The sequence below is a fragment of the Citrobacter sp. wls706 genome (assembly GCF_005281305.1).
Lineage (GTDB): Bacteria > Pseudomonadota > Gammaproteobacteria > Enterobacterales > Enterobacteriaceae > Citrobacter > Citrobacter werkmanii.
The window spans coordinates 74,358-189,700 of record NZ_SZXG01000029.1 but is presented as its reverse complement, the minus strand read 5'-3'; the positions used below and the strand labels follow the sequence as shown (position 1 = coordinate 189,700).

Sequence of the window (115,343 nt, the reverse complement as noted above, 5' to 3'; positions counted from 1 at the left end):
ATCCGGGGAATGTGAGCTGGATCAACCAATCATCGCGGATTCGTTGATCCTCGCCCAGATGCCTGTATGGTAGTCGTCATTAAGTGAGTTTAATTTGGTATAACAACTTGTGAGGTGAAACAATGGAACAAACCTGGCGTTGGTACGGACCTAACGATCCAGTATCGCTTGATGATGTGCGTCAGGCTGGCGCAACGGGTGTTGTGACCGCCTTGCACCACATTGCCAACGGTGAAGTCTGGCCGGTAGAAGAGATTAAAAAGCGGCAGGCTATTCTTGCTGAAAAAGGGCTGACCTGGTCAGTGGTGGAAAGTATCCCCGTCCACGAAGATATCAAAACGCACTCTGGTCAGTATCAAACGTGGATTGCTAACTATCAGCAGAGTATCCGTAATCTGGCGACCTGCGGCATCGATACCGTGTGCTATAACTTCATGCCGATCCTCGACTGGACGCGTACTGACCTCGAATATCAGTTGCCGGACGGCTCCAAAGCGCTGCGTTTTGACCAGATCGCTTTTGCTGCCTTTGAGCTGCATATCCTCAAACGTTCTGGGGCCGAAGCAGATTACACCCCGGAAGAACAACGCCAGGCGCTGGACTATTTCAATGCCATGAGCGAAGCCGATATTGAAAAACTGACGCGCAATATTATTGCAGGTCTACCCGGTGCCGAAGAGGGATATACCCTGGATCAGTTCCGTGCGCGCCTTGCTGAATATGACGGCATCAGCAAAGACGACTTGCGCAATAACATGGCGGTATTCCTGCGGGCGATAGTGCCAGTGGCAGAAGAAGTCGGCGTCCGTCTTGCCGTACACCCGGACGATCCGCCGCGTCCGATCCTTGGCCTGCCGCGCATCGTTTCAACCATCGAAGATATGCAGTGGCTGAAAGACACCGTCGACAGCATCAATAACGGTTTCACCATGTGCACCGGCTCCTACGGCGTACGCGCCGATAACGATCTGGTGAAAATGATTGAAACTTTTGGCGATCGTATTCACTTCACGCATCTGCGTTCAACTTGCCGTGAAGATAACCCGAAAACCTTCCACGAAGGTGCGCATTTGCAGGGTGATGTGGATATGGTATCGGTGGTGGCGGCGATTCTGAGCGAAGAGCAGCGTCGTAAACAGGCGGGCGATCTACGTCCAATCCCGATGCGCCCCGATCACGGGCACCAGATGCTTGATGATTTGCATAAGAAAACCAACCCGGGCTACTCTGCGATTGGTCGTCTGAAAGGCCTGGCGGAAGTCCGTGGCGTTGAGCTGGCGCTGAAACAAACGCAGTTTCGCGATCTGCTGTAAGGCGAACAACAGGGATTGAGCGGCAGGCTCGATCCCTGTAATCCATCAAGGCTGCGATAGCGCCTGTTCCAGTACTGCCAGGACTCTTTTTATCTGCTGTATCTGCAATCCACCAAAACCAAAAAACATGACTGCATCGCTGTTCTCCTTACGCCATGTGGATTCTGATCCATTCTCTATATCTGGCAGGGTATCAAAACGAATCCCGGCCAGCAGGCAGCGTTGTTGCAGCCTGGCGATAGTTTCGGGGGACCAGGCAATGCGTAAAGAGAGGTGCAGACCTGCCGTTGCACCAGCGATTTTCCCTTCCGGAAACAACGCGGACAGGCCGTCGCGTAATAGCGTAAGACGTGCCGCATAATTGCAGGCCAGCTTGCTGATATGCGTATAAAACACCTGATTTTGCATTAATTCGGCCAAAAATTGCTGCAACAACCACTGGCTCCCGTTGTTGTTGAGCGCTTTCATATTCTGTACGGCCGGAAGCAGTTCGTCAGGGCAAATCAGATAGCCAAGACGTCCTCCTGGTCCCAGTGTTTTGGAAAATGTCCCCATATAGATAACCCGGTTGTGATAATCCATGGCTTTCAGCGCGGGAAGGGGATTTTCTCCATAGGTAAAAACGGCATCGTAATCGTCTTCAATAATGTAAGCGCCGACGCGCTGCGCCCATGTTAATAATGCCTGACGCCGCTCCAGTGACAGGACGCTACCCAGCGGATACTGATGCGCTGGAGTAACATAACAAAGCTGGGTGGCATATTCCGGTAAATTATCTGTTTGCAGTCCGTGGTTATCGACGGCAATTGGCGTAATGTCTGCGCCGTAATAATTAAACAGATGCCAGGCACCCGAATAACAAGGGGACTCGGTTACAATATGGCACTTTTTTTGCTGACTGAAAGTATGATGGTTAATAAAGAGTTGAGTGAGCAGTGATAGTCCTTCCTGAATCCCGTTAGTAATAATGATGTTCTCTGCTCGAGTATTAATACCGCGAGATAAATTAAGATATCTGACCAATTGTTCACGCAGTGAAAATAATCCATTTGGTGAATGATATCGGGTAAATAATTGTTCCTTGAGGATGCTGGGGGCGTTATTCCATTTGCGCCAGCTTGACCAGGGAAAAGCATTGGGATCGGGAACGCTCATTTGACAATAGCACTCTCGTCCAGGCTCTACATAAACATCGGTGGGGATCCCAGCCGCTTTAGGTTTCATCGGCGGGGAACCCTGCGCGACGGGCACGATTGCTGGCGTTGTGCGTACAGGTGTGGTGAAGATGACCTCGTAGCCGATACCTTGTCGACTCTTAATTAATCCCGCGGCCATGAGCTTATCATAGGCCATCACGACCGTTATTTTGGCAACGTTTAATACCTGCGCCTGCTCGCGAATAGAGGGAAGTTTATCTCCACAAAGCAAATCACCGCGCTGAATGGCCTGGAAATAAAATTGAAATATCTGCAATTGCAGCGGGGTACGGCTTTCTCGATCGAGAGTCAGTGTTAGCATGAGAAATTCCTTATGTATAATACGCACTATATTACGAGCTTCTCTTCTTTCCGCTTTGATGCACCTCATAGAGTAGATGCTGTTCCTATAAGCTGCTTTTGCTGTCTCTATTTTTGATTTTTATGATCGCTTAGCGTGTCGCTATTAAAAAAATGGAGGCAAGCATGTCGTGGATAAAAAAGAACGCACTGTGGTGCGCATTCGTCGGGGCAATAGCAATGGCCCTTGCAATTTGGGGGACGTGGCAAGGCGTTCATTACACCAGTACCACCGAATTTTGTTTATCGTGTCACTCGATGCGTACACCAGGAGAGGAATATAAAACCAGCGTGCATTTTCGCAATGCTTCTGGCGTGCGTGCTGAGTGTAAGGATTGTCATATTCCGCCAGGGATCGTCCCGACGCTGGTTCGTAAAACGGAAGCCTTAAACGACCTCTACCACACCTTTATCTCTCCTTCGATTGATACCCCGGAAAAATTTGCCGCAAAACGAGCGGAATTGGCCCAGCGAGAGTGGGCGCGAATGAGCGCTAACAATTCGGCGGCATGTAAATCTTGCCACAGCTATGAGGCGATGGATCACGGCAAACAATCTGCGAATGCGGCGGCGCAAATGACCGCGGCGGCGGCAAAAGACAGCAACTGTATTGATTGCCATAAAGGTATTGCCCATCACAAACCCGATATGAGCAGCGGTTTCCGCGATCGCTATAAGCAGTTGCAGCAGCAGGGAGCGTCTGTATCGAATGCGAGCACGCTGTTCTCGTTAAGCGAAAAAGCATTGACGGCAACGGCCGGAAGTCCCGCAGGTAAAGCGCTGTTATTTCCCGCCACCGAGGTCAAAGTGCTGCAAAAAGAGGGCAGCAACGTGCAGCTTGAACTGACGGGCTGGCGTGAAAGCAAAGGACGTGGGCGGGTGATAACCCAGTATATGGGTAAGCGCGTTTTTTCCGCCGTGCTGGATGACTCCCTGATGGCTAACGTCAAAGTGCTGCAAACTCAGGTCGATCCTGACTCACATCAGCAATGGCAGCAGGTGAGTGTGACCGCATGGACCTCTGCCCAGGGGCTTATCAGCGATATTGCACCGATCTGGGAATATTCGGAGCAAATGCTGCAATCCACCTGTAGTGCCTGTCATAGCACTCCTCCTACGACCCGATATACCGCCAACGGCTGGATCGCCGGATTGAAAGCGATGTCCACCTATTACCGACTTAATCCGGTGGAAGAACGTACGTTGTTGAAATACCTCCAGACCCATGCCAGCGATGTGTCTGAACCTAACAAAAATTAAGGAAAATGTATGGATATTCATGATTTTAACCCGTCTCGCCGCCGTTTTCTGAGCGGTATGTTGGCGGTGGGCGCAGCCAGTGCTCTGGCACCGAATCCGCTGATCTCAAAAGTATGGGCGGCGGGAGAAAACCCCGAAAAGTGGATTCAATCCGGTTCGCATTATGGCGCTTTTGAAGCCAAAGTGGTCAACGGCGAGTGGCTGGAAACCCGGCCTTTCAAACATGACAAATACCCTTGCGATATGCTGAACGCGGTGCGTGAAGTGGTCTATAACCCGTCGCGGGTGCGTTATCCAATGGTTCGTCTGGACTGGTTACGCAAGCGTGAGAAATCGGATCGCAGCCAGCGCGGAGATAATCGTTTTGTGCGGGTAAGCTGGGATCAGGCGCTGGATCTGTTTTACGAAGAGCTGGAACGGGTACAAAAAACCTACGGCTCATCGGGGGTATTTACCGGGCTGGCCGACTGGCAAATGGTGGGAAAATACCATAAAGCGGGCGGGGCGATGGACAGAGGACTTGGCCTGCATGGTAGCTATGTGACGACCGTCGGCGACTACTCTGCGGCCGCGGCGCAGGTTATCTTGCCGCATGTGATTGGTTCGCTGGAAGTTTATGAACAGCAAACGTCACTGCCCCTGGTTATCCAGAACAGCAATACCATCGTGCTGTGGGGTTGCGATCCGATCAAGAACCTGCAGATCGAGTTCCTGGTCCCCGATCACGATGCGTTTGGCTATTGGCAACAAATTAAAGAGGCGGTTGCGCAGGGTAAAATGCGTGTTATCAGCGTCGATCCAGTGCGTAGCAAATCGCAAAACTATCTTGGCTGCGAACAACTGGCGCTACGACCACAAACCGATGTCGCGCTAATGCTGGCACTCGCCCATACGCTGTATGAAGAAAAACTGTATGACGCGGCGTTTATTAACGATTACACCGTGGGTTTTGAGCAGTTTTTGCCCTATCTGCTTGGGGAGAGTGATAAGCAGCCGAAAAATGCCGAATGGGCAGCGGAAATCTGTGGCCTGACGGCGGAGCAGATCCGTGATTTCGCCCGCCTGCTGGTTAAAGGCCGGACCCAATTTATGGGCGGTTGGTGCGTACAACGCATGCATCATGGCGAACAGTATCCCTGGATGCTGGTGGTGCTGGCCAGTATGGTTGGGCAAATTGGCTTGCCGGGCGGGGGCGTAGGGTTTGGCTGGCATTACAACGGCGGTGGTACGGTGACATCCGCCGGACCTGTACTCTCCGGGCTGGGAGGGATCGCGAATCCTCCACCGGCGAAGTATAAAGCGGATTTTCGCGGCGCATCGGAGCATATCCCCACCTCACGCATCGTTGACTGTCTGCTTGAGCCGGGCAAAAAGGTTGCCTTTAACGGCGAAACGTTAACCTGGCCTGATATCAAAATGGCGATCTACAGCGCGGCGAATCCATTCCATGCGCAGCAGGATCGTAATCGCATGATCGAGGCGTGGAAGAAGCTGGAAACCGTGGTGGTATTGGATCATCAATGGACCGCGTCGTGTCGATTTGCCGATATCGTCCTGCCCGTGACCACCCGTTTTGAACGCAACGATATTGAACAGTTTGGTACGCATTCGAATAAAGGGCTGATGGCGCTGCATCAGATCGTTAAACCGCAATATGAAGCCCGGCATGATTTTGACGTTTTTGCCGGATTATGTAAGCGCTTTGACAAAGAAGCGGTGTACCGCGAGAACCGTGACGAAATGCAGTGGATACAAGCGCTCTATGACGAAGGCGTGAAGATGGGTGCGTCGCTCGGCGTCTCTTTACCAGACTTTGCGACATTCTGGCAGGGTGAAGGATATATTGAATATCCGGCCGGACTGCCGTGGGTGCGTCACGGTGAGTTTCGCGACCAGCCAGACCTCAATCCTCTGGGAACGCCTTCAGGTCTGATTGAAATCTACAGTAAAACCATTGCTGGCTTTGCCTACGAGGACTGTCCGGGTCATCCGGTATGGATGGAACCGTTTGAACGTAATCATTCCGCTAAAAAAAATAAATACCCGCTGCATCTGCAATCCTGCCATCCGGATAAACGTCTGCACTCTCAGCTGTGCTCAAGCGAGGCGTTTCGCAACACCTATGCGGTTGCCGGAAGAGAACCACTTTATATCAGCGCGCAGGATGCCGCCGCCCGTGGCCTGAAAGCAGGTGATATTGCACGCGTCTTCAACGACCGCGGTCAGGTGCTGGCTGGGGTGGTGATTAGCCCTGATTTCACTCCAGGCGTAATCCGCATTCATGAAGGGGCGTGGTATTCCCCGCAGGAAGGTGGAAAAGCCGGGACGTTATGCACCTATGGCGACCCGAATGTCCTGAGCGCCGATATTGGTACTTCACAGCTGGCACAAGGCCCTTCAGCGCATACCGTGCTGGTGGAGGTCGAACGTTATCAGCAGAAAGCCCCACAGGTAACGGCATTCGGTGGCCCGGAGACAGTAAAAGAGGAGGGGGGAAGTGCAGCATAACCAAATACATCAGCAGCGGGCGGACATGTACCAGTGGTTCTCGCAATTGCTATTCCGTGAGCTGGACGAAAAGCAACTTGCCAGCCTTGAAAACGGCGATAATCGGGCGTGGATTATTTCACTGGCGGTGATTCCTGGATTGTCTGGCAAGGTTAAGCATTTTGAGCGTAGTCTGACCCGGGTTTTGCGTCGTGATTCCCGACAGCTGGAACTCGCCGCGGATTTTGCCTCGCTGTTTCTGCTGGCACCGCCTGGCGGAGTTTCTCCCTATGCCGGGCACTATCCGCATACGACCGCGTCAGCAGAACGTCAGCAAATGAATGTGCTGCTGATCGAACACGGTCTGGCCGCGCGGGAAAATGAGCCATCCGATCATATCGCCATTCAACTGGCATTGATGGCGAAGATGGTTGCTAAAGAGGAGGCGGTATCTGCGCAGTATTACTTTTTGCATCACCATATGATGTGCTGGGCGCCATTGCTACGCGATGCCTGCCTGGCGCGAGATGAACAGGGGTTTTACCCGCAGGCGGTCAACCTGATAGTGAGTTTTATGCGCGAGGATGAACAGTATCTGGAATCGCTGTTAATGGATGATTTTTATCTCAGCAGCCAGCGTTGAAAATGAAAAGGGACAGCTGGTGCTGTAATGCCAGCCAGTCAGCGCCTCAGTTTCAGAAAGTATCAACCTGTACTGGCGGAGGTAAAGAACATGCTATCTCGGAGAAAGCGTTCCGTTCACCTCATGTTCATCGTTTCTCTGAAGCACCGATACCCGTGAACGTGTAAAGGGCGTTCTCCGCCACGCCCTTTACAATCCCGGCTCCCGGCGGGAAAATTGCCACTTCGTGGTTCCCTCCGCTTTTTCCTTCAGGCTTCCGGGCCGGGCGCGAGGTAGCGTCCTTGCAAAGCGCGCCCTGAGCCAGCATCCATGCTGGCTCTCTCGGCCTTACGGAAACACGTCGGCAATTTTCAGCCGGACCAGCCCACACCTGACCATTTGCGTTTTTTGTTTAAACAGCAAAACAGATTTAACTGGAAGTCAGAGCATTGAAGCGATGACTCCGGTCCGGCTGAAAATCGATGAGTCGTTGACGGCTGACCGGGTCTGCCCGCAGGGATGCGGGCAGAGGGGACGGCCTGCATGGACGCAGGCTCGGCCCCGACCCGACAGGTAGGCGGAATAAGACGAATAGCTCGCGTAGCGACGATTTTCCCGCCGGGAGCCTGGGTTGCAAGGGAGGCGGCGGTGAGCCTTCCTTGCACGTTCACGGGCATCAGCGCTTCAGAGAAATGACACCATTGAGGTGAACGGAACCCTGAGCAAGAATCACATGTTCACCATACATGCTTTACTGATCAGCCTTACAGCCTGCGCTGTCCCTTGTCGTTAATGGGGAGCAGAAAGTTAGTCTGCACGGCCCATATAGCGACGTTCTTCGATATGAATACGGATTTTTTCGCCCGCACTCAGATACTCAGGAACCAGGATCACCAGACCGGTAGTCAGGGTCGCAGGTTTGTTACGCGCACTTGCTGATGCCCCTTTAATGCCCGGCGCTGTTTCAACAATCTCCAGGTCTACCGTTTGCGGCAGTTCCAGCGCCAGCAGTTGGCCGTCCCAGGTCAGAACCTGCATGTCCGGCATTCCGCCTTCCGGCATGAACAACAGTTCTTCTTCAATCTGGTCTTTGGTGAAGGTATACGGGGTATAGTCTTCTTTATCCATAAAGACATATTCATTGCCATCGACGTAGGAAAAATCAACGCCACGACGGCTCAGGGTGACAGTATCAACGATATCATCGCCCTTGAAACGCTCTTCAACTTTCAGGCCGGTACGGACATCAGAAAAACGCATTTTGTACAGCGTGGCGGCGCCACGTGCGGTTGGCGATTGAATATCAATATCTTTTACAATCAGCAGCTTGCCGTTGTAGTTCAGTACCATACCTTTTTTAATTTCGTTCGCTCTTGGCATCGAAAAAATCCTGTAGTGAGGAGTGTCTAAAATATCGCGTAAAACTACTCGCGCCGGGGCATTCAGGCAAGTGGAATTGATGCTTTTGCTGGTGCAAAAAAGGTGGTACTGTGCGCTTCTCGCCCAATCCGATGGTTCACGATAAAGAGAATACTGTATGGAATGCCGTCCGGATTGTGGTGCATGCTGCACCGCGCCTTCAATCTCCAGTCCCATCCCCGGTATGCCTGATGGCAAGCCCGCTAATACACCATGCATTCAGTTGGATGAATCATTGCGCTGTAAAATTTTCGCTTCGCCGCTGCGGCCAAAAGTGTGCGCTGGTTTACAGCCCAGTGCGGAAATGTGCGGACAGACGACGCACCAGGCCATGCTGTATCTTATTGAGCTTGAATCGCTGACCGCGCCTTAAACATCTTTGATGCGCGCAAGGCACACGATGGTGGCGACGATCATCACCAGCGCAAACCAGAACACCGCGTGATAATTCCAGATTTCAGCGGCAATACCGGCCAACGATCCGGCAATAATCCAGCCTACGCGAATGGTATTCGTATAAAGGGTCGTGGCTGAACCTGCTTGTCCTGGCATCAAATCCTGGAAATAGAGCATGCCAATCCCGCCGAGGATGCCGATATAAATCGCGTTCAGTAGCTGTAAACCAAGCAATACCGCCGGAGAGTGGGCCAACAGCATACCAGCATAAAAGAAAAAGCCGGCGACGACGGCAATTCGCATCAACAGTCGCTTGCCCAGACGCTTCGCAAAGTATCCGGCAATCAACATGGTCGGGATTTCCAGCCCGGCAGCGGTTCCCATCATGATACCCGCCAGTTTTTCCGGCAAATGCAGTTCATTGATAATAAACAGCGGCATATTAATGATATAGAGGCTATTGGTCCCCCACATTAATGTGCAGATAACAAAAAGGAGCAGCGTGTCACGACGATTGCGCCGTGGCGCCTCCACCACGCCAGTGGCGAGAGGCACATTTTTACTCATCGACGGTAAGAACAGCCAAACCATTGCGCCGCAGACAATAAAAGCAACCGCCGCGCTGAGGTACATCACCGTGAAGCTAAATCCCATTGCCAGTGCGTAGGCCAGCGGCGGGCCAATTACCCAGGCCAGCGATACCTGCGCACGTAAAATTGAGCTGAACATGACCGCTTCCCGGCCTGTACGGTCGGCATGCTCGCGGGCGAGAGCAAACATTTGCGGGTTGGCGGTCGAACCAAAGCTGCTGAGGAAGACGCCGACAAACAGCAAAATAAAATAGTTGCGGTTCCAGGCAAACAGCACGCAGGCCAGCATGCCCAGCACACAACAGAAGACAATCAGGTTTTTGCGATCGCCTTTTTTATCCGATCGCCCGGCCAGAAACTGACTCACCAGGATACCGATTACGGCGCTGCCGGTAAAAAAGAACCCGACCATACCGGGACGGGCATGGACTTCATCGGTCAGAAAAAGACTCAGCGTTGGTGTCTGCAAAGCGCCGGCGATACCCGTCAGAAATGCGACAAGCAGGAACGCCGCAGACGTTAAATCGAACGCCTTAGGTGTGGCGGCTACGGGGGTGTTATGCATGTTTTGATATCAATGATGTGAAGAGACGCGGAGTTTACGCTGCTTGCCAGAAAATAAACAGGTAGCCAAATCAAAATCGGCATCAAAAATCAAAATAGCATTTCAGTCAAAGAATGCTGTTTGCTGATGTTGCTGAATCTGACACGCTGACGCCATTTTTGCTTCAGCAATTTTATCTCTCCCCAGGAGAAAATGTGCGTTATCTCTAAATTCAGCAAGTAATTTGTCAACTTTACTTGTGTGCTGAAGAAAAAAGATCAAGACTTCTTGAAACGTTTCAGCGTCATCTTGCCATAACTGATGGAGTCAGGTGACGCCTTTTTTCTCATGTTGGCTGAATCGTTTCAATTCAGCGGGAGAGGAGAACCATGTTCCAGTTATCTGTTCAGGATATTCACCCGGGCGAACAGGCCGGGAATAAAGAAGAGGCTATTCGCCAGGTTGCCGCGGCCTTAGTGCAGGCGGGTAACGTTGCGGAAGGCTACGTCGATGGCATGCTGGCGCGTGAACAACAAACGTCCACGTTTCTTGGCAACGGTATTGCTATTCCTCACGGGACGACGGACACGCGCGATCGGGTGCTGAAAACCGGTGTGCAGGTGTTTCAGTTCCCGCAGGGCGTGACCTGGGGCGAAGGGCAGGTCGCGTATGTGGCGATAGGTATTGCCGCCAGCTCTGATGAGCACCTCGGTTTACTGCGTCAGCTGACGCATGTGTTGAGTGATGACTCCGTTGCTGAACAGCTGAAATCAGCGACCACGGCGGAAGAGCTACGCGCGTTGCTGATGGGCGAAAAGCAGAGCGAACAATTAAAGCTTGATAACGAAACGCTGTCGCTGGACGTCGTTGCCAGCTCGCTGGTTACGCTGCAGGCGCTCAACGCCGCGCGGCTGAAAGAGGTCGGCGCGGTTGATGCCGCATTTGTCGCCAGAGCCATCAATGAGCAGCCGATGAATCTCGGTCAGGGGATCTGGCTGAATGACGGTGCTGAAGGCAACGTGCGCAGCGCCGTTGCGGTCAGCCGTGCAGCTACGGCGTTTGATGTACAAGGGGAAGCGGCAGCCCTGCTGGTGACCGTCGCGATGAATGACGATCAACCGGTTGCAGTGCTGAAGCGCCTTAGCGATCTGCTGCTGAACAATAAAGCTGACCGTTTGTTGAAAGCGGATGCGGCAACGGTACTGGCGCTGCTGACCAGCGATGACGCCTTAACTGATGATGTACTGAGCGCCGAATTTGTTGTGCGCAATGAGCATGGTTTGCACGCCCGTCCGGGCACCATGCTGGTGAATACGATTAAACAATTTAACAGTGAAATTACCGTGACAAATCTCGATGGGACCGGCAAACCGGCAAATGGACGCAGTCTGATGAAAGTTGTGGCATTAGGCGTGAAAAAAGGACATCACCTGCGCTTTACCGCCCAGGGCGAGGATGCTGAACAGGCGCTGAAAGCGATTGGCGAAGCCATCGCGGCAGGTCTTGGGGAGGGCGCGTAATGAGCAGACGTGTTGCTACTATCACCCTTAACCCGGCCTACGACCTGGTGGGTTTCTGCCCGGAAATTGAACGCGGCGAAGTGAATCTGGTGAAAACCACCGGTCTGCATGCGGCGGGGAAAGGGATTAATGTCGCTAAAGTCCTGAAAGATTTAGGTATCGATGTCACGGTGGGCGGTTTCCTGGGTAAAGATAACCAGGATGGTTTTCAGCAGTTGTTCAGCGAACTGGGCATTGCCAACCGTTTTCAGGTTGTACAGGGGCGTACCCGTATCAACGTCAAGCTGACCGAAAAAGACGGTGAAGTCACCGACTTCAATTTCTCTGGCTTTGAAGTTACCCCTGCTGACTGGGAACGCTTTGTGAACGATTCGCTGAGCTGGCTGGGCCAGTTCGACATGGTGTGCGTTAGCGGTAGTTTGCCGACCGGCGTGAGCCCGGAAGCTTTCACCGACTGGATGACGCGTCTGCGCAGTCAGTGTCCGTGCATTATCTTTGATAGTAGTCGTGAAGCGTTGGTGGCAGGTCTGAAGGCGGCGCCGTGGCTGGTGAAACCAAACCGTCGTGAACTGGAAATCTGGGCGGGTCGTAAACTGCCTGAAATGAAAGATGTGATTGATGCGGCGCATGCGCTGCGCGAGCAGGGTATTGCTCATGTGGTGATTTCACTCGGTGCGGAAGGCGCGCTGTGGGTTAACGCTTCGGGTGAGTGGATTGCTAAACCGCCGTCAGTTGAGGTGGTTAGCACCGTGGGTGCGGGTGATTCAATGGTTGGCGGTCTGATTTATGGTCTGCTGATGCGTGAGTCCAGCGAACACACCCTGCGTCTGGCGACGGCTGTTGCCGCCCTGGCGGTAAGCCAAAGTAACGTGGGCATTACCGATCGTCCTCAGTTGGCCGCAATGATGGCGCGTGTCGACTTAAAACCGTTTAACTGACAGCAGGAGAGGCATAATGAAAACGCTGCTGATTATTGACGCTAATCTCGGCCAGGCTCGCGCTTACATGGCGAAAACCCTGCTTGGAGCGGCGGCGCAAAAAGCGCATCTGGAAATTATTGATAATCCGAATGATGCAGAACTGGCGATTGTTCTGGGCGACACGCTTCCTGCCGACAGCTCGCTGAACGGCAAAAAAGTCTGGCTCGGCGATATCGGTCGTGCGGTTGCGCATCCTGAACTCTTCCTCAGCGAAGCGAAAGGCCATGCAAAACCTTACAGCGCCCCGGTTGCGACAGCGCCTGTGGCCAGCAGTGGTCCAAAACGTGTGGTGGCGGTGACGGCGTGTCCGACCGGCGTTGCCCATACGTTTATGGCTGCTGAAGCTATTGAAACAGAAGCGAAAAAACGTGGCTGGTGGGTGAAGGTTGAAACCCGTGGCTCGGTCGGGGCAGGCAATGCCATTACCCCGGAAGAAGTGTCTCAAGCGGATCTGGTGATTGTGGCGGCTGACATTGAAGTTGATCTGGCCAAGTTTGCCGGAAAACCAATGTACCGCACGTCTACTGGCCTGGCGCTGAAGAAAACGAAGCAGGAGCTGGACAAAGCGCTGGAAGAAGCTACGCCGTATCAGCCAACCGGCAAGGCTCAGTCTGCGGCAACCGAAGGTAAGAAAGAGAGCGCTGGCGCGTATCGTCACCTGCTGACGGGCGTGTCTTATATGCTGCCGATGGTGGTCGCTGGCGGTCTGTGTATTGCGCTCTCATTCGCCTTTGGTATTGAAGCGTTTAAAGAGCAGGGCACGTTGGCGGCGGCGCTGATGCAGATTGGCGGTGGTTCAGCCTTTGCGTTGATGGTGCCGGTTCTGGCTGGTTATATTGCATTTTCCATTGCTGACCGTCCGGGTCTGACGCCAGGTCTTATCGGCGGTATGCTGGCAGTGAGCACTGGTTCTGGCTTTATTGGCGGGATTATTGCCGGTTTCCTTGCCGGTTATGTGGCGAAGCTCATTAGTACCAGACTGAAACTCCCGCAGAGTATGGAAGCGCTGAAACCGATTCTGATCATTCCACTGCTTTCAAGCCTGGTGGTGGGCCTGGCCATGATCTACCTGATCGGTAAACCGGTAGCGGGCATTCTGGAAGGTCTGACCCACTGGCTGCAAACCATGGGTACGGCGAATGCGGTACTGCTCGGTGCGATTCTTGGCGGCATGATGTGTACCGATATGGGCGGCCCGGTTAACAAAGCGGCGTATGCTTTCGGTGTAGGTCTGCTGAGTACGCAAACTTATGCGCCGATGGCTGCCATTATGGCTGCGGGGATGGTACCTCCGCTGGCGCTGGGTCTGGCAACGCTGGTTGCACGTCGTAAGTTCGACAAAGCCCAGCAGGAGGGCGGTAAAGCTGCGCTGGTGCTGGGTCTGTGCTTTATCACCGAAGGCGCAATCCCATTTGCCGCGCGTGACCCAATGCGCGTTCTGCCTTGCTGTATCGTTGGCGGCGCGATTACCGGTGCTCTCTCCATGGCGGTAGGTGCGAAGCTGATGGCGCCGCATGGCGGTCTGTTTGTGCTGTTAATCCCTGGCGCAATTACGCCGGTGGTTGGCTATCTGCTGGCCATTATTGCCGGTACGCTGGTCGCCGGTCTCTCCTACGCGGTGCTGAAGCGCCCGGAAGCAGAGGTTGTGGCAAAGGCGGCCTGATTAAGCGCTGAAATCCAGGGCAGAGAAATCTCTGCCCTTTTTTTATGCATTAACCCTTACCGTTGCAGCATCGCCACAATAATCCATCCTGCCTTAAGCAAATTCGATAAAGTGCCTTTAAATCAAACTGGTCACGGAAATCGAATATGAAAAAAGCGCCCATTTTTGCTGTTCTGTCACTCGCTACGCTGCTGCTGACGGGGTGTTCAACTACCTGGGTGATGACAACAACGTCAGGTTCAACAATAGAGACGCAAGGCAAGCCTGAGCAAGACCCCGAGACAGGACTGACAAAATATGCTGACGCCTATGGCTATCACCGCGTGATTAAAAGCAGCGATGTGAAGCAAATAGATAAAGGTAAGACGGTATTGATGTGGTGAGTCGGGGCAGATGAGTAGAGAATCATTCAGGGGCGATATCTCTGTCGCGCCCCTGAATAAGACGGCTCAGGCAATCATTGGCGCGATGATGAAACCAAAAGCAACGCCAGCGACTATCCCACCCAGTCCCGGCAACATAAACGGGTGGTTTAAGACATACTTACCTACGCGCGTTGTCCCGGTGGTGTCGAACTCCATCGCCGCCAGTGAGGTCGGGTACGTTGGTAGAACAAATACGCCGGTCACAGCCACATAGGAAGCCAGAATAGCCCAGGTGGGAACGCCAAGTGCGACGGCAAGCGGGATAATCAACGGCGTGGTGGCCCCCTGCGAATAGAGCAGCGCGCAGGTGCCAAATAACACCAGAGCCAACAGCATCGGGTAGGCCTGCAGAATATTCCCCGCGATGTCCTTAATCTCCGCTAAGTGCGCGTCAATGAATGTGGTTCCCAGCGTAACAATACCGAGAATGACTGCCAGCGAACTCATCCCGGCGCGAAAAGTGGACGTCAGGACAATGGCATCTGTAGATGTTTTGCACAGCACCACCATCAGGCAAGCGGCAGCCAGCATGCAGATAATAATGATATCCCGCGTATTCATTGGGTTGCCCACGTCAAACCCCGGACGTAACTGAGGGAATGCGGCAAGAATAACGATGAGCACCGTGGCCAGCATAAACAGGGCGACGGAAAGCCTTGCACCCGGCGTGATACTGTTTTGCCCTTCGTATTTACGCACCAGCCCTTTCTGCAGGCGTTCCAGATAGACCTCATCGTCTTCAAGCTCACATCCCTGGCGCGAAGCGATGAATGCGCCAACCATCGCGGCAACAAACGAGGCTGGCAGACATACGGCCATAACCTGGATAAAGCTGATGCCGTTACCTTCCATGATGGTCAGCATTGCGGCCATTGCGGCGCTGATCGGCGAGCCTGATATCGCTACCTGGGATGCCACTACGGAACCAGCGAGCGTACGAGAAGGGCGGATACCCGACTCTTTCGCAACTTCTGCAATCACCGGCAGGGTTGAAAATACAATGAAACCTGTTCCCGCCATTATGGTCATCGACCAGGTGATAATCGGTGCAATGACATTGATATATTTAGGATTACGACGCATAAAATTGCCGGCAATGCGTACCAGATAATCCATGCCTCCGGCTGCCTGTAGCGCTGATGCCGCCACAACCACCGTCATAATAATAAGAATGACGTCCACAGGCGGTGAGCCAATTTTTAGATCAAATCCCAGGGTTAAAATAGCCAGCCCCAGCCCACCGCATAAACCGATACCAATTCCGCCGAGGCGGATACCGAAAAATATTGCGCCCAATACTACGATAATTTCCAACCAAAGCATAATGGCCTCCGCCAGATAATAATTTGCTATAAGAATGGCTTTTATTAAATGTGATGATTAAATGGTTGTTTTTTTATTGCGCCAGCAGGTGGCTTTTTCCAACGCGTTTTTCATACCACTTGATTCCGGCACGAACTAACGAACCGGTTGAATCAATATATTTGGCTGGTGATTTCTTGATAGCTTCAGCAAGGATTACGGGAACTTCAGTACATCCCAGAACGATGACTTCCGCGCCGCGTGAGAAAAGTGCTTCAGCCTGTTCATTCATTAATTTTTGTGCTTGCTTAACATCGCCAGCTTTCAGGCAATAAATGCTTTCCATTACTTTTTCCTGGCTGGAGGAATCAGGGCTGACGCAGGTTAACCCCAGAGATTCTATCCCTTTTTGGTAGAGACCCATGTACAACGTGGCGTTGGTGGCAAGCAGTCCGATGCGCGATTTTCCGCAGTTTCTAACCTCACTCAGGGTTGTCTCCACAATACTGAGCAACTCTGTATGACAGGATTCTTTTAACTCTTTAAACCAAAAGTGGGCGGTATTACACGGGATCACAATACACTCTGCGCCAGCATCTTCGAGTTTATGCATATAATCGCGCATGGCCGGAAGAGGGGAATTACCATGACGCATTAATGCGTCAGTTCGGTCTGGTATATCAGGAATAGATGAAATAATTAATGGGATATGTTCCTGATCGCGTTGCGCTGCGGTAAATGTGACGAATTTATTAAATAGATCGACGGTTGCAGCAGGTCCCATACCACCAAGAACGCCAATTAAACCTTTCACGATATATACCTCATTTCACCGTTAAATAATATTCAGGCTGTGTTTTGTCTTGCCCTAATGTTTAACAGCAGAGCGTTGCGAGGAGAAATGCAATAATGTTTGTCTTAATGCAAAAACTGCATGACTGTAGTTTTTTACGCCATCCTATGGGGTTAGGATAGCGTGGCAAGCCTGAAGTTCTGCAAGCAGAGTAGGGTTGTGGCTGAAGGGTGACGCTGACATGTTAATGTCAAAAACGAAGGTTTGATGCAAAAAACGAATCATCGTGGGCTGATCGTCAATATCATCTCTGGAATTCTTCAGGCATGATGTTTTTAGGCTCATCAACATATTTAAACATCCGTGTGACAGGTATGAAAAATATTGAGACAAAATGGTTATATGATTTTCTGACGCTGGAGGCATGCCGTCATTTTTCCCAGGCTGCGGAGGAGCGCAATATATCTCAGCCGGCATTTAGCCGGAGGATCAAAGCGCTCGAATCAGCCGTGGGGGTGCAGCTGTTTGATCGCACGACGACACCGCTACAACTCACGGAGGAGGGTAAGTTATTCCATTCGCAAACGCGTAGCCTGCTACAACAGCTGGAATGTAATCTGGACGAACTCAGTGGTCACAATCTGCTTGGGGTACCCAATATAAAAATCGCGGCAGCGCATTCTTTGTCGCTGACCATGTTGCCCCGGTTAGTGCACTCAATGGCGGCCTGGGGGGAAGAATTTGTTTATCACGTCGAGGCGATTGATGTGGTGCAAGCGGTGAATACCCTGCGCGAGGGGAAAAGTGATTTTATTATCTCGTTTCGTGATGAAGATTTAATGCAGTCACCTTTCTGTGGCTTGAAGGTTTTTGAGTCTGAGCTTTATCCCGTCTGTGCCACCGATGGTCAGGGGAACGCGTTGTTTGATATCTATCAGCCGCAGGCGCCGATTCTGAACTATACCAGCACATCCTACATGGGAAGATTGGTAAACCGTCAGTTGGCGGAAGTAGGCGGCATTTCAGCACGTACGTTGTTTATGTCTTCGATGAGTGAGTTGTTGAAAAACATGGCGCTGGATGGGCATGGCATCGCTTGGCTACCAGCGTGGTCGATTGTCAACGAGCTGCGCGATAAGCGTCTGGTGCGTCTGGAGACACCTGAGCTGATGGTGCCAATTCAGGCCTATATTTACCGGATGGACACGCGATTGAATAAAACGGCTGAACATTTCTGGCGTATTTTGTACAACCATATGCCAGAGGACCTGGTTTCGCTTACCTGAGACGCGCCAGCTTGCCAGGCGCATCTGAAAAATCTCCGGTTATGCCGGAGTTATACTTTTTAGTCTGCTTAATTTGTGTACTGCCTCTCATTTCCTCTCTCCCTTACAAACTGTATCTATAAAAAATTGTGATTCTGTTCATATCTATTGGTTTTAGATCTTGCAGATGGGTTTACTTTGTCAAAAACCTGCTTACTATAAACACATATTCGATATTGAACATGTGCTCTAATAATTTTGTGTGTGGCGGTGGTTATTCTTAACGAACTCATTAGTGGCAAGATAATTGCCAGGGGACGTGCTATGCGTGAAAAGGAATACATAGTAACTATTGGCTCTGCCAATATGGATGTTGCTGGGTATTCGCATGCTTCTCTAAATTATGCGGATTCGAATCCAGGAAAGATAAAATTCACCCCCGGCGGAGTTGGACGCAACATTGCACATAATCTCGCGCTGCTGGGTAAAAATTCGTGGTTACTGACTGCGGTTGGTAATGATTTTTATGGTCAATCGTTATTGGCGCAAACTAATCTATCCGGAGTACATGTTGATAAGTGTCTTATCGTTCCCGGAGAGAATACATCGAGTTATTTATCTCTGCTTGATAACACCGGTGAAATGCTGGTTGCCATTAATGATATGAGTATCACTGAACATATTTCACCGGGTTTTTTATCGCAGCAGCATGATTTTATTCGGCAGGCGAAAGTTATCGTCGCCGATTGCAATATCAGCGAAGATGCCCTGGCATGGGTACTGGAAAATGCCGGAGATGTTCCGGTGTTTGTCGACCCGGTATCGGCATGGAAGTGCGTCAAAATTCGTGAGCGGCTTGGACAAATTCACACCCTCAAACCTAACCGGCTTGAAGCCGAAACGCTGAGCGGTATTGCGCTTTCCGGGCGTGATGATGTTGGCAAAGTTGCCGCCTGGTTTCACGATCGCGGCTTAAATCGCCTGGTGCTCAGTATGGGCGGTGATGGAGTTTATTACAGTGATATTGCGGGGGATTGCGGTTGGTCGCTGCCGATTAAAACTCACGTCATTAATGTTACCGGGGCTGGCGATGCGATGATGGCGGGACTGGCTTCCTGCTGGGTAGACGGCATGCCCTTTATTGATTCGGTTCGATTTGCGCAGGGTTGTTCATCAATGGCGTTAGCCTGTGAATATACCAATAACCCTGATTTGTCTGTTGCGAATGTTATCTCAATCGTGGAGAACACAGAATGTCTGAATTAACTCTTTCCTCTGAATTATTACAAATATCTCCAGAAGTACAGGAAGCATTAAACGGTAAAAAACCGATTGTTGCCCTCGAATCAACCATTATTTCTCATGGTATGCCATTTCCGCAGAATGCCCAGACCGCTATTGAAGTAGAAGAAACTATTCGCAAACACGGGGCAGTTCCTGCGACTATTGCCATTATTGGCGGGGTAATGAAAGTTGGTTTAAGCAAAGATGAAATTGAGTTGCTTGGAAGAGAGGGACATAGCGTTACTAAAGTCAGTCGTCGTGATTTACCATTTGTGGTTGCTGCAGGAAAAAATGGTGCGACGACAGTTGCCTCAACCATGATTATTGCCTCCCTGGCTGGAATTAAAGTATTTGCAACGGGCGGGATTGGTGGTGTTCATCGTGGTGCTGAACATACCTTTGATATTTCCGCGGATCTGCAAGAACTGGCGCATACCAATGTCACGGTAATTTGTGCCGGCGCGAAATCTATTCTTGATCTCGGTTTAACGACCGAATATTTAGAAACCTTTGGCGTGCCGTTAATTGGATATCAGACCAACGCGTTGCCGGCATTTTTCTGCCGAACCAGTCCGTTTGAGGTCAGTATTCGTTTGGACAGCGCAAAAGAGATTGCCCGTGCCATGGCGGTGAAATGGCAGACAGGTCTCGATGGCGGTCTGGTTGTTGCAAACCCAATCCCAGAGCAGTTTGCGATGGCTGAAGAGAAAATTAATGCGGCAATCGATCGGGCGGTAAAAGAAGCGGAAGAGCAGGGTGTTGTGGGCAAAGAGAGTACGCCGTTCCTGCTGGCGCGCGTTGCGGAGCTGACCGGTGGTGACAGCCTGAAATCAAATATTCAGCTGGTGTTCAACAACGCGGTGCTGGCCTGCGAAATTGCGAAGGAGTATCAGCGCCTCGCCTGACCGAATTTTCCGGGCAGAATGCGGTCGCCCGCGAATATCAAACCTACCAAAACCTGGCGATAACGCCGGGTTTCCTGGCATGAAGGGAATTTCATTATGGATATAATGAGAAGTGTTGTGGGTATGGTGGTATTACTGGCCATCGCGTTTCTGCTGTCAGTAAATAAAAAACGTATTAGTCTGCGCACAGTCGGAGCTGCGCTGGGACTGCAAATTGCAATCGGCGGCATTATGCTCTATTTCCCGCCGGGGAAATGGCTGGTGGAACAGGCCGCGCTCGGTGTCCACAAGGTGATGTCGTATAGTGACGCGGGAAGCGCATTTATCTTTGGCTCCCTGGTCGGGCCAAAAATGGATGTGCTGTTCGATGGCGCCGGGTTTATCTTCGCCTTTCGGGTGCTCCCGGCCATCATTTTTGTGACTGCACTAATCAGCCTGCTCTATTACATTGGCGTGATGGGGCTGTTGATCCGCATCCTCGGCGGTATTTTCCAGAAAGCGCTGAACATCAGTAAGATCGAGTCATTTGTCGCAGTAACGACGATTTTCCTCGGGCAAAACGAGATCCCGGCGATCGTCAAACCGTTTATTGACCGGCTGAATCGCAATGAGCTGTTTACCGCTATTTGTAGCGGGATGGCCTCGATTGCTGGCTCAATGATGATTGGTTACGCTGGAATGGGCGTTCCGATTGACTATTTGCTGGCGGCATCGTTGATGGCAATCCCTGGCGGTATTTTGTTCGCGCGTATGCTGAGTCCGGCAACGGAAGAATCTCGCGTCACCTTTGAGAACCTTTCATTTACCGAAACGCCGCCGAAAAGCATCATCGAAGCAGCGGCGAGCGGGGCGATGACCGGGCTGAAAATTGCCGCAGGCGTGGCGACGGTAGTAATGGCATTTGTTGCCATTATCGCGCTGATTAACGGCATTATCGGCGGAATTGGTGGTTGGTTTGGTTTTGGTCACGCCACCCTGGAAGGAATCTTCGGCTGGCTACTTGCACCGCTGGCTTGGATTATGGGCGTGGACTGGAGCGATGCGACGCTGGCAGGTAGCCTGATTGGTCAGAAGCTGGCAATCAACGAGTTTGTCGCGTATCTCAACTTCTCGCCGTATCTGCAAACCGGCGGGACACTGGATGTGAAGACCATTGCGATTATTTCGTTTGCGCTGTGCGGGTTCGCTAACTTTGGTTCGATTGGTGTTGTTGTCGGCGCATTTTCGGCGATAGCGCCACAGCGAGCTCCGGAAATCGCGCAGCTTGGAATGCGCGCGCTGGCAGCAGCAACGTTGTCAAACCTGATGAGCGCCACCATAGCGGGTTTCTTTATCGGTATAGCATAGTGAGAGCAATGCCGGATAAGCGTGGCGCTATCCGGCATTACATTTAAGCTGTTTGCAGCAAATATAAGGCGTTATCTGCCGAGAGGGTTGGGTTGTTGATGCTGACGCTGGCTCGCGATAATGCCGCGCAGGCCATGGCAAAGTGAGCGCTTTCACGAAACTCGCTACCTTCCAGAAAGCTGTACAGCAATCCCGCCATAAAAGCGTCATCGGCGCCAAAACTGTCTACGATCGTATGATCGGGAGGTGTCAGTAAAAACTGTTCTCCGTCCTTTTCGCTGCAAAAAACGGAATCATCTTCCAGGCAGACAAAGATCCGTTTTACACCTTGCTGATGCAGACTATTGACGGCCAGTATGCGATCGGCATCTGAATGGATAGGTTGGCCCCACAAAATCGCCAGCTCTTTCTGCGTTGGTTTAAGCGTATGAATACGCTTAAACCATGTCTTCATTTTTGCCGCTTTGAACTCTGAAACGGTGTCAATGAATACGGGAATACCATCAGCAATCGTAAAGACCCACTCAATGGCTTCGGCGGTCAGATTGCAATCTGCCAGTACGACACCGGAATGGCGGATCAAATCTCGCGACCCGTTCAGCAACTGTGGCGTTAATTGCTGCAGGATATGGGTATCGTTAATTGCCAGTACGGTTTCTTCCTGCTGATTAGCGATCGACAGGTAGGTTGAGGTGTTATGCCCATGCAGGCGTATGCAACTTGCAACGTTTACACCGGCCTGACGCGTTTGTTCCAGCAATGTTTCCCCATAGAAATCACTGCCAACAGCGGAAATTAAGTGAACGTCACGGCCCAGCAGCGCCAGGTTGTGGGCGATGTTGCGTCCTACGCCGCCTGCCGAGCAGTGAATGCTGCCAGGATTAGAAGCAGCCTGAGGATAGTGGATGTCTGCAACACCACGAATATCCATGTTGATAGCCCCGACAACCACGCAATAATCCTGTTCGGTAAGGATATAACCTTTACCTTTGATCATGCCTTTACGCATCAAATCCATAATATGCGCAGCGACGCGTGAACGGCTTATCTGCAGAATATCGGCGATTTCATTCTGCTGAATCAACGGATTGCGACGCAGGATCTTAAGGATCTGCTTTTCCCTGTCGTTCATAATTACGCCACCGCTTGTTCTGTTTGCTGGGCTTTCAGCCAGGCAATCTCTTCTGCCCAGATATCCGGATTAATCGTTTCCAGCACCAGCGGAATGCCGTCAAAACGACTATCCTGCATGATCCAACGGAAAGCGTCGTGGCCAATATTCCCTTCACCTAAGCTATGGTGACGGTCAACGCGACTGCCAAACGTGCTCTTGGCGTCGTTCAGGTGCATTCCGCGTAGATAGTTGAAACCGACAATACGTTCAAATTCCGCAAACGTCTTTTCGCATTCCTCGACGGAACGCAAATCGTAACCGGCAGCGAAAGCATGGCAGGTATCAATACAGACGCCAACACGGGATTTATCTTCAACACCATCAATAATGGCGGCAAGGTGCTCAAACTTAAATCCGAGATTGCTGCCCTGTCCGGCGGTATTTTCGATAACTGCCGTAACCCCCTGGGTCTGAGCGAGGGCGATGTTGATAGATTCAGCAATACGCGCCAGACATTCATCTTCCGGGATCTGCATCAAATGGCTGCCCGGATGAAAGTTGAGCAGCGATAAACCGAGCAGCTCACAACGCTGCATTTCATCGATAAACGCATCGCGTGACTTTTCCAGTGCCTCGCTGACCGGGTGACCGAGGTTAATCAGATAGCTGTCGTGAGGCAGGATCTGGGCGGAAGTATAGTGATACTTCTCGCAAGCAGACTTGAAATCATCAATGATTTCAGTGGTCAGCGGCGCGGCGCGCCACTGACGCTGATTTTTGGTGAACAGGGCGAATGCGGTAGCTTCGATTTCTGCGGCCCGAATAGCGGCGTTAGCCAGACCGCCAGCGGCGCTTACGTGCGCTCCAATATATTTCATAAATTAAACCCGCCATACTCAAAAGGGGAGAGTATAGCGGGTTAAGGGAAGTGAGTCGTGATCGTTTATGCCATCAGCGCGTGGATAGCGACGTTAATCGCACCACCACCCACAATCAACCAGACAAACAGCAGTAGCGCCATTAGTAACGGTTTGGCACCGGCTTTTTTCAGGGCGCTCACGTGAGTGGTTAGCCCCAGTGCGGCCATCGCCATTGCCAGCAGCACGGTATCCAGCGTCACCAGCATACTCACTACCGACTGCGGCAGCAGGTGGAAAGAGTTAAAAATCGCCACCACAATGAACAGGATGGCAAACCATGGAATAGTGATTTTGCTCTTCTCACCACCTGTTGCCGGAGACAGTTGTTTTACTCGTGCGGCCAACAGGATGAGGAACGGCGCCAGCATCATGACGCGCAGCATTTTGGCAATCACCGCGGCGTTTTCAGCATCCGGGTTAATGGCGTGTCCGGCGGCAACAACCTGCGCAACCTCATGCATGGTGGAGCCAATGTAAATGCCGTAGGTTTCTGGACTAAACCAGTGCGCCAACAGCGGATACATCGCCGGATACAGGAAGATAGCGATAGTACCGAAGATGACCACGGTGGCGACGGCAACCGTCACTTTACTGGCTTCCGCTTTCACCACTGGTTCAGTTGCCAGCACGGCGGCGGCACCACAAATGCTGCTCCCCGCGCCAATCAGCCAACTGGTGTGTCGGTCCAGACCAAACACTTTCTGCCCCAGGAAGCAGGCAATCATAAAGGTGCTGCTGAGCGTTAACACATCAATTACGATACCGCTGACGCCGACGTCAGCAATTTGCGCGAAGGTAAGGCGGAAACCGTAGAGGATTATCCCCAGGCGTAATAAATGTTGTTTGGCAAACAGGACGCCGCCATCGCAGCTTTTCCAGATTTGTGGATATACGGTGTTGCCGATAACCATCCCAAACAAGATGGCTAAGGTGAGGGCGCTGAACCCGGCGCCAGCGACGGCGGGAATGGATCCCCCCCACAAGGCGACCCCAGTGATAACTGCACTCAGGGCAAGCCCCGGAATAAAATGCCACGCTGTACGACGATGAGTCTGTAAGGTGAGTTCTGTCATATCCTTCTCCTTTATCTGGGTAAAAGAGTACGGCGATGTGGTTTAAAAATAAAATTGATTATATATTTATAATTAATCTATATAAGTGGTATACCCGTCATACTTCAAGTTGCATGCGCGTTGGCTGCGCTCGTTCACCCCAGTCACGTACTTAAGTACGCTCCCGGGGATGCTCTCTCTTGCCGCCTTCCTGCAACTCGAATTATTTAGGGTATAAGTAACGGATATCCGGTGGAAAACGACTATGCATATCACCCTGCGACAACTTGAAGTGTTTGCTGAGGTACTGAAAAGCGGCTCGACAACCCAGGCATCTGTCATGCTGGCACTGTCGCAGTCGGCGGTGAGTGCGGCGCTTACCGATCTGGAAGGGCAGCTTGGCGTACAGCTGTTTGATCGCGTTGGCAAGCGGTTGGTGGTCAATGAGCACGGGCGCTTACTCTACCCGCGCGCGTTGGCGTTACTTGAGCAAACGATAGAAATCGAACAGCTTTTTCGTGAGGATAATGGCGCGATTCGCGTCTATGCCAGCAGCACCATTGGCAACTATATTTTGCCCGCCATGATCGCCCGTTATCGCTATGATTTCCCGGATTTACCCCTGGAGCTGAGCGTGGGTAACAGCCAGGATGTGATCAACGCTGTCCTGGATTTTCGCGTAGATATTGGGTTGATCGAAGGGCCGTGCCACAGCACAGAAATTATCTCTGAACCATGGCTGGAGGACGAACTGGTGGTGTTTGCCGCCCCGTCTTCGCCGCTAACAAAAGGCCCCGTGACGCTGGATCAACTGGCTGCTTCGCCGTGGATCTTACGTGAGCGAGGTTCCGGTACGCGTGAACTGGTAGATTACCTGTTGCTATCGCATCTGCCGAGATTCCAGATGGCGATGGAGTTGGGTAACTCCGAGGCCATTAAGCATGCGGTGCGCCATGGGCTCGGTATCAGCTGTTTGTCGCGTCGAGTCATTGCAGAACAGTTACAGGCGGGCACGCTGAGTGAAGTTCCCGTGCCGCTGCCGCGTTTAGTTCGCACGCTCTGGCGCGTTCATCATCGACAAAAACATCTCTCTAACGCCATTACGCGCTTTTTACATTACAGCGACCAGGTTGTGCAGGGCGAATAACGCCCTCACTGCCGTAATATCACCTCTATGCATAATGGCGGTTTCGTCTTCACCGCCATGCTCCGCCCATTTTCTGCTTTACTTATAATCCGCGGCCAGTCATGAAGGTCTCTTATAACAGCGCATTTGTGCCGGAAGAAAGCCGTTTCGTCTGCTACAATCGCGCCTCATTTTTTGGATGGATAGCATTTTCACATGGTTTCCGAAACTAAAACCACAGAAGCGCCCACGCTACGTCGTGAACTGAAGGCGCGTCACCTGACGATGATTGCCATCGGAGGCTCCATCGGTACAGGTCTTTTCGTTGCATCTGGTGCAACTATTTCTGCTGCGGGTCCTGGCGGCGCGTTGTTCTCGTATATTCTGATTGGTCTGATGGTGTATTTTCTGATGACCAGCCTCGGTGAACTGGCAGCCTATATGCCGGTTTCCGGTTCGTTCTCTACCTACGGTCAGAACTATGTAGAAGAAGGCTTCGGCTTCGCGCTGGGCTGGAACTACTGGTACAACTGGGCGGTGACAATTGCCGTTGACCTGGTGGCCGCGCAACTGGTAATGAGCTGGTGGTTCCCGGACACGCCAGGCTGGATCTGGAGTGCACTGTTTCTCGGCGTTATCTTCCTGCTGAACTACATTTCCGTGCGCGGGTTTGGCGAAGCGGAGTACTGGTTCTCACTGATCAAAGTGACCACCGTGATTATCTTCATCGTGGTTGGCGTGATGATGATTGTCGGTATCTTCAAAGGTGCTCAGCCGGTGGGCTGGAGCAACTGGACGACCGGTGATGCGCCTTTTGCCGGTGGTTTTGCCGCGATGATTGGCGTGGCGATGATTGTCGGCTTCTCTTTCCAGGGAACTGAGCTTATCGGTATCGCGGCAGGGGAATCGGAAGATCCTGAGAAGAATATTCCACGCGCGGTGCGTCAGGTGTTCTGGCGAATCCTGCTGTTCTATGTGTTCGCGATTTTGATTATCAGCCTGATCATTCCGTACACCGATCCAAGCCTGCTGCGTAACGATGTGAAAGACATTAGCGTTAGCCCGTTCACGCTGGTATTCCAGCACGCGGGTCTGCTGTCTGCGGCGGCGGTAATGAACGCGGTTATCCTGACGGCGGTACTGTCTGCGGGTAACTCCGGGATGTATGCTTCTACGCGTATGCTTTACACCCTGGCCTGTGACGGTAAAGCGCCGCGTATTTTCGCCAAACTGTCTCGAGGTGGTGTGCCGCGTAATGCACTGTATGCAACTACGGTGGTGGCGGGGCTGTGCTTCCTGACCTCAATGTTTGGTAACCAGACCGTATACCTGTGGCTGCTGAATACTTCCGGGATGACGGGCTTTATCGCCTGGTTAGGGATTGCTATCAGCCATTATCGTTTCCGTCGTGGTTATGTGCTGCAAGGGCACGATGTGAAGGATCTGCCGTATCGTTCTGGCTTCTTCCCGCTGGGGCCGATCTTTGCCTTCGTGCTGTGCCTGATAATCACTCTGGGTCAGAACTACGAAGCGTTCCTGAAGGACAGCATTGACTGGGGTGGTGTGATGGCAACCTATATCGGTATCCCGCTGTTCCTGATTATCTGGTTTGGCTATAAGCTGACGAAAGGTACTCATTTCGTTCGCTACAGCGAAATGAAATTCCCGGGTCGCGTGAAGAAATAATTCTTACCAGCTACGGCAGAAAAAACAAAACCCCGGCATGATGAGTGCCGGGGTTTTTTTATTGCGCCAGACTTAGAAGCTGTAAGTCATGCCAACCGTGTAACGACGACCATCGAGAACGGTGTCGTAGGTATCATAATCGATTTGCTTATCCAGCACGTTGTATACGCCAGCGGTCATCAACAGGTCCCTGGTAGCATAGTAACGTAAACCGACATCGACCTGCGTATAGGATGGCGTTCCCTGTGCCATAGAGGTACGGCTCAGGTACTCAGACGTTTTCCCGCGCAGATTCAGACGGCTCCAGAAACCAAGATCCTGCGTGGCCTGCCAGTCCAGGGTGGTGTTAAACATATGCTTTGGCATTTTGTTTAATGGCTGGCCGGAGAACTGTCCGCTCTTCTGTTCAGATTCCGTGTAGGTGTAATTCGCCGTCCAGTTGACATCGGCGGTGATTTTCCAGCCGAAGGTGGATTCTACGCCGCGCATATTGGCTTTATCGACGTTCACGCGATCGCTGACGAAATCATAATGGATGCCACCGATGGTGCAGGCCGGGTCAGAACTGCTGTTACAGCGGCGTACTTCGGTAATTTTGTTTTTGAAGTCGGTATTGAACAGGGTCACGCCCGCGTTGAGATCGTTGCCGTTATCCCACAGTAAACCGATCTCTTCGCTCAGGCTTTTCTCGGGCTTCAGATCCGGGTTGCCAACAATGATCCCGTTCAGACGACCGCCGCCGGTGACCTGTCCCCAACTGGCAGAAGACTGACGCAGATCCGGAGCGCGATAGCCCGCAGATACGCCACCTTTTAACGTCCACTGATCGCTCAGATGCCAGACACCGTAACCGCGCGGTGTCCAGTTGTCACCGTAGTTTTCATCTTTATCCATACGCAGACCGCCGGTCAGCGCGAAGGTATCGGTAATAGCCCATTCGTCTTCAGCAAACAGCGCCCAGCTCCAGCGGGTCAGTTTGTTCAGTCCATCAGCAGCTTGCAACTGGTTGCCATTATCGCGCAGTTTCTCATAACGGTACTGTCCACCCACTGTCAGGGTGTGCGCCCCGAGGAAAATCTGGTTCTGATTGTTAAAGATGGTGTTGTAGGACTTCATCTGGCGACCAGGGTTGTCGGTCTCTTCCTGCTGGACATAGCTGGTGGAGTTGAAGTCGTCGTAATAGCCGCTATGGGTGAGTGAATATGTGGTGTGCACATACTTGCTTTCGCTTTTACTGTTGGGCTTACAGCTTCCATTGCGGCAGATTTCTTCAGCCTTGGATTTGCCCGGCGTACTGTCACGATCCTGCAGTTCACGTGCGTAATCGAAGTCGATGTCGTTTTTATCATCCGGCGTGAAGTTCAGGGTTAAACCCCCGTTACGCATACGCTGTTCGTTGTAGCCATTGAGGATTTCATCTTCGGCACGATGAGAGAATAATCCGGTCACCTTCGCGCCGAGTAACCCGTCAATCAGCGGCCCGGACGCATAGGCATTGGTCTGGTAAATATCACCGGAATCTCTGTCTTCCTGGAAAGTGGCATCGCCGTGTAAGGATCCGGTCCAGGCTTTGGTATTCGACACTTTTTTGGTGATGACGTTGATAACGCCACCCATCGCATCGGAGCCGTAAAGCGATGACATTGGGCCACGGATGACTTCGATGCGTTCAATAGATTCCAGCGGCGGCAACCAGCCTTGTTCAATACCTGAGTTATCGCTGTTAGGTCGTGTGCCGCGTGTGCTGATGCGTTTACCATTGACCAGGAACAGCGTGTATTGCGAAGCCATACCGCGAATACTGATATCGCTGCTGCTACCGCCACCGGTGACAACGACGCCAGGGACATCTTTTAGCGCATCGGTGACATCGCGATAGGCTTTATCTTCAATCTGCTGCTTGGTAATAACAGATATCGACGCGGGGGCGTCCTGAATTTTCTGCTCGAAGCCGGTAGCGGTGACGACGACGGTGTCCTGTTCAGCGGCATGGCCGAGTGATGGGAGACTGGCGACGCATACTGCGGCAGCTACAGCCTTAACGTGAGGTATAGTCATTTGTATCATTCCATTTAAATGAATCAAACTGCGCGTCATGTGAAAGGCCATGACAATTGTATGTATTTGTCTTTTAAGGACTCTTTTCAGTAAAGAAGCGGTGGGATTGTACAAAAGTGAGAATTTTTGTAAACACAAATGATAATAGAAATCATTTGTGTTTGATGTTTGTTGGGTGGGAATTGTTTTTAAATCAATAAGATAAGTTAAAAAGAAAAATGGAGGAAAAGTGAAGAAAGCGAGAAGAATGAAGAGGGGAAATGTTTTTGATGCTTAAGAATGGCTTACGTTTTTGACTTAAGGACAGCGGCTATAACCCCGCTGTCCTGTTATGGCTGGCTTATAGCCGATGGAATTTGGCGAGTAAGGCCAGTGACAGGGTGGTTAACAGAATGGCGATCACGGCATACAGATAAACACCAGACCACTCCCAGTTGTTCTTCACTAATATCACCGGTACGCCTGCTAATGCCGCGCCGACATAGCTAAATAATCCCCGGAAGCCGGTTATCGATCCCGCTGCGTCTTTATGAGTAACATCCAGACAACCTACGGCAAAAAGCATATGCGGGCCGTACAGGGCGAACCCCATGATGGTGAAAAGTATGGCCGTAATGGTATATGAAGTATCCTGTACCACTGGGATTAAGATAATACACACGCACAGCATTAAGGCGAATATTAGTCCTGTCATCCAGCGATTACTTTTAAACATAAAGTCCGATAAGTAACCCGCCAGTAGTCCTCCGGCAAGTCCGCCTGCTTCAAACCACGAGATAATGGAGTTGGCCTTAATCAGACTCCAGCCATGTACCTGCGAATAGTAAATTTGCGGCCAGTCGTTGAGAATGGTGCGGGCAATATAAACAGACATATCGCCAATGATAATAATCCACACCAGCGGGTTAATCAGGATATATTTAACGAAAATCTGCCAAAAGGAGAGGTTGACCGGACTGGCCTTAACCTGGGCAAGTTCTGTCGGATCCTTGCGCCATTCGCCAACGTTAGGCAAACCTAAGGTCCCGGGACGGTCTTTAATCGTAAAGAGCGCAATGATCCCCATCAGCAGGGAGATCGCGCCCGGTACATAAAAACCCATTTTCCAACTGCCGCTCCAGACAATCGCAAAACTGGTCAACAGTGGGGCGAGACTCCCGCCGATATTATGCGCAGCTTCGACGACCGCCCACCAACGCCCGCGTTCATTTTTGGAAAACCAGGATGCCATGATCTTTGCCATTGGCGGAAAACTGGTGCCCTGGAGAATGGCGTTGAGGCTGTACAATACATAAAACGCGGCAACGCTGTCGGAAAAACCAAACAGAATATTGACGATCCCAACGCCAATGAGCACCGGGCCGGTCATGGATTTCGGATTGATTTTATCAACCAGCATGCCGCCAACAAACTTCATTGACCCATACAGGATGTAAAACAGTGAAGACATGATGGCAAAATCTTCTGCGGTCAGAGCGGTATCAGACAACATTGCCGGCATGGCCGCTGAGAAGTTTTTACGCGTTAAATAAAAGACAGCGTAAGAGATAAAAACCGAGGTAATGATCTCTATCCTGCATTTTTTGTAAGTATGGTCAATCTCTTGTTTTTCTTTTACAACCGGCTTATCAGCCTGGCTGAATATAAACGATTTCAAGCTCATATGAGTTTCCCTTCAGGCAGTGCTCGTGGGTTATAATCCATCTTCGATGAAGAACAAAAGCGACTCGAATCCGTGAAAATTAATTTGATTTATTATTAACTCTCTGACCGCCGGTTTAGCTTTCCAGGCAATACCCGTGCCTGCAGATGTCAGCATGGGAATATCGTTAGCGCCATCACCGCAGGCGATAATATTATGCTGCGGTATCTGCAACGTTTCGGCGAGTCGCTCCAATGTTTTCTGTTTATTATCTGCATTCATGATGGGCGCAGCGATATTATCTGTCAGTTTACCGTCCCTGATTTCAACGGTATTAGAAAAAACATAATCCAGTTGATATTTTTCCTGTAATCTGCGAGTAAAAATGTCTAAACCACCAGAAATAATCGCCGTTTTAAATCCTTTCTGTTTGAGAATTGGCAAAATAGTGGTAATGCCGGGAGAAGCGGTCATTTGATCGCATACGGCATTAATCACATCGATATGGGTTCCTTTTAACATCCCGATGCGCCGGGTAAAGCTGCTATTGAAATCCAGCTTTCCTTCCATCGCCTGCTTAGTCAGTTCTGCTATCTGTGCTGAGATGCCCAGCACATGCGAAATTTCATCGACACCTTCTTCTTCGATAAATGTCGAGTCCATGTCGAATGCAATAATTCCTTTTGCTGGAATGATTTGTGGTTTAATGAAAAAATCAAACCGCTGAGTGTATGACGTGATCCGCAGTTTTTTATGTATTTCATTTGTGAATGATTCATCTGGTATTGATAATTTAAAATATGATTTATTGATGTGTGTTATATGTAATTGTTCCAGTGTGCACTGATTTTGTTTTGTGTCGCGATTTATAAACGTTTCATGTAACCATACCTGCAGTTTTTCAGGTTCTTTTGCGCTAATAAAATAAATAATTGCCATAAAATCACTCCTGTAAGCTGCAGTTATTGTAAGAGATGGTCGCGACGAGTAAATCCAGCTTTATCACAGATGTGAATGTTAAAAAAAGATAAAATAGTATTGTTTTTTATACCAGCAAATATACAAAATCTGAAAAGTATCGTTTTTGATATATCACTCACGGTCTGTTTCTACTGGCGGCATATTCTATTGTGACCAACAGAATGAGGCTAAAATGGAAAGTTGTGTTGATATTTTTAAAGTCGCTATTGGGCCTTCGAGTTCAAGAACGGTAGGGCCAATGCGTGCTGCGTTTAACTTTATTTCTCAATTAAAGCAGCAGGAGATTTTGCCGCTGACGAGGAAAATTGAGGTTGAGCTATATGGTGCGCTCTCGTTAAGCCGCAAGTGCCATAACGTTGATGTTGCGATTTACCTGGGCTTGTTGGGTAACCAGCCGGATGATGTTGATTTACGTCAGCAAATGGAGGCCATTAAACGTGCTGAACAAAACGGTATTTTGCTGCTCTCTCCTTCAGTTGCCGTGACGGTGACGATTCTGGCTAATCAGCAACCGCATGCCGGTCATCCCTATGCGATGACGTTTCGCGCCCGGGATGATTATTTTACGTTGTATGAAGAAACATGGTTTTCAACCGGCGCCGGACAGGTTCGTAAACCCGGCGCGTCGACGCCCGAGACAGCGGCGCAAGAAAACGTATCTCCTTTTGCTTTTCAGCATGCGGCGCAGCTGCAGGATCTGTGCCAGCGCAATGGCTTATCTGTTGCGGCGTTAATGATGAAAAATGAGTTACAGGTGCACTCACAGGTGGCGTTGCATGACTATTTTGCGCACGTTTGGGGGATTATGCAGCAGGCGGTCCATCGCGGTCTGCATACTGAGGGGTTGTTGCCGGGGCCGTATCAGGTACCGCGCAGGGCCTGCGCGCTGCATAAAACATTGGCAATGAGACCCTCTGCTAACGACTTTCTCACCAACCTCAACTGGGTCAATGCCTTTGCGATTGCCGTCAGTGAGGAGAATGCCGCCGGTGGGCGGGTGGTGACCGCGCCGACCAATGGCGCGAGCGGTATCATCCCGGCGGTCCTTAGTTGGTACGATAAGTTTGTCTGTGAACTGGATAATGCCTCGGTTACCCGCTTTTTTCTAACCGCTGGCGCCATCGCGTTACTGTTCAAACAAAATGCATCTATTTTAGGTTCTGAGGTCGGGTGTCAGGGGGAGATCGGCGTGGCAAGTTCGATGGCGGCAGCCGGATTAGCAGAACTGATGGGGGCCTCAGTCGGTCAGGTGCTGAGCGCTGCAGAAATCGCCATGGAACACCATTTAGGTCTGACCTGCGATCCGGTCGGCGGGCAGGTACAAATTCCTTGTGTCGAACGCAACGCGATTTCGTCAGTAAAAGCGATTAACGCCGCAACGATGGCGATAAGCCGCATCAGTGAGCCATGCGTTTCGCTCGATGAGGTGATTGCAGCCATGTATGAAACGGGTAAAGACATGAGCGCGAAATACCGTGAAACGTATCATGGCTGCCTGGGAAAAATTCAGCCCAGAAAAAGGGGAGGGTGGCATGAAATATCACACCATGAATAATGATGAAATCATCTTGTCATTATGCGCGCGTATTCGGGAAACGCGGATTTCTCTGGCGCTGACCCAGCAGCAGTTTGCCGACAGCGCTCAGGTGGGGATTGCCACCATTAAACGTATTGAGAAAGGTGGGGGATTGAATCTCGATACGCTTATCTCCCTGCTGCGGGCGCTGAATAAACTGCATCATCTGGATGCAATCTTATTCGAGTCTGAAGTACGGAATTTTAGTGAAGGACATGAGGGAAGTGAGAGTACGTCGCGATTACAGGTACGCCAACAGGCAGCCGATTTAAATCGCAAAGCGTCCGCGCCGCAGTCAGAAGAGATAAGCTACAGCGCGGCAATAGAAAACACTCTGTATTGGTGATCACTTCAGCAAATACTGAGCATGGAAGCGCAGGTGATCCTCAATAAACGACGCAATAAAGTAATAGCTGTGATCGTAACCCGGCTGGATGCGTAACGTCATTGGCCATGCGGTCTGACGTGCCGTTTCGGCCAGTACCGCGGGCTGTAGCTGATCGGCAAGAAACTGATCGCTGTCTCCTTGATCGATAAGCGTCGGAATCGCATCTTCGGGCCTGCTGGCCAACATTAACGCGCAGCTATCCCACTCGGTCCACTGCGATTTATCTTCACCCAGATAAGCGCTAAAAGCCTTCTCGCCCCACGGAACGCGGCAAGGATTAACGATGGGGGCAAAAGCGGAGATGCTGGTGTATTTCCCCGGATTTTTCAGCGCCATAATCAACGCCCCGTGGCCACCCATGGAGTGTCCGCTGATGGCGCAACGATCGCTGACGTTAAACTGCGACTGAATCAGGGCCGGAAGCTCATCACGCAGATAGTCATACATGCGAAAATGAGTTGCCCACGGCTGCTGGGTGGCGTTGAGGTAAAATCCAGCACCCTGACCCAAATCGTAGCCATCATCGTTGGCAACGTGATCGCCGCGCGGACTGGTATCTGGCATCACCAGCACAATACCCAGCTCAGCCGCGACACGTTGCGCGCCCGCTTTGGTGGTAAAGTTTTCGTCATTGCAGGTCAGGCCCGACAACCAGTACAGCACCGGAGGCGGGGTATTCTCACGAGGTGGGGGAAGAAAGATGCTGAAGGTCATAGCGCAATTTAACGTGGCGGAGTTGTGACGCCAGCGTTGCTGCCAGCCTTCAAAACAGCGGTGCTCTTCAAGCATTTCCATGCGTGGCTCCTTGTTGTGTTGAACCTGAATATGTTTGCGAATTCACCATAATACAGATTATTCATTGCACTGTGAGTAACTTTCACTTCCGCATTGGGCAAACATACTCCATCATCTATATAACTTTACATTAACACTCCAGATCGTCGGGCTGAACGCTACGTGAATTTGGTACGCTGAAAGGCTGTGCCAATTTCAATAATTATCGCGGTGAATACTGGATTATGTGCGCCGCCTCACGCACAATGTTCTGGCTGACACAGCCTAAAAACTTTGCCCCATGCAGGGCAGAGGCGCCACACCTGCAGGAGAAAAAGAAATGTCATCACTCAGTAAAGAAGCGGCTTTGGTTCATGAAGCGCTGGTCGCGCGTGGTCTCGAAACACCACTACGCCCGCCCGTGCAGGAGATGGATAACGAAACGCGCAAACGTCTTATCTCAGGCCATATGACCGAGATTATGCAATTGCTCAATCTCGATTTGAGCGATGACAGTTTGATGGAAACTCCGCATCGCATTGCGAAAATGTATGTCGATGAGATTTTCTCCGGTCTCGATTACGCCAACTTCCCGAAAATCACCGTCATTGAAAACAAAATGAAGGTGGACGAGATGGTTACGGTCCGCGATATCACGCTGACCAGCACCTGCGAGCACCACTTTGTCACTATTGATGGTAAAGCGACGGTGGCGTATATCCCGAAAGATTCAGTCATTGGCCTGTCGAAGATCAACCGTATTGTGCAGTTCTTTGCTCAGCGTCCGCAGGTGCAGGAGCGTCTGACCCAGCAAATTCTCACCGCGCTGCAAACGCTGCTCGGGACGAATAATGTCGCGGTGTCGATTGATGCGGTGCATTACTGCGTGAAAGCGCGCGGCATTCGTGATGCGACCAGTGCGACCACCACCACTTCTCTGGGCGGATTGTTTAAGTCCAGCCAGAACACGCGTCAGGAATTCCTACGCGCAGTACGTCATCACAACTGATTAAGGCAGGGGCCATGGAGCGTAATGTCACGCTGGATTTTATTCGTGGCGTCGCCATTCTTGGCATCCTGCTTCTCAATATTAACGCCTTTGGTCTGCCAAAGGCGGCATACCTCAATCCCGCCTGGTATGGCAATATCACCTTAACCGACGCCTGGAGCTGGGCGGTGCTTGATCTCTTCGCCCAGGTCAAGTTTCTTACGCTGTTTGCATTGCTGTTTGGGGCAGGGCTGCAAATGCTGCTCCCGCGCGGCAAACGCTGGATCCAGTCGCGGCTAACGCTGCTGGTGCTGTTGGGGTTTATTCACGGGTTACTCTTCTGGGACGGCGATATCCTGTTGGCGTATGGCTTAATTGGTCTGATTTGCTGGCGGTTGATTCGCGATGCCCCTTCGGTAAAAAGCCTGTTTAACACCGGCGTCCTGCTTTATCTGGTGGGGATTGGCGTGCTGCTGCTGCTGGGCGTTATCTCCGGCGGGGAAACCAGTCGGGCCTGGACGCCGGATGCCTCAGCTTTGCTGTATGAAAAATACTGGAAAGTGAATGGCGGTCTGGAAGCGGTCAGCAATCGTGTAGATATGATGTCCAATAGCTTGTTGGCACTGGGCGCGCAGTACGGCTGGCAACTGGCTGGGATGATGCTGCTTGGCGCAGCATTAATGCGCAGCGGCTGGCTGAAAGGACAGTACAGTTTGCAGCATTATCGACGTACCGGCGTACTGTTGGTCATTGTTGGGATGGCGATTAACCTGCCTGCTATTATCATTCAGTGGCATCTGGACTGGGCCTACCGCTGGTGTGCTTTCCTGTTACAAGCCCCGCGCGAGCTGGGTGCGCCGTTGCAGACTATCGGCTATGCCGCGCTGATGTTTGGCTTCTGGCCGCAGCTGAGCCGGTTAAAGTGGGTGATTGCCATCGCCTGCGTGGGGCGTATGGCATTAACCAACTATCTGTTGCAAACCTTAATTTGCACCACGCTGTTTTATCAATTCGGCTTGTTTATGAAATTTGATCGGCTGGAGCTGCTCTGTTTCGTCATTCCTGTTTGGGCCGTTAATCTTCTTTTCTCCGTCATTTGGCTGCGTTTTTACCGGCAGGGCCCGGTTGAGTGGCTATGGCGTCAATTAACCCTGCGTGCTTCAGGGACATCATTACCACGTACATCCAGATAACGATCTGGATCACATTCATTAACAAAATGGATGTAAGCGCTTTCATTCCTGTGACATCACTCACGCAGTCCGTTTCATTGTGCTGACAAAATACCCAGCCTGGGGTGTCTGTGGCTAACCGCAATCTAAAACAGGGCAGTGAATATGGTAACCATCCGTGATGTGGCACGACAGTCTGGCGTATCTGTAGCGACCGTTTCCCGCGTACTGAACAACAGTGCGCTGGTGAGTCCCGACACGCGTGAAGCGGTGATGAAAGCAGTCACTCATTTAGGCTATCGACCTAACGCCAATGCGCAGGCGCTGGCGACCCAGGTAAGTGACACCATTGGTGTGGTGGTGATGGATGTGTCAGATGCGTTTTTTGGCGCGCTGGTTAAAGCTGTCGATATGGTTGCCCAGCAGCATCAGAAATATGTCCTGATTGGCAATAGCTATCATGAGGCTGAAAAAGAACGTCATGCTATTGAGGTTTTGATTCGCCAACGCTGTAACGCTCTGATTGTTCACTCTAAAGCGCTCAGCGATCGGGAACTGGCAGAGTTTATGGATCAGATCCCTGGCATGGTGCTGATCAATCGCCTTGTTCCGGGTTACGCCCACCGTTGCGTCTGCCTGGATAATATCAGCGGCGCCAAAATGGCGACCCGCATGCTGCTGAATAATGGTCATCAACGCATTGGTTACCTGGCATCAAGCCATCGTATTGAAGATGATGCGATGCGCAAAGAAGGGTGGTTATCGGCCCTGAAAGAACAAGGGATTGATGCGGCGGAAAGCTGGATCGGTACCGGTTCGCCAGATATGCAGGGCGGAGAGTCTGCGATGGTGGAGCTGCTGGGGCGCAACTTGCAACTGACGGCGGTCTTCGCCTACAACGACAACATGGCAGCGGGCGCACTGACCGCGTTAAAAGACAACGGCATCGCCATCCCATTACATCTTTCTATCATTGGCTTTGATGATATTCCCATTGCGCGTTACACCGATCCACAACTGACAACCGTGCGCTATCCCATCGCCTCAATGGCAAAAATGGCGACGGAGCTTGCGCTGCAAGGCGCGGCGGGCACGTTAGATCCTGCGGCGTCGCATTGCTTTATGCCGACGCTGGTGCGTCGTCATTCTGTGGCATTGCGGCAGAATGCGGCACCGATCACTAACTCATAAAGTTGAGCCATGTAACCGCTTTCAATATGTGAGTAAATTCACAGTATATTAACAATGCGATAGCTATGATGACACTGTTTGTTGCGCTGTAACTACTATGTAACGGTGAATAATCACTTTCATCGAGGTATTGGTGCCTTAAACAAAAATTAAAGCCAGTTTTTGGAGCGTTGCCAGGCACGGAAGAATTATTTTTAAAAGTGAGCTTCGGCGATCAGTAACACTTCAGTAACGTTCTGCCTGCCGAGCATTTATCTCAAGTACTACCCTGCATAATAAAACCGGAGATACCATGAATAAGAAGGTGTTGACCCTGTCTGCTGTAATGGCAAGCATGTTATTCGGCGCGGCTGCGCACGCTGCTGATACCCGCATTGGTGTGACGATTTATAAGTACGACGATAACTTTATGTCTGTGGTACGTAAGGCTATTGAAAAAGATGCCAAAGCGGCGCCTGACGTACAGTTGCTGATGAATGACTCGCAGAACGACCAGTCCAAACAAAACGACCAGATCGACGTATTGCTGGCAAAAGGCGTTAAAGCACTGGCGATTAACCTGGTTGACCCGGCAGCTGCAGGCACGGTAATTGAAAAAGCACGCGGTCAGAACGTGCCGATCGTGTTCTTCAACAAGGAACCTTCTCGTAAAGCGCTGGACAGCTATGACAAAGCGTATTACGTCGGTACTGACTCTAAAGAGTCTGGCATTATTCAGGGTGATTTGATTGCAAAACACTGGGCTGCTAACCCGAACTGGGATCTGAATAAAGACGGTAAAATTCAGTTTGTTCTGCTGAAAGGCGAACCGGGACACCCGGATGCTGAAGCACGTACCACTTACGTGATCAAAGAGCTGAACGACAAGGGCATTAAAACTGAGCAACTGCAGTTGGATACCGCGATGTGGGATACCGCTCAGGCGAAAGATAAGATGGATGCGTGGATGTCCGGTCCGAACGCTAACAAAATTGAAGTGGTTATCGCCAACAACGATGCGATGGCGATGGGCGGAGTTGAAGCACTGAAAGCGCACAACAAAACCAGCGTACCGGTATTTGGCGTGGATGCGCTGCCTGAAGCGCTGGCCCTGGTGAAATCCGGTGCCATGGCCGGTACCGTGCTGAACGATGCCAACAACCAGGCGAAAGCGACTTTCGATTTGGCGAAAAACCTGGCTGATGGCAAAGGCGCAGCAGACGGCACTAACTGGAAAATTGACAACAAAATTGTTCGCGTTCCGTACGTCGGTGTCGATAAAGATAATCTGGCTGAGTTCACTAATAAATAAATCTCCGTCTGTGGGCGCAATTTCATTGCGCCCTTAATAACGCGCTTTGCAAGGCCAACAAGGTATATTTATGGTCAGCACACATACTCAGTCGTCAGGCGAATACTTGTTGGAAATGACCGGCATCAACAAGTCTTTTCCCGGCGTTAAGGCTCTTGATAATGTTAATTTAAAAGTCCGCCCACATTCGATTCACGCCTTAATGGGCGAGAACGGCGCGGGGAAATCCACATTATTGAAGTGTCTTTTCGGTATCTATCAAAAAGATTCCGGTAGTATTTTATTTCAGGGTAAAGAAATAGATTTTCATTCGGCGAAAGAGGCGCTTGAAAATGGTATTTCGATGGTCCACCAGGAATTAAACCTGGTATTACAACGTTCCGTGATGGACAACATGTGGCTGGGGCGCTATCCCACTAAAGGTATGTTTGTCGATCAGGAAAAAATGTACCGTGATACCAAAGCGATATTTGATGAGCTGGATATTGATATCGATCCGCGGGCGCGCGTCGGTACCTTATCCGTTTCACAAATGCAGATGATCGAAATTGCCAAAGCCTTCTCCTATGATGCCAAAATCGTCATTATGGATGAGCCGACTTCATCGTTAACCGAGAAAGAAGTTAATCATCTGTTCACCATTATTCGTAAGCTGAAAGAGCGTGGATGCGGTATCGTTTATATTTCTCACAAAATGGAAGAAATCTTCCAACTGTGTGATGAAATTACCGTACTGCGCGACGGGCAGTGGATCGCAACCCAGCCGCTGGAAGGGCTGGATATGGACAAGATCATCGCCATGATGGTTGGACGTTCGCTGAACCAACGTTTTCCTGATAAAGAAAACAAACCTGGTGAAGTGATTCTGCAAGTGCGTAACCTGACCTCGCTGCGTCAACCGTCGATTCGTGATGTCTCGTTTGATTTGCACAAAGGGGAAATCCTCGGGATTGCCGGTCTGGTAGGCGCAAAACGCACTGATATCGTTGAAACGCTTTTTGGTATTCGTGAGAAATCATCGGGTACGATTACGTTACACGGCAAAAAAATTAATAACCACAGCGCCAATGAAGCCATCAACCATGGCTTTGCACTGGTCACGGAAGAGCGCCGCTCAACCGGTATTTATGCGTATCTGGACATTGGTTTTAACTCGTTAATCTCCAATATCCAAAACTATAAAAATAAAGTCGGCCTGCTGGATAATTCCCGCATGAAGAGCGATACCCAATGGGTGATTGACTCCATGAGGGTGAAAACGCCGGGCCATCGTACGCAAATCGGTTCACTTTCCGGGGGGAATCAGCAAAAGGTGGTTATTGGCCGCTGGCTATTAACACAGCCAGAAATCCTGATGCTGGATGAACCTACCCGTGGAATCGATGTCGGCGCAAAATTTGAAATTTATCAGTTGATTGCCGAACTCGCGAAAAAAGATAAGGGGATTATTATTATTTCCTCTGAAATGCCGGAGCTGCTGGGTATTACCGATCGTATTCTGGTAATGAGCAATGGTCTCGTTGCCGGAATTGTTGACACTAAAACGACAACGCAAAACGAAATCCTCCGTCTTGCGTCTTTGCACCTTTAAGATTAGGGGCTCCTCATGAGTGCGTTAAATAAGAAAAGTTTTCTTACTTACCTGAAAGAAGGCGGAATTTACGTTGTTCTTTTGGTTTTGCTGGCAATTATTATTTTCCAGGATCCCACTTTCTTAAGTTTACTCAACCTGAGTAATATTCTGACTCAGTCCTCGGTGCGTATTATTATCGCATTGGGTGTTGCGGGACTGATTGTTACGCAAGGGACAGACCTGTCGGCAGGGCGTCAGGTTGGTCTGGCGGCAGTGGTGGCGGCAACCTTACTGCAGTCGATGGAGAACGCCAACAAGGTATTCCCGGAAATGGCGACGATGCCGATCATCGTGGTGGTGCTGATTGTCTGCGTCATCGGTGCGATTATCGGTCTGGTGAACGGTATCATCATCGCGTATCTGAACGTGACGCCGTTTATTACCACGTTGGGTACGATGATCATCGTCTACGGGATCAACTCCCTGTACTACGATTTTGTCGGCGCATCGCCAATTTCTGGCTTTGACAGCGGATTCTCAACCTTTGCGCAGGGCTTTATCGCGCTGGGCAGCTTCCGACTCTCTTATATCACTTTCTATGCGCTGATTGCCGTGGCCTTTGTGTGGGTGCTGTGGAACAAGACCCGCTTCGGTAAAAACATTTTTGCTATCGGCGGTAACCCAGAGGCGGCGAAAGTGTCTGGCGTGAACGTCGCGCTGAACCTGCTGATTATCTATGCGTTGTCTGGTGTGTTCTATGCCTTCGGTGGTTTGCTGGAAGCGGGACGTATCGGCTCGGCGACCAACAACCTCGGTTTTATGTATGAGCTGGATGCGATTGCGGCGTGTGTGGTTGGCGGCGTGTCGTTTAGCGGTGGGGTAGGGACCGTCTTCGGCGTGGTGACCGGTGTGATTATCTTTACCGTCATTAACTACGGTCTGACTTACATCGGCGTTAACCCATACTGGCAGTACATTATTAAGGGCGGCATCATCATCTTCGCGGTGGCGCTGGACTCACTGAAGTACGCGCGTAAGAAGTAACGATAAAACGCTAAAAGGCCGGTGCAGCGCAATCTGCACCGGCTTTTTTGTCAGCGTTATAATGTTAACGCGTGCTCTTTCTCTCCGGATTTAAATTTTACTTCACCCAGGTCGATACAGGCGACCGGGCAAACGTGGCCGCACAGCAAGCATCCCACACATTTTTCCGTGTCACAGTGTGGGGTGCGGGTTTGCTCATTCCATTCCATCGCCTGATGCCCACCGTCATAGCAGGAGATGTAGCAGCGACCACAGCCCACGCATTTATCGAGATGGATGTTCGGATAGACGATGTAGCTACGGTCAAGATCTTCTGCGGGGATGATATTGGCATTGGCAAGGCCCACCATCTCCTCCAGTGAGTCAAACCCTTGATCGGCGAGGTAATGCGACAGCCCGCTGGTCATGTCCTCCACAATCCGATAACCATACTGCATGATCCCGGTGGTCACCTGCAGCGTGGCCGCGCCTAACAGTAAAAACTCGGCGGCATCCTCCCAGGTTTCTATACCCCCGATGCCGCTAATCGGGAAATCGCGCAGTTCAGGGTGCATGCGCAGTTGCTGAATAAATCGCAGGGCGATAGGTTTAACGGCCTTGCCGGAGTAGCCGGAAATACTGGATTTACCGTTGACGACGGGCATCCCAATTTTCCGGTTCAGATCGATATTGGTGATGGATTTAACCGTATTGATGGTCGCGATACCGTCGGCGCCACCGCGTTTTGCCGCCAGCGCCACCTCGCACATATCACCAATATTTGGCGTCATTTTAGCCAGCATTGGCAGGGTAGAGCCGCGTTTAACCGCCCGACAGTATTTTTCAACCAGCTCAGGGCTTTGCCCCACATCGCTGCCCATGGCATGTGAGGTCATTTGCGGGCACGAGAAGTTACACTCGATCATATCTGCACCCGCTTCTTCAACCAGACGGGCCAGCTCCTGCCATTGCTGCTCATTTTCTCCCATGATCGACGCAATCAGGACCTTGTCCGGGTAGTCCTGCTTCAGTCGGCGGATCGCGGCCAGATTCTCCTCCAGCGGATGCTCGGCAATTTGCTCCATATTTTTGAAGCCAACAAAGCCGGTATCTTCTTTGGTCAGATGGTCAAAACGTGGGGAGACTTCATTCGCAATAAAGAAACCGATGGTTTTAAAAACAATCCCGCCCCAGCCGGTATCATAGGCTTTGGCGCACATGTCATAGCAGTTGCCCACCGGAGAAGAAGAGAGGCAGAACGGGTTGGGGAATTTGACGCCGCAAAAAGTAATAGAAAGATCTTTCGTTAACATGAGCAAGCTCCCTCTAAGTAGTGATGAATGGCCTGAGCGGCTTCTTTTCCGGTTTTCACGGCGTAAACCACCGTTTTATCGCCTTTTACAATATCGCCCGCGGCAAACAAAGCGGGATCGGCGGTTTGATAATTATCCGTATCGATAAGATTGCGCTGTGGTTTTAACGCGGTGAAATTTTCAAGTTGAGCATGTTGACCAACGGCGAGAATAATATGTTCGGCTTCAAGCGTCAGTTCTCCCGGCAGGCGAACGTGTTTAAAAGTAACCCGCTTTCCGCTAACCGCCACAGGCGTGAAACCGTCAATAATCGATACCCCTAACGCTTGTGTGCTGCTGAACTCTTTATCGCTGGCTGGGAAATCGGCCAGTTCTTCACGGGCGACACAGGTAACTGACGGACAGCCCAGTAGTTTCAACGTGCTGGCGACATCCATCGCGACATCGCCGCCGCCGATGATCAATGCGCTTTGCGCGACGGTAATATCGCCTTTGGAGTGCCTGGCCCGCTGCAGGAAGTCGACGGCTATTTCGACGTTTTCTGCCTGGTCAAACAGGGGTAACATGGAGCCGTAAGACATCCCTACGGTAACCAGTACGGCGCGGTATTCTGTTTTGAGTTGCTCAACGGAAAGGGCATGGCCGACTTCACAATTGCATTTGATGGTTACGCCCATCTCAACGATACGAGCAATTTCGTTATCTAAAACAGCATGTGGCAGACGAAACTCTGGAATGCCATAGCGTAACCAGCCGCCAGGTTGGGCCTGCTTTTCATAGATAGTGACGTCATAGCCCAGATTGCTCAGCGTTACGCTGGCTTGTAATCCTGCAGGGCCTGCGCCAATGATGGCGATCTTGCCCTGTGTTTTTGTGGCGGGTTGGTAAATTTTCATTGCGGTCTGCTGCTCAAAGTCGGTAATAAAGCGTTGCAGACGTGCAATATCAATCGGCTTATCAATGCCTGAGCGTGTACACCCGCGTTGGCACAACTTTTCGGTTGGGCATACCCGGGCGCATACTGCCCCAAGGGCATTATTTTCACGAATAGTTTCGGCTGCACCCTTAAAATTACGAAAATAAATGGAGCGAATAAATTTTCCGGGGTCAGTTTGCGCCGGACAATCCTGGCTACAGGGGGCGTCGTGACATAATAAACAGCGGGAAGCCTCTTTAATGGCTAATAATGGAGTAAAAGCAGGCGTGAGCTCATCCAGATAATTTTGTTGTGGCATATTTTCTTCCTTAATGCGTGAGTAAATTAAGGCAAACCGTTAATAACAAAATATAAAAATCGAAAGGCTATTCTTAAGGCTAAGCACTGCAGGAAGAGTATTCTGTGAAAGGATTCACAAATAGAAGAGTGTTGGCGGGAAATGCTGACGGGCAGCATTAATCCCTTAATTTGAAATGGTAACCGTTATCATAATATTAGCTATTCTCAAACGCTAATATAAAGATAATATCTTTATCGATAAAAAATTAAGTAAATAACCATACCGAAGGATAAACATCCGCATCCGGCATAAACCAACACATAGGACCAAAATTGCAGGGGCTCTTGATTGCGATAAGCGTATACCGGTTCGCGCGTATTCTTCTTAATTTTATCTACGGCCCCGGTGCGCCAACCTTTCCAGGCCTCACGGAAACAAAACACAGGAATGAGCAGAAAGGCCAACACGACGAAGAGGGTTTGTACATCCATGCTTATTTTCCTTGTTTCTTTTGTAATTCGAGTAATTGTTCAGGCGTAACCGCCGGATACCCCTGCGCATCGTCGGGTACCTGATGCATGGTAGGGATGGGCACCAGTGGGCCTAAAAAACGGGGTTCACGTTTAAAAATATAGAGATCGGCGAGTGCGCCAAAACGCGCGCCGAATTCGCGTACCCGCACGGTAAGCATATCTTTTGGTGAAGGTACCGCATAGCACTGGGCCTGAATGCCCATATGCAGCGCAATAAACAAGGCGCGTTCACAGTGGAATCGCTGAGTAATAATGATGAAATCGTTGGTATCGAATACCTTACGGGTACGCACGATGGAGTCGAGCGTACGGAACCCGGCGTAATCAAGCACAATGTCAGCCGGATCGACGCCTGCGGCAATCAGATCCTTACGCATCGTCATGGGCTCGTTATAGCTTTGCTGCGCGTTGTCGCCGCTCAGCAGCAGATAGTTAACCTTGCCGCTGTTATAGGCGTTCAATGCGCCCTGAATACGGTAGCGGTAATACTGGTTGATAACGCCGGTTCGATAGTATTTTGCCGTACCCAGGACCACACCGACCTGGCGGTAGGGTAAATCCTGTAATTCGTCGTAGATATAGGGGGCAGTCTTCCAGCTCATCCATCTGTCGAGTCCAAGCACAGTCAACAGCAGCAGGCCTGACAGGACTAACAGGCTGTAAAACACGCGCTTTAACATGCAGAAAACTCGTTATTTGGGTGGAATTTCAATCAGGCTACTGTACCGGAAGACGTAGCGCAAGAAACAGCAGTCTGATTGAGGGGATTTTAGTCACTGTAACCCGGTTAGCGCAGCGCCACCGGGCTTTATGATTTAACTGAGCAGCACGCGCTCAATATTGTTGCAGCCCAGCGCGTTCAGGGTAGCGGAGGTCGCATCCCACTGGATCAACGGCGCATCGGCTTTTTCAGCCAGCACTGCGCGCTGAATGTCCGGATAGTCGTAACCGTTCAGACTCAACAGGTTTAACGCGCCTTGCAGCGGTGGGAGGGTGGGGTTAAAGGCGGCGTTTTCTGCATAGCTGCCACTGAAAATTCGCCCGTCTTTACACTCGAGCGCCACGCCGCTTGGCGATTTGCTGTACGGCATATGGCATCTGTTGGCGGCGGTAATTGCCGCCTGGGTCAGCGCGTCGCCCTGCAGCGCAAAGCCGTGATCCTGGTCGTCCATCAGTAACGTTTTGATGTCGAGATCTTTTGGCCCGAACGCGTCCGGGAGATAGTCGCGCAGTGCGTGTGGTTCGCGCCCCGGCAGATGAATGCGTAAATCCAACCCGCTGTTCAGTTCATTCATAAACTGGCGGCAGTGGCCGCAAGGGGTGTAGTTAACGGTGATGGCGGCGAGGCCTTTTTCACCGCGTAGCCAGGCGTGGCTGATGGCACTTTGCTCGGCATGAACGGTTTGCTGCATTGTTGCGCCCAGGAACTCCATGTTGCCACCGAAGTACCAGGTGCCGCTAATGCCGCGCGAGATCGCGCCCACGTTGAAGTTGGAAAGCGGAGTACGTGCGCAGGCCGCAGCCAGCGGCAGCAGAGCGAATGCCAGCGCGTCTTCGTCCAGTCCCGATTCGCGTTTCAGCAAAGAGACCTGCTCAGCAGTCAGCATGGCGGGGAAATGCGTATCCGCCAGAACAGGGGCCAGGGCTGATTGCAAGTTATCCGCGAGTTGGGCAAAAGCAGTTTGAAAACGTGGATGCATGGCGATGCCTCATAACAATGTAATGGAATCGTAGTTTACGGGCCTGTTACGGCTTTATATGTGATCCAAATCTCATTGTGTGTGCAACTTATGAAACTTAAATGAAAAATGTGCAACACATCGCAAATAAATAACCAAAAAGTGAAGGTTAGCCGACCACTGCCAGAATAACCGGGAACAGGAACGGGGCGACCAACGAGGTGATAATGCCGCAAATGACCAGCGCCAGAGAGCTAAACGCGCCTTCCTGATAATCCAGTTCTGCGCAACGCGCGGTTCCCAGGGCGTGCGAAGCGGTACCCATTGCCAGTCCTCGCGCGGCCTTCGTGCGAATGCGCATCGCATTCAGTAAAGTATGACCAAATACCGCCCCGAGAATGCCGACGAAAATGACGCACACCGCGCTGATGGCCGGAATGCCACCAATACTGCCTCCCACCGCCATAGCGATAGGTGTGGTGACCGATTTCGGCATGATTGACGCAGCAATTTCCGGTGATGCGCCCATCAACAGGGCGATTGTTGTGCCGGTAACCATCGCCACGACGCTCCCGGCAAAGCAGATAGCGATTATTGATTTCCAGCGCGCGCGAATTTGGTGCAGCTGTTCGTATAACGGATAGGCCAGCGCGACCACGGCAGGTTGCAGTAAATCGTTCAGCACCTCGCTGCCTTTGAAATAGTGATCGTAGGGAATTCCGGTCAGCATCAGAATGGGAATAATCACCACCATCGCGACCAGCAGCGGATTCAGCAGCGGCATTTTAAAGCGTGCTGCCAGCTTACGTGCGCCAAAGAATACTGCGAGAGTAAGGGGTAACGACCACCAGATATACGTCATCATTCTTTCGAACCTTTTTGGCCAACAATTTTGCGTTCACCGTGTACAAGGTGTGAGCTCCAGCTCACCACGAGGAAAACAACCAGCGTACTGATGGTGCATGACACCACCACCGGGCCAAATTGTGCGCGGAGCAAATCAAAGTACTGCATGATCCCCACGCCAATCGGGACAAATAACAGGGCCATATAGCGAATCAGGACATAACAGCCGGGATTAACCCATTTTGCCGGTAATACCTGCAATGCCAGTAAGACAAACAGAATCAGCATGCCGATGATGCTGCCCGGAATCGTGATCGGCAGCAGCGAAGCGATAAAAATACCTGCATAGAGGCAGGCATAGATTAGGACGAATGCGCGCAAATATTGCCAGATAATGTTCAGTGATTTGCTCATAATTGAAACCCTTGACGAGACTTATTCATCATACAATTAAACTTCAAAACGTGCTACCGATCACATCATGAATTCTAAGCATAGAGGAAATAGACATCTGGAACATTGCGCAAATGACTGCGCTAAACCTGCGCCAGGTAATACAAAAAGCGATTCAGGGCGGTGGTGGGCGTTTCATTGTTGCGCCAGAATACGCCTACGCTGCCTTTTTGTTCAATCTTCGGCAGATTCAGGATAGCCAACTGTCCCTGAGCGGCATAACGCTGTGCCAGACGCAGAGAAAGAATAGAAACCATGTCGCTACTTTGCAGCAGGTTGGTACTGACGTTTATCGACGCTGATTCAATGGTGTTTTCTGGCAGCATTACGCCATTATCGACCAGCGCGTTGTCAATGCTAATCCGAATGGGGGTGCCTGTCGGCCAGACAATCCAGCGCCAGTTAGCCAGATCGTTCCAGGTGAGCAGGGGATATTTTGCCAGCGGATGATCGGGGCGGGCGACAAAACAGACCGGCTCGGTATACAGCACCTGGTAATTGAGCGGCAACTGGAGCGCCCGGCCGCCAACGCGACCGACGACGACATCCACTGAACCCGCCAGCAGATCGTGCAGTAACGGGGTCATCACTTTCTCTTCAATATTGAGATGCAAAGTGGGTAGCTCCGTAAGCAAACCCAGTATTGCTTGTGAAACGCAGTCGGTCGCCACCGGCGAGCAGCCAATCTTCAGGCTTCCCACCAGACCGCCTTGCTTGAAACGGGCAATTTCATACTGCGAACGCTCCATATCATTGATCAGGCGCTGAGCATGTTGCAGTAACAGCTTGCCACCTTCGGAGGGGCGTAAGCCTTTGCTATGTCGTTCAAAGAGCGTGATGCCAATCTCATCTTCGAGCTGTGATAACCATTTGGACAAGGCAGGCTGGGTGATATTCATCATCCGGGCGACGTGAGTCAAATTTCCCTGTTCCCCTAGCGCGACCAGCGTTTGCAAGTGGTGCAACTTTAGTTTCTGTGCCCAGTTAGCCATTTGCTATAACCTCCAGGTTATGCCTCTGCATGAAAAGCCATTGTACATTTCATCTCCAAACATACAAAGTCGCAACATACCTAAAACAAAACAGACATCTACTCTACCTGCACTGAGGCATTCACTATGACTCAACAACGTGATCTACAAGCACTGATCGATTCTGCCCCCGTCGGTAAGACGCAGTGGCGCGTGATTATTTGCTGTTTCCTGGTCGTCATGCTCGACGGTTTTGATACCGCGGCGATTGGTTTTATCGCACCCGATATACGCACCCACTGGCAATTGACCGCCGGGGATCTGGCGCCGCTTTTTGGCGCAGGACTGCTGGGGCTAACTGCTGGCGCGTTGCTCTGCGGCCCGTTGTCCGATCGCTTTGGCCGTAAACGGGTGATTGAGCTTTGCGTGGCGCTGTTTGGCGCGCTGAGTCTGATCTCTGCTTTTTCGCCCGATCTGCAAACGCTGGTTATTTTGCGTTTCCTTACCGGGTTAGGTCTGGGCGGCGCGATGCCTAATACCATCACCATGACGTCGGAATACCTGCCAGCCCGTCGACGTGGCGCCTTGGTCACCATGATGTTCTGCGGCTTTACTCTCGGATCGGCTATGGGCGGCATCGTCAGTGCTCAACTGGTGCCGGTTATTGGTTGGCACGGCATTCTGGTGCTGGGAGGCGTTTTGCCGCTGATGCTGTTTGTCGCCCTGCTGTTTGCGTTACCGGAATCCCCGCGCTGGCAGGTTCGTCGCCAGCTACCGCAAAACGTGATTGCCAGAACTGTCAGCGCTATTACCCGGGAGCGTTATGACGATACCCATTTTTATCTCAACGAGAGTTCAGCGATTGCCAAAGGCAGTATCCGCCAGCTGTTCGTCGGGCGACAGTTGCCCATTACCCTGATGTTATGGGTGGTGTTCTTTATGAGCCTGCTGATTATTTATTTGCTCTCCAGTTGGATGCCAACGCTGCTTAACCACCGCGGAATCGACCTGCAACATGCCTCCTGGGTAACCGCGGCCTTCCAGATTGGCGGTACGTTAGGCGCGCTGGCGCTGGGCGTACTGATGGATAAATACAATCCTTTCCGCGTGCTGGCGGTGAGCTATGCACTGGGGGGCGGTGTGTATCGTCATGATTGGCCTGAGCGAAAACGGTCTGTGGCTGATGGCGTTGGCGATTTTTGGCACCGGCATCGGGATTAGCGGTTCTCAGGTGGGTCTCAATGCTTTAACCGCTACCCTTTATCCGACGCAAAGCCGGGCGACGGGCGTCAGTTGGTCTAATGCCATTGGCCGCTGCGGCGCGATTGTCGGTTCGCTTTCCGGCGGCGTGATGATGGCGATGAATTTCTCATTCGATAACCTGTTTTTCATTATTGCCGTTCCGGCGGCCATCAGCGCGGTGATGCTTACGCTGCTGACGGTTGTTGTTCGCCAGTCGGCCTCTGTCCCTGACGCCTTGCCACGCGCAGGCATCGTGAATGAATAAGGAGAATCCCTATGTCTGAACTGAATCAGGATGTTAAGAACATCCGTCAACAATTTTACCAGCATATTTCCGGGCAGAATTTGACCCCACTGTGGGAGTCGCTGCATCGTCTGGTGCCGTCAACGCCGAACGCGCATTGCGCGCCTGCGTACTGGAACTATCAGGAGATCCGCCCGCTGCTGCTGGAAAGCGGCGATCTGATTGGCGCGAAAGAGGCGATTCGCCGCGTGCTGGTGCTGGAAAACCCAACGCTGCGCGGACAGTCATCAATCACGCCAACGCTGTATGCCGGGTTACAGCTGATTATGCCGGGCGAGGTTGCGCCGAGCCACCGTCATAATCAGTCTGCGTTGCGCTTTATTGTCGAAGGGAAAGGGGCATTTACCGCCGTGGATGGCGAGCGCACCCAAATGCATGAAGGCGATTTTATTCTGACGCCGCAATGGCGCTGGCACGATCACGGCAACCCAGGCAGCGAACCGGTAGTGTGGCTGGACGGTCTGGATCTGCCGCTGGTGAATCTGTTGGGCTGCGGCTTTGCGGAAGACTACCCGGAAGATCAGCAGCCGGTCACGCGCAAGGAAGGGGATTATTTACCGCGCTATGCGGCCAATATGCTGCCGCTGCGTCATCAAAAGGGTAATTCATCGCCCATTTTCAACTATCGCTACGATCGTAGCCGTGAAGCACTGCATGACCTGACCCGCATGGGCGAAGCCGACGAGTGGGACGGTTACAAGATGCGCTACGTGAACCCGGTAACCGGTGGATATCCCATGCCGTCAATGGGGACCTTCCTGCAATTGTTGCCGAAGGGCTTTGCTTCGCGGATGGCGCGTACCACCGACAGTACTATCTACCATGTGGTGGAAGGAAGCGGGCGGGTCACCATCGGCAACGAAACCTTCAACTTTTCGCCAAAAGATATCTTCGTGGTGCCGACCTGGCACGGTGTGTCGTTCCAGGCCAGCGAAGATACCGTCTTATTCAGTTTTTCGGACAGACCGGTTCAGGAAGCGCTGGGGTTGTTCCGTGAAGCACGTTATTAATTTGGGAGAGAGAAAATGACGCAATACGTATTCGAACCACAAGCGCCTGTTACCGTTCCGGTGGTTGGCAGTGATGAACAATTTCCCGTACGCCGCGTGTACTGCGTGGGCCGCAACTATGCCGCTCATGCGCGTGAAATGGGCTTTGATCCGGATCGCGAACCGCCGTTCTTCTTCTGTAAACCTGCCGATGCGGTGGTTCCGGTGGCGGCCGGTCAAACCCTCGAACTGCCGTACCCTTCGCAGACCGATAACTATCACTATGAGATAGAGCTGGTGGTGGCGATTGGTAAAAAGGGCAGCGATATACCACTGGAAAAAGCGCACGAATATATCTGGGGCTATGCCACCGGTCTGGATATGACCCGTCGCGACAGGCAGATGGAGATGCGCCAGATGGGGCGTCCGTGGGAAATCGGCAAAGCGTTTGATCTCTCTGCGCCCATCGCGCCGCTGCATAAAGCCAGTGAAAGCGTAGATGTTAACAATGCGCCTATCTGGCTGCAGGTTAACGGCGACGATCATCAGCGGAGCGATATTCGCCACCTCATCTGGTCTGTGAATGAAACAATTAGCTATCTGTCCGGATTTTTCGAACTTCAGCCGGGCGATCTGATCTACACCGGTACGCCGGAAGGCGTGGGGGCGGTAGTGAAAGGTGATGTGATCACCGGCAACGTAGACGGTTTAACCCCCATCGCCGTGAAGATTGTCTGAGGTGGATGATGAAGCTGTACAGTTTCTTTAATAGCTCCGCGTCATATCGCGTGCGTATCGCGCTGGCGCTGAAGGGGCTCGATTACCGGACGGTAGGCGTCAACATTCGCATCGGTCAGCAGAACGAGCTGGCCTACCGGCGGATGAATCCGCTGGGGCTGGTGCCGACGCTGGTGACCGACGCCGGAGAATCGCTTGGGCAATCGCTGGCGATAACCGACTGGCTGGATAGCCACTTTCCGCAGTCGCCGCTGCTGCCTGCTGACTTCCCGATGCGCAGTCGGGTGCTGGAAATTGTCTATGCCATCGCCTGTGATATCCATCCAGTGAATAACATGCGGGTTCTGCGCTACCTGAGCGACGAGTTAAAGATCAGTGAAGAGGATAAAAAACGCTGGTATGCGCACTGGATCCAGCAAGGGTTAAGCGCAGTGGAACAGATGCTGCGCCAGAGTCATTCGGGGGCGTTCTGTGTGGGTGATGCGCCGACGTTGGCGGATTGCTGCCTGATCCCGCAATGGGCGAACGCGCTACGTATGGGCTGCGATTTGAGCGCATATCCACGGTGCAAGGCGGTCTATGATGCCTGTACCCAGCTTCCGGCGTTTATCGCCGCCGCGCCCGAGAACCAACAAGACAAAATTCCAGCCTGATAAGGAGAACGACAATGGCTAAAGTGACACGCGCAATTATCGTGGGTGGTGGGATTGGCGGCGCGGCGACCGCGTTATCGCTGGCCCGTCAGGGAATCAAAGTGATGTTGCTGGAGAAAGCGCATGAGATTGGTGAAATTGGCGCGGGCATTCAGCTCGGACCAAACGCGTTCTCTGCGCTCGACAGCCTTGGTGTGGGAGAGGTTGCCCGCCAGCGCGCCGTTTTTACCGATCATATCACCATGATGGATGCGGTAAATGCGCAGGAAGTCGTGCGTATTGAAACCGGACAGGCGTTCCGCGATCACTTTGGCGGTCCTTATGCGGTTATCCATCGGGTGGATATTCATGCTTCTGTGTGGGAAGCGGCGCTGGTTCATCCCAACGTTGAGTATCGCACTTCAACTAACGTGGTTGATATTCGCCAGACCGAGAATGACGTGACGGTATTTGACGAGCATGGCAACAGCTGGACGGCAGATATTTTGGTCGGCTGTGACGGGGTGAAGTCGGTTGTCCGTCAGTCTCTGATTGGCGATGCGCCACGCGTGACCGGGCACGTGGTCTATCGCGCGGTGATTGATTGCGATGATATGCCGGAAGATTTGCGCATTAACGCGCCGGTGTTGTGGGCCGGACCGCACTGTCACCTGGTGCACTATCCGCTGCGCGGCGGCAAACAATACAATCTGGTGGTGACCTTTCATAGTCGTCAGCAGGAAGAGTGGGGCGTGAAGGATGGCAGTAAAGAGGAGGTACTTTCCTATTTTGCCGGTATTCATCCACGTCCACGGCAGATGCTGGATAAACCGACATCATGGCGGCGCTGGGCCACTGCTGACCGCGAGCCGGTAGAGAAATGGGGCACCGACCGCATTACGCTGGTGGGCGATGCCGCGCACCCGGTGGCGCAATATATGGCGCAGGGAGCCTGTATGGCGCTGGAAGATGCTGTCACGCTCGGTAAGGCGTTACAGCAGTGTGACGGCGATGCGGCTGATGCCTTTGCCCTGTATGAGTCGGTGCGCATTCCGCGTACGGCGCGGATTGTCTGGTCGACGCGCGAAATGGGCCGCGTTTATCACGCTGCGGGCGTCGAGCGCCAGGTGCGTAATCTGCTGTGGCAAGGCAAATCACAGGCGGAGTTTTATCGCGGTATGGAGTGGCTGTACGGCTGGAAAGAAGATAACTGTCTGTTGCCGCGCTGAGCCTCTTTAATCTCCCGAACGGAGGCGCTACCATAGCGCCTCTTTTTTTGCGGGTGACGATATGCGTGTTTTACTGGCGCCGATGGAAGGCGTGCTCGATTCCCTGGTGCGCGAACTGCTGACTGAAGTGAATGATTACGATCTGTGCATCACGGAGTTTGTGCGCGTGGTGGATCAGCTCCTGCCGGCAAAAGTATTTCACCGGCTCTGCCCGGAACTGCATAACAACAGCCGCACGCCATCCGGTACGCAGGTGCGCATACAGCTGTTGGGCCAGTACCCGCAGTGGCTGGCGGAGAACGCGGCCCGCGCGGTCGAACTGGGATCGTACGGTGTCGATCTGAACTGCGGCTGTCCGTCGAAGCTGGTCAACGGCAGCGGCGGTGGCGCGACGTTATTGAAAGATCCAGAACTTATCTACCGCGGCGCAAAAGCCATGCGCGAGGCGGTTCCGGACCATCTCCCGGTGACGGTGAAAGTGCGCCTGGGCTGGGACAACAGCGATCGGCAGTTTGAAATTGCCGATGCCGTCCAGCAGGCTGGCGCCAGCGAACTGGCGGTGCATGGTCGTACCAAAGAGCAGGGCTATAAGGCCGAGCATATTAACTGGCAGGCGATTGGTGAAATTCGCCAGCGACTTACCATTCCGGTTATCGCGAATGGCGAAATCTGGGACTGGCAGAGCGCCCAGGATTGTATGGCCATCAGCGGATGCGATGCGGTGATGATCGGCCGTGGCGCGTTAAATATCCCGAACCTGAGCCGCGTGGTGAAGTACAACGAGCCGCGAATGCCGTGGCCTGATGTGGTGAGGTTGTTGCAAAAATATACCCGTCTCGAAAAGCAGGGTGACACAGGGTTGTATCATGTGGCGCGTATTAAGCAGTGGTTAGGGTATTTGCGTAAAGAATATTCACAGGCAACGGCACTGTTTCAGGAGATTCGCGCGTTAAACAATTCACCGGATATCGCTCGAGCAATTCAGGCCATCGAGATTAGCGCCTGACATCAGTTCCGGTAGGCCGGATAAGGCGTTTACGCCGCCATCCGGCATCAGAGAGAATGATAGCCTGACATTTCTGCTATCAGGCCAGGGCGAAATAACGACATCAGAAAATCATCTTAAACACGCCCGTTACCACCAACAGCCCAATCAGAAAAATAATTAGAATAATCCACAGCAGAATTTTCATTAACTTTCCTTTTTTTGGTAAGTTCAGAATGAGTATAGGAAAGTATCAACTATTCTGCCTGGCGGTGTTGTTATGCCGGTTTACGTGCGCTCAGTAAAAACACCATTGGCCGCTCTTTTTCTTCATCCAACGCCGGGTTTTCAGCAATCTGCTGAGCTGATGGTCCCCATTCATCAATACACACAATGTCGAATCCGGCGGCAATGAGCGCGTTAATCCAGGTCGCCAGCTTACGGTGCTGTTTTTTAACGCCTTCAGCAAACCAGTTACTGATACGCTCGCCTTCTTGTTGATAATGATTAACCGGCCAGGACAGCTGCCCGGTTTTGTCTTTTATCCAGCCCTGGTTAAGCGGTGCGGTATAAATCGGGTGCTCGGCAGAGAAAACTAACATACCTCCCGGTGTTAATGCCTGGTAAATCGTTACGAATAATCGTTCAATATCGTGTAGATAATGCAGGGCAAGGGAGCTATAAGCCAGGTCGAAAGAAGCCGGTGAGAGAGTAAGCGTTTCGAGATCTTCACGGCGATAAACGATGCCATTGCCGTGAGTCATATTGTGCGCCTGGGTTAACATCTTTTGTGAGATATCCAGCCCCACGACGCTGGCGGCATGATTATCGCGCGCGTAGCGGCAAAACCAGCCATATCCGCAGCCCAAATCGAGAATGTTTTTACCCTGCAGAGCGGGGAGCATAGCTTGTATTGCTGGCCATTCCGGTGCGCCATCAAGCCCTTTTACTGAACGATCCAGCGTGGCATATCCGGCAAAGAATTCCGGGTCGTCATAAATATTCTGTGACATAAGGTTTCCATCTATAAATTATTAAAATTATTCAATCTATATTATTTGTGTGGTGTATATTTTTCTGATTATATATTTTTATTGCCAAAGATGTATTGCCACGCGTAACTAAAAAAGTAACAGCGACAAGTCGTACTCTCTGCGCATCTTTTCTTACCTGTATATCTCCATGAATCGTAATTCTGTTTTTGCCGCGACGGCATTGTTGCCTCTTTTTATTCTGATGGCAGGCTGTGCGCCTATGCATGATGACCGTCAGTCTCTGTCACAGCAGACCCCTGCTGTGAACGTCGATTCCGCATTACCTGCGGCATTAAAAAATGGCTGGCCGGACAGCCAATGGTGGAAGGCATACCACGATCCTCAGCTTAATGCGCTGATTGACAGCACGTTGCGAAACTCTCCTGATATGCAGGTAGCGGAACAGCGCATTCAACTGGCGGAGGCGCAGGCGAAGGCCGTTGAGGCGCAGGATGGCCCGGAGATCGATTTCTCTGCGGACGTTGAGCGTCAGCGAATGTCAGCTGAAGGGTTGATGGGACCGTTTGCCATTACCGATCCTGCCGCCGGAACGACAGGCCCGTGGTACACCAACGGGACCTTTGGTTTAACCGCCGGTTGGAATCTGGATCTGTGGGGGAAAAATCGGGCCGAAGTGACGGCGCGTATTGGGGCCGTTAAAGCGCGAGAAGCAGAGCGTGAACAAACTCGCCAGCTGCTGGCGAGCGGCGTTTCACGTCTGTACTGGGAATGGCAGACGCAGGCGGCGCTGAAAAGCGTGCTGACGCAGATTAAAAATGAGCAACAGAACGTTATTAACGTCGATCGTCAACTGTATCAAAACGGCATTACCTCATCGGTGGAAGGCGTTGAGACCGATATCGATTCCAGTAAAACGGATCAGCAACTGAACGATGTTAACGGCAAAATGAAAGTGATTGAGGCGCGGCTGAGCGCCCTGACTAATTCACAGTCTACCGTTCTGAAACTGCATACCAGTAAGTTACCTACCGTAGAAAGCCAGCTCCCGTCCCAGTTAGGCTATTCGCTGCTGGCCCGTCGACCGGATTTACAGGCCGCGCACTGGTATATTGAATCATCCCTGAGCAGCATTGATGCGGCGAAAGCTGCGTTTTATCCTGACGTGAATTTGATGGCATTTTTACAACAGGATGCGTTACATCTGAGCGATCTGTTCCGCCATTCCGCGCAGCAGATGGGGGTCACAGCCGGACTCACGCTGCCTATTTTCGACAGCGGCAGATTGAATGCCAATCTTGATATCACCAAAGCGCAAAGCAACCTGACGGTGGCGAATTACAACAAAGCCGTGGTAGATGCGGTGAATGACGTGGCGCGAGCAGCTTCGCAGGTGGAAACACTGGCGCAGAAGAATCAGCATCAGCAGCAGATCGAACATGATGCACAGCGTGTGGTGGGACTTGCGCAGGCGCGATTTAACGCCGGTATTATTGCGGGTTCGCGGGTTAGCGAAGCAAAGATCCCGGCGTTACGTGAGCAGTGCAACGGTCTGGTACTGCAAGGCCAGTGGCTGGATGCTTCCATTCAGTTGACCAGCGCGCTGGGCGGCGGCTACCACGCGTCGTAACACACCAGCCCGGTAGATACCGCTCTACCGGGCTGTCTTCTTGCCGCTGCGTTTTTTCAACCACCAGCGTGCGCCTACCACCAGTACAATCACCAGAACCAGCCATATCCAGTGCTTAATGTGCTGGTCGAGATTGTGCAGCCACGGCGCGATGACTTCTCCCCCCACATAACCCAGGGTGGTAAATATCAGCGCCCACACCAGCGCCCCGAGAATATTGAGCGGTAAAAAGATCTTCGGTGGCAGGTGACTGGCACCAATCAGCAAAGGGCCAATAACGCGAAAACCGTACATAAAACGCGTGCCGACCACAAACAGATAAGGACGCCGTTGGATCATCTTCTGCGCGTAATCAATTTTTGCCTGATGACGCGAAAAACGCCGCAGAATTTTGCCGCCAAAACGACGTCCGAGTAAATAGAGCAACTGATCGCCAATCATCCCGCCCAGCGCGACGGAGAGCACCACCAGCGGAAATTTAAGTACTCCCTGATGGGCCGCGACGCCACCTAACAGGGTAATGGTTTCCCCTTCAGCCAGACTGCCAATCACTAATGCGGCATAGCCGTATTGCGCAACATAATGATTTATATCCATACGATTGTATGACCTCCACCGCTTATAGCATACACCCTATGAATATTTGATGCCGGAAAAGCCGCACCGTAGCGTTCTAATGCTTATCAGTTAAGTATTATGAAGAATATGTGATTCTGGCTCAGGGTTCCGTTCACCTCCGCGGTGTCATTTCTCTGAAACGCCGTTACTCGTGAACGTGCAAGGGAGGCTCACCGCCACCTCCCTTGCATCCCTGGCTCCCGGCGGGAAAATCGTCGCTGCGCGAGTTATTCGTCTTATGCCGTCTGCCTGTCGGGTCGGGGCCGAGCCTGCGTCCCTGCAGGCCATCCCCTCTGCCCGCATCCCTGCGGGCAGACCCGGTCAGCCGTCAACGCTTCATCGATTTTCAGCCGGACCGGAGTCATCGCTTCAACGCTCTGACTTCCAGTTAAATCTGTTTTGCTGTTTAAACAAAAAACGCAAATGGTCAGGTGTGGGCTGGTCCGGCTGAAAATTGCCGACGTGTTTCCGTAAGGCCGAGAGAGCCAGCATGGATGCTGGCTCAGGGCGCGCTTTGCAAGGACGCTACCACGCGCCCGGCCCGGTAGCCTGAAGGAATAAGCGGAGGGTATTGCGCAGCGACAATTTTCCCGCCTGGAGCCGGGATTGTTAAGGGTACGGCGATAGTACCCTTAACACGTTCACAGACAGTATCGTTTCAGAGAAGTGATAAACATAGGGTGAACGTCACAATACGCCGGAGGTATCAGATTCATTACCTCCGGATGTTCCGCTCTCAGTTATCGTGACGGTTACTCTACTTCGTTAACTAACTGACATTGCACCGTAGCGATCCGGTATTTTCTCTGTGTACATAAAATAATCAAAAGCTGAATTATACTTGAAGTGTTGAGGTCCGGAGCTGACAAGAAGGGGGCGGTATGAACCATGTCTGGGGGCTGTTTTCCCATCCCGATCGTGAAATGCACGTGATCAACAGCGAAAACGAAAGCGTTTCGCATCACTATACCCATCATGTACTGCTGATGGCGGCAATCCCGGTTGTTTGCGCGTTTATCGGTACCACACAAATCGGCTGGAATTTTGGCGACGGCAACATACTACAGTTATCCCTGTTGACCGGACTGGCGCTGGCCATTCTGTTTTACGGCGTGATGCTGGCGGGTGTGGCTGTCATGGGCCGGGTTATCTGGTGGATGGCGCGTAATTACCCGCAGCGTCCGTCGCTGGCGCACTGTATGGTCTTTGCCGGATATGTCGCGACTCCGCTGTTTTTAAGCGGTCTGGTCGCACTTTATCCGCTGGTCTGGCTGTGTGCTTTGGTGGGAACTATCGCGCTGTTTTACACCGGTTATTTACTCTATCTCGGTATTCCGACATTCCTGAATATCACTCGCGAGGAAGGGTTAAGTTTTTCCAGTTCCACGCTGGCTATTGGTGTGCTGGTACTGGAGGTTCTGCTGGCGATTACGGTAATCCTGTGGGGTTACGGCTATCGCTTATTCTGATCTGTAAAACTCCTCTGCGCTGCGTTGTTGACGTAAAAGTCAGCAACGCAGCATTTCGAGACGATTCTCCTGTAGCGGCAAACCTGCCGGATCGCTATGATGCCTGAGCTAGCCTGAGAAAATACTTAATCTCGGGCGGTGTGCGTTGTGACGTGCGTGAACCCTTATCAGAAATCTCATCATGCTGAAATTCCGAGTTTCATTATTAAGCTTTGCCCTGGTGCTGGCCGTTCCTTTTGCACCCCAAGCCGTGGCGAAAACGGCACCTACCGTAGCGGCTTCTCAACCTGAGATAGCGTCCGGTAGCGCGATGATTGTTGATCTGAATACCAACAAGGTTATCTATTCGAACCACCCGGATCTGGTGCGTCCGATTGCGTCGATTACCAAATTAATGACGGCGATGGTGGTGCTTGATGCGCGACTGCCGCTGGATGAAAAACTGAAAGTTGATATCAGTCAGACGCCTGAGATGAAAGGAATTTACTCTCGCGTACGGCTGAACAGTGTAATCAGCCGTAAAGACATGCTGTTACTGGCGCTGATGTCATCTGAAAACCGTGCGGCAGCCAGTCTGGCACATCATTACCCTGGCGGCTATAACGCGTTTATCAAGGCGATGAATGCGAAAGCGAAAGCGCTGGGCATGACCCATACCCGTTTTGTGGAGCCGACCGGGTTATCGATTCATAACGTCTCAACCGCGCGTGATTTAACGAAGTTACTGATTGCCAGCAAACAGTATCCGCTGATTGGTCAGCTAAGTACTACGCGTGAAGATATGGCGACGTTTGCCAATCCGGCGTATACATTGCCGTTCCGTAATACCAACCATCTGGTGTATCGCGATAACTGGAATATTCAGTTAACTAAAACCGGGTTTACCAATGCGGCGGGCCACTGTCTGGTGATGCGCACGGTGATTAATAACAAACCGGTGGCGCTGGTGGTGATGGATGCTTTTGGGAAATATACCCACTTTGCCGATGCCAGCCGTTTACGCACCTGGATTGAAACCGGCAAGGTGATGCCGGTTCCGGCGGCAGCGCTGAGCTACAAAAAGCAAAAAGCGGCGCAGATGGCGGCGGCAGGTTCAGCTACGGGTGAACAAACCGCGCAGAACGATTAAACCGTAGGCCGGGCAAGCGAAGCGCCCCCGGCAACGTGCCCGATGGCGCTTACGCTTATCGGGCCTACGACTCTTTCCAGAACTTCTGCTTGCTCGTTTTCCCAATACCCGGGTTCATACTGTTGGTTGGGTCATTCTCGCGGTAAAAGCGGGTTAATGTTTCGGGCGCCTGGTACAGATGCCCGACGTTATGTTCCGCCGGATACTGTGCCCCACGCTCGCGCAGTAACTCCAGCATCTGTTCTTTCAGCGCATGGGCATCCACGCCTTTTTTAACGATGTAATCCTGATGGAATACATAGCACATAAAGTGCCCGTAATAGAGCTTGTGTACCAGTTGGCTGTCGATTTCTGGCGGCAGATGTTCATACCATTCGGTGTCGTTACGACGCAGCGCGATATCCAGCGCCAGAATATCTTCTACTTCATCCGCATGAACGGCCTGGTAACGAATCGCCGCGCCAGCCGCCGCGAAGCGGTGCAGGAACGCCTTACTGCCTTCTTCCGGCGTACAGGCAAAGAAGTCGCCCTCTGCCGTTTTGAAAAACTCATTTAGCCAGTTTTGCGCTTCAGCCACGCCGCCACCGGCCATTTTTAACAGCAGGTGATGCTCGTATTTGTCGCGCCAGCTTTTCATACGCGCCGGTAAGTGGCTGGGGAATAAATGGCCAAACTTCTGCATCGCCCGGTCGGTGAAGTGCGGACGGAAAAATTTCACTTTTTCCAGCATCGCATCGGTGCGGCCTTTCAGGGTGAAGAAAAACGGCATTTTGTCGGTGCCGAGTTTGTCTATCATCAGGAACGTATCTTTGCCGTACTGCTCAGCGATGTCATAAATATCGCGATGCATATATTCACCGGCAACCGGCAGATGTTCAAACTTCGCCAGAATATGACGGCGGATCTCCGTCAGCACCTCAGGCTGGTTGGTGCCGATATAAAAGACCTGCTGATTTTTTTCGGCTTCGAAAGTGTCCAGACGCACGGCGAAAACTGCGAGCTTTCCGGCACAACCGGACGATTCAAACAAGCGGTCCGGGTCGGCGTTATAGCGTGCGGGCGTATCCGCCTCAATATCTCTGACGCGGGTCACGTAGTCGTGATCGTGCGCATGACGTCCGTCGTGGCGAACATCGTCATCTTTGATGCGCTCGTCATCGAGTTTGCTGAGGATCTGCTCTGGGGTTTGGCCAAGCTCGATGCCCAGATGGTTAACCAGCTGTAATTTGCCCTGTTCATCAATACGCGCAAACAGCGACATCTCCGTGTAGGCCGGGCCTCGTTGCACCAGCGAGCCGCCGGAGTTGTTACAAATGCCGCCAATCACGGAAGCGCCGATACAGGATGAACCGATCACTGAATGCGGCTCACGACCAAAAGGTTTGAGCGCTTTTTCCAGCGAATAAAGCGTTGTTCCTGGCCAGGCCAGCACCTGTTCGCCTTTGCCGATGACGTGCAGCTTATCAAGACGCAGGGTGCTGATAATAACAATCTCACGGTCGTAATCATTGCCGCTTGGCGTAGAGCCTTCGGTCAGGCCGGTATTGGCGGCCTGCATCAGAATGATTTTGTCTGCGGCGACGCAGGCGTTCAGGACTCGCCACAATTCTAAAAGCGAGCCCGGAAAAACGACGGCGAGCGCATCGCCCTGGCCGGAGCGGAATCCCTTGCGATAGCGGGCGGTTTTAGCGGGTTCAGTGAGCAGGTGCGAATGACCCACCAGGCGGGTCAGTTCATTCAGGAAAGCTTTATTATCTGTTGTAATGGAAGACATTCTCCACTCCTTGTGGTGGGACTCAATATCAGGAACAAGCATAGCGCTTTGTATGACAATACGCTTTCTCATTCATATTGTCTCTGGCTTGTCTTTCATTGATTCACGCTGGTTTTGAAAATTAGGAGAATAACCTTAGCTTTCTTTAGCGCTCCCGTTTAGTCTTACGGCAAATTGCGGTTTTTGTTATATTTTCGCTGATGCGTCAGGAAAAAATAAAGAGAGAATCAACATGAAATGGCTATGTTCTGTAGGTGTTGCGGTGAGTCTGGCGGTGCAACCCGCGCTGGCGGACACTCTGTTTGGTAACCATCCGCTAACGCCAGAAGCGCGGGATGCATTTGTTACCGATTTACTCAAACAGATGACCGTGGATGAGAAAATTGGTCAATTACGCTTAATCAGCGTCGGGCCTGATAATCCGAAGGAAGCCATCCGCGAGATGATCAAAGACGGGCAGGTTGGGGCAATTTTTAACACCGTAACACGCCAGGATATCCGCAAAATGCAGGATCAGGTGATGGAACTCAGCCGCCTGAAAATTCCTCTCTTTTTTGCCTACGACGTATTGCACGGCCAGCGTACCGTGTTCCCGATAAGCCTCGGTCTGGCGTCCTCCTTTAATCTCGATGCGGTCAGAACCGTCGGTCGCGTTTCAGCGTATGAAGCTGCCGATGATGGCCTGAACATGACCTGGGCGCCGATGGTTGATGTCTCCCGCGATCCGCGCTGGGGCCGGGCATCGGAAGGGTTTGGCGAAGACACGTATTTGACCGCCACGATGGGTAAAACCATGGTGGAAGCGATGCAGGGGAAAAGCCCTGCCGATCGCTATTCGGTAATGACCAGCGTCAAGCACTTCGCCGCTTATGGCGCGGTAGAGGGCGGGAAAGAGTACAACACCGTCGATATGAGCCCGCAGCGTCTGTTTAATGACTACATGCCGCCGTACAAAGCCGGGCTGGATGCCGGTAGCGGCGCGGTGATGGTAGGACTTAATTCGCTTAACGGTACGCCGGCGACGTCGGATGCCTGGCTGTTGAAAGACGTGCTGCGCGATGAGTGGGGCTTTAAAGGCATCACCGTTTCCGATCACGGCGCGATTAAGGAACTGATTAAGCACGGCACCGCCTCCGATCCTGAGGATGCGGTACGCGTGGCTATCAAGTCAGGTATCAACATGAGTATGAGCGATGAGTATTACAGCAAATACCTGCCGGGGCTGATTAAATCAGGCAAAGTGACAATGGCGGAGCTTGACGACGCTGCTCGTCACGTGCTGAACGTGAAATATGATATGGGGCTGTTTAACGATCCGTACAGCCATCTGGGAGCCAAAGAATCTGATCCGGTGGATACCAACGCCGAAAGCCGCCTGCACCGTAAAGAAGCGCGTGAAGTGGCGCGTGAAAGCCTGGTGCTGCTGAAAAACCGCCTCGACACGCTGCCGCTGAAAAAATCCGCCACCGTGGCGGTTGTCGGGCCACTGGCCGACAGCAAGCGTGATGTGATGGGTAGTTGGTCCGCAGCCGGGGTTGCCGATCAGTCGGTCACGGTGCTGACAGGGATTAAAAATGCCATTGGCGAGCAGGGTAAAGTGGTATACGCCAAAGGGGCGAATATCACCAACGATAAAGGTATTGTCGACTTCCTGAACCTGTATGAAGAGGCGGTGAAAGTTGACCCGCGCTCGCCGCAGGCGATGATTGATGAAGCCGTTAATGCGGCGAAACAGTCTGATGTGGTGGTTGCGGTGGTCGGTGAAGCACAGGGAATGGCGCATGAAGCCTCCAGCCGTACGGACATTACTATTCCGCAGAGTCAACGTGACCTGATTGCCGCGCTGAAAGCAACGGGTAAACCGCTGGTGCTGGTGCTGATGAACGGACGTCCGCTGGCGCTGGTTAAGGAAGATCAACAGGCTGATGCGATCCTCGAAACCTGGTTTGCCGGGACGGAAGGCGGTAACGCCATCGCCGATGTGTTGTTTGGCGATTACAACCCATCAGGCAAGCTGCCGATGTCCTTCCCACGCTCTGTCGGACAGATCCCGGTCTATTACAGCCATCTCAATACCGGTCGTCCGTATAACGCCGATAAGCCGAATAAGTACACCTCGCGTTATTTTGACGAAGCAAACGGTCCGTTGTATCCCTTTGGCTATGGCCTGAGCTATACCACCTTTACCGTTTCGGATGTGAAACTCTCTGCACCGACGATGAAACGTGACGGGACCGTGACGGCCAGCGTTCAGGTGACCAACACCGGCAAGCGCGAAGGTGCGACGGTGATTCAGATGTATTTGCAGGATGTGACCGCTTCAATGAGCCGTCCGGTAAAACAGCTGAAAGGCTTTGAGAAAGTGAATCTTAAACCGGGTGAAACGCAGACCGTCAGCTTCCCGATTGATATCGAAGCGCTGAAATTCTGGAACCAGCGTATGAAATACGATGCTGAACCGGGTAAATTTAACGTCTTTATCGGCGTGGATTCCGCCAGAGTGAAGCAGGGTGAATTTGAACTGCTGTAGTTGATGAAGAAAGCCACGCATCATGCCTGATGGCGCAATGCTTATCTGGTCTATGAAATAACGCTATCCGGCAAATTCACCTTGGGTTTGCCGGATTTTTTTATCGCCTTACTGCTAATTACTCTCAGTGTTACTACCCAATTGCCAGGTTAAGGCCTGATTTTTCGACTATGCTTTTTCCTCAAGTCTCTGAAAAGGGCCGCAAAAGGATGAGGAGCACAGCATGATAATCTCAAAGTTTGGGGTAGGGGCGTTGGCATTGTTAGCCGCGATAAGTATGCCCTTACAGGCCGCGTCACCCGTTACGGTTGGGTCAAAAATTGATACCGAAGGGGCGCTGCTCGGTAACATTATTTTGCAAGTGCTCGAAAGCCATGGTGTGAAAACCGTCAATAAAGTGCAACTGGGGACTACGCCAGTGGTGCGTGGCGCGATTACATCCGGCGAGCTGGATATCTACCCGGAATATACTGGCAATGGCGCCTTCTTCTTTAAAGATGAGAATGATCCGGCGTGGAAAAATGCGCAGGCTGGTTTCGACAAAGTGAAAAAGCTGGACGCAGAGAAAAATAAACTGGTCTGGCTAACGCCTGCGCCCGCCAACAATACCTGGACCATTGCGGTCCGTCAGGATGTCGCCGAAAAGAATAAACTGGTTTCGCTTGCAGATTTAGGGCGCTACCTGAAAGAGGGGGGCACCTTCAAACTGGCCGCCTCTGCGGAGTTTATCGAGCGTGCGGACGCGCTGCCCGCGTTTGAAAAAGCCTATGATTTTAAACTGAATCAGAATCAGCTTTTATCACTGGCCGGGGGGGATACCGCCGTGACGATTAAAGCCGCAGCGCAGCAAACCTCCGGCGTCAATGCCGCGATGGCCTACGGTACCGATGGTCCGGTCGCCGCGCTGGGGCTGCAAACGTTAAGCGATCCGCAAGGCGTTCAGCCGATTTATGCGCCTGCGCCAGTGGTACGTGAGTCGGTACTCAAGGCCTATCCGAAAATGGAAGAATGGCTGCAGCCTGTTTTTGCCAGTCTGGATGAAAAAACGCTCCAGCAGCTTAACGCCAGTATTGCCGTAGAGGGTCTGGATGCAAAAAAAGTTGCAGCAGATTATCTGAAGCAAAAAGGATGGGTTAAGTAACGGAATTTACGGCGGGTGGGTGTTTTGTCCAATATCTCGGTTAATCGGGTGCTGTTGCTGCTGGTTCTTCTTACCTTCGCAGCAGCTGCGCTTCCTTTCATTAGTTATGCCCCCAATCGCCTGGTTTCCGGCGAAGGTCGTCAACTCTGGGATATCAGGCCCGACATGGCGTGGGGACTGGCGGTGGCATGTTTGCTACTGTTTCTTCTGTGCTTTGTGTCGGGCAAATCCGGCAATATATTGACGCTTGTTATCAGCCAGTTGTTGGTGATTGCGGCGCTGGTAACTGCAGGTACAACGGCAACGTATCTGGCGCAGACGGGCAGTACGCTGGCCAGAACCAGTCTTGGCTCCGGGTTCTGGCTGGGTCTCGGATTCATGTTGCTGGCTGCCAGTGACGCCATTCGGCGCATCACCCGTCAGATGTTGTGGCGATGGGTGCTGCATGCGCAACTTTTTGTTATGCCGATAGTGTTATTACTGTCCGGCACGTTTAACGATCTTTCCCTGCTTAAAGAGTATGCCAACCGCCAGGATGTCTTTAACGACGCACTGGCGCAGCATCTGACTATTCTGTTCGGCACCGTCATACCCGCGCTATTCCTTGGTGTGCCGCTGGGCGTTTGGTGCTCTTTTTCTGACTCGCGTCAGGGACCGGTTTTCGCCGTACTGAACATTATCCAGACCATCCCCTCGGTGGCCTTGTTTGGCCTGTTGATTGCGCCACTTGCTGGGCTGGTTAAGCATTTTCCCTCGTTAAGCTCACTCGGCGTTGCGGGAACCGGCCTGACACCCGCGCTTATTGCGTTGGTACTGTACGCGCTCTTACCGTTGGTACGTGGCGTCGTGGCTGGACTGAATCAGGTTCCAGTGGATGTACTGGAAAGCGCCCGGGCGATGGGGATGAGCGCGCGTCAACGGTTTATCTCGGTGCAGTTGCCGCTGGCGCTGCCTGTCTTCTTGCGCAGTCTGCGGGTGGTGATGATCCAGACGGTAGGGATGGCGGTGATTGCCGCGCTGATCGGCGCCGGGGGCTTTGGCGCGCTGGTCTTTCAGGGATTGCTCAGTAGCGCCGTTGATTTAGTGCTGCTGGGCGTGATCCCGGTAGTTGTGCTGGCAGTGTTGATTGATGCGCTGTTTGATTTAGGGCTAGCGCTGCTGAAGGGAACGAATAATGATTGAATTTAGTCATGTCAGTAAAACCTACGGTCAGCAAAAAGCCGTCGACGACCTTAATCTGCATTTGGCGGAGGGGAGCTTTTCGGTGCTGATTGGCACGTCGGGTTCCGGAAAATCCACCACACTGAAGATGATCAACCGACTGGTCGAGCATGACAGCGGGCAGATTCGTTTTGCGGGGGAGGAGATCCGCAGTCTGCCGGTACTGGAGTTAAGGCGGCGTATGGGGTACGCGATCCAGTCTATCGGTTTGTTCCCGCACTGGACCGTCGCGCAGAACATCGCCACCGTGCCGCAATTACAAAAGTGGTCGCGCTCGCGTATTGATGATCGAACAGATGAACTTATGGCGCTGTTGGGGCTGGAGGCGAGTTTGCGTCACCGTTACCCACATCAGCTTTCCGGTGGGCAGCAGCAGCGGGTTGGGGTTGCGCGCGCCCTGGCGGCAGATCCACAGGTGCTATTGATGGATGAGCCTTTTGGCGCGCTGGATCCTGTCACCCGCGGTGCGTTGCAGCAGGAGATGACCCGTATTCATCGTCTGCTGGGGCGTACCATCGTATTAGTGACGCATGATATCGACGAGGCGCTGAGGCTGGCGGAACATCTGGTCCTGATGGACGCGGGGAAGGTCGTGCAGCAAGGGACGCCGCTATCGATGCTGACTGCGCCAGCGAACGATTTCGTACAAACGTTCTTTGGCCGCAGCGAACTGGGCGTGCGGTTACTGTCGCTGCGTACGGTGGGTGATTTTATCCGTCGCGGCGAACATTCAGACGGTGAGCCGCTGGTGGCTGAAATGACGCTGCGTGATGCGCTGTCGATGTTTGTGGCGCGGGGGTGCGATGTCCTGCCGGTTGTGACGCCGCAGGGCGTGTCCTGCGGTACGCTTCACTTTCGCGATCTGCTTTCGGAGATGCCGCCCCGTGAAACGTCTTACTGATCCACTGCTGTGGCTGGTTGTCCTGTTCCTGATCCTGTTGGTCGGGTTACCGCACAGTCAGGCCCTGTTTAGTTCGCTGTTTCCTGAGTTGCCGCGCCCCGTGTATCAGCAGGAAAGTTTTACGGCGCTGGCGCTGAGTCATTTTGCGCTGGTAGGAATATCGAGTCTTATCGCCGTACTCATCGGCACCGGTGCCGGGATTGCGGTAACCCGGCCCTGGGGGGCAGAGTTCAGGCCGATGGTGGAAACTATCGCCGCCGTGGGGCAGACTTTTCCCCCGGTCGCGGTGCTGGCGATTGCCGTGCCGGTGATGGGATTTGGTCTTGAGCCGGCGGTTATCGCGCTGATCCTGTATGGCGTGTTACCGATCCTACAGGCAACCCTGGCGGGGCTGGGAGGCATCTCTGCCAGCGTGATGGATATCGCCAGCGGGATGGGGATGAGTCGCTGGCAGCGCCTGCGTAAAGTGGAGTTGCCGCTGGCGGCACCGGTTATTCTGGCGGGGATCCGCACGTCGGTGATCATTAATATCGGCACCGCAACGATAGCCTCAACCGTCGGGGCGAATACGCTGGGTACGCCGATAATTATCGGACTTAGCGGATTCAATACCGCGTATGTGATTCAGGGGGCGTTGCTGGTCGCGTTGGCGGCAGTGATTGTAGATCGCGGATTTGAGCGATTAGCGAGCTACCTTACCCGGCACGTAAAATGAATGTGTAGCCTGCCAGCATGACGCCGCCGATACCGCCGATAGCCATCAGCAGGAAGAGGGTTATTACACCGATTTTAGCTGCGCTCATTGTGCACTCCTTATGTGAATCTAAGGATTGTACACTTTTGTTAATAGAATATTAAATACCGAGTGGATAAATATCGTGACCTAACGCGCGCCATTCACTCAACTGCTGTTGCTGAGCGGGCGTCTGGTTCTCGCCGCACCAGACAAGTAAGGTTCGCCCTTCGAACATTTCCGGTCGTAGTTGGTTCAGTGAATGGGCCAGAACGTCAACGCGCCATCCCTGCTGACTGGCAACCCAACCCTCTAGCCATAAGCGGGTGGTATCGTGAATATTCCAGCCGACAACCAGCGCATCTTTACCCTGTTTCTTGCGTGCTGAGGCCAGACAAATTGCGATGTAGTTGATGAGGACGCCGTCGAGGATCCCGAGTAACGCCTGGAGGATCGGCTGCTGACACTGTAGACGGCGGCGTAACGGTGTGAACAAATGGGTGTTGAGCGTTTGCGCAGGATAATCCTGGCCACGCTCTTTGATCCACATTCTCAGACTATGCAAATTATTGCTTTGCAAATAGCTTAATAGCGTCTCTTGCTGTTCACGCCAGCCGTTATGCACATCAATGTTCTCATTGCTGAGCAACATTTTCACCTTACTGACCTGAACGCCGTTGTTTATCCAGCGTTTTATCTCACGGATCCTGTCGATATCCGCGTCGTTAAACAGACGATGACCGCCGTCTGTCCGCTGCGGTTTGAGTAATCCGTAACGCCTCTGCCACGCGCGTAAAGTGACAGGGTTGATATCACAAAGCAAAGCCACTTCACCGATTGTGTAAAGCGCCATCGTCGTCTCACTCTTGCTCGCGAGGTCCCAGTTTTACTTTAGACGCTCTTTTGCGAACCAGGTAGTTTTGTCTGTTTTTTGATCAATGAATGGTTGGGTTTGTCGTCATGCTCGCGCTTTCGAGTGATCGTTCTCACAAATTCCTGTTTTTTTGCAACACTTCAAAGAAAGTTACGCGCAGCCCATGTATGTTACGCGCTTTTAAGTGATGTGTGGTTGGCGCGTATGTACGAGTTTAATCTGGTGTTGCTGCTGCTTCAGCAGATGTGCGTGTTTCTCGTTATCGCGTGGCTGATGAGCAAAACGCGTTTGTTTATCCCGCTGATGCAGGTCACTATCCGTCTCCCGCACAAACTGCTTTGCTATGTCACCTTTTCCATTTTCTGCATTTTGGGCACCTATTTCGGGCTGCACATTGATGACTCTATTGCTAATACGCGTGCTATCGGCGCGGTGATGGGCGGACTGCTCGGCGGTCCCGTAGTCGGTGGTTTAGTCGGTCTTACCGGTGGCTTGCACCGTTATTCAATGGGCGGTATGACGGCGCTAAGCTGCATGATTTCGACCATTGTGGAAGGTTTACTCGGCGGGCTGGTGCACAGCGTGCTCACCCGTCGTGGTCGTACCGATAAAGTCTTTAGCCCACTGACGGCGGGTGCCATCACCTTTGTGGCTGAACTGGTACAGATGCTGATTATCTTATTAATTGCTCGTCCGTTTGATGATGCGTTTCGGTTGGTCAGCAATATTGCCGCGCCGATGATGGTCACCAATACCGTGGGCGCAGCCCTGTTTATGCGTATTTTGCTCGATAAACGAGCGATGTTTGAAAAATACACCTCCGCTTTTTCCGCTACTGCGCTCAAAGTTGCCGCCTCTACGGAAGGTATTTTGCGTCAGGGGTTCAACGAGGTTAACAGCATGAAGGTGGCTCAGGTGCTGTACGAAGAGCTGGATATCGGCGCGGTGGCGATTACCGATCGTGAGAAGCTGCTGGCATTTACCGGCATTGGTGACGATCACCACCTGCCTGGTAAACCGATTTCGTCGTCGTACACTCTACGGGCAATAGAAACCGGAGAGGTGGTGTATGCCGACGGGAATGAAGTCCCATACCGTTGTTCTTTGCATCCGCAATGCAAATTAGGCTCGACGCTGGTGATTCCGCTGCGGGGTGAAAACCAGCGGGTGATGGGGACCATCAAACTGTATGAGGCTAAAAACCGCCTCTTTAGCTCGATCAACCGCACGTTGGGGGAGGGGATCGCTCAGCTACTTTCGGCGCAAATACTGGCTGGACAGTACGAGCGGCAAAAAGCAATGCTTACGCAGTCAGAAATAAAACTCCTGCATGCCCAGGTGAATCCTCATTTTCTGTTCAATGCGCTCAATACCATCAAAGCCGTGATCCGCCGTGATAGCGAGCAGGCCAGTCAACTGGTGCAGTATCTGTCGACCTTCTTTCGCAAAAACTTAAAGCGTCCGTCGGAGATTGTCACACTGGCCGATGAAATTGAGCACGTGAACGCCTATTTGCAAATTGAAAAGGCGCGATTCCAGTCGCGGCTGCAGGTGACCTTAACGGTGCCTGATGAACTTTCGTATCAGCAATTACCGGCTTTTACCCTGCAGCCCATCGTGGAGAATGCCATTAAGCACGGTACCTCTCAGTTACTGGATACCGGAGAGGTGTCGATTACCGCCCGTCGCGAAGGGCAGTATCTGATGCTTGATATTGAAGATAATGCCGGACTGTATCAGCCAACGTCTGAGGCCAGCGGGTTGGGTATGAATCTGGTCGATAAACGACTGCGCGAGCGGTTTGGCGATGATTTTGGCATCAGCGTAGCGTGTGAACCTGACCGCTTTACCCGAATCACATTACGACTTCCTCTGGAGGAACAGGCATGATCAAAGTGCTGATTGTCGATGACGAACCGTTAGCGCGGGAGAATCTGCGGATCCTGTTGCAGGAGCAAAGCGACATCGAGATTGTCGGGGAATGTTCGAACGCGGTGGAAGCCATCGGCGCGGTACATAAACTGCGCCCGGATGTCCTGTTTCTCGATATTCAGATGCCGCGTATCAGCGGCCTGGAAATGGTCGGTATGCTTGATCCCGAGCATCGCCCGTACATTGTTTTCCTGACCGCCTTTGATGAGTATGCGGTTAAAGCCTTTGAAGAACACGCGTTTGATTATCTGCTCAAGCCGATTGAAGAGGCGCGGCTGGAAAAAACGCTGAGCCGTTTGCGTCAGGAACGCACGAAGCAGGATGTATCGCTACTGCCCGAGCATCAGCAGGCGCTGAAGTTTATTCCGTGCAGCGGTCATAGCCGTATTTATTTGCTGCAAATGGATGATGTAGCGTTTATCAGTAGTCGTATGAGCGGCGTGTATGTCACCAGTAGCGATGGTAAAGAGGGGTTTACAGAGTTGACGCTCAGAACGCTGGAAAGTCGTACGCCACTACTGCGCTGCCACCGCCAATATCTGGTGAATTTAGCGCAGTTGCAGGAAATCCGGCTGGAAGATAATGGCCAGGCCGAGCTGATTTTGCGTAACGGGCTGACCGTTCCGGTGAGCCGTCGTTATCTTAAAAGTCTAAAAGAGGCGATTGGACTGTAAAACTGATACACTGCGCGCCATTGCATCACCGACTGTTGAAGGCTCTATGCTAAGTAACGATATTCTTCGTAGCCTGCGCTACACCCTGAAAGCGAACAATAACGACATGGTGCGTATTCTTGCGCTTGCTGACATGGAATCCACCTCTGCGGGTTTTGATACCTGGATGACAAAAGAAGATGAAGATGGGTTTGTGCGCTGCCCGGATATCATTCTTTCCGGTTTTTTAAACGGTCTGATTTATCATCTGCGCGGGAAAGATGATTCAGCGCCGGAACTGGCGCTTGAGCGTCGTGTTAATAACAATACGGTGCTGAAAAAGCTGCGTATCGCCTTTTCGCTGAAAACCGATGATATTCTGGCCATTATGACCGAGCAGAAATTTCGCGTGTCGATGCCGGAAATTACCGCCATGATGCGCGCGCCGGATCATAAAAACTATCGCGAATGTGGCGATCAGTTCCTGCGTTATTTCCTGCGCGGTTTGACCTCTCGCGTACACAACGCGAAAGCATAACGAGAAAAACGGGCGACCACGATTAAAATCGGGTCGCCGGTCGTTTATTTCACTTCTTTAAAACCCGCCGCTTCCATTACCGTTTGCATTTGCTTCATGCTGATGTTTTTATCGGCATTCTCAGATAGCTTCATCCCGGAGATGGCCTGCAACGATTTTATATCGACCTTTTCCATATCGATGGTGACATTTTCTTGCGCGTAGGTGTCTGTATAGGTGAGCTTTTCTTCAATGCCCGGAATATTATGATATTTAGCGCTTAAGGCGTCGAAGACTTTTGCTGCTTCTTCTTTATTGCTGGCGCCGACAGACGCATAGCTGATTTTGCTTTCAGAAATTTGTTTCAGAACCTTATCGCCCTTATAGGTGTAAGAGACGGTAATATCCGAGCCGTTAAGGTTGGCATTGAAAGTTTTCGTCTCTTCTTTATCACCGCAACCCGCGAGGGAAAAAACCAGAACAGATGCCGCGGCGAGTGAAAGTAATTTTTGTAACGCTTTCATGTAAAACTCCATTTCATGAATATTGGATGCAAAATAATAGAGCCTGTGAATTTAATGGGCCCGTACGACCTTAATAGCAAAGCAGTATAGAATAAATCTAATCGTGATAACTGAGCAGTCCGAAAATAGAGTGAAGTGACGAGTTTAAGATTAGGGGAAAAGCTAACGCAAAAAAAAGCGCTGCCATTGCAGCGCTTGATATATCTTACTTCACCTGTTGGCCAGGTTTTGCACCTTCGTCCGGGCTTAACAGGAAGATATCTTTCCCGCCAGGACCTGCCGCCATTACCATACCTTCGGAAATACCGAAGCGCATTTTACGCGGTGCCAGGTTGGCAACCATAATGGTCTGGCGTCCAATCAGGACCTGCGGATCCGGATAAGCAGAACGAATACCGGAGAAGACGTTGCGCTTCTCGCCACCGAGATCCAGCGTCAGACGCAGCAGTTTGTCAGAACCGTCTACGAACTCAGCGTTTTCAATCAACGCGACGCGCAGGTCAACTTTGGCGAAATCGTCAAAGGTGATGGTTTCCTGAATCGGATCGTCCGCCAGCGGGCCGGTAACCGGTGCGGCCGCGGCTTTCACCTCTTCTTTAGACGCTTCAACCAGCGCTTCAACTTGCTTCATGTCGATGCGATTGTAGAGTGCCTTAAAGGTGTTGACCTTGTGACCGAGCAGCGGCTGCTCGATAGCATCCCAGTTCAGTTCGCTGTTCAGGAAGGCTTCAACGCGTTCAGCCAGCGTCGGCAGTACCGGTTTCAGGTAAGTCATCAGAACGCGGAACAGGTTGATGCCCATTGAGCAAATTGCCTGCAGGTCCGCATCGCGGCCTTCCTGTTTAGCCACAACCCACGGGGCCTGTTCGTCAACGTAGCGGTTTGCCACGTCGGCCAGCGCCATGATTTCACGGATAGCTTTACCGAATTCACGGCTTTCCCACGCTTCGCCAATGACTGCAGCGGCATCGGTGAAGGTTTTATACAGTGCCGGGTCGGCCAGTTCAGCCGCCAGCACGCCGTCGAAACGCTTGGCGATAAAGCCTGCGTTACGGGAGGCCAGGTTGACCACTTTGTTGACGATGTCGGCGTTAACGCGCTGGACAAAGTCTTCCAGGTTCAGGTCGATGTCATCAATACGTGAAGAGAGCTTCGCCGTGTAGTAGTAACGCAGGCTGTCGGCGTCGAAGTGCTTCAGCCAGGTGCTGGCCTTAATAAAGGTGCCGCGAGATTTGGACATCTTCGCGCCGTTCACCGTCACATAACCGTGTACGAACAGGTTAGTCGGCTTACGGAAGTTGCTGCCTTCCAGCATGGCAGGCCAGAACAGGCTGTGGAAGTAGACGATGTCCTTGCCGATGAAATGATACAGCTCGGCGTCGGAGTCTTTTTTCCAGTACTCATCAAAACTGGTCGTGTCGCCGCGCTTGTCGCACAGATTTTTGAACGATCCCATATAGCCAATTGGCGCATCCAGCCAGACGTAGAAGTACTTGCCAGGCGCATTCGGGATTTCAAAACCGAAGTACGGTGAGTCGCGGGAAATATCCCACTGCTGCAGGCCAGATTCAAACCATTCCTGCATTTTGTTGGCGACCTGCTCCTGCAACGCGCCGCTGCGCGTCCACGCCTGCAGCATTTCGCTGAACGATGGCAGGTCAAAGAAGAAGTGTTCTGAGTCACGCATCACCGGTGTTGCGCCGGAAACGACGGATTTCGGCTCGATAAGTTCGGTCGGGCTGTAGGTTGCGCCGCAGACTTCACAGTTATCGCCGTACTGATCCGGAGACTTACATTTCGGACAGGTGCCTTTAACGAAACGGTCAGGCAGGAACATGCCTTTTTCCGGATCGTACAGTTGGGAGATAGTGCGGTTTTTAATAAAACCGTTCTCCTTCAGGCGCGTGTAAATCAGCTCAGACAGCTCACGGTTCTCTTCGCTATGCGTAGAGTGGTAGTTGTCGTAGCTGATGTCAAAACCTGCAAAATCAGTCTGATGCTCCTGACTCATTTCACCGATCATCTGCTCTGGCGTGATCCCAAGTTGCTGTGCTTTCAGCATGATTGGCGTACCGTGGGCGTCGTCCGCGCAGATGAAGTTTACCTGGTGGCCGCGCATTCGCTGGTAACGGACCCAGACATCAGCCTGGATGTGCTCCAGCATATGGCCGAGGTGGATAGAGCCGTTGGCGTACGGCAGCGCGCACGTTACCAGAATTTTCTTCGCGACTTGAGTCATAGTGGGCAATTACTTCTTTTGTAGTGAAAAGGGCTTTGATAGTACCAAAATGGTAATTACTGCGCCAAGCGATAAGGGCATTTATACGTAAATGAATAATTGTTGCGGTTGGAGTAAACTACCTGGTGACTATTGTATTTTCAGAACAACAAAAAGGAGTCGGGATGAACCCACAATCCCAGGCCAAATCACCAGAAACCCTGCGCGCGATGGTCGCCGGGACGCTGGCGAATTTTCAGCATTCAACCCTGAAGCATAATCTGACGACGCTTAAAGCGTTGCACCACGTCGCCTGGATGGATGACACGTTGCACGTCGAGCTGGTCATGCCCTTCGTCTGGCATAGCGCGTTTGAAGCATTAAAAGAGCAATGCAGTGCCGATCTGCTGCGTATTACCGGCGCGAAGGCGATTGACTGGAAGTTGTCGCATAACATCGCGACGCTGAAGCGCGTGAAAAACCAGCCGGGTATTAATGGTGTGAAGAACATCATTGCCGTTAGCTCGGGCAAAGGTGGCGTAGGCAAATCCTCGACCGCGGTGAACCTGGCGCTGGCGCTGGCTGCGGAAGGGGCGAAGGTGGGCATTCTTGACGCCGATATTTATGGCCCGTCCATCCCGACGATGCTCGGTGCGGAAAACCAGCGTCCAACTTCGCCGGACGGCACTCATATGGCGCCGATTATGTCTCACGGTCTGGCGACCAACTCCATTGGCTATCTGGTCACTGACGATAACGCCATGGTGTGGCGCGGCCCGATGGCCAGTAAAGCGCTGTTGCAGATGCTGCAGGAAACCTTATGGCCGGATCTTGATTATCTGGTACTGGATATGCCGCCGGGCACCGGTGACATCCAACTGACGCTGGCGCAGAACATTCCGGTAACAGGGGCGGTTGTAGTGACCACGCCGCAGGATATTGCGCTGATCGATGCGAAAAAAGGCATTGTGATGTTCGAAAAAGTCGAAGTGCCGGTGTTGGGTATTGTTGAGAATATGAGTATGCATATTTGCAGCAATTGCGGTCATCATGAGCCAATCTTTGGCACCGGTGGCGCGCAGAAACTGGCCGAGCAGTACCACACCCAACTGCTGGGACAAATGCCGCTGCATATTTCTCTGCGTGAAGACCTCGATCGCGGTACACCGACGGTTATCAGCCGCCCAGACAGCGAATTTACTGCTATTTACCGTGACCTTGCAGGGCGCGTAGCAGCGCAGCTGTACTGGCAGGGTGAAGTTATTCCTGGCGAGATTGCCTTCCGCGCGGTGTAATTTATCGCGTTAAATATTATTCACCGCATCAATTATATATTGATGTGGTGAATATATAAGATGAAGGGAAAATAGAGTATTGTTTATCCTACCTTAATAAAACATGATTTTTTCTGAATTAAATCCGTTATTCATCATTTAAATTGATCATGCCTATCTCATTGATTTAGTATTTCAATTGGTTTTCGCGTGATAGTACATCTATCATTGCGCCAAATAACCACCCTGCATGTTAAATCGGGTTTAATACAGGAACGACATTTAGATGAAAAAAACTTTGTCGCTGGGAATTATAGTTCTGGCTTATGGATTAAGTCTTCCCACATTGGGCGCAGATACCGCAACCTTAACTATTAGCGGCACCGTTGTCGCGCCGACCTGCAGTACTGAAGTGGTAAATGCTCAACTTCAACAGCGCTGCGGCAACACCACCCACGTTTCCAGTACCGAACAAACTGTCACGTCGGTGGCGAGGGGAGTAACAACGGAACTGGTGGCTATTCCGGGGAGCGATAATCGTCAAATTATCCTCAATCGCTACGACTAGAATATTCTCTTTCATATAGCCCATATCACCTTCATGAATGATATGGGCTTTTTTATTTATCCTAAAAATAAATATGAATGGTAAATTACGCTAACTTATTAATTGTGCAAATAAGTTTGGTTTCTATCTATTTGTTGCGATTATATTGCACGGAGTAACTTGTTTTAAATCAAAAAAACATTCCGTTTACATTGCGGTAACGATTTAAACGTGTAGATTCTAGTTACAGGAATAACACCGCGTAACAAATCTAAATATATTGATTAAGGAAGATACTATGAATCGTTCAATTATTGCTGCTGTATTGGCTGGCGTATTTTTGAGTGGTGGGGCTTATGCTGCTCCTGCAGAGGAACAAGGAACTTTGACAATTACTGGCGAAGTAACAGGTACCGCTTGTCGATTCGATAATGGGAATAACGTTTCTGCAATTGAATTAGGAAATGTACCTGCTTCGGCATTTCAAGGTTACGATGTTGGCGTTGATGTTCCATTTGGCGAAAATGAAGCGACAACACCAATGATTTTGGTATGCGATCCAACCAAAGATGTAATTATTAAAGTTGATGGTGCTGCTTTCGATTATAATGATGTTATCGAAAACACAGTGGCTCAGGGTTCTGGTGGTGCTACCGGTGTTGGTTTTAAATTATACCATAAAAATAAGTTAATTGAAAAAGACGGAAACTCAACGCTTGCTATTTCTGATCTTAAATCATTAGGCGATAATAAATATGAGTTGCTTCTTTCTGCGCGGTATGCAAAAGTAGCAACTAACGTTTCTGAGGGTAAGGTAAACGGAACTGTAAAACTGATGGTCATCCAGGAATAATGTTATGCCGGCAACCTTGGTTGCCGGCATAAAATAAGGAATGAAAAATGAAGATGCTATGTGCGGTAATCACATTATCAGTTGTTACACCAGTTCATGCAGGGATAGTGATTTATGGCACAAGAGTTATTTACCCCGCGGAAAAAAGTGAAATAACGCTGCAGTTAATGAACCAGGAACAAAATGCCTCTCTGGTTCAGGCCTGGATCGATGATGGTAATACATCATTACCGCCAGAGAAGATTCAGGTTCCCTTTTTATTAACGCCTCCAGTGGTCAGGGTGCCGGGCAATTCAGGTCAACAGCTCAAAATCAAAAAAATGCCCAATACGTTGCCGAAAAATAAAGAGAGCCTGTTTTATCTTAATGTACTGGATATTCCGCCTAATAACCCAGTAAATGCTGGCAAGAATGTTATAAAGTTTGCGATGCAGAATCGTATTAAATTATTTTACCGTCCGTCAGGTATTGCACCAGTTAATAGTGCGACTTTCAAAAAAATAGTTTTGGTACGCAATGGTAAGAGTTTTATCATAAAAAATGACAATGCTAATTGGGTTACGGTAGCTGAGATAAAATTTGGCAGTGTGAAAATAAATGATAAATCAGTGATGGTCGCACCATTCTCTAGTGAACCCGTCATGGTTAAAAGTAGTAACGCTAACCAATATAAATTAACCATTATCAATGATTATGGCAGCTTTATAAGTGATAGCGTCAGCTTGAAATAACAGGAGCTGATTATGTTAAGGATGACCCCGCTTGCTTCTGCGATATTAATTTCGTTATGGAGTATTACTACCTATGCTGAAGAGACCTTCGATACCAATTTTATGACTGGTGGTATGAAGGGGGCGAAGGTTTCTGATTTCCGTATTGATGATAACCATCCATTGCCAGGGCAGTATGATGTTGATATCTATGTCAATACTCAATGGCGCGGTAAATATGAGATTACTGTTAAAGACACCCCTGAAGAAACTTGTCTGTCCCGCGATACGATTTCGCGTTTAGGAATTAATACTGATGAGATCGATAAAACCCAGACATGTCTGACGCTTAAGCAAATGGTTCAAGGAGGAAGCTATAGTTGGAATATAGGAAAATTTCAGTTAAACCTTAGCGTACCCCAGGCTTATGTAGATGAATTGGAAAATGGTTATGTTCCCCCAGAAAACTGGGACCGTGGAATTAATGCTCTTTATACTTCTTATTACCTTAGTCAGTACTACAGCGACTATAAAAATTCTGGTAATAGTAAAAGCACCTATGCTCGTTTTAACAGTGGACTGAATCTGCTGGGCTGGCAGTTACATTCAGATGCCAGCTATACCAAAGCTCAAGACAGTAGCGGTGAGTGGAAAAGTAATACTTTTTACCTTGAGCGTGGGATCTCGCAAATTCTCGGTACTCTGCGTGTCGGGGATATGTACACATCGTCTGATATTTTTGACTCTGTGCGCTTTCGCGGAGTGCGAGTGTACCGTGATATGCAGATGTTACCGAACTCAAGGCAAAATTTTACGCCATTGGTTCAGGGGATTGCACAGAGTAATGCGTTAGTGACTATTGAGCAGAACGGCTTTGTGGTTTACCAAAAAGAGGTACCGCCAGGTCCGTTTTCTATCGCTGATTTACAACTGGCGGGCGGTGGTGCTGATCTTGATGTCAGTATTAAAGAGGCCGATGGGTCAGTAACGACCTATCTGGTACCGTTCTCTTCTGTCCCGAATATGCTGCAACCTGGTGTATCCAAATATGATTTTGTCGCTGGTCGCAGCCATATTGAGGGTGCAAGTAACCAAACCGATTTTACCCAGCTAAGTTATCAATATGGGTGGAATAACCTCTTGACGTTATACGCCGGTACGATGCTCGCTGATAACTACAATTCGTTTACGTTAGGGACTGGCTGGAATACCCGAATTGGCGCCATCTCCGTGGATGCGACGCGTTCGCACAGTAAACAGGATAATGGCGATGTATTTGATGGGCAAAGCTATCAAATTGCTTATAATAAATATTTAACACAAACCGCCACGCGTTTTGGCCTTGCTGCCTATCGATACTCATCACGGGATTACCGAACGTTTAACGATCACGTTTGGGCTAATAATAAAGACAGCTATCATCGTGATGAAAATGATGTTTATGACATTGCAGATTATTACCAGAATGATTTTGGCCGTAAAAATAGTTTTTCTGCAAACATCAACCAATCTTTACCAGTCGGCTGGGGGTCTGTGTCACTGAGTACACTATGGCGCGATTATTGGGGGCGTAGCGGCAGCAATAAAGATTATCAGTTGAGTTATTCCAATACATGGCAACGGATCAGTTATACGTTTTCTGCCAGTCAGACTTATGATGAAAATCATCGCGAAGATAAGCGGTTTAACTTTTTTATCTCTATTCCGTTTGAATGGGGTGATGATATTACTTCAAGAAGCCGACGTTTATATGTATCCAATTCAACAACTTTTGATGATGACGGCTTTGCCTCAAATACGACCGGGCTTTCAGGAACGATTGGCGATCGCGACCAGTTTAACTACGGTGTCAACCTGAGTCATCAGCGTCAGGACAGCGAAACGATGGCTGGTGCCAACCTAACGTGGAATGCACCGCTTGCTACGCTAAACGGCAGCTATAGCCAGTCAAATAAATATATGCAAGCCAGCGGCAATATTTCAGGCGGGGTGTTGGCATGGTCTGGCGGAGTGAATCTGGCTAATCGTCTCTCAGATACCTTTGCTATTCTTCAGGCTCCGGGACTGGAAGGGGCCTATGTTAACGGGCAACGATACCGTACCACGAACCATAACGGTGTAGTGTTATACGATACTATTACCCCCTATCGGGAAAATAACCTGATGCTGGATATTTCAAATACGAACAGTGAAACCGAGTTGATGGGGAATCGACACAGTACCGCTCCCTATCGGGGTGCCGTGGTGTTGGTTAAATTTGAGACCGATCAACGTCAGCCATGGTTTATTCGTGCGTTGCGTCCAGATGGTTCACCGCTGACGTTTGGCTATGAAGTTGAAGACAGCCATGGACAAAATATTGGTGTGGTAGGTCAGGGAAGTCAGCTTTTTATTCGTACCAACCAAGTACCGCCGGAGATAAAAGTGGCGGTCGATAAACAACAGGGACTTTCATGCGCAATCACCTTCGATAAAACGATTGATGAAAGTAAAGTTTATATTTGTCGGTGAGGTGATACATGAAAAAGTATTACATAATGTTGGTTTTATTATTTCCAATGATGTCTTACGCAACTTGCTCGGGAACGCAAGAAAAAGATGCTAACATTAGTTTCACATTAACGGACCAAGGGGAGACTAAAAATTTCAATACGAATTTTGATGGGAGTTTTAGTTGTTATAGCTCTGGAGATAAAATTTATATAGCCAATAGCCTACAAGATTATATAGTTGAATTGCAAAATTCTTCAGGCGGGAAATCTATATATATTAAATTAAATGCTTCTGTCGGGGGGGAATCGCCAATACCTACGCCAGGTTCAGTATTTCCCAGTCGTGATTATTCAGCAGCAGATCTGTTTAATACAAAAGATATTCAACTTAAGGTTGAATATGTCGACGCTCCTGGTAATGTAAAACAGCGGTTTTCTAACACCAGCACCTTTACTATTGATGATGCGATTATATTTTCATCAAATTCCAGCTGTAGTTTGACAAATATTTTAGCATGTTTACTAGGTCTGAATGCTTCATTTTCGCAAAAAATAACCTTCAATATAACGCATAAACCGACAACCTGTAAGTTTTTACAGTCTGATTATGCTATTTCTTTACCGAATATTTCTATGAAAGATTTACAGGCTGGTAGATATGGAGAAAATGTTTCTGATACTCTCAAGCTAGAATGTAACGGTGTGTATAGTGTAGCAACAAATCCTGTAACACTTAAAGTTTCTTCTGGCGATTGGTCGGATGATGGACTTACCCTGAAAAACACTTTACCTGATGGTGCGCAAGGAGTGGGATTTAATATCTACAGTGGTTCAGATACCAGTGTCCCCTTAAAAAACGGATCTGTTTTAAAAAGAATAGAAAAGATGGGGGCGGTTGATAAATATTATAATTTTATAGTTAGTGCCAGGTATGCACGAATTAATAATGAACCGTTACGAACAGGGAAAGTGCAAAGCAAGGTTGTTTTTACTATTACATATGATTGATTTTTCATGAAATTTAGAACACGAATTGCCTCTTGGACAGTACGTGTTCTTCATTTTAATTAAATACCATTATCGATGATAAAAAATCTCGCCATCGTAGGCTTTAATGATCTTAGCATCGGCATCATTGACCAGCACATACGCGCCGCCCATATAGGTCCAGTGGGTACCTGCCGTCGGTGCGGGCAGGTTGCGCAGATTCCACTGCTTAATGGTGTATTCGCTGGTGAGATACAGTGGTGGAACTTTGTCACCGGGTTTGAAATGGGTAAAGTCAGCAATAAAACTTTTTAGCTCATATTGATCAATACCCTTTGCGGCAGCAGTAGCTGTAGGCGCGGCCCAGACAGTGCTGGTTACGAGCAACAGCGCGCCCAGCAACATTTTCTTCTTCATACCCATCCTCTCTACCTGTTCGGGTCATCAAAATCAGTCATGTATGATTCCTGGCTAACAGGACATCTGACAAGCATTATTTTGTGATCACTCCAGTAATTTCGTAAAAAGTGTAAATGAAAGTACAGAAATCCGGCAACTGTGACCAGAGGTTTAGCGGCGAAGCATCAGCGTGCCGTGCCGATTTACATCATCAGACACAGGCAGTATCCTGTTGCTGAAACCAGCATATTACGTTTGTGTTTCAACGACTCGGAGTGCCCTTCCTGGTGAAGGCTGAGAAATACCCGTACCACCTGATCTGGATAATGCCAGCGTAGGGAAGTCTGACACTGCTCGTGTCCCTTCTTCGCGCGGGCAGGAGCTGAACCATGCAGCCTGACCTGCACAGCCGCGCGCTCGCGGCCCACGCCTTACACCAATTTAGAACGCTTTCCCCACTTGTACACTGTATGACCAATGAGGTCGTGCAAAACTTTACCGCCAATACGCTGTTGGCGTTAGGCGCATCACCTGCGATGGTGATTGAGCCCGAGGAAGCCAGCCAGTTTGCGGCTATCGCCAGCGCGTTGCTGGTTAACGTCGGCACGCTTACTCGTGACCGGGCCACGGCGATGCGCGCTGCCGTTGAGCAGGCATACCTTGCTAAAACCCCCTGGGCGCTCGATCCCGTTGCCGTGGGCGCTCTTGAGTTTCGCCGCCGCTTTTGTCTGGATTTACTGTCGCTACAGCCAGCCGTAATTCGCGGTAATGCCTCGGAAATACTGGCGCTGGCGGGGATGAACGGCGGGGGGCGTGGCGTGGATACGACCGATACGCCAACCGCTGCGCTTGGCGCGGCCCAGGCGTTGGCTCGTGAGGTAGGGACCATCGTCGTGGTGACCGGCGAAGTGGACTATGTTACCGATGCTCAGCGTACCGTCTGCGTGAATGGCGGCGATATATTGATGACGCGCGTGGTCGGCACAGGTTGCGCGCTATCTGCGGTCGTTGCGGCCAGCTGTGCCTTGCCCGGCGACCGGCTTGATAACGTCGCCTCCGCCTGTAGCTGGATGAAGCAGGCTGGACAAATCGCCACGCAACAATCGACCGGACCGGGCAGTTTTGTCCCTGCATTTCTCGACGCCCTCTATAACCTGAACGCGCAGGAGCAAGCATGAAACGGATTAACGCATTAACGATCGCCGGAACCGATCCCAGCGGTGGCGCGGGTATTCAGGCCGATTTAAAAACTTTCTCCGCGCTTGGCGCTTACGGCTGTTCGGTGATCACCGCGTTGGTGGCGCAAAATACGCGCGGGGTGCAGTCGGTGTATCGCATTGAACCTGACTTTGTCGCCGCACAACTGGACTCGGTGTTCAGCGATGTACGTATCGATACCACCAAAATCGGCATGCTGGCGGAAGCGGATATTGTTGAAGCGGTGGCCGAACGTTTGCACCGCCATCGGGTGCAAAATGTGGTGCTGGATACGGTGATGCTGGCGAAAAGTGGCGATCCGTTACTGTCGCCCGCGGCGGTAGAAACGCTGCGTACCCGTTTGTTGCCGCAGGTTTCAATTATCACCCCAAATTTGCCGGAGGCCGCGGCATTGCTCGGCGCATCGCATGCGCAAACTGAGCAGGAGATGTTAGAACAGGGAAGGGAGCTGCGAGCGCTGGGCTGTGAGGCCGTGCTGATGAAAGGCGGTCATCTGGAGGATGCGCAAAGCCCGGACTGGCTGTTTACCCGTGATGGCGAACAGCGTTTTACTGCGCCAAGGGTGATGACCAAAAATACCCACGGTACCGGTTGTACTCTTTCCGCAGCGCTGGCGGCGCTGCGTCCACGGCATAACAATTGGGCTGATACGGTACAGGAAGCCAAACTGTGGCTTTCGGCGGCGCTGGCACAGGCTGACACGCTGGAAGTGGGTGAGGGAATTGGTCCGGTGCATCATTTCCACGCGTGGTGGTAATGAGTATACTGGCTGCAGAAACGGCTGCAGGAAAAAGATAAATGGAACAAGCGCATACCCAGCTTATCGCGCAACTGAATGAACGCATTGCAGCGGCAGATAACACGCCGCTGTATATGAAATTTGCGCAAACGGTGAAAAACGCTGTGCGCAGCGGGATTCTGGAGCATGGCAATATCCTGCCCGGCGAGCGTGATCTCAGCCAGTTGACTGGCGTGTCGCGGATTACGGTACGCAAGGCGATGCAGGCTCTGGAGGAAGAAGGCGTGGTGACACGCGCCCGCGGTTACGGGACGCAGATCAACAACATCTTCGAGTATTCGCTCAAAGAAGCGCGGGGTTTTTCGCAGCAGGTCGTTTTACGCGGAAAAAAACCAGATACGCTGTGGGTCAACAAGCGCATTGTGCCTTGCCCGGAAGAGGTGGCGCAGCAGTTGGCTGTTGCTGTCGGGAGTGAGGTCTTCCTGCTCAAACGTATTCGCTATGTCGATGAAGAAGCCGTTTCTATTGAAGAGTCATGGGTACCGGCCCAACTAATCCATGATGTGGATGCCATCGGCGTTTCGCTGTACGACTATTTTCGCAGCCAGCATATCTTCCCGCAGCGTACGCGTTCACGCGTCAGCGCCCGGATGCCAGACGCGGAGTTCCAGGCTCACATTCAAATGGACAGTAAAGTGCCGGTGCTGGTGATCAAGCAGGTAGCGCTTGACCAGCAGCAACGGCCCATTGAATACAGCATCAGCTATTGCCGAAGCGATCTATACGTCTTTGTGTGCGAGGAGTAACGCCTCTCGCGAGGGGGCGCAATCGCCGCCGCGATGCCCGACTACCCAGGAAGCCACCGCATTGCCCAGCAGTACCGCATCAGCCAGCGGCCAGCCTGACGCCAGTCCGGCCAGCATGCCGCCAGCGTGGCTGTCGCCCGCGCCAATGGTATCAACGACGGTGGTCTTAAATGCTGGCACGCAACCGGATGTTTGCGCGCTGAAATACCACGCGCCGTCTTTATCGTGGCGTATCACCACCGGCGCGGCGAAACGGCGCACCCACTCTGCTCCAAAACCCTCTACATCCTGGCTTAATGCAAACCGCTCGGCGGCAATTTCGGCCTCCTGTCGATTGAGCGATACTAGCGGGCGGCAGGCCATGATTCGCGCCATTAAGTCGTCTGAAATATCGCCGATTCGCGGACCAAAATCGATAAATGGCGTCACGTCTTCCAGACCTTCCAGCCACTGTACCAGCAGCTCGCCACATGGAGAGGTTAACTGATAGCCTGACAGATAGACCAGGCTGTTACGCGGGATGTTCAGACGCGCCAGCCAGTCGGCGTTCCACTGGTTTTCGACGCCGCTAAAAGACATAAAGGTACGTTCGCCATCCGGTTCCACCAGCGCCAGACACCAGCCGTTATCGCCTTCCGCGTTGTCGATCAGGCTATGCAATCCCTCTTTTGCCATCCGGTTGCGGATAATATCGGCCCATACCCCCTGACCCAGCGGTAGCGCATTGCTGGCGTTGATCTCTAAACGCCTGAGCGCCACGGCAATATTGAGCGCGCAGCCGCCAATGTTAACGCCTTGCTGTTTAAGCTCGATATCACATCCGCGCCAGGGGAGGGCATACGCATCGGCAATCACATCAATGACCGCTGCCCCCACCACCGTGACCGGCCTGTGTGAACCTAACTGCGGGAGAAGTTGTTGCAGACGCGAGGTGCTGTTCATAGCGCCTCCCGTTGTCCGCGCAGTCGCAGTAATCCGCTGGCATAGCGGGTAAAGTCCAGCTGATTTACCGCATCCAGTTCCTGTTTCAATGCCGGGTCAATCGCGCTTACGCCGTGCAATGCACCGCAAATAGCGGTCGCCATTGCTCCGATGGTGTCGGTATCGCCGCCAAGATTCGCGCACAGAATGGCGCAGCGGTTAGGATCGGTCTGCGACAGTTCGACCATCGCGATGGCGCAGGGCACGGACTCAATGGTGCTGGTTCCGGCCCCAACGACCTGGTACAACTGCTCGCTGGCGGACTCTATACCATCGGCATGACGGACGATTTTTAGCGCCAGTTCAAGGCGGGCAGAGAGCGAGGCGCTAAAGGTGGTGATCCGTTTTTGCTGCGCATGTCGGGCAATGGCAGGTAGCGCGTCAACAATCTCCGACCATTTTCCTCCGTCGATAGCACGCGACACCGCCCATGCGATGACGACTGCGCCGGCGATAGCCAGATCCGATTTATGCGTCGGGCTGGAGGCCAGTGCCACGTCATCAATAAAGGTATCGAGATCGCGCGCGGGCAGCAGACATCCCAGCGGCGAAACGCGCATTGCCGCCCCGTTAGTGACGCCATTATTTTCCAGTTCGGCAACAGGTTTGCCGTTGCGAATGGCATTTAGCGCAATTTTTGATGTTGGACCAAGCACGTTTTTATTAAAAGCATCGAAACGTTCGGCCCAGGCCAGAATATTGCGGCCAATAACGTCTGGGACTATCTTTCCGTCACATTCAAGCAGGGCATCAGCCAGACACAAGGCCATGGATGTGTCATCGGTAAATTCCGCCTGGTTAAAATAGCAGGCGGCATTATTTTCCGCAGGTCCAGGCAAGAAACGGTCGATCCAACCGAAGTGTGCTTTTACCCGGGTTCTTGGCCACAGTTCCGACGGCATGCCCATCGCATCCCCTAACGCCTGCCCATAAAGAGCACCGAGAATACGTTCTGCTTTCATTTCACTTCCCCTTGTTTCAACGCTACATCGCGATCATCCACCTTAATGGCGGTAATTTCTTTGTCTGATTCGCGAAAGAAAATCATAAACAGCACGGCAATGACGGCGATCATGATCGCGCCAAATCCCCACATGCCCGCCCAGTTGAAGGTGAGACCATTAACCGGTTCCTTATAGGCAAACATTTTTTCCATCATTACGCCGCCCAGACGATAACCCAGCAGGCTGCCGAATCCCTGACAGCAGAGCGTGATAAGCCCTTGCGCTGCGGTGCGCATGTGTACTGGCGCTTTTTTATCGACATAGATATAGGCCGTAACGTAGTAGAAGTCGTAACTGACGCCGTGTAGCAGAATGCCGAGAAACAGCAGGGCATAAGTGAAATATTCTTCCGCACCGCCGTAAACGAAGAATCCGTAGCGGATAGCCGCAGTAATAAGACCAAGCAATAATACCTTTTTAATGCCAAAGCGTTTGGTGAAGAACGGCAGCGCCAGCATAAAGAAGATTTCAGAGAACTGGCCCAGCGTCATCCAACCGGTGGCATTTTTCATCCCAACTTCTGTCAGATAACCGTTGGCGAAGATGTAATAAAACGCCAGCGGCATGGCAAACAGGAATGAGCAACAGAAAAAGACGAGGAAGTTCTTATCCCGCAGCAGGATCAGCGCATCCAGCCCCAGCATGACTTTGAAATCCATCTTGCCGGTACTTTTCGGCGGCGTATCCGGTAAAAAGAACGCAAAAACGCCTAACAGCGCGGAACTTCCGGCCGTGACAAGCAGGGGAATATTGGTGGGGGAAATATCGCTATAGCCGAGCATTTGCGGCAAGAAGCCGCAGGCCAAACCAGACGCAATCCAGCCAATGGTGCCCATCACGCGAATGCGTGGGAAATCACGCTCAACGTCCGGTACGTTGGCAAAAGCGATACTGTTGGTTAACGCAATTGTCGGCATGTAGGTCAGTGAATAGGCCAGTAACAGCGGGAAGAATCCGCTGAAGGTGGTTTGCTGCGCGGCGAAGTACATCAGGATAGCGCCGACAAACATCAACACGGCGAGGACTTTTTGCGCTGAGAAGAAGCGGTCAGTGATAGAGCCAACCAGAATCGGCGACAGGATCGCGGCAATGGCGGTACAGGCGTATGACCAACCAATTTCACCCGCGGTAAAGCCACTTTTGCTGAGCCACAGCCAAAGTGGGACAAACCAGGCGCCCCAGATAAACCACTCAACAAACATCATGAACGACAGCTTAACTGTAGTTTTCATCTTTAAATCCTTCATGACAGGTAAGGTACGCGTTGATAGTACCACCTGATAATACCTTTAAAATACCTTTGTGGTCTAAATTTGACCGCCTTAACACTATTTCTTCCTGAATCGTTCCAGCGGAAATCGCTGAAAAGTGCGCTAAAGATGGAAAAAAAGCGCAGTCGGTACCAGGCTTATTGCTGCCCGCAAAAAGCGGGTCAGGATAATTCACATTCCGATTATTAATCGGAACTTACGGGAGCATAGCTATGACTGATATTGCGCAGTTGCTTGGCAAAGATGCCGACAGCCTTTTACAGCATCGTTGTATGACCATTCCTTCTGACCAACTTTACCTGCCAGGACATGATTACGTCGATCGCGTAATGGTTGATAACAACCGTCCGCCAGCCGTACTGCGTAATATGCAGACGCTGTATAACACGGGCCGTCTGGCCGGAACAGGGTACCTGTCGATTCTTCCGGTGGACCAGGGCGTGGAGCATTCCGCCGGGGCATCGTTTGCGGCTAACCCGTTGTACTTTGATCCAAAGAATATCGTGGAACTGGCAATCGAAGCAGGGTGTAACTGCGTGGCATCGACTTATGGCGTGCTGGCTTCTGTTTCCCGCCGTTACGCGCACCGCATTCCGTTCCTTGTGAAGATTAACCACAACGAAACGCTCAGTTATCCCAATACGTTTGACCAGACGCTATACGCCAGCGTCGAGCAGGCGTTCAATATGGGCGCGGTTGCGGTCGGGGCGACAATCTATTTCGGTTCTGAGGAGTCTCGCCGTCAGATTGAAGAGATTTCTGCCGCGTTTGAGCGTGCCCATGAACTGGGTATGGTCACCGTACTGTGGGCTTATCTGCGTAACTCCGCGTTTAAGAAAGACGGCGTGGATTATCACGTCTCCGCCGATCTCACCGGTCAGGCTAACCATCTGGCAGCCACCATTGGGGCGGATATTGTGAAGCAGAAAATGGCGGAAAATAACGGCGGATACAAAGCCGTTAACTTTGGCTACACCGACGATCGCGTCTACAGCAAGCTGACCAGCGATAACCCGATTGACCTGGTACGCTATCAGTTGGCGAACTGCTATATGGGGCGCGCCGGATTAATTAACTCTGGCGGCGCTGCCGGTGGAGAAACCGATCTGAGCGATGCGGTACGTACGGCGGTCATTAATAAACGTGCTGGCGGTATGGGGCTGATCCTTGGACGCAAAGCTTTCAAGAAAACCATGGCCGACGGCGTTAAGCTGATTAACGCCGTGCAGGATGTTTATCTGGACAGCAAAGTCACCATTGCCTGATTCCGGCGGGGTGCCGTTTTGTTAGCGCAACAACGGGCAACCCGGCGGCAGTCTGCAACGTAGCGCCGCGGGCAGGATTTCAATATGAAATTCCTGTCCGCTGAGCGGTTCGCCATCAAGATTAAAGGTAATTTCGTGTGGGGCGCGGATATCAAACCACGATGAAGCGCCATCAATGATATTAGGGTTGTCTTCAGATTGCGTTAACGCTGAAAGCAGCCCAGGCAGCAACTCCTCGCCGGTGAAAATGCGCAGTTGCAGCAGACCGTCGTTAATCAGCGCCGTCGGGCAAAGCTGTTGTCCACCACCGGCCTGGCGGCCATTACCAATCCCAATCACCAGCGCTTTGCCCTGCCAGTGAAAATCTTCTCCACGGATGTCGCAGACGTCGGGCTTGAGCGTATCCATGCGCATTAAACCGTGAATAAAATACGATACGCCGCCCAGCGCGGCTTTGAGTTTTTCTGGCGTTTCGGTGGTGATGCGTGTACCGAAGCCGCCGGTCGCCATATTGATAAAACAGGTTTTATCATTGACCTGTACCATATCTATTTCAGCGGCATTTGCGGCAATAGCCAGTTTTAACGCTTTATCAAGGTCGTCGGGTATACCCACGCTGGTGGCAAAGTCATTCGCCGTTCCCAACGGTAAAATACCCAGGGCGGGAATATTGCCCCCCTGCGACTGGATTAGCGCTGTCGAGACTTCGTTGATCGTGCCGTCGCCGCCGCCGGCAATCACCGTTGCAACGCCTAATCGACGCGCTTCATCCACGTAACGTTGAGCGTCGCCTTTTTCCCAGGTGACGCGAACATGGATTTCCACACCCTCATCACGCAGATTTGCAATGGCGTCACGTAGGGGAAGATTATCAGCACTTTTTCCATTGAGGATCAGCAAGCTGGCAGGAAACGCTATCATCCTTATGCCTCATTCTTTATCGTTTTAACTAGTGTATGCCATGAATGCATTTATGGCGTAAGAACTGACTGAAAGCGCAGACGAAGAGATAAAAAAAAGCCGCGGTTGCGGCTTTTCAGATTGAGCGGAAATTACTGCGGGAACCACTGATCGCTGATTTTTTGGTAGGTGCCGTCCGCTTTGATGGCGGCCAGCGCGTTATTCAGTTTTTCCAGCAGGGCTTTGTTATCCGGGCGAACCGCAATGCCAAGACCTGTACCGAAGTATTGTGGGTCGGTCACTTTGTCGGTAGCCACGCCTAACTGCGGGTTAGTTTTCAGCCACTCGTTAACGACGGCGGTATCGCCAAATACGCCATCAATACGGCCATTTTTCAGGTCGATAATCGCATTCTGATAGCTGTCATAGGCCACGGTTTTCACTTCAGGATGTTTGTCCTGCAGGTATTTCTGGTGCGTGGTGCCGTTTTCCATACCGATGCGTTTTCCTTTCAGATCGGCAAAGGTTTTATAGGTATCTTTTTTGGCAATAACCAGCGCGGAGTTAGCATAGTAAGGCTGAGTGAACGCAACCTGTTTGCTACGCTCAGGCGTGATATCCATTCCGGAAATCACTGCATCATATTTTTTGAATTTCAGCGCGGGGATCAGGCTGTCGAAAGCATGATTGGTAAAAGTACATTCCGCCTGCATTTGTTTGCACAGCGCCGTTGCCAGGTCAATGTCAAAACCAACAATTTTGTTGCTCGCGTCCAGCGATTCAAATGGCGGATAAGTCGCTGATACACCAAAGCTAATTTTATCAGCGGCTGAGGCGCCAGCGGCGAAAGTAGCCAGTAATGCGGCCAGTACTAACTTTTTCATGGTGGAACTCCCGTCTGTCAATCTTATGATGATTTACCGTGTCTGCGGCGTGAATTAACAATGCCATTTAATGAATTTATATGCAATAAAAATGATTAAGTATTTTATCGATATAAAAAAAGACGGGCGGTTGTTAGACTTGCCCGTCTTTTATTTTTCGCTTTATGCAGTTATCGGCTTAATTCCGGTGTTCAAACGCCAGCGCTTTACGTTCGATTAAGCGCATCATCAGCGTCAGCAAACCGTTGACGATCAGGTAAATCACGCCCGCCGCGCCGAAGACCATGACGTCATAAGTGCGACCATACAGCAGTTGGCTGTAGCCCATGACTTCCATCAGCGTGATGGTGTAAGCCAGTGAGGTACTTTTAAACACCAGCACCACTTCGTTGGAATACGAGGAGAGGGCGCGTTTAAAGGCGTATGGCAACAGAATCGCCAGCGTATCCTTTTTGCTCATCCCTAATGCACCGCATGACTGCCACTGACCTTCCGGGATGGCGCGGATAGCGCCGTAGAACAGCTGCGTGGTGTAAGCCGCACTGTTTAACGACAGCGCAATTAACGCGCACAGCCACGGTTCGGAGAGCAGATGCCACAGTACCGGATATTCCTGCAGCGTCGGGAACTGTCCTGGCCCGTAGTAGATCAGGAAGATTTGCACCAGCAATGGCGTACCGGTAAACAGCGTGATATAGGCGCGGACCAGCCAGACCAGTACCGGCGTTTTTAGCGTCAGGATGACGGTAAAAATCAGCGCCAGCACCAGAGCAACCACGATGGAGGCAACCGTCAGCGTCAGGCTGGTATGCAGCCCTTTCAACAATTCAGGTAAATACTCAAGCATCAGCCTGGTCTCCGCTCAAAACGTGTCGCGCGCAGGTCAATGCGTTTGAGAATGTACTGACTCACCAGCGTAATCACCAGGTAAATAGCCGCCGCCACAATGTACCAGGTAAATGGCTCCTGGGTACGCGTGGCAATGCTTTTGGTTTGCAGCATCAGATCGTTCACGCTGATCAGGCTGACCAGCGCGGTATCTTTCAGCAATACCAGCCACTGGTTACCCAGTCCCGGCAGAGCGTGACGCCACATCTGCGGCATCACCAGGCGAAAGAAGATCGCGGTTTTAGATAAACCCAACGCCTGACCCGATTCCCATTGTCCGAGTGGTACGGCCTTCAATGCGCCACGCAGCGTTTGCGACGCATAGGCGGCGTACAGTAACGACAGCGCAATCACACCGCACAGGAACGGACTGACGTCGAAGTTTTCGATCTGCATCTGTACCGGGATGTCTACAAACCCGAGATTAATCGTAAAACCATCGGCCAGCGTCAGCAGCAGTTGCGAGGAGCCGAAATAGATAAACAGAACCACCAGAATTTCTGGTAACCCGCGCAGAATGGTAACCAGCGCTGAACCTGCCCATGCCACCGGACGCCATTTTACGGACTCCCAGACGGCAAAAAACATGGCGAGCGCGAGGCCAATGATTAGCGCACAAACCGCAAGGCCGACGGTCATCCCGGCGGCGCTTGCTAACGGAAAAAATTCATTCATCAAATATTACTTCTGGAACCATTTGTTGTAGATGGTCTCGTAAGTCCCATCTTTCTTCACTTTTTCCAGTGCAGCGTTAAATTTCTGCTGCAGCTCAGTGTTGCCCTGACGCACCGCGATGCCCAGACCCGTACCGAAGTAATCTTTATCCGTCACTTTGTCGCCAACCGCAGCCAGTTTTGGATTGTCTTTCAGCCACTCGGTTACCACTGCGGTATCACCGAATACACCGTCAATGCGACCGTTTTGCAGATCGAGTTTGGCATTCTGATAGCTGTCATATGGTACGGTGGTCACTTCCGGATGCTTATCCATGATGAATTTCTGGTGCGTAGTCCCGTTTTGTACGCCAACTTTTTTGCCTTTCAGCTGATCAATGCTGGTGTATTTACCCTGCTGGCCAACAAACAGCGCAGAGTTGTCGTAGTAAGGGGTGGTAAACAGGACCTGTTTTTCACGCTCAGGCGTGATGTCCATGCCTGCCATCACTGCGTCAAAACGACGGAATTTCAGGCTTGGGATCAGGCTGTCGAATGCCTGATTGGTAAACGTACAGGTAGCATCGATCTCTTTACACAGCGCGTTCGCCAGATCAACGTCAAAACCTACGATCTTGTTATTCGCATCGATAGATTCAAACGGAGGATAAGACGCTTCGGTAGCGAAACGAATGGTTTGGGCTGCGGTAGCGGAAAGGCTAAAACCTGCGATTAGCGCGGCAATCAGAACTTTTTTCATTGTATTGTCCCGAATCTTAGTGAGAAAGATAGTTTTTAAACGCTTCGGTTTGCGGGTTGGCAAAGCAGCTCGCATCCCCAAACTCGACGATATGACCGTTTTCCATATACACCACACGACTGGCCGTTTTACGAGCAACTTCCACTTCGTGGGTGACGATCACCTGAGTAATGTTGGTTTCCGCCAGCTCACGAATGATGCTGACGATTTGCGCGGTAATTTCCGGATCAAGCGCGGCGGTCGGTTCGTCAAACAGCAGTACCTGTGGTTCCATCATCAACGCGCGGGCAATTGCCACACGCTGCTGCTGGCCGCCGGAGAGATGCAGCGGATAACGATCGCTGTAGGGCTTCAGACGCAGACGTTCGAGCAGTTTCTCGGCGCGCGCCATTGCCTGCTCTTTTGTCAGACCGAGCACACGGCAGGGCGCTTCAATCAGATTCTGTACAACCGTGAGGTGCGGCCAAAGATTATATTGCTGAAAAACCATACCCACGTTCTGGCGCAGATCGCGAATAGCTTTATCTGACGGCGTTTTCGTGAAGTCGAAACGGTTACCCGCAATAGAGAGCGTGCCCGAGCGCGGCATCTCAAGCAGGTTGAGTACGCGCAGTAGCGAGCTTTTCCCGGCTCCACTAGGGCCAAGTAACACCAGTGTTTCACCCTGAGGGCAATCCAGCGTGATATCGAACAGCGCCTGATGTGCGCCGTAGAAGCAGTTAATGCCGTTTAATTGAATACTCATTGACACTCGTATGCTGGCAGTCTGATAGCTATTGAAGCCGCAGATACTACCTTTGACAGAATAGTTATGCAATATTTATGCGTTAAAAGTTAAATGCAAACCGCATTCTTATCTAAACATAGCACAAAATAGCGGGGCCACCAGCGGGCAAGAATAATTGTCGGCATTCTATGCAGAATGCCAGACAATTTATGGGGTTTATGAAACAGGCGGGTGAATGGGGGCGACTAGCGGTTTTCCACAGACTGGCGCAGCGTCCCGGCTGGCGCGTGTACGCTGCCGCCCAGATAGCGGACGTCGTCTACTACCCAGCACTGGCCTTCGCGGATCATCAGCACTTCGTCACGCCAGCTTTGGTCACCCTGTTTCAGCTCTACGCGCAGCGGAATGTTGCGTGCATCACTATTCGGAATAGTCGATGCGCTGGCGACGCTGGCTCTATCTGGTAACGTAGAGCGGCTAGAGAACGGATCGCTGTTAAACAGATCGCGATGCGCGTTATCACGGCTGGCATCGGTCAGCAGTTTAGCCAGATTGTCGCTGAGGTATGGACGAAGGGCGGTAATGTCATTGTTTCGATGCTGAATACGGTAATCATAGAATTGTTGAGCCACGCTGTCTGGCCCGCCTTCTACGCATGCACCGCTACGCGTGCCGTTATCTTTATAGGCCGGAGTCACGGTAGTACAGGCGCTGAGAAGTAGTGCACATGGAACCAGCAGAGAGAGTTTCGAGTAGCGCATAATGATTTCCTTATTAGCTTTCTACTATTAGTGTTCTACGTTGATAGAATATATCCTTTCAATGATAGTGGATCGGTTCGATAATGCTTTTGAGATCGTGCTCTTAGCGCAAAAAGGAGATTAACCATGCAGTTTTCAACTACCCCAACGCTTGAAGGGCAGAGCATCGTGGAATACTGCGGTGTGGTGACGGGTGAAGCCATTTTAGGCGCGAATATCTTCCGTGATTTCTTCGCTGGCATTCGCGATATTGTCGGCGGCCGCTCCGGCGCGTATGAAAAAGAGTTGCGCAAAGCGCGCGAAATTGCTTTTCAGGAGCTGGGTGAACAGGCGAAAGCGCTGGGTGCTGATGCGGTCGTCGGTATCGACATTGATTACGAAACCGTGGGTAAAGATGGCAGCATGTTGATGGTGAGCGTCAGCGGTACTGCGGTGAAAACTCGCCGATGAAGCGTCTGTTGTGGCTGCTGGCATTGACGCTGCTGCTGGCGGGCTGCGCTGGCGAAAAAGGGATTGTCGATAAAGAAGGATATCAGTTGGATACCCGCCGTCAGGCGCAGGCCGCTTACCCGCGCATTAAAGTGCTGGTTATCCATTACACGGCCGATGATTTTGACGCTTCTCTGGCTACGCTGACCGATAAAAACGTCAGTTCACACTATTTGATCCCGGCTGTGCCGCCGCTTTATCACGGCAAGCCGCGTATCTGGCAACTGGTCCCGGAAAAAGATTTGGCCTGGCATGCGGGGATTAGTTTCTGGCGCGGCGCGACGCGGATTAACGATACCTCGATTGGCATTGAGCTGGAAAACCGCGGCTGGCAAAAATCGGCGGGAACGAAATATTTTGCCCCGTTTGAGCCAGCGCAGATTCAGGCGTTGATCCCACTGGCGAAGGACATTATTGCTCGCTACGACATCAAGCCGCAAAACGTGGTGGCTCATGCGGACGTCGCACCGCAGCGTAAGGACGATCCTGGCCCATTGTTTCCATGGAAACAGCTGGCTGCACAGGGAATCGGCGCATGGCCAGACGCCCAGCGCGTGGCGTTTTATCTCAACGGGAGAGCGCCGTCTACGCCGGTAGACACTGCATCGTTACTCGATCTGCTGTCGCGCTACGGTTATGAGGTAAAACCTGATATGACGCCGCGTGAACAGCAGCGGGTGATTATGGCCTTTCAGATGCACTTCCGCCCGACGTTGTGGAACGGCGTGGCGGACGCAGAAACTCAGGCGATTGCCGAAGCGTTACTGGAGAAATACGGGCAGGGTTAACGCGGTAGCTTACCGTGGTCGCGCAGCCAGGCTGCGGTACGCTCAATCCCTTCATCCAGCGTGACGATGGGCTGATAACCTAACTCTTCCTGCGCGCGGGTGGTATCCAGCGTAAAGTCAAAATTCAGCTTCGATACGCCGTAGTGTGTAAGCTTTGGCTCTTTCGCCGATTTATTGCCCAGACGCTCCATGCTGCGGGCAATCATGTCCAGCATCGGGTAGGGCACCGAGCGGATTCGGCAATCAATATTCAACTCGTCGATCAGCTTCTGCACGATACTGCGCAGCGTTCGATGCTCGCCGTTAGTAATGTTGTATGCGCGGCCTGACGGCAGCTTATCGCAAGCTTCCTGGCTTACCAGCCACATTGCGTGTACCGCGTTCTCATAATAGGTCATATCCACCAACGCACTTCCACCGTGCGGCAACAGGATGCTGCCGTAGTGGTACATCATGTGGGCCAGACGGGGGATAAAAACTTTATCGTGAGGTCCGAACAGACTTTGTGGACGCAATACCGTGAAGCGGGTCTGCGGGTTAGCCTGCGCGAGCAATGCAATCACATCTTCACCAGCCGCTTTACTGCGGGCGAATTCATTGGCGAAGCGATGTGGTCGGAAGTCCTCTTTGATATCCCGATGGTGGTGATAGTCAAAATAGAGCGACGGAGAGGAGATATGGATAAAGTTACGTACGCCCCAGGCAACGGCCCATTCGCCCAGACGGCGGGTAGCACGAACGTTGGCCAGATCGAAGGCTTCCTGCGTTCCCCATGGTGAGGTAAAACTGGAGCAGTGCCACAGCGTGTCGATACCTGCGAGCATGACTTTTGCCTGCGAAGAGACCAGTTCGGTCAAATCCGCATGCACAAATTCTGCGCCCATTTTCTCCAGCAGCTTGCCCATCGCTTCGTTGCGACCGGTGGCTCTGACGCTGACGCCTTTGCTGCATAGAAACTCAACCGCATTTCGGCCCAAGCCGCTGGTGGCTCCGGTAACCAGTACCTTCATATCAATCCACTGTGTTTAAAAAACATCGTGCGCATTCTTCCGTGAAATACGCCTGTATGCAATGGGAAACGTGAAAGAATACAGTCTCTTTTTGTCATTAGTCTGTGATTTGTTCTGCAAGTTTGGCGATACGCTTTGCCATCCCTCTGAAAATGAACAGATGAGCCGGGATCATCAACAACCAGTAGAAGAGACCGGGCATGCCGTGCGGATGCCACCAGGCGCGTACATCGATGCGCCGATGATCGCCTTTATCTTCCAGTGTAAAGCTTAAACGGCCTAATCCCGGCGCTTTCATGCCAAACAGCAGCGTGAGCTGCTTTTCTGGCTCAACGATGATCACTTTCCAGCTATCCACGGCATCGCCAACCTGCAACAACGGGTTTTCCGGGCGGCCTTTTGCCAGCTTATGGCCGACCAGCAGGTCCAGCGCGGCGCGCGTCTTCCACAAAAAATTGCCAAAGAAATAGCCCTCTTTCCCGCCGAGTCGGTTCACCAACTGCCACAGCGCTTTCAGGCTGGCGGAGGTGTCGACGCTAAAGCCAGCCTGTTTGGCAAAATAGCCATATTCGGGACGCCAGCGGGCGAATGCCTGAGCGTCATACCCCCAGTCGCTGGAGTTAACCAACTTCTGTTCTTCTTTCAGCGTGCTGCGCACTGCGTCATCAAAGGGGATCAGCTTTTGTGGGATCAGCGCGCGTAGCTCAGCGTCATCGGCCAGCAAGTCATGCTTTAAGCCTTGTATCAGCGCCTTTGCCGTAGTGGACGGTACCGACGTAATAACATTCAAAAACCACACCGAAATCCAACTGGTCGGAAAGGGGATAGGGATCAACAAGCGGTGCTTGCCGCTGACTGCCATAAAATGTTCGAACTGTTCCTGATAGCTTAATACCTGCGGCCCTGCGGCTTCGAGTATGCGGTGATGGCTTGTGGGATGGTCCAACAGCGCCACCAGATAGTACATCAAATTTTCCAGCGCGATGGGCGTGGTACGCGAACGTACCCAGCGCGGAGGCGTAAGTACCGGCAGGTTGTAGACCATATCGCGCATTACTTCAAAAGCGGCGGAACCCGCCCCGACGATAATGCCTGCACGCAGTTCGGTCACCGGTACGTCTGACTCGCGCAAAGTGTCTGCGGTTATCTGTCGCGCACGCAGATGATCGGATTGTTCATGCCGGGGAGCCTGCAACGAGCTCAGGAAAATAAGCTGTTTGACGGGGATGCTACGTAGCGCATCACGCACGTTCATCGCGACCTGGCGCTCATGAGCGATAAAATCACCGCCTTCACCCATGCCATGGACCAGATAATAAACCGTATCAACATCCGTCAGCAGCGGCGTCAGGTTATCAGGCCAGGTTAAGTCGACTTTGTGGCAACTGACGTTAGCCAGTTGCAGTTTTTCCAGACGTTCAATACGGCGTGCCGCAGCCAGCACCTGGTGCCCTTGCTGGCTGAGCGCCTGTACCAGATGCTGACCAATGTAGCCACTGGCGCCAAGAACCAAAATCCGTTGCGGCACGCCCATCTCCTTAGCGAGTTAAAAAAGCGCGCCAGTGGGCGGCGACTTCGGCAAGTTGTTCACGCGATACGTCCAGATGCATCACCAGGCGTACAATTGGGGAGGCGTTAATCAGTACGCCTTGCGCCTTCATATACTCGCCCAGCGCAGCAGCGTGCTCTTCGCCAACGCGGACAAACAGCATGTTGGTATCGTGACGCATGACGTCTGCGCCTGCTTCGCGCAGCTGTTCCGCCATCCAGGCCGCATTGTCATGGTCTTCCTGTAAACGCGCCACGTTATTTTTCAACGCATACAGTCCGGCCGCAGCCAGAATCCCGGCCTGACGCATTCCGCCGCCGGTCATTTTACGCCAGCGGATGGCGCGTTTAATGTAGTCGTGACTACCGACCAGCAGTGAGCCTACCGGCGTCCCCAGACCTTTGGAGAGACAAATGGTGAACGAGTCGCAGTATTGCGTGATCTCTTTCAGCTCACAGCCGTAAGCAACGACGGCGTTAAAAATACGCGCGCCATCAACGTGCAGAGCCAGATTGCGCTCACGAGTGAATTCCCAGGCATCTTTCAGATACTCGCGTGGCAGCACTTTGCCGTTGTGGGTGTTTTCCAGACTAAGCAGACGTGTGCGGGCAAAATGGATATCATCCGCTTTGATTTTTGCCGCCACTTTGTCCAGCGGTAAGGTGCCATCCGGCGCGGCATCGATAGGCTGCGGCTGGATGCTGCCGAGCACCGCAGCGCCACCCGCTTCGTAGAGATAGTTATGTGCGCCCTGGCCTGCGATATACTCTTCACCGCGCTGACAGTGGCTGAGCAGCGCAACCAGGTTCGCCTGAGTGCCGGTAGGTAAGAAAATAGCAGCTTCTTTGCCAGAAAGCTCAGCAGCGTATTGCTGGAGAGCGTTAACGGTAGGGTCATCTCCGTATACGTCGTCCCCGACCGGGGCCGCCATCATCTCTTCCAGCATGGCGCGGCTCGGCCGGGTTACGGTATCACTGCGTAAATCAATCACGGGCATTCCTTTTTTAGTGAGGTAATGCCCTCTGTTTTACCTGAGCCAGTTAGTTTTCGCCAGTTCCATCACTTCATCACCGCGTCCACTGATGATTGCGCGCAACATATACAGGCTAAAACCTTTCGCTTGTTCGAGTTTGATCTGCGGCGGGATGGCTAACTCTTCTTTCGCCACCACCACATCAACCAGTACCGGACCGTCAATCGACATCGCCCTTTGCAGTGCCTCATCGACCTCTGAGGATTTCTCCACACGAATGCCCGTAATGCCGCAGGCTTCGGCAATCCGCGCGAAGTTGGTGTCGTGCAGCTCCGTACCGTCGGTCAGATAACCGCCAGCCTTCATCTCCATCGCCACAAATCCCAGTACGCTGTTGTTGAAGACGATAATCTTTACTGGCAGCTTCATCTGGACAACCGACAGAAAATCGCCCATCAGCATGCTAAAACCACCGTCACCGCACATGGCGATGACCTGGCGTCCCGGTTCGGTCGCTTGTGCGCCGAGTGCCTGTGGCATAGCGTTCGCCATCGACCCGTGATTAAACGACCCGAGAAGGCGACGTTTGCCGTTCATTTTCAGATAGCGTGCAGCCCAAACCGTTGGGGTACCAACATCGCAGGTAAAGATAGCGTCGTCAGCGGCAAAATGGCTGATCTGCTGCGCCAGATACTGCGGATGAATGGCTTTATCGCTCGGTTTGGCTAAATCATCCAGACCCTTGCGCGCCTCACGATAGTGCTCCAGCGCTTTGTCTAAAAACTTCCGCTCGGTTTTTTCCTCCACCAACGGCAACAGGGCGCGGAGAGTGGATTTAATATCGCCCACCAGCGCCATATCAACTTTACTGTGCGCGCCGATGCTCGCCGGATTGATATCAATCTGAATAATTTTGGCGTCGGTGGGGTAGAACGGGCGATAGGGAAACTGGGTGCCGAGCAGGATCAGCGTGTCGGCATTCATCATGGTGTGGAATCCGGATGAAAAGCCAATCAGCCCGGTCATACCGACGTCGTATGGGTTGTCGTATTCGACGTGCTCTTTACCCCGCAGGGCGTGGACAATCGGCGCTTTGATTTTTGCCGCAAACTCTACCAGTTCTTGATGCGCACCGGCACAGCCGCTGCCGCACATCAGGGCGATATTGCTGGAATAACGCAGTAGTTGCGCCAGTTTTCTGAGTTCTTCTTCTTCCGGTGTGACGACCGGTAACGGCGCATGATACCAGTGCGTGCTGGCGCTTTCCGGCGCTGGCTTCAGCGCGACGTCGCCGGGTAATACCACCACCGAGACGCCACGATTTAATACGGCTTTACGCATGGCAATGGCGAGTACCTGCGGGATCTGTTCAGGGCTGGAAACCAGCTCGCAATAGTGGCTACATTCGCGGAACAACTCTTGCGGGTGGGTCTCCTGAAAATAACCGCTGCCGATCTCGCTGGAAGGGATATGTGCGGCAATCGCCAGGACCGGAACATGGTTGCGGTGGCAATCAAACAGACCATTGATCAGGTGCAGGTTGCCCGGTCCACATGAACCGGCACAGACGGCCAGTTCGCCGGTTAGTTGCGCTTCTGCGCCAGCGGCGAAGGCGGCAACTTCTTCATGACGGGTCGGCATCCAGTCAATCGTTCCCATGCGATTGAGACTGTCACTGAGGCCATTTAATGAATCACCCGTTACGCCCCAAATGCGTTTAACGCCAGCTTGTTCGAGGGTTTTAGCAATAAAAGCGGCAACCGTTTGTTTCATGGTTTTCCATCTCCTTTAATGTGATACCGGTTACAAGTTTAGATGAAGATGATAGTTATGCTTCTCATTTCCCCCTTATTTTCGGCAGCTTACATTTCGAGCAGATAACGCGTAGTTTGATATCTGGCATGGTGAAACAAGGAATGAATTCAAATGGTTACTAAACTATTAAATGCAGTTAACCGAACGCTGACTCATGAAGACTTTGGCAAGTTTCTGTTACGCATCGCCGTTGGTGGATTGATGCTGTTTCATGGCTTACATAAATTGTTCTCCGGTATTGATGGCATCAGCGGCATGCTGGTAGCGAAAGGTTTTCCGGGCTTTATTGCTTACGGCGTTCTGTTGGGGGAAGTCGTTGCGCCTTGCCTGATTATCCTTGGGATCCTGACCCGTCCGGCGGCGTTGGGGCTGGCCTTTACGATGGTGGTGGCATGGCTGATGGTCGGGATGGGCGAAACCTGGTCACTGGATAAAACTGGCGCATGGGCGATTGAGAGTCTGGTGTACTTTTTTATCGGTGCGCTGGCTGTCGCGTTTTTAGGGGCGGGGCGTTTCTCGGTGGCAAGGAATTCGGCCTGGCGGTAAAAAAAGGCCGGATATGGCGTAAACGCATTATCCGGCCTGGAGCAGCTACGAAGGGGTATTTTATAGGTTAAGCGAGTACTAAATCACCCTGCGGATGACAGGAGCAGGCCAGTACATAGCCTTCGGCTATTTCTGCATCCGTCAGCGTCATGGTGCTGCTGACCGTGTAGTTACCGTCAACCACTTTGGTTTTGCAGCAGCCGCAAACGCCCGCACGACATGCGGCAACGACCGGCACTTTATTGCTTTCCAGCGCTTCCAGCAGCGTACTGCCCACCGGCGCGTAAAACTCTTTTGCCGGTTGCAGCTTGGTGAACTTCAGACCGCTGGTGGCGGCCTCGGCAACCGGCGTGAAGAACTGCTCTTTAAAGAAGCGCGTCACGCCCAGCGCTTTGACTTCTTTTTCGACCAGATCCATATACGGCGCCGGGCCGCAGGTCATCACGGTACGAGAGACCAGATCCGGCACGCTTTTCAGCAGATCGGTCGTCAGTCGGCCAGAAACAAAACCGTGGGTGGCATTGTTTTCAGCGACTAAGGTCACCGGATATTCGCGCCATTCGTCGGCAAAAATAACATCTTGCGGTGAACGAACGTTAAAGATCACCTGCACATCGGCCTGTGGGCGGTACTTTGCCAACCAGCGACGCATTGACATGATTGGCGTAACGCCGCAACCGGCAGCCAGCATCAGGAACTTATCTTCCGCCTTATCTTCACAGGTAAATTCACCCATGGCATCGGACAGCCAGATATAGTCGCCGCGCTTCACGTCGCGGGTCAGCCACTGTGAGCCTGCACCATCGTCAATCCGGCGAACAGTCAGCGTGATGTACTCGCTTACTCCCGGTGTAGATGAAATGGTGTAAGCACGCAGGGTCTCCGCTGAATTACGTACGCTGACCAGTGCATACTGCCCGGCGCGGTACGGATAATAGTCGTGGCACAGCAACGAAATTGTCCATACATCCGGCGTTTCCTGATGGATGTGATGCACCTGCATCCGCCATGGGCACTGATGAGTTGGCATTGTCATTCTTTACTCCTTACGCGCTCAGCAGCTGCTTCATGTCTTCTTCAACGGTGGTTACGGAACGCAGGCCGAATTTTTCGTTGAGCACAGCCAGCAGATCCGGCGTAAAGAAGCCAGGCGCAGTCGGGCCAGTGACGATGTTTTTCACGCCCAGCGACAGCAGGGTCAGCAGAATCACAATCGCTTTCTGTTCAAACCAGGAGAGCACCAGAGACAGCGGCAGATCGTTTACGCCGCAGCCCAGCTTCTCTGCCAGAGTGACCGCCAGGATGATGGCAGAGTAAGCATCGTTACACTGACCGGCATCGACCAGACGCGGCAGACCCTCGATATCGCCGAACTCCAGTTTGTTGAAACGGTATTTACCGCACGCCAGGGTCAGGATCAGGCAATCGTCCGGTACGCTGGTGGCGAAGTCGGTGAAGTAGTTACGTTCGCCGCGCGCGCCGTCGCAGCCGCCGACCAGGAAGATGTGACGCAATTTTTCACGGCTGACCAGGTCGATTAAGGTATCAGCAGCGCCCAGCAGCGTCTGGCGACCGAAACCTACGGTGATCAGGTGCGGGATTTCGCTGTACGGGAAGCCAGCCATCTGCTGCGCCTGAGCAATAACCGGACCGAAGTTGTCGCCTTCGAGGTGGCTCACGCCCGGCCAGCCGACGATGCTACGGGTCCAGATACGGTCGTCGTAAGCACCCACTGTCGGGTCGATGATGCAGTTAGAGGTCATCACGATTGGGCCTGGGAAGCGAGCGAACTCAACCTGCTGGTTCTGCCAGCCGCTGCCGTAGTTACCGATCAGGTGTTTGAACTTACGCAGTTCCGGGTAGCCGTGTGCTGGCAGCATTTCACCGTGGGTATAGACGTTAACGCCGGTACCTTCAGTCTGCTCCAGCAGGTTGTAAAGATCTTTCAGGTCGTGACCGGAGATCAGGATGCATTTACCAACGGTTGCTTTAACATTGACCTGAGTCGGCGTCGGGTGACCGTATTTGGTGGTTTCACCGGCGTCCAGGATGCTCATTACTTTGAAGTTCATCTGGCCGATTTCCATAGAACACTCCAGCAGAGCGTTCATGTCGGAAGGCCAGGTTCCCAGCCACGCCATGATTTTGTGGTACTGAGCATAGATGTCGTTGTCGTACTGGCCGAGAACGTGCGCGTGTTCCATATAGGCCGCCGCACCTTTCAGACCGTACAGGCACAGCAGGCGCAGGCCGAGAATGTTCTCGCCAATCGTCGCTTTGTCTTTGTTCGGGGTAAATTCCGCTGCCTGACGTTGCAGATCGCCCAGATCGTCGCTGACCAGTTGCAGGTCCGCCATCGGGTTGTCGACCGCTGCGTTCGCATCAATGTTCAGACATTGTGCTTTCAGCGCTTCACGCAGGGCAATCGCTTCGCGGGCATAGCCGACGATACGCGGGGAGTCGAAGTTAACGTTGGTCAGGGTAGAGAAGAACGCGCGCGGGGCAAAGTTATCAATTTCATGGTCGATGATGCCGTATTCACGCGCTTTAACAGCCCATGCAGACAGACCTTGTAGGGAAGCAATCAGCAGATCCTGCAAATCGGAGGTTTCAGCCGTTTTACCGCACATACCCTGCGCGTAAGAGCAGCCGTTCCCTGCCGGAGTACGGATGGTTTGTTCACATTGCACACAAAACATGGTCACACCTTTTAAAGTTATATTTAATATACATGTTTAAGGTTATGCCTGTGCGCGCAGGGATAAAAGGGATTTCTGCTACAACTTGCAAGGAGATTGATTTAGCGCAATTTTGGCGGTAGCTGACTACCGCCAGAGAGGTATTTGAGTGAGGGTCAGGCGGAGAAAAATGCCATCAGCAGAGGGACTAACAGACTCAGGATAAAACCGTGCACGATGGCTGCCGGAACCATTTCCAGTCCGCCGCTGCGTTGTAAAACTGGCAGGGTGAAATCCATCGATGTGGCCCCGCATAGCCCCAACGCGGTAGAGCGACTGCGGCCCACCATGCCGGGAATCAACATAATGGCAATCAGTTCACGCGCCAGGTCATTAAAAAAGGCGGCACTCCCAATCACCGGCCCGAACGACTCGGTTAACAGAATACCGGACAGCGAATACCAGCCAAAACCTGACGCCATCGCCAGCGCGGTTTTTACCGGCAGGCCGAGGATCAACGCATTGATAACCCCCGCCAGCATCGAACTGGCGACGACGACGACGGCCACAATCATGCCCCGGCGATTCAACACGATTTGCTTGAGGGTCATGCCGCTGTTGCGAAGTTGAATCCCCACCAGGAACAGTAAAAAGATTAATGTATATTCGCTGGCTTCGGTGGCGTGCTGCAAAAAGGAAAGACCGGTGAGACCCAGCAGGAAACCCACCACAACAACCCCGCAAAGCTGGAGCGACTCAAACGCCATCGCGATTCGCGACGGGAGTTTCTCTTGCTGGTGGTTATGCCGCCAGGGCAGTGAACGCTCCAGCCAGAATAGCGCGGCGATATTACACAGCAAAATGACCGTCACGCTGACAGCAGAATAATGAAGTATGGCTAACAGGTTGCTGGCGAGATTATCCAGAAACGCCAGGCTGATGCCCATAAAAAAGAGAATAAGGTAGACGATCCAACTCAACAGACGATTGATGAGTTTTAATGCGCCCATATGCCGAAGTGGAATAAGGTAGCCCACAATAAGGGGAACCAGAATGATTAACAGCCCTGAAAACATGAAAGCCCGATCCTTGCTGAGATGTAAGACGAAATGCGCCAGCACACACTACTCAATGCAAAGAGGGGAGTAAAGTTGCAAATAAAAGGAAATATAGAGAGGAAAAAAAAGACCTGACTTTCGCCAGGCCTTTTTGTTATCGATTAATCACGTTTTTCCAGCAGAGTGCGGTAAATAAGACCGCCGAGAACCCCACCGATAATCGGCATAACCCAGAAGAACCACAATTGTTGCAATGCCCAGCCGCCCTGGAAGATGGCAACTGCAGTACTACGTGCCGGGTTTACGGAGGTATTAGTGACTGGAATGCTGATCAAGTGGATTAATGTTAACGCCAGACCAATCGCAATAGGTGCAAAACCTGCCGGAGCATGTTTGTCGGTCGCGCCGTGGATCACTAATAAGAAGCCAGCGGTAAGAATAATTTCAATTACAACAGCAGAAAGCATGGAATAACCGCCTGGTGAATGATCACCAAAGCCGTTCGAGGCAAAACCGCTGGCGGTTGCATCAAAACCTGCTTTACCGCTGGCAATAAGATACAGGGCCGCTGCTGCAACAATACCGCCCACAACCTGAGCAATAACATATCCAATAACGTCTTTCGCCGGGAAGCGACCGCCAGCCCATAAACCGAAGGTCACTGCCGGGTTAAAATGGCCACCTGAAATATGGCCTACGGCATAGGCCATAGTTAATACGGTCAGACCAAATGCCAATGCGACACCGGCAAATCCAATTCCCAATTCCGGGAATGCTGCGGCCAGTACTGCGCTACCGCACCCACCAAAGACGAGCCAAAACGTACCGAAGAATTCGGCTGCTAATTTCCTGAACATAACCACCTCAATTAAAAGTTCCGGGTTTGTGTTCCTTGCCCGGTAATTCATCGCTTAAAGGGACGATGATGAAAGAGCGGGTATTTTAGAAAAAAACATCATCCCTTCGCCAGTTAAATTGATGAAAAAATTTGATTTAAGGCAATATGTCGTGATTCCTTTTTGAATATTCGATGAATGAAGCATAGTTCAATTAGCTAAAAATGATGATTGAGCTTAGAAATTATAATCACAGGGAAACATAAGAAGAATATTCTTAATTTTTTGGGTTTCTGCGATTAACCTCCTGATGATATCGGGTGCTCTGAGCGCCCGGTTAACGTTATACTCCTGATAACTTGAAGGAAAAAGTTAGCATTTCCGGAGGCTATATGATTCTCGAACGCGTTGAGATTGTTGGATTTCGTGGTATTAACCGCCTGTCGTTGATGCTTGAGCAGAGTAACGTGCTGATTGGGGAGAACGCGTGGGGTAAGTCCAGTCTGCTGGATGCTCTAACCTTGCTGCTGTCGCCGGAATCTGATTTGTACCATTTTGATCGTGAGGATTTTTGGTTCCCGCCGGGGGATATACAGGGCCGGGAACATCATTTGCACATTATCCTGACGTTTCGAGAATCTCAACCAGGTCGTCATCGGGTTCGTCGGTACCGTCCTCTGGAAGCCTGCTGGACGCCGTGTAACGATAGTTATCACCGTATATTCTATCGTCTGGAGGGCGAGTGTGCGGATGACGGGACTGTCCTGACGCTACGAAGTTTTCTTGATGGCGATGGTCATCCGTTAGATCTCGACGACATTAACGACCTGGCGCGGCATCTCGTGCGTCTGATGCCTGTGTTGCGTCTGCGTGATGCACGTTTTATGCGACGCATTCGTAACGGTACGGTACCGGATTCGGCAGATGTTGAAGTGACCGCCCGCCAGCTGGATTTTCTGGCGCGTGAACTGGCTACCCGACCACAAAACCTAACCGATGGGCAGATTCGTCAGGGGCTGTCGGCTATGGTGCAGCTATTGGAGCACTATTTTTCTGAGCAGGGTTCTGGTCAGTCCCGCTATCGCCTGATGCGTCGCCGCTCCAATAACGAACAACGTAGCTGGCGCTATCTGGATATCATTAACCGCATGATTGATAAGCCCGGCGGACGAACGCATCGCGTTATTCTGTTAGGACTGTTCTCGACGCTGTTGCAGGCCAAAGGCACGTTAAGGCTGGATAAAGATGCCCGGCCTTTATTGCTGATAGAAGACCCGGAAACGCGTTTACATCCCATCATGTTGTCGGTTGCCTGGCACTTGCTGAATCTACTTCCTCTCCAGCGGGTGGCGACCACCAACTCCGGTGAGTTGCTGTCTCTCACGCCGGTGGAACATGTTGTCCGTCTGGTACGTGAATCATCCCGGGTAGCCGCCTGGCGGTTGGGACCGGGTGGGATCAGCGCGGAGGACGGTCGGCGTATCGCTTTCCATATTCGTTTCAATCGTGCATCTTCGCTGTTTGCCCGCTGCTGGCTGCTGGTGGAAGGCGAAACGGAAACCTGGGTCATTAACGAGCTGGCCCGCCAGTGCGGACACCATTTTGATGCGGAAGGCATTAAAGTCATTGAATTTGCTCAGTCCGGTCTTAAACCACTGGTTAAGTTTGCCCGCCGGATGGGAATTGAATGGCACGTGCTGGTCGATGGCGATGAAGCCGGGAAAAAGTATGCCGCCACGGTGCGCGGTTTATTGAATAACGACCGAGAGGAGGAGCGCGATCATTTAACCATGCTCCCCGCGCTGGATATGGAACACTTTATGTATCGCCAGGGGTTCGCCGATGTCTTTCATCGTGTTGCGCAGATCCCGGAAAATGTACCAATGAATATGCGCAAAATTATCTCCAAGGCGATTCATCGGTCGTCAAAACCGGATCTGGCGATCGAGGTGGCGATGGAAGCAGGGCGGCGTGGCGTAGACGCCGTCCCTACTTTGCTGCGTAAAATGTTTTCCCGCGTACTGTGGCTGGCACGCGGCAGAGCGGATTAGTGGCGAAACATTGACGACAGCTGCGCGTGGATGCTGTCCAGTAGCTGATAGCGACGGCGGTATTCTGCGCGTTTTTTACTGGCAATCTCCGCTTCGCTTTTTCGAGCCAGCGCACGCGGAATATGATAGTACCCGCGGCTGTCGCACTCGCCGCCAAGCGACGCCCAAAATGCGTTGTAGTCGGAAAGAATCACTTTGTTTTGATCGTGGTAACGCGGACTGCGAAAGATATGCTGTTCATTACTGACAGCCATTACCTTTTCGATATTCAATTGTTCTGCCAGACGACAAATGGCTTCCATAACAATGCGTTTGGGGAATATTCCGTGGCAGGATTTGGTCGCTTTTTGTGTTGCTTCGTGCGGAAGTTGTGAATTGCCCTGCATGCCGCCGATAAATAATGTACTTTTCCCATTATATTCGCAGAACGTAAATGTCATTTTAGTCAGTTCGTCACCCTCGCCATTTCGCACCAGAATGGTACTTTCACCCTCTTTATCGAGTACCGGAAACATCATCATGGTCACGGTAAATATCTCGTTATCTTTGCCTTCAATTTGCGCCAACTGTAAGCCGTCATGACTTAATAAGGCGTTAAATTCACCAGGTAAGAATGCATTGCGGATAACATGGTAATGAAAACGCACCGCATCTAATCGCATTCTACGATCGAAGTTGGCGGCAAGGTAAGGACGATGCAGACGAACGGGTAGCCGGGGTTGACGGGCGAGGACGTTTTCAAGCTCCGGCCACTGCGCCAGTTCAGTCATCCATTCCCGGGTAAGGCGAGGTATCAGTAATGAACGCCAGATAAACTTACGCCGAAAGCTCCGTTTATCCCAACACTGTGCAGGTCGTAACTGACCGCGGCTCAGGCTGTAAAAAAGACCAAGGCTGGTGATGGGTTTGGTAGAAAGAAAAACGCTTTCAGTTAGTTGACTCATAATATAAATCCGATTGATACCCTGGCATTAATTTCAGCACAGTGGATCTTAACCATTCATCAATAACTCTGTTATTCTTGCGCTTTTCAACGGCTATTTATTTAACGTTGACGTTTAACACTCCACTCTGATGGACGTATTGGGGGAAATTGGGACATTTATGAAGCTCAAGGGAAAAATCAAAAAACGCTATTTTATCTTCGCCATCATCCTTATTGTGGCGATAATTGCGCTATGGCGTACGCTTAATGCGCCTTTACCTCAGTATCAAACGTTAATTGTTCGTCCCGGCGATCTCCAGCAGAGTGTACTGGCTACCGGAAAACTGGATGCGCTGCGTAAAGTTGACGTCGGGGCGCAGGTCAGTGGGCAGTTAAAAACGCTGTCGGTCGCGATTGGCGATAAAGTAAAAAAAGATCAACTGCTTGGCGTTATCGATCCTGAACAGGCGCAAAACCAGATCAAAGAGGTTGAAGCGACGCTGATGGAATTACGCGCCCAGCGTTTACAAGCTGAAGCCGAGTGGAAGCTGGCGCGAGTGACGCTTTCCCGTCAGCAGCAGTTGGCGAAAACCCAGGCGGTTTCACAACAGGATCTCGATACCGCGGCTACCGAGATGGCGGTCAAACAGGCGCAAATTGGCACCATTGATGCACAGATTAAGCGTAATCAAGCCTCTCTTGATACAGCCAGGACCAACCTTGATTACACCCGCATTGTAGCGCCAATGGCGGGTGAGGTTACGCAAATAACCACTCTGCAAGGACAAACCGTTATTGCCGCCCAGCAGGCACCTAACATTCTGACGTTAGCAGACATGAGTACAATGCTGGTGAAAGCGCAGGTTTCCGAGGCGGATGTTATTCACCTGCATCCTGGACAAAAAGCCTGGTTCACTGTCCTCGGCGATCCGCAGACGCGCTACGAAGGTACGCTGAAAGATGTCCTGCCGACGCCGGAAAAAGTGAATGACGCGATTTTCTACTATGCCCGCTTTGAAGTGCCTAATCCGAAAGGGATCCTGCGTCTGGATATGACCGCACAGGTCCATATTCAGCTCACGGATGTCAAAAATGTCCTGACCATCCCGCTATCGGCGCTGGGCGATCCTATTGGCAATAATCGCTATAACGTCAGGCTGCTGCGTAACGGTGAAACCCGCGAGCGTGAGGTGGTGATCGGCGCGCGCAATGATACCGATGTGGAGATTGTGAAGGGGCTGGAAGAGGGAGATGAAGTCATTACTGGCGAGGGCAATCCTGGGGCAGCGAAATGACGGCATTGCTTGAGCTGAGCAATATCCGCCGTAGTTACCCGTCAGGCGAAGGGCAGGTCGAGGTGTTAAAGGACGTTTCCTTGAGCATTCAGGCCGGTGAAATGGTGGCGATTGTCGGCGCGTCTGGTTCGGGTAAATCGACGCTGATGAACATTCTCGGCTGTCTCGATAAGCCTACCAGCGGCACGTATCGGGTGGCCGGGCGCGATGTCTCCACCCTCGATAGCGATGCGTTAGCGCAACTGCGACGCGAGCATTTTGGTTTTATCTTCCAGCGTTATCATTTGCTGTCGCATTTGACCGCCGCGCAAAACGTTGAGGTGCCAGCGGTCTATGCCGGGACAGAACGTAAGCAACGTCTGGCTCGTGCGCAGGAATTACTCCAGCGGCTGGGGCTGGGCGACAGGGTTGATTATCAGCCATCCCAGCTTTCCGGTGGCCAGCAGCAGCGGGTCAGCATTGCGCGTGCGTTGATGAACGGTGGGCAGGTGATTCTTGCCGATGAACCCACCGGGGCGTTGGATAGCCATTCTGGCGAAGAGGTGATGGCGATTTTGCATCAGCTTCGCGATCGCGGACATACGGTGATTATCGTTACGCACGACCCGCAGGTGGCCGCGCAGGCCGAGCGCGTAATTGAAATTCGCGACGGAGAGATTGTACGCAATCCGCCGCCGCACAAATCTCCTGGCGGACGCGAAATCTCCGTGCCGACAGTGAAAACAGTGTCGGGCTGGAGTCAGTTTATCAGTGGTTTTCGCGAAGCGCTCACCATGGCCTGGCTGGCAATGGCTGCGAATAAGATGCGTACGCTGCTGACCATGCTAGGGATCATCATCGGTATTGCTTCGGTGGTTTCGATTGTGGTAGTGGGGGATGCGGCAAAACAATTGGTGCTGGCAGACATTCGCGCTATCGGTACCAATACCATTGATATCTATCCCGGCAAAGATTTCGGCGATGACGATCCGCAGTATCAACAGGCGCTGAAATATGACGATTTAACCGCGCTGCAGAAACAGCCCTGGGTAAGTTCGGTGACGCCTGCGGTGTCGAAGAACCTGCGGCTACGCTACGGTAATATTGACGTGGCTGCCAGTGCGAACGGCGTTAGCGGCGACTATTTCAATGTCTATGGCATGACGTTTAGCGAAGGGACCACCTTTAACGCTGAGCAGCTTGCAGGTCGGGCGCAGGTGGTGGTGCTCGACAGTAATACCCGACGTCAGTTGTTCCCCAATAAAGCGAAGGTGGTGGGCGAAGTCATTTTGGTGGGAAATATGCCTGCTACGGTGATTGGCGTTGCAGAGGAGAAACAGTCGATGTTCGGCAGTAGCAAGATCCTGCGGGTCTGGCTGCCTTACAGCACCATGTCCGGACGAATTATGGGGCAATCGTGGCTGAACTCAATCACCGTGCGGGTGAAGGACGGTTTTGATAGTGCTCAGGCTGAACAGCAGCTTACCCGCCTGTTGTCGTTACGCCATGGGAAGAAAGATTTCTTTACCTGGAATATGGACGGCGTCTTGAAAACCGCCGAAAAGACCACACGTACATTACAACTCTTCCTGACGCTGGTGGCGGTCATTTCGCTGGTGGTAGGTGGAATCGGCGTGATGAATATTATGCTGGTTTCGGTAACCGAACGAACGCGCGAGATTGGCATTCGTATGGCGGTTGGCGCGCGCGCCAGTGATGTGCTGCAACAGTTCCTCATTGAAGCGGTGCTGGTATGTCTGGTTGGCGGCGCGTTGGGTATCACGTTGTCGATGCTGATCGCCTTTACGCTACAGTTATTCCTGCCCGGCTGGGAAATTGGCTTCTCACCCGTTGCGCTGCTCACGGCATTCCTGTGCTCAACCGCTACCGGCATTTTGTTTGGCTGGTTACCGGCGCGTAATGCGGCCCGGCTCGATCCGGTAGATGCGCTGGCGCGGGAGTAATACTGTCGAGATAAAAATGCCAGCCGCAAGGGCTGGCATTTTGACTGCGGGATGTACACAATGAGACAGAAGGGTTATGCGACGGCTTCTGCTTCAATGACAGGCACGATGACACTGGCATGGTTGCCTTTTGGCCCCTGGTGGACATCAAACTGGACAGACTGTCCGGCTTTTAGCGTTCTGTAACCATCCATCTGAATGGTGGAGTAATGGGCGAAAATGTCTTCGCCGCCGCCTTCGGGGCAGATGAAACCAAACCCTTTGGCGTTGTTGAACCACTTAACAGTACCCGTTTCCATACTTCGACATCCTTCGTAGATCTTATATAAGTAAGATGGAATGAACCGGTTGCGGAGTGGGGGCTGTTCAAAACCTCGCCAACTCTCGAAACTACAATTTAGAGAAATCAGGCGGGGCGTCAAGCGTCAGACGGATGGAATAGGGTAAAAATGCATCAAAATTTGAAGCAGTTAACGCTATTGTCGGTTCTGTGACAGATGTCGCGGATGACACTAATAGATGATAGTTATCTAATACTTGAGGTAGATTGAGTGTGTGCATAGGCTGCTTGTCAGCGGCAACATTTTCTGCCGGAAACCGTAACTGAAGATGACGACTGACAATGAGTAAGACGAACGACTGGCTGGATTTCGATCTGCTGGCGGAAGACAAATTGCGCGACGCGCTAAAACCGCCATCTATGTATAAAGTGATATTAATCAATGATGATTACACTCCGATGGAGTTTGTTATTGACGTGTTACAAAAATTCTTTTCTTATGATGTAGAACGTGCAACGCAACTGATGCTTGCAGTTCACTATCAAGGTAAAGCTATTTGCGGCGTGTTTACTGCCGAAGTGGCTGAAACCAAAGTATCGATGGTGAACAAATATGCGAGGGAGAACGAGCATCCGTTGCTGTGTACGCTGGAAAAAGCCTGAATGCAGGCATAAATATTGGGGGAGGTGCCTATGCTCAATCAAGAACTGGAACTCAGTTTAAACATGGCTTTCGCCAGAGCGCGCGAGCACCGACATGAGTTTATGACCGTCG

At 51.7% G+C, this 115,343-nt stretch carries 105 protein-coding genes, 1 pseudogene and 1 riboswitch (1 of these 107 only partly in view); of the genes and pseudogenes, 58 read left to right on the top strand and 48 right to left on the bottom strand.

Features of this window, described 5'->3' with window-relative positions; all coding sequences use genetic code 11:
* Positions 1-122 precede the first annotated feature (122 nt).
* Positions 123-1,313: a mannonate dehydratase gene (gene uxuA / locus FDW92_RS05815; protein ID WP_042307270.1), complete on the top strand. Its 1,191-nt coding sequence runs from the start codon at positions 123-125 to the stop codon at positions 1,311-1,313.
* A 45-nt stretch (positions 1,314-1,358) separates the two neighbouring features.
* On the opposite strand, the gene FDW92_RS05810 is transcribed toward uxuA, so the two are convergent.
* Positions 1,359-2,831: a PLP-dependent aminotransferase family protein gene (locus FDW92_RS05810; protein ID WP_042307271.1), complete on the bottom strand. Its 1,473-nt coding sequence runs from the start codon at positions 2,829-2,831 to the stop codon at positions 1,359-1,361.
* A gap of 164 nt (positions 2,832-2,995) precedes the next feature.
* Between FDW92_RS05810 and torC the strand changes: the two genes are divergently transcribed.
* Genes torC through torD form a run of 3 tightly spaced genes read left to right on the top strand, consistent with a single transcriptional unit; the run spans position 2,996 to position 7,259 of the window.
* Complete coding sequence (gene torC, locus FDW92_RS05805; protein WP_042307273.1) at positions 2,996-4,129, top strand: pentaheme c-type cytochrome TorC; 1,134 nt, start codon at positions 2,996-2,998, stop codon at positions 4,127-4,129.
* A gap of 9 nt (positions 4,130-4,138) precedes the next feature.
* Complete coding sequence (gene torA, locus FDW92_RS05800) at positions 4,139-6,637, top strand: trimethylamine-N-oxide reductase TorA (RefSeq protein ID WP_042307275.1); 2,499 nt, start codon at positions 4,139-4,141, stop codon at positions 6,635-6,637.
* Positions 6,627-7,259 carry a molecular chaperone TorD gene (gene torD / locus FDW92_RS05795; RefSeq protein WP_042307276.1) on the top strand — a complete coding sequence of 211 codons (633 nt, stop codon included), beginning with the start codon at positions 6,627-6,629 and terminating at the stop codon, positions 7,257-7,259. Before torA ends, torD begins: the two co-directional genes overlap by 11 nt.
* Before the next feature lie 786 nt (positions 7,260-8,045).
* Here the strand turns inward: torD and yeiP are convergent.
* Positions 8,046-8,618 carry an elongation factor P-like protein YeiP gene (gene yeiP, locus FDW92_RS05785; RefSeq protein WP_038642029.1) on the bottom strand — a complete coding sequence of 191 codons (573 nt, stop codon included), beginning with the start codon at positions 8,616-8,618 and terminating at the stop codon, positions 8,046-8,048.
* Positions 8,619-8,775: 157 nt separating this feature from the next.
* On the opposite strand from yeiP, the gene FDW92_RS05780 reads away from it, so the two are divergent.
* Entirely contained in the window at positions 8,776-9,030 is a 255-nt protein-coding gene (locus FDW92_RS05780) for a YkgJ family cysteine cluster protein (RefSeq protein WP_042307277.1), read from the top strand.
* Here FDW92_RS05780 and setB read toward each other — a convergent pair.
* Complete coding sequence (gene setB / locus FDW92_RS05775; RefSeq protein WP_038642028.1) at positions 9,027-10,208, bottom strand: sugar efflux transporter SetB; 1,182 nt, start codon at positions 10,206-10,208, stop codon at positions 9,027-9,029. The genes FDW92_RS05780 and setB overlap by 4 nt on opposite strands.
* Before the next feature lie 368 nt (positions 10,209-10,576).
* Here setB and fruB point away from each other — a divergent pair, with 368 nt between their 5' ends.
* From fruB to FDW92_RS05750, 4 genes are all read left to right on the top strand, one after another.
* A complete protein-coding gene (fruB, locus tag FDW92_RS05765; protein ID WP_042307278.1) occupies positions 10,577-11,707 on the top strand; it encodes a fused PTS fructose transporter subunit IIA/HPr protein in 1,131 nt (376 codons plus the stop codon).
* Positions 11,707-12,645, top strand: coding sequence for a 1-phosphofructokinase (gene fruK, locus FDW92_RS05760; RefSeq protein ID WP_006683781.1), 939 nt, complete (start codon positions 11,707-11,709; stop codon positions 12,643-12,645). The genes fruB and fruK overlap by 1 nt, the downstream gene beginning before the upstream one ends.
* Before the next feature lie 16 nt (positions 12,646-12,661).
* On the top strand, positions 12,662-14,350 hold the full coding sequence (fruA, locus tag FDW92_RS05755) for a PTS fructose transporter subunit IIBC (RefSeq protein ID WP_042307280.1): 1,689 nt from the start codon (positions 12,662-12,664) through the stop codon (positions 14,348-14,350).
* A gap of 146 nt (positions 14,351-14,496) precedes the next feature.
* The gene (locus FDW92_RS05750) at positions 14,497-14,733 is read left to right on the top strand and encodes a YgdI/YgdR family lipoprotein (protein WP_042307282.1); all 237 of its coding nucleotides are present in this window, start codon (positions 14,497-14,499) and stop codon (positions 14,731-14,733) included.
* Positions 14,734-14,799: 66 nt separating this feature from the next.
* Here FDW92_RS05750 and FDW92_RS05745 read toward each other — a convergent pair whose 3' ends face one another.
* Together FDW92_RS05745 and FDW92_RS05740 are read right to left on the bottom strand one after the other, a co-directional pair.
* The gene (locus tag FDW92_RS05745) at positions 14,800-16,098 is read right to left on the bottom strand and encodes an anaerobic C4-dicarboxylate transporter (protein WP_042307283.1); all 1,299 of its coding nucleotides are present in this window, start codon (positions 16,096-16,098) and stop codon (positions 14,800-14,802) included.
* 73 nt (positions 16,099-16,171) lie between these two features.
* Positions 16,172-16,891 carry an amino acid racemase gene (locus FDW92_RS05740; protein ID WP_042307286.1) on the bottom strand — a complete coding sequence of 240 codons (720 nt, stop codon included), beginning with the start codon at positions 16,889-16,891 and terminating at the stop codon, positions 16,172-16,174.
* A gap of 353 nt (positions 16,892-17,244) precedes the next feature.
* Here FDW92_RS05740 and hypT point away from each other — a divergent pair, with 353 nt between their 5' ends.
* The 4 genes from hypT to FDW92_RS05720 all read left to right on the top strand — a co-directional run bounded on the left by hypT (position 17,245) and on the right by FDW92_RS05720 (position 21,671).
* On the top strand, positions 17,245-18,156 hold the full coding sequence (hypT, locus tag FDW92_RS05735) for a hypochlorite stress DNA-binding transcriptional regulator HypT (protein ID WP_042307974.1): 912 nt from the start codon (positions 17,245-17,247) through the stop codon (positions 18,154-18,156).
* Between the two features lie 303 nt (positions 18,157-18,459).
* On the top strand, positions 18,460-19,401 hold the full coding sequence (locus tag FDW92_RS05730) for a pseudouridine kinase (protein WP_042307288.1): 942 nt from the start codon (positions 18,460-18,462) through the stop codon (positions 19,399-19,401).
* On the top strand, positions 19,389-20,324 hold the full coding sequence (locus tag FDW92_RS05725) for a pseudouridine-5'-phosphate glycosidase (RefSeq protein WP_042307290.1): 936 nt from the start codon (positions 19,389-19,391) through the stop codon (positions 20,322-20,324). The genes FDW92_RS05730 and FDW92_RS05725 overlap by 13 nt, the downstream gene beginning before the upstream one ends.
* A gap of 96 nt (positions 20,325-20,420) precedes the next feature.
* Positions 20,421-21,671, top strand: a complete 1,251-nt coding sequence (locus tag FDW92_RS05720; protein WP_042307292.1) for a NupC/NupG family nucleoside CNT transporter — start codon at positions 20,421-20,423, stop codon at positions 21,669-21,671.
* A 43-nt stretch (positions 21,672-21,714) separates the two neighbouring features.
* Here FDW92_RS05720 and FDW92_RS05715 read toward each other — a convergent pair whose 3' ends face one another.
* From FDW92_RS05715 to FDW92_RS05705, 3 genes are all read right to left on the bottom strand, one after another.
* Positions 21,715-22,803 (bottom strand): sugar kinase, encoded by a 1,089-nt coding sequence (locus FDW92_RS05715; RefSeq protein WP_042307294.1) that lies wholly within the window; start codon positions 22,801-22,803, stop codon positions 21,715-21,717.
* Positions 22,804-22,805: 2 nt separating this feature from the next.
* On the bottom strand, positions 22,806-23,663 hold the full coding sequence (gene nfo / locus FDW92_RS05710; protein WP_042307296.1) for a deoxyribonuclease IV: 858 nt from the start codon (positions 23,661-23,663) through the stop codon (positions 22,806-22,808).
* Positions 23,664-23,728: 65 nt separating this feature from the next.
* A complete protein-coding gene (locus tag FDW92_RS05705; RefSeq protein WP_042307297.1) occupies positions 23,729-24,778 on the bottom strand; it encodes a YeiH family protein in 1,050 nt (349 codons plus the stop codon).
* Positions 24,779-25,022: 244 nt separating this feature from the next.
* Here FDW92_RS05705 and yieE point away from each other — a divergent pair, with 244 nt between their 5' ends.
* On the top strand, positions 25,023-25,904 hold the full coding sequence (yieE, locus tag FDW92_RS05700) for a DNA-binding transcriptional regulator YeiE (RefSeq protein WP_042307299.1): 882 nt from the start codon (positions 25,023-25,025) through the stop codon (positions 25,902-25,904).
* A gap of 195 nt (positions 25,905-26,099) precedes the next feature.
* Positions 26,100-27,569, top strand: a complete 1,470-nt coding sequence (lysP, locus tag FDW92_RS05695) for a lysine-specific permease (protein ID WP_042307301.1) — start codon at positions 26,100-26,102, stop codon at positions 27,567-27,569.
* 72 nt (positions 27,570-27,641) lie between these two features.
* Here lysP and FDW92_RS05690 read toward each other — a convergent pair whose 3' ends face one another.
* From FDW92_RS05690 to serB, 3 genes are all read right to left on the bottom strand, one after another.
* Positions 27,642-29,627 (bottom strand): ligand-gated channel protein, encoded by a 1,986-nt coding sequence (locus FDW92_RS05690; protein WP_042307303.1) that lies wholly within the window; start codon positions 29,625-29,627, stop codon positions 27,642-27,644.
* 340 nt (positions 29,628-29,967) lie between these two features.
* A complete protein-coding gene (locus tag FDW92_RS05685; RefSeq protein WP_042307306.1) occupies positions 29,968-31,290 on the bottom strand; it encodes an MFS transporter in 1,323 nt (440 codons plus the stop codon).
* A gap of 30 nt (positions 31,291-31,320) precedes the next feature.
* Positions 31,321-32,208, bottom strand: a complete 888-nt coding sequence (serB, locus tag FDW92_RS05680) for a phosphoserine phosphatase SerB (protein ID WP_042307307.1) — start codon at positions 32,206-32,208, stop codon at positions 31,321-31,323.
* A gap of 214 nt (positions 32,209-32,422) precedes the next feature.
* On the opposite strand from serB, the gene FDW92_RS05675 reads away from it, so the two are divergent.
* Positions 32,423-33,805, top strand: a complete 1,383-nt coding sequence (locus FDW92_RS05675; RefSeq protein ID WP_072014725.1) for an L-serine ammonia-lyase — start codon at positions 32,423-32,425, stop codon at positions 33,803-33,805.
* Positions 33,783-34,172 carry a helix-turn-helix domain-containing protein gene (locus FDW92_RS05670; protein ID WP_042307311.1) on the top strand — a complete coding sequence of 130 codons (390 nt, stop codon included), beginning with the start codon at positions 33,783-33,785 and terminating at the stop codon, positions 34,170-34,172. The genes FDW92_RS05675 and FDW92_RS05670 overlap by 23 nt, the downstream gene beginning before the upstream one ends.
* On the opposite strand, the gene fghA is transcribed toward FDW92_RS05670, so the two are convergent.
* Positions 34,173-35,009: an S-formylglutathione hydrolase gene (gene fghA, locus FDW92_RS05665; RefSeq protein ID WP_042307313.1), complete on the bottom strand. Its 837-nt coding sequence runs from the start codon at positions 35,007-35,009 to the stop codon at positions 34,173-34,175. It abuts the gene before it with no gap.
* A 319-nt stretch (positions 35,010-35,328) separates the two neighbouring features.
* Here fghA and folE point away from each other — a divergent pair, with 319 nt between their 5' ends.
* The 6 genes from folE (at position 35,329) to mglC (ending at position 42,247) form a co-directional block, all read left to right on the top strand.
* On the top strand, positions 35,329-35,997 hold the full coding sequence (gene folE, locus FDW92_RS05660; RefSeq protein ID WP_003027410.1) for a GTP cyclohydrolase I FolE: 669 nt from the start codon (positions 35,329-35,331) through the stop codon (positions 35,995-35,997).
* A gap of 14 nt (positions 35,998-36,011) precedes the next feature.
* A complete protein-coding gene (gene yeiB / locus FDW92_RS05655; protein WP_042307315.1) occupies positions 36,012-37,169 on the top strand; it encodes a DUF418 domain-containing protein YeiB in 1,158 nt (385 codons plus the stop codon).
* A 144-nt stretch (positions 37,170-37,313) separates the two neighbouring features.
* A complete protein-coding gene (gene galS, locus FDW92_RS05650) occupies positions 37,314-38,339 on the top strand; it encodes an HTH-type transcriptional regulator GalS (protein ID WP_042307316.1) in 1,026 nt (341 codons plus the stop codon).
* Between the two features lie 292 nt (positions 38,340-38,631).
* Entirely contained in the window at positions 38,632-39,630 is a 999-nt protein-coding gene (gene mglB / locus FDW92_RS05645) for a galactose/glucose ABC transporter substrate-binding protein MglB (RefSeq protein WP_042307319.1), read from the top strand.
* 70 nt (positions 39,631-39,700) lie between these two features.
* Entirely contained in the window at positions 39,701-41,221 is a 1,521-nt protein-coding gene (gene mglA / locus FDW92_RS05640) for a galactose/methyl galactoside ABC transporter ATP-binding protein MglA (RefSeq protein WP_005129207.1), read from the top strand.
* 15 nt (positions 41,222-41,236) lie between these two features.
* Entirely contained in the window at positions 41,237-42,247 is a 1,011-nt protein-coding gene (gene mglC, locus FDW92_RS05635) for a galactose/methyl galactoside ABC transporter permease MglC (protein ID WP_003027393.1), read from the top strand.
* A 56-nt stretch (positions 42,248-42,303) separates the two neighbouring features.
* On the opposite strand, the gene preA is transcribed toward mglC, so the two are convergent.
* The 8 genes from preA to FDW92_RS05595 form a co-directional block, all read right to left on the bottom strand.
* Positions 42,304-43,539, bottom strand: a complete 1,236-nt coding sequence (gene preA / locus FDW92_RS05630) for an NAD-dependent dihydropyrimidine dehydrogenase subunit PreA (protein ID WP_042307320.1) — start codon at positions 43,537-43,539, stop codon at positions 42,304-42,306.
* Positions 43,533-44,774: an NAD(P)-dependent oxidoreductase gene (locus FDW92_RS05625; RefSeq protein WP_042307323.1), complete on the bottom strand. Its 1,242-nt coding sequence runs from the start codon at positions 44,772-44,774 to the stop codon at positions 43,533-43,535. Before FDW92_RS05625 ends, preA begins: the two co-directional genes overlap by 7 nt.
* 233 nt (positions 44,775-45,007) lie before the next feature.
* Positions 45,008-45,247 carry a DUF2542 family protein gene (locus FDW92_RS05620; RefSeq protein ID WP_042307325.1) on the bottom strand — a complete coding sequence of 80 codons (240 nt, stop codon included), beginning with the start codon at positions 45,245-45,247 and terminating at the stop codon, positions 45,008-45,010.
* A gap of 2 nt (positions 45,248-45,249) precedes the next feature.
* Positions 45,250-45,969, bottom strand: a complete 720-nt coding sequence (sanA, locus tag FDW92_RS05615; RefSeq protein WP_038641981.1) for an outer membrane permeability protein SanA — start codon at positions 45,967-45,969, stop codon at positions 45,250-45,252.
* Positions 45,970-46,104: 135 nt separating this feature from the next.
* On the bottom strand, positions 46,105-46,989 hold the full coding sequence (cdd, locus tag FDW92_RS05610) for a cytidine deaminase (protein WP_042307327.1): 885 nt from the start codon (positions 46,987-46,989) through the stop codon (positions 46,105-46,107).
* A gap of 148 nt (positions 46,990-47,137) precedes the next feature.
* Positions 47,138-47,833 carry a CidB/LrgB family autolysis modulator gene (locus tag FDW92_RS05605; RefSeq protein ID WP_038641977.1) on the bottom strand — a complete coding sequence of 232 codons (696 nt, stop codon included), beginning with the start codon at positions 47,831-47,833 and terminating at the stop codon, positions 47,138-47,140.
* Complete coding sequence (locus FDW92_RS05600; protein ID WP_038641975.1) at positions 47,830-48,228, bottom strand: CidA/LrgA family protein; 399 nt, start codon at positions 48,226-48,228, stop codon at positions 47,830-47,832. Before FDW92_RS05600 ends, FDW92_RS05605 begins: the two co-directional genes overlap by 4 nt.
* Positions 48,229-48,350: 122 nt before the next feature.
* Complete coding sequence (locus tag FDW92_RS05595; RefSeq protein ID WP_042307328.1) at positions 48,351-49,259, bottom strand: LysR substrate-binding domain-containing protein; 909 nt, start codon at positions 49,257-49,259, stop codon at positions 48,351-48,353.
* A 126-nt stretch (positions 49,260-49,385) separates the two neighbouring features.
* On the opposite strand from FDW92_RS05595, the pseudogene FDW92_RS05590 reads away from it, so the two are divergent.
* From FDW92_RS05590 to dusC, 6 genes and pseudogenes are all read left to right on the top strand, one after another.
* A pseudogene (locus tag FDW92_RS05590) lies at positions 49,386-50,745 on the top strand (aromatic acid/H+ symport family MFS transporter).
* A gap of 11 nt (positions 50,746-50,756) precedes the next feature.
* The gene (gene gtdA / locus FDW92_RS05585; RefSeq protein ID WP_042307332.1) at positions 50,757-51,794 is read left to right on the top strand and encodes a gentisate 1,2-dioxygenase; all 1,038 of its coding nucleotides are present in this window, start codon (positions 50,757-50,759) and stop codon (positions 51,792-51,794) included.
* Between the two features lie 15 nt (positions 51,795-51,809).
* Positions 51,810-52,511 carry a fumarylacetoacetate hydrolase family protein gene (locus tag FDW92_RS05580; protein WP_042307334.1) on the top strand — a complete coding sequence of 234 codons (702 nt, stop codon included), beginning with the start codon at positions 51,810-51,812 and terminating at the stop codon, positions 52,509-52,511.
* 8 nt (positions 52,512-52,519) lie between these two features.
* On the top strand, positions 52,520-53,164 hold the full coding sequence (maiA, locus tag FDW92_RS05575; RefSeq protein WP_042307336.1) for a maleylacetoacetate isomerase: 645 nt from the start codon (positions 52,520-52,522) through the stop codon (positions 53,162-53,164).
* Positions 53,165-53,178: 14 nt separating this feature from the next.
* The gene (locus FDW92_RS05570; RefSeq protein ID WP_042307339.1) at positions 53,179-54,372 is read left to right on the top strand and encodes a 3-hydroxybenzoate 6-monooxygenase; all 1,194 of its coding nucleotides are present in this window, start codon (positions 53,179-53,181) and stop codon (positions 54,370-54,372) included.
* 61 nt (positions 54,373-54,433) lie between these two features.
* Positions 54,434-55,378 (top strand): tRNA dihydrouridine(16) synthase DusC, encoded by a 945-nt coding sequence (gene dusC, locus FDW92_RS05565; protein WP_042307340.1) that lies wholly within the window; start codon positions 54,434-54,436, stop codon positions 55,376-55,378.
* Between the two features lie 257 nt (positions 55,379-55,635).
* On the opposite strand, the gene FDW92_RS05555 is transcribed toward dusC, so the two are convergent.
* Positions 55,636-56,370 carry a class I SAM-dependent methyltransferase gene (locus tag FDW92_RS05555; RefSeq protein ID WP_042307342.1) on the bottom strand — a complete coding sequence of 245 codons (735 nt, stop codon included), beginning with the start codon at positions 56,368-56,370 and terminating at the stop codon, positions 55,636-55,638.
* Between the two features lie 169 nt (positions 56,371-56,539).
* On the opposite strand from FDW92_RS05555, the gene mdtQ reads away from it, so the two are divergent.
* Complete coding sequence (gene mdtQ / locus FDW92_RS05550) at positions 56,540-57,979, top strand: multidrug resistance outer membrane protein MdtQ (RefSeq protein ID WP_042307344.1); 1,440 nt, start codon at positions 56,540-56,542, stop codon at positions 57,977-57,979.
* A 24-nt stretch (positions 57,980-58,003) separates the two neighbouring features.
* Here mdtQ and FDW92_RS05545 read toward each other — a convergent pair whose 3' ends face one another.
* Positions 58,004-58,576, bottom strand: coding sequence for a DedA family protein (locus tag FDW92_RS05545; RefSeq protein WP_042307347.1), 573 nt, complete (start codon positions 58,574-58,576; stop codon positions 58,004-58,006).
* A 902-nt stretch (positions 58,577-59,478) separates the two neighbouring features.
* Between FDW92_RS05545 and FDW92_RS05530 the strand changes: the two genes are divergently transcribed.
* Both FDW92_RS05530 and pbpG read left to right on the top strand, forming a co-directional pair.
* The gene (locus FDW92_RS05530; RefSeq protein ID WP_038641953.1) at positions 59,479-60,066 is read left to right on the top strand and encodes a Yip1 family protein; all 588 of its coding nucleotides are present in this window, start codon (positions 59,479-59,481) and stop codon (positions 60,064-60,066) included.
* Between the two features lie 181 nt (positions 60,067-60,247).
* Complete coding sequence (gene pbpG, locus FDW92_RS05525) at positions 60,248-61,195, top strand: D-alanyl-D-alanine endopeptidase (RefSeq protein ID WP_042307350.1); 948 nt, start codon at positions 60,248-60,250, stop codon at positions 61,193-61,195.
* A gap of 64 nt (positions 61,196-61,259) precedes the next feature.
* Here the strand turns inward: pbpG and dld are convergent, their stop codons facing one another.
* Entirely contained in the window at positions 61,260-62,969 is a 1,710-nt protein-coding gene (gene dld, locus FDW92_RS05520) for a D-lactate dehydrogenase (RefSeq protein WP_042307352.1), read from the bottom strand.
* A 232-nt stretch (positions 62,970-63,201) separates the two neighbouring features.
* On the opposite strand from dld, the gene bglX reads away from it, so the two are divergent.
* From bglX to FDW92_RS05495, 5 genes are all read left to right on the top strand, one after another.
* Positions 63,202-65,499, top strand: coding sequence for a beta-glucosidase BglX (gene bglX / locus FDW92_RS05515; protein WP_072014726.1), 2,298 nt, complete (start codon positions 63,202-63,204; stop codon positions 65,497-65,499).
* 223 nt (positions 65,500-65,722) lie between these two features.
* Positions 65,723-66,640, top strand: coding sequence for an ABC transporter substrate-binding protein (locus FDW92_RS05510; RefSeq protein ID WP_042307354.1), 918 nt, complete (start codon positions 65,723-65,725; stop codon positions 66,638-66,640).
* A gap of 15 nt (positions 66,641-66,655) precedes the next feature.
* On the top strand, positions 66,656-67,822 hold the full coding sequence (locus FDW92_RS05505; RefSeq protein ID WP_042307355.1) for an ABC transporter permease: 1,167 nt from the start codon (positions 66,656-66,658) through the stop codon (positions 67,820-67,822).
* Positions 67,815-68,762 (top strand): ABC transporter ATP-binding protein, encoded by a 948-nt coding sequence (locus FDW92_RS05500; RefSeq protein WP_042307358.1) that lies wholly within the window; start codon positions 67,815-67,817, stop codon positions 68,760-68,762. The genes FDW92_RS05505 and FDW92_RS05500 overlap by 8 nt, the downstream gene beginning before the upstream one ends.
* Entirely contained in the window at positions 68,746-69,477 is a 732-nt protein-coding gene (locus tag FDW92_RS05495; protein ID WP_042307360.1) for an ABC transporter permease, read from the top strand. Before FDW92_RS05500 ends, FDW92_RS05495 begins: the two co-directional genes overlap by 17 nt.
* Here FDW92_RS05495 and FDW92_RS05490 read toward each other — a convergent pair.
* Together FDW92_RS05490 and mlrA are read right to left on the bottom strand one after the other, a co-directional pair.
* A complete protein-coding gene (locus FDW92_RS05490; protein ID WP_003027354.1) occupies positions 69,458-69,565 on the bottom strand; it encodes a protein YohO in 108 nt (35 codons plus the stop codon). The genes FDW92_RS05495 and FDW92_RS05490 overlap by 20 nt on opposite strands.
* Positions 69,566-69,616: 51 nt before the next feature.
* Positions 69,617-70,348, bottom strand: coding sequence for an HTH-type transcriptional regulator MlrA (gene mlrA / locus FDW92_RS05485; RefSeq protein WP_042307362.1), 732 nt, complete (start codon positions 70,346-70,348; stop codon positions 69,617-69,619).
* Between the two features lie 225 nt (positions 70,349-70,573).
* Here mlrA and FDW92_RS05480 point away from each other — a divergent pair, with 225 nt between their 5' ends.
* The 3 genes from FDW92_RS05480 to FDW92_RS05470 are packed head-to-tail and all read left to right on the top strand — an operon-like array spanning position 70,574 to position 73,492.
* A complete protein-coding gene (locus FDW92_RS05480) occupies positions 70,574-72,259 on the top strand; it encodes a sensor histidine kinase (RefSeq protein ID WP_042307365.1) in 1,686 nt (561 codons plus the stop codon).
* Complete coding sequence (gene btsR, locus FDW92_RS05475; protein ID WP_042307368.1) at positions 72,256-72,975, top strand: two-component system response regulator BtsR; 720 nt, start codon at positions 72,256-72,258, stop codon at positions 72,973-72,975. Before FDW92_RS05480 ends, btsR begins: the two co-directional genes overlap by 4 nt.
* A gap of 46 nt (positions 72,976-73,021) precedes the next feature.
* Positions 73,022-73,492: a DUF1456 family protein gene (locus tag FDW92_RS05470; RefSeq protein WP_042307978.1), complete on the top strand. Its 471-nt coding sequence runs from the start codon at positions 73,022-73,024 to the stop codon at positions 73,490-73,492.
* Between the two features lie 44 nt (positions 73,493-73,536).
* On the opposite strand, the gene FDW92_RS05465 is transcribed toward FDW92_RS05470, so the two are convergent.
* Entirely contained in the window at positions 73,537-73,995 is a 459-nt protein-coding gene (locus tag FDW92_RS05465; protein ID WP_042307369.1) for a YehR family lipoprotein, read from the bottom strand.
* Positions 73,996-74,200: 205 nt separating this feature from the next.
* Entirely contained in the window at positions 74,201-76,234 is a 2,034-nt protein-coding gene (gene metG, locus FDW92_RS05460) for a methionine--tRNA ligase (protein WP_079223487.1), read from the bottom strand.
* A gap of 164 nt (positions 76,235-76,398) precedes the next feature.
* Between metG and apbC the strand changes: the two genes are divergently transcribed.
* The 6 genes from apbC to FDW92_RS05430 all read left to right on the top strand — a co-directional run bounded on the left by apbC (position 76,399) and on the right by FDW92_RS05430 (position 83,097).
* On the top strand, positions 76,399-77,508 hold the full coding sequence (apbC, locus tag FDW92_RS05455; RefSeq protein WP_042307372.1) for an iron-sulfur cluster carrier protein ApbC: 1,110 nt from the start codon (positions 76,399-76,401) through the stop codon (positions 77,506-77,508).
* A 265-nt stretch (positions 77,509-77,773) separates the two neighbouring features.
* Complete coding sequence (locus tag FDW92_RS05450; RefSeq protein WP_042307374.1) at positions 77,774-78,055, top strand: DUF2574 family protein; 282 nt, start codon at positions 77,774-77,776, stop codon at positions 78,053-78,055.
* 277 nt (positions 78,056-78,332) lie between these two features.
* The gene (locus tag FDW92_RS05445; RefSeq protein ID WP_137400581.1) at positions 78,333-78,887 is read left to right on the top strand and encodes a fimbrial protein; all 555 of its coding nucleotides are present in this window, start codon (positions 78,333-78,335) and stop codon (positions 78,885-78,887) included.
* Positions 78,888-78,934: 47 nt separating this feature from the next.
* A complete protein-coding gene (locus FDW92_RS05440) occupies positions 78,935-79,618 on the top strand; it encodes a fimbria/pilus periplasmic chaperone (RefSeq protein WP_042307377.1) in 684 nt (227 codons plus the stop codon).
* A 12-nt stretch (positions 79,619-79,630) separates the two neighbouring features.
* Positions 79,631-82,108 (top strand): fimbrial biogenesis outer membrane usher protein, encoded by a 2,478-nt coding sequence (locus tag FDW92_RS05435; RefSeq protein WP_042307378.1) that lies wholly within the window; start codon positions 79,631-79,633, stop codon positions 82,106-82,108.
* An 8-nt stretch (positions 82,109-82,116) separates the two neighbouring features.
* Positions 82,117-83,097 (top strand): fimbrial protein, encoded by a 981-nt coding sequence (locus FDW92_RS05430; RefSeq protein WP_042307379.1) that lies wholly within the window; start codon positions 82,117-82,119, stop codon positions 83,095-83,097.
* Positions 83,098-83,166: 69 nt separating this feature from the next.
* On the opposite strand, the gene FDW92_RS05425 is transcribed toward FDW92_RS05430, so the two are convergent.
* Positions 83,167-83,499 carry an RcnB family protein gene (locus FDW92_RS05425; RefSeq protein ID WP_006683848.1) on the bottom strand — a complete coding sequence of 111 codons (333 nt, stop codon included), beginning with the start codon at positions 83,497-83,499 and terminating at the stop codon, positions 83,167-83,169.
* Between the two features lie 237 nt (positions 83,500-83,736).
* Positions 83,737-83,833, top strand: a riboswitch (TPP riboswitch).
* Positions 83,834-83,864: 31 nt separating this feature from the next.
* Here FDW92_RS05425 and thiM point away from each other — a divergent pair.
* The 3 genes from thiM to FDW92_RS05410 are packed head-to-tail and all read left to right on the top strand — an operon-like array spanning position 83,865 to position 86,238.
* Positions 83,865-84,653, top strand: a complete 789-nt coding sequence (thiM, locus tag FDW92_RS05420) for a hydroxyethylthiazole kinase (protein ID WP_042307380.1) — start codon at positions 83,865-83,867, stop codon at positions 84,651-84,653.
* Positions 84,650-85,450, top strand: coding sequence for a bifunctional hydroxymethylpyrimidine kinase/phosphomethylpyrimidine kinase (gene thiD, locus FDW92_RS05415; RefSeq protein ID WP_042307381.1), 801 nt, complete (start codon positions 84,650-84,652; stop codon positions 85,448-85,450). The genes thiM and thiD overlap by 4 nt, the downstream gene beginning before the upstream one ends.
* A 41-nt stretch (positions 85,451-85,491) precedes the next feature.
* The gene (locus tag FDW92_RS05410; RefSeq protein WP_042307383.1) at positions 85,492-86,238 is read left to right on the top strand and encodes a GntR family transcriptional regulator; all 747 of its coding nucleotides are present in this window, start codon (positions 85,492-85,494) and stop codon (positions 86,236-86,238) included.
* Here the strand turns inward: FDW92_RS05410 and FDW92_RS05405 are convergent.
* Genes FDW92_RS05405 through FDW92_RS05395 form a run of 3 tightly spaced genes read right to left on the bottom strand, consistent with a single transcriptional unit; the run spans position 86,212 to position 89,455 of the window.
* Positions 86,212-87,180, bottom strand: a complete 969-nt coding sequence (locus FDW92_RS05405; protein WP_042307385.1) for a PfkB family carbohydrate kinase — start codon at positions 87,178-87,180, stop codon at positions 86,212-86,214. The genes FDW92_RS05410 and FDW92_RS05405 overlap by 27 nt on opposite strands.
* Positions 87,177-88,181, bottom strand: a complete 1,005-nt coding sequence (locus FDW92_RS05400; RefSeq protein ID WP_042307388.1) for an ADP-ribosylglycohydrolase family protein — start codon at positions 88,179-88,181, stop codon at positions 87,177-87,179. Before FDW92_RS05400 ends, FDW92_RS05405 begins: the two co-directional genes overlap by 4 nt.
* Entirely contained in the window at positions 88,178-89,455 is a 1,278-nt protein-coding gene (locus FDW92_RS05395) for a nucleoside permease (protein WP_042307390.1), read from the bottom strand. Before FDW92_RS05395 ends, FDW92_RS05400 begins: the two co-directional genes overlap by 4 nt.
* 251 nt (positions 89,456-89,706) lie before the next feature.
* Between FDW92_RS05395 and fbaB the strand changes: the two genes are divergently transcribed.
* Positions 89,707-90,759, top strand: coding sequence for a class I fructose-bisphosphate aldolase (fbaB, locus tag FDW92_RS05385; protein WP_006683855.1), 1,053 nt, complete (start codon positions 89,707-89,709; stop codon positions 90,757-90,759).
* Positions 90,760-90,780: 21 nt separating this feature from the next.
* Here fbaB and yegS read toward each other — a convergent pair whose 3' ends face one another.
* From yegS to FDW92_RS05350, 7 genes are all read right to left on the bottom strand, one after another.
* Positions 90,781-91,680, bottom strand: coding sequence for a lipid kinase YegS (yegS, locus tag FDW92_RS05380; protein WP_042307392.1), 900 nt, complete (start codon positions 91,678-91,680; stop codon positions 90,781-90,783).
* Between the two features lie 131 nt (positions 91,681-91,811).
* Entirely contained in the window at positions 91,812-92,543 is a 732-nt protein-coding gene (gene artJ, locus FDW92_RS05375) for an arginine ABC transporter substrate-binding protein ArtJ (protein WP_042307394.1), read from the bottom strand.
* A gap of 178 nt (positions 92,544-92,721) precedes the next feature.
* A complete protein-coding gene (gene artM, locus FDW92_RS05370) occupies positions 92,722-93,390 on the bottom strand; it encodes an arginine ABC transporter permease ArtM (protein WP_003844364.1) in 669 nt (222 codons plus the stop codon).
* Positions 93,390-94,106, bottom strand: a complete 717-nt coding sequence (gene artQ, locus FDW92_RS05365) for an arginine ABC transporter permease ArtQ (protein ID WP_042307396.1) — start codon at positions 94,104-94,106, stop codon at positions 93,390-93,392. The genes artM and artQ overlap by 1 nt, the downstream gene beginning before the upstream one ends.
* Before the next feature lie 6 nt (positions 94,107-94,112).
* Complete coding sequence (gene artI / locus FDW92_RS05360; protein WP_003027298.1) at positions 94,113-94,844, bottom strand: arginine ABC transporter substrate-binding protein ArtI; 732 nt, start codon at positions 94,842-94,844, stop codon at positions 94,113-94,115.
* Between the two features lie 16 nt (positions 94,845-94,860).
* The gene (gene artP / locus FDW92_RS05355; protein WP_003027295.1) at positions 94,861-95,589 is read right to left on the bottom strand and encodes an arginine ABC transporter ATP-binding protein ArtP; all 729 of its coding nucleotides are present in this window, start codon (positions 95,587-95,589) and stop codon (positions 94,861-94,863) included.
* Positions 95,590-95,816: 227 nt separating this feature from the next.
* A complete protein-coding gene (locus FDW92_RS05350) occupies positions 95,817-96,332 on the bottom strand; it encodes a lipoprotein (protein WP_042307397.1) in 516 nt (171 codons plus the stop codon).
* Between the two features lie 126 nt (positions 96,333-96,458).
* On the opposite strand from FDW92_RS05350, the gene FDW92_RS05345 reads away from it, so the two are divergent.
* Together FDW92_RS05345 and FDW92_RS05340 are read left to right on the top strand one after the other, a co-directional pair.
* On the top strand, positions 96,459-96,782 hold the full coding sequence (locus FDW92_RS05345; protein WP_001160725.1) for a heavy metal-binding domain-containing protein: 324 nt from the start codon (positions 96,459-96,461) through the stop codon (positions 96,780-96,782).
* Positions 96,779-97,609 carry an N-acetylmuramoyl-L-alanine amidase gene (locus FDW92_RS05340; RefSeq protein ID WP_137400580.1) on the top strand — a complete coding sequence of 277 codons (831 nt, stop codon included), beginning with the start codon at positions 96,779-96,781 and terminating at the stop codon, positions 97,607-97,609. The genes FDW92_RS05345 and FDW92_RS05340 overlap by 4 nt, the downstream gene beginning before the upstream one ends.
* Here FDW92_RS05340 and FDW92_RS05335 read toward each other — a convergent pair.
* From FDW92_RS05335 to poxB, 4 genes are all read right to left on the bottom strand, one after another.
* On the bottom strand, positions 97,606-98,619 hold the full coding sequence (locus tag FDW92_RS05335; RefSeq protein ID WP_042307400.1) for an NAD(P)-dependent oxidoreductase: 1,014 nt from the start codon (positions 98,617-98,619) through the stop codon (positions 97,606-97,608). The two genes, FDW92_RS05340 and FDW92_RS05335, sit on opposite strands and share 4 nt — an antisense overlap.
* Before the next feature lie 97 nt (positions 98,620-98,716).
* The gene (locus FDW92_RS05330; protein WP_042307983.1) at positions 98,717-100,147 is read right to left on the bottom strand and encodes an SDR family oxidoreductase; all 1,431 of its coding nucleotides are present in this window, start codon (positions 100,145-100,147) and stop codon (positions 98,717-98,719) included.
* Between the two features lie 10 nt (positions 100,148-100,157).
* The gene (gene ltaE / locus FDW92_RS05325) at positions 100,158-101,159 is read right to left on the bottom strand and encodes a low-specificity L-threonine aldolase (protein WP_038641868.1); all 1,002 of its coding nucleotides are present in this window, start codon (positions 101,157-101,159) and stop codon (positions 100,158-100,160) included.
* Between the two features lie 36 nt (positions 101,160-101,195).
* Positions 101,196-102,914 (bottom strand): ubiquinone-dependent pyruvate dehydrogenase, encoded by a 1,719-nt coding sequence (gene poxB / locus FDW92_RS05320; RefSeq protein ID WP_042307401.1) that lies wholly within the window; start codon positions 102,912-102,914, stop codon positions 101,196-101,198.
* Positions 102,915-103,067: 153 nt separating this feature from the next.
* Here poxB and FDW92_RS05315 point away from each other — a divergent pair, with 153 nt between their 5' ends.
* Positions 103,068-103,502 carry a DoxX family protein gene (locus FDW92_RS05315; RefSeq protein ID WP_042307402.1) on the top strand — a complete coding sequence of 145 codons (435 nt, stop codon included), beginning with the start codon at positions 103,068-103,070 and terminating at the stop codon, positions 103,500-103,502.
* A 67-nt stretch (positions 103,503-103,569) separates the two neighbouring features.
* Here the strand turns inward: FDW92_RS05315 and hcr are convergent, their stop codons facing one another.
* The 4 genes from hcr to aqpZ form a co-directional block, all read right to left on the bottom strand.
* A complete protein-coding gene (hcr, locus tag FDW92_RS05310; RefSeq protein WP_042307404.1) occupies positions 103,570-104,538 on the bottom strand; it encodes an NADH oxidoreductase in 969 nt (322 codons plus the stop codon).
* A gap of 10 nt (positions 104,539-104,548) precedes the next feature.
* Positions 104,549-106,201 (bottom strand): hydroxylamine reductase, encoded by a 1,653-nt coding sequence (gene hcp / locus FDW92_RS05305; RefSeq protein ID WP_042307407.1) that lies wholly within the window; start codon positions 106,199-106,201, stop codon positions 104,549-104,551.
* Positions 106,202-106,356: 155 nt separating this feature from the next.
* Positions 106,357-107,256 carry a lysine exporter LysO family protein gene (locus tag FDW92_RS05300; protein WP_042307409.1) on the bottom strand — a complete coding sequence of 300 codons (900 nt, stop codon included), beginning with the start codon at positions 107,254-107,256 and terminating at the stop codon, positions 106,357-106,359.
* A gap of 143 nt (positions 107,257-107,399) precedes the next feature.
* Positions 107,400-108,095: an aquaporin Z gene (aqpZ, locus tag FDW92_RS05295; protein ID WP_042307410.1), complete on the bottom strand. Its 696-nt coding sequence runs from the start codon at positions 108,093-108,095 to the stop codon at positions 107,400-107,402.
* Between the two features lie 371 nt (positions 108,096-108,466).
* Between aqpZ and FDW92_RS05290 the strand changes: the two genes are divergently transcribed.
* Positions 108,467-110,125 (top strand): ATP-dependent endonuclease, encoded by a 1,659-nt coding sequence (locus FDW92_RS05290; protein ID WP_042307412.1) that lies wholly within the window; start codon positions 108,467-108,469, stop codon positions 110,123-110,125.
* Here the strand turns inward: FDW92_RS05290 and FDW92_RS05285 are convergent.
* The gene (locus FDW92_RS05285; protein ID WP_042307413.1) at positions 110,122-111,069 is read right to left on the bottom strand and encodes a VirK/YbjX family protein; all 948 of its coding nucleotides are present in this window, start codon (positions 111,067-111,069) and stop codon (positions 110,122-110,124) included. The genes FDW92_RS05290 and FDW92_RS05285 overlap by 4 nt on opposite strands.
* A gap of 160 nt (positions 111,070-111,229) precedes the next feature.
* On the opposite strand from FDW92_RS05285, the gene macA reads away from it, so the two are divergent.
* Positions 111,230-112,345, top strand: coding sequence for a macrolide transporter subunit MacA (macA, locus tag FDW92_RS05280; RefSeq protein WP_042307415.1), 1,116 nt, complete (start codon positions 111,230-111,232; stop codon positions 112,343-112,345).
* Complete coding sequence (gene macB / locus FDW92_RS05275; protein WP_042307417.1) at positions 112,342-114,288, top strand: macrolide ABC transporter ATP-binding protein/permease MacB; 1,947 nt, start codon at positions 112,342-112,344, stop codon at positions 114,286-114,288. Before macA ends, macB begins: the two co-directional genes overlap by 4 nt.
* 74 nt (positions 114,289-114,362) lie before the next feature.
* On the opposite strand, the gene cspD is transcribed toward macB, so the two are convergent.
* Positions 114,363-114,587, bottom strand: coding sequence for a cold shock-like protein CspD (gene cspD, locus FDW92_RS05270; protein ID WP_003036813.1), 225 nt, complete (start codon positions 114,585-114,587; stop codon positions 114,363-114,365).
* 323 nt (positions 114,588-114,910) lie between these two features.
* Between cspD and clpS the strand changes: the two genes are divergently transcribed.
* Positions 114,911-115,231 carry an ATP-dependent Clp protease adapter ClpS gene (clpS, locus tag FDW92_RS05265; RefSeq protein WP_042307420.1) on the top strand — a complete coding sequence of 107 codons (321 nt, stop codon included), beginning with the start codon at positions 114,911-114,913 and terminating at the stop codon, positions 115,229-115,231.
* Positions 115,232-115,261: 30 nt separating this feature from the next.
* Positions 115,262-115,343: the start of an ATP-dependent Clp protease ATP-binding subunit ClpA gene (gene clpA, locus FDW92_RS05260; RefSeq protein WP_042307424.1), read on the top strand. 2,195 nt of this gene lie beyond the right edge of the window; the window shows 82 of its 2,277 coding nt (coding positions 1-82); its start codon is at positions 115,262-115,264; the stop codon falls past the right edge of the window.

Bases quoted from the DNA above. Each gene is read 5' to 3' on its own strand.
- uxuA (WP_042307270.1), top strand. From the start codon at position 123: ATGGAACAAACCTGGCGTTGGTACGGACCTAACGATCCAGTATCGCTT.
- FDW92_RS05810 (WP_042307271.1), bottom strand. From the start codon at position 2,831: ATGCTAACACTGACTCTCGATCGAGAAAGCCGTACCCCGCTGCAATTG.
- torC (WP_042307273.1), top strand. From the start codon at position 2,996: ATGTCGTGGATAAAAAAGAACGCACTGTGGTGCGCATTCGTCGGGGCA.
- torA (WP_042307275.1), top strand. From the start codon at position 4,139: ATGGATATTCATGATTTTAACCCGTCTCGCCGCCGTTTTCTGAGCGGT.
- yeiP (WP_038642029.1), bottom strand. From the start codon at position 8,618: ATGCCAAGAGCGAACGAAATTAAAAAAGGTATGGTACTGAACTACAAC.
- FDW92_RS05780 (WP_042307277.1), top strand. From the start codon at position 8,776: ATGGAATGCCGTCCGGATTGTGGTGCATGCTGCACCGCGCCTTCAATC.
- setB (WP_038642028.1), bottom strand. From the start codon at position 10,208: ATGCATAACACCCCCGTAGCCGCCACACCTAAGGCGTTCGATTTAACG.
- fruB (WP_042307278.1), top strand. From the start codon at position 10,577: ATGTTCCAGTTATCTGTTCAGGATATTCACCCGGGCGAACAGGCCGGG.
- fruK (WP_006683781.1), top strand. From the start codon at position 11,707: ATGAGCAGACGTGTTGCTACTATCACCCTTAACCCGGCCTACGACCTG.
- fruA (WP_042307280.1), top strand. From the start codon at position 12,662: ATGAAAACGCTGCTGATTATTGACGCTAATCTCGGCCAGGCTCGCGCT.
- FDW92_RS05750 (WP_042307282.1), top strand. From the start codon at position 14,497: ATGAAAAAAGCGCCCATTTTTGCTGTTCTGTCACTCGCTACGCTGCTG.
- FDW92_RS05745 (WP_042307283.1), bottom strand. From the start codon at position 16,098: ATGCTTTGGTTGGAAATTATCGTAGTATTGGGCGCAATATTTTTCGGT.
- hypT (WP_042307974.1), top strand. From the start codon at position 17,245: ATGAAAAATATTGAGACAAAATGGTTATATGATTTTCTGACGCTGGAG.
- FDW92_RS05730 (WP_042307288.1), top strand. From the start codon at position 18,460: ATGCGTGAAAAGGAATACATAGTAACTATTGGCTCTGCCAATATGGAT.
- FDW92_RS05725 (WP_042307290.1), top strand. From the start codon at position 19,389: ATGTCTGAATTAACTCTTTCCTCTGAATTATTACAAATATCTCCAGAA.
- FDW92_RS05720 (WP_042307292.1), top strand. From the start codon at position 20,421: ATGGATATAATGAGAAGTGTTGTGGGTATGGTGGTATTACTGGCCATC.
- FDW92_RS05715 (WP_042307294.1), bottom strand. From the start codon at position 22,803: ATGAACGACAGGGAAAAGCAGATCCTTAAGATCCTGCGTCGCAATCCG.
- nfo (WP_042307296.1), bottom strand. From the start codon at position 23,663: ATGAAATATATTGGAGCGCACGTAAGCGCCGCTGGCGGTCTGGCTAAC.
- FDW92_RS05705 (WP_042307297.1), bottom strand. From the start codon at position 24,778: ATGACAGAACTCACCTTACAGACTCATCGTCGTACAGCGTGGCATTTT.
- yieE (WP_042307299.1), top strand. From the start codon at position 25,023: ATGCATATCACCCTGCGACAACTTGAAGTGTTTGCTGAGGTACTGAAA.
- lysP (WP_042307301.1), top strand. From the start codon at position 26,100: ATGGTTTCCGAAACTAAAACCACAGAAGCGCCCACGCTACGTCGTGAA.
- FDW92_RS05690 (WP_042307303.1), bottom strand. From the start codon at position 29,627: ATGACTATACCTCACGTTAAGGCTGTAGCTGCCGCAGTATGCGTCGCC.
- FDW92_RS05685 (WP_042307306.1), bottom strand. From the start codon at position 31,290: ATGAGCTTGAAATCGTTTATATTCAGCCAGGCTGATAAGCCGGTTGTA.
- serB (WP_042307307.1), bottom strand. From the start codon at position 32,208: ATGGCAATTATTTATTTTATTAGCGCAAAAGAACCTGAAAAACTGCAG.
- FDW92_RS05675 (WP_072014725.1), top strand. From the start codon at position 32,423: ATGGAAAGTTGTGTTGATATTTTTAAAGTCGCTATTGGGCCTTCGAGT.
- FDW92_RS05670 (WP_042307311.1), top strand. From the start codon at position 33,783: ATGAAATATCACACCATGAATAATGATGAAATCATCTTGTCATTATGC.
- fghA (WP_042307313.1), bottom strand. From the start codon at position 35,009: ATGGAAATGCTTGAAGAGCACCGCTGTTTTGAAGGCTGGCAGCAACGC.
- folE (WP_003027410.1), top strand. From the start codon at position 35,329: ATGTCATCACTCAGTAAAGAAGCGGCTTTGGTTCATGAAGCGCTGGTC.
- yeiB (WP_042307315.1), top strand. From the start codon at position 36,012: ATGGAGCGTAATGTCACGCTGGATTTTATTCGTGGCGTCGCCATTCTT.
- galS (WP_042307316.1), top strand. From the start codon at position 37,314: ATGGTAACCATCCGTGATGTGGCACGACAGTCTGGCGTATCTGTAGCG.
- mglB (WP_042307319.1), top strand. From the start codon at position 38,632: ATGAATAAGAAGGTGTTGACCCTGTCTGCTGTAATGGCAAGCATGTTA.
- mglA (WP_005129207.1), top strand. From the start codon at position 39,701: ATGGTCAGCACACATACTCAGTCGTCAGGCGAATACTTGTTGGAAATG.
- mglC (WP_003027393.1), top strand. From the start codon at position 41,237: ATGAGTGCGTTAAATAAGAAAAGTTTTCTTACTTACCTGAAAGAAGGC.
- preA (WP_042307320.1), bottom strand. From the start codon at position 43,539: ATGTTAACGAAAGATCTTTCTATTACTTTTTGCGGCGTCAAATTCCCC.
- FDW92_RS05625 (WP_042307323.1), bottom strand. From the start codon at position 44,774: ATGCCACAACAAAATTATCTGGATGAGCTCACGCCTGCTTTTACTCCA.
- FDW92_RS05620 (WP_042307325.1), bottom strand. From the start codon at position 45,247: ATGGATGTACAAACCCTCTTCGTCGTGTTGGCCTTTCTGCTCATTCCT.
- sanA (WP_038641981.1), bottom strand. From the start codon at position 45,969: ATGTTAAAGCGCGTGTTTTACAGCCTGTTAGTCCTGTCAGGCCTGCTG.
- cdd (WP_042307327.1), bottom strand. From the start codon at position 46,989: ATGCATCCACGTTTTCAAACTGCTTTTGCCCAACTCGCGGATAACTTG.
- FDW92_RS05605 (WP_038641977.1), bottom strand. From the start codon at position 47,833: ATGATGACGTATATCTGGTGGTCGTTACCCCTTACTCTCGCAGTATTC.
- FDW92_RS05600 (WP_038641975.1), bottom strand. From the start codon at position 48,228: ATGAGCAAATCACTGAACATTATCTGGCAATATTTGCGCGCATTCGTC.
- FDW92_RS05595 (WP_042307328.1), bottom strand. From the start codon at position 49,259: ATGGCTAACTGGGCACAGAAACTAAAGTTGCACCACTTGCAAACGCTG.
- gtdA (WP_042307332.1), top strand. From the start codon at position 50,757: ATGTCTGAACTGAATCAGGATGTTAAGAACATCCGTCAACAATTTTAC.
- FDW92_RS05580 (WP_042307334.1), top strand. From the start codon at position 51,810: ATGACGCAATACGTATTCGAACCACAAGCGCCTGTTACCGTTCCGGTG.
- maiA (WP_042307336.1), top strand. From the start codon at position 52,520: ATGAAGCTGTACAGTTTCTTTAATAGCTCCGCGTCATATCGCGTGCGT.
- FDW92_RS05570 (WP_042307339.1), top strand. From the start codon at position 53,179: ATGGCTAAAGTGACACGCGCAATTATCGTGGGTGGTGGGATTGGCGGC.
- dusC (WP_042307340.1), top strand. From the start codon at position 54,434: ATGCGTGTTTTACTGGCGCCGATGGAAGGCGTGCTCGATTCCCTGGTG.
- FDW92_RS05555 (WP_042307342.1), bottom strand. From the start codon at position 56,370: ATGTCACAGAATATTTATGACGACCCGGAATTCTTTGCCGGATATGCC.
- mdtQ (WP_042307344.1), top strand. From the start codon at position 56,540: ATGAATCGTAATTCTGTTTTTGCCGCGACGGCATTGTTGCCTCTTTTT.
- FDW92_RS05545 (WP_042307347.1), bottom strand. From the start codon at position 58,576: ATGGATATAAATCATTATGTTGCGCAATACGGCTATGCCGCATTAGTG.
- FDW92_RS05530 (WP_038641953.1), top strand. From the start codon at position 59,479: ATGAACCATGTCTGGGGGCTGTTTTCCCATCCCGATCGTGAAATGCAC.
- pbpG (WP_042307350.1), top strand. From the start codon at position 60,248: ATGCTGAAATTCCGAGTTTCATTATTAAGCTTTGCCCTGGTGCTGGCC.
- dld (WP_042307352.1), bottom strand. From the start codon at position 62,969: ATGTCTTCCATTACAACAGATAATAAAGCTTTCCTGAATGAACTGACC.
- bglX (WP_072014726.1), top strand. From the start codon at position 63,202: ATGAAATGGCTATGTTCTGTAGGTGTTGCGGTGAGTCTGGCGGTGCAA.
- FDW92_RS05510 (WP_042307354.1), top strand. From the start codon at position 65,723: ATGATAATCTCAAAGTTTGGGGTAGGGGCGTTGGCATTGTTAGCCGCG.
- FDW92_RS05500 (WP_042307358.1), top strand. From the start codon at position 67,815: ATGATTGAATTTAGTCATGTCAGTAAAACCTACGGTCAGCAAAAAGCC.
- FDW92_RS05490 (WP_003027354.1), bottom strand. From the start codon at position 69,565: ATGAGCGCAGCTAAAATCGGTGTAATAACCCTCTTCCTGCTGATGGCT.
- mlrA (WP_042307362.1), bottom strand. From the start codon at position 70,348: ATGGCGCTTTACACAATCGGTGAAGTGGCTTTGCTTTGTGATATCAAC.
- FDW92_RS05480 (WP_042307365.1), top strand. From the start codon at position 70,574: ATGTACGAGTTTAATCTGGTGTTGCTGCTGCTTCAGCAGATGTGCGTG.
- btsR (WP_042307368.1), top strand. From the start codon at position 72,256: ATGATCAAAGTGCTGATTGTCGATGACGAACCGTTAGCGCGGGAGAAT.
- FDW92_RS05470 (WP_042307978.1), top strand. From the start codon at position 73,022: ATGCTAAGTAACGATATTCTTCGTAGCCTGCGCTACACCCTGAAAGCG.
- FDW92_RS05465 (WP_042307369.1), bottom strand. From the start codon at position 73,995: ATGAAAGCGTTACAAAAATTACTTTCACTCGCCGCGGCATCTGTTCTG.
- metG (WP_079223487.1), bottom strand. From the start codon at position 76,234: ATGACTCAAGTCGCGAAGAAAATTCTGGTAACGTGCGCGCTGCCGTAC.
- apbC (WP_042307372.1), top strand. From the start codon at position 76,399: ATGAACCCACAATCCCAGGCCAAATCACCAGAAACCCTGCGCGCGATG.
- FDW92_RS05450 (WP_042307374.1), top strand. From the start codon at position 77,774: ATGAAAAAAACTTTGTCGCTGGGAATTATAGTTCTGGCTTATGGATTA.
- FDW92_RS05445 (WP_137400581.1), top strand. From the start codon at position 78,333: ATGAATCGTTCAATTATTGCTGCTGTATTGGCTGGCGTATTTTTGAGT.
- FDW92_RS05440 (WP_042307377.1), top strand. From the start codon at position 78,935: ATGAAGATGCTATGTGCGGTAATCACATTATCAGTTGTTACACCAGTT.
- FDW92_RS05435 (WP_042307378.1), top strand. From the start codon at position 79,631: ATGTTAAGGATGACCCCGCTTGCTTCTGCGATATTAATTTCGTTATGG.
- FDW92_RS05430 (WP_042307379.1), top strand. From the start codon at position 82,117: ATGAAAAAGTATTACATAATGTTGGTTTTATTATTTCCAATGATGTCT.
- FDW92_RS05425 (WP_006683848.1), bottom strand. From the start codon at position 83,499: ATGGGTATGAAGAAGAAAATGTTGCTGGGCGCGCTGTTGCTCGTAACC.
- thiM (WP_042307380.1), top strand. From the start codon at position 83,865: ATGCAGCCTGACCTGCACAGCCGCGCGCTCGCGGCCCACGCCTTACAC.
- thiD (WP_042307381.1), top strand. From the start codon at position 84,650: ATGAAACGGATTAACGCATTAACGATCGCCGGAACCGATCCCAGCGGT.
- FDW92_RS05410 (WP_042307383.1), top strand. From the start codon at position 85,492: ATGGAACAAGCGCATACCCAGCTTATCGCGCAACTGAATGAACGCATT.
- FDW92_RS05405 (WP_042307385.1), bottom strand. From the start codon at position 87,180: ATGAACAGCACCTCGCGTCTGCAACAACTTCTCCCGCAGTTAGGTTCA.
- FDW92_RS05400 (WP_042307388.1), bottom strand. From the start codon at position 88,181: ATGAAAGCAGAACGTATTCTCGGTGCTCTTTATGGGCAGGCGTTAGGG.
- FDW92_RS05395 (WP_042307390.1), bottom strand. From the start codon at position 89,455: ATGAAAACTACAGTTAAGCTGTCGTTCATGATGTTTGTTGAGTGGTTT.
- fbaB (WP_006683855.1), top strand. From the start codon at position 89,707: ATGACTGATATTGCGCAGTTGCTTGGCAAAGATGCCGACAGCCTTTTA.
- yegS (WP_042307392.1), bottom strand. From the start codon at position 91,680: ATGATAGCGTTTCCTGCCAGCTTGCTGATCCTCAATGGAAAAAGTGCT.
- artJ (WP_042307394.1), bottom strand. From the start codon at position 92,543: ATGAAAAAGTTAGTACTGGCCGCATTACTGGCTACTTTCGCCGCTGGC.
- artM (WP_003844364.1), bottom strand. From the start codon at position 93,390: ATGCTTGAGTATTTACCTGAATTGTTGAAAGGGCTGCATACCAGCCTG.
- artQ (WP_042307396.1), bottom strand. From the start codon at position 94,106: ATGAATGAATTTTTTCCGTTAGCAAGCGCCGCCGGGATGACCGTCGGC.
- artI (WP_003027298.1), bottom strand. From the start codon at position 94,844: ATGAAAAAAGTTCTGATTGCCGCGCTAATCGCAGGTTTTAGCCTTTCC.
- artP (WP_003027295.1), bottom strand. From the start codon at position 95,589: ATGAGTATTCAATTAAACGGCATTAACTGCTTCTACGGCGCACATCAG.
- FDW92_RS05350 (WP_042307397.1), bottom strand. From the start codon at position 96,332: ATGCGCTACTCGAAACTCTCTCTGCTGGTTCCATGTGCACTACTTCTC.
- FDW92_RS05345 (WP_001160725.1), top strand. From the start codon at position 96,459: ATGCAGTTTTCAACTACCCCAACGCTTGAAGGGCAGAGCATCGTGGAA.
- FDW92_RS05340 (WP_137400580.1), top strand. From the start codon at position 96,779: ATGAAGCGTCTGTTGTGGCTGCTGGCATTGACGCTGCTGCTGGCGGGC.
- FDW92_RS05335 (WP_042307400.1), bottom strand. From the start codon at position 98,619: ATGAAGGTACTGGTTACCGGAGCCACCAGCGGCTTGGGCCGAAATGCG.
- poxB (WP_042307401.1), bottom strand. From the start codon at position 102,914: ATGAAACAAACGGTTGCCGCTTTTATTGCTAAAACCCTCGAACAAGCT.
- FDW92_RS05315 (WP_042307402.1), top strand. From the start codon at position 103,068: ATGGTTACTAAACTATTAAATGCAGTTAACCGAACGCTGACTCATGAA.
- hcr (WP_042307404.1), bottom strand. From the start codon at position 104,538: ATGACAATGCCAACTCATCAGTGCCCATGGCGGATGCAGGTGCATCAC.
- hcp (WP_042307407.1), bottom strand. From the start codon at position 106,201: ATGTTTTGTGTGCAATGTGAACAAACCATCCGTACTCCGGCAGGGAAC.
- FDW92_RS05300 (WP_042307409.1), bottom strand. From the start codon at position 107,256: ATGTTTTCAGGGCTGTTAATCATTCTGGTTCCCCTTATTGTGGGCTAC.
- aqpZ (WP_042307410.1), bottom strand. From the start codon at position 108,095: ATGTTCAGGAAATTAGCAGCCGAATTCTTCGGTACGTTTTGGCTCGTC.
- FDW92_RS05290 (WP_042307412.1), top strand. From the start codon at position 108,467: ATGATTCTCGAACGCGTTGAGATTGTTGGATTTCGTGGTATTAACCGC.
- FDW92_RS05285 (WP_042307413.1), bottom strand. From the start codon at position 111,069: ATGAGTCAACTAACTGAAAGCGTTTTTCTTTCTACCAAACCCATCACC.
- macA (WP_042307415.1), top strand. From the start codon at position 111,230: ATGAAGCTCAAGGGAAAAATCAAAAAACGCTATTTTATCTTCGCCATC.
- macB (WP_042307417.1), top strand. From the start codon at position 112,342: ATGACGGCATTGCTTGAGCTGAGCAATATCCGCCGTAGTTACCCGTCA.
- cspD (WP_003036813.1), bottom strand. From the start codon at position 114,587: ATGGAAACGGGTACTGTTAAGTGGTTCAACAACGCCAAAGGGTTTGGT.
- clpS (WP_042307420.1), top strand. From the start codon at position 114,911: ATGAGTAAGACGAACGACTGGCTGGATTTCGATCTGCTGGCGGAAGAC.